Origin of the sequence: Streptomyces sp. NPDC019937 (assembly GCF_040631655.1) — a bacterium.
Classification (GTDB): Bacteria; Actinomycetota; Actinomycetes; order Streptomycetales; family Streptomycetaceae; genus Streptomyces.
On the sequence record NZ_JBEYAL010000012.1, the window covers coordinates 1 to 115,343 of the forward strand.

Below are 115,343 nucleotides of genomic sequence, written 5' to 3' on the forward strand. Positions count from 1 at the left end.
CCTTCCGTCCCGCGCCCCCCCCCGCCGCGGGGCCCCCCGGGCGGGCCGGCGGGGGGGGTGACCACGCAAAGGGGGGCCGCCGCGCCCGCCGCGCGCGGCGGCGCGGTGGTGCTGGCCGGGTGGGGCCCGCCGGAGCGGTGCGCCACCTCGTCGGTGCTGCGGGTGGGGGCCCGGCTCGCCGACCCGATGTGCGCCCCGGGGCGCTGGCGCCCGTCCGGCCGGGACGATCTGGAGACGCTGGCCGAGCGGGCCGGACTGCGGCCGGACGGATCGGGGCGGGTGGCCTGCCCGTTCGGGTACGCCGACCTGGACAGCGCGGTGCGCGGGCTGCTGTCGACGGGGCTGTTCGACGCGGCGGAGCGGGCGACCGACCCGACGCAGGTGCGCAAGGAGATGGCGGAGGCGCTGCACCCGTATCAGCGGGCGGACGGGACGGTGTGGATGCCGAACGTTCTGCGGTATCTGATCGCCCGGGCCTGAACATACGGGTGCGCGGGCCCCTGCCGTCCGTGGCAGGGGCCCGCGCACTCGGTGTTCCGCGGGCGGTTCAGCCCATGAACTTCTTGAACTCGTCGGGGAGTTCGAAGTCCTGCCCGCCCTGACCGCCGCCCGGCATGCCGAACGCGCCGCCCTGCTGACCCGCCTGCTCACGGCGGGCCGCGGCGGCCTGCTCGTCGGCCTTCCGCTTCATCGGATTGCCGCTGCGCTGCTTGCCCTTGGCCTTCTTCTGCGGCTTGCCCTTGCGCTTGGCGCTGCCGCCGCCCGGCATGCCCGGCATCCCGGGCATCCCCGGCATGCCGCCGCCCTGGGCCATCTTCGACATCATCTTGCGCGCGTCGAAGAACCGCTCCACCAGGTTCTTCACCGCGCTCACCTCGACGCCCGAACCACGGGCGATACGGGCGCGGCGGGAGCCGTTGATGATGTGCGGGTCCTGGCGCTCGCCCGGCGTCATCGACTTGATGATCGCGGCCGTGCGGTCCACGTCCCGCTCGTCCAGATTGTTGATCTGGTCCTTCATCTGGCCCATGCCCGGCAGCATGCCGAGCAGCTTGGAGATGGAGCCCATCTTGCGGACCTGCTCCATCTGCGCCAGGAAGTCGTCGAGCGTGAACTCCTTGGGACCCTTCGCCAGCTTGGCCGCCATCTTCTCGGCCTCTTGCTGGCTGAAGGTCTGCTCGGCCTTCTCGATGAGGCTGAGCATGTCGCCCATGCCGAGGATGCGGGACGCCATGCGGTCCGGGTGGAACGCGTCGAAGTCGTCCAGCTTCTCGCCGTTGGAGGCGAACATGATCTGACGGCCGGTGACGTGCGCGATGGACAGCGCGGCACCGCCGCGCGCGTCGCCGTCGAGCTTGGAGAGCACCACACCGTCGAAGCCGACGCCGTCGCGGAACGCCTCGGCGGTGTTCACCGCGTCCTGGCCGATCATCGCGTCGACGACGAACAGGACCTCGTCCGGGCTGACCGCGTCGCGGATGTCCGCCGCCTGACGCATCAGCTCCTCGTCGATGCCGAGGCGGCCGGCGGTGTCGACGATCACGACGTCGTGCTGCTTGGTCTTGGCGAACTCGACCGAGTCCTGGGCCACCTTCACCGGGTCGCCGACGCCGTTGCCCGGCTCCGGTGCGAACACCGCGACGCCGGCGCGCTCGGCGACCACCGAGAGCTGGTTGACGGCGTTGGGGCGCTGGAGGTCACACGCGACGAGCAGCGGCGCGTGGCCCTGCCCCTTCAGCCAGCGGCCCAGCTTTCCCGCGAGCGTCGTCTTACCGGCGCCCTGCAGACCCGCGAGCATGATGACCGTCGGGGGCTGCTTGGCGAAGCGGAGGCGGCGGGCGTCGCCGCCGAGGATGCCGATCAGCTCCTCGTTGACGATCTTGATGACCTGCTGGGCGGGGTTCAGCGCCTGGGAGACCTCGGCGCCGAGGCTGCGCTCCTTGACCTGCTTGATGAACGCCCGTACGACGGGCAGCGCGACGTCCGCCTCGAGCAAGGCGATCCGGATCTCGCGTGCCGTCGCGTCGATGTCCGCCTCGCTGAGGCGGCCCTTGCCCCGGAGGTTCTTGAAAGTCGCTGCGAGGCGATCGGAGAGGGTATCGAACACGGTGGTCGCGAATCCTTCGGTCGGATGTCGGGTCGGCGGTCGGCCTCCAAGGGTATCCGCACGCCGCGGTAACGGTCTGCCCCCGGGCGGGCGCCGCTCGGACGGAGCGTGTCTTTCCCCACCCCGCCCCTTCCCGAACCGGGGCTCCGCCCCGTCCCCCGGCAGGGGCTCCGCCGCCACACCCCCGCCGGGGCTCCGCCCCTGGACCCCGCTCCTCAATCGCCGGAGAGGCTGGAGGTGGGACATCTCCGCCCCCGGACCCGGCCCCTCGCAGGCCGGAAAGGCCAGGAGTGGGACGTCCCCGCCCCGCACCCCGCTCCTCAATCGCCGGAGGGACCTGGTTGTGGGCAGTCGTTCCGCAGGGCGGAACGGGTGGGCACAACCCGGCCACCGGCCCGCACCCGGCAGCGAAACTCCAGGGGGCAGCGCCCCCGGCCGCGCCCCGCCGGCGCCCGGGTCAGCGGAGGGCCTGCTCGACCTCGTGTGCGACGTCCGCCGCGCGCTGCGGGGCGAGGGGGGTGCCGGCGGCGTCCGTGACGTAGAACGCGTCGACCGCGTTCGCGCCCAGCGTGCTGACGTGGGCGCTGCGGACCGTGACACCGGCGGCCTCCAGGGCGCGGCCGATGCGGTGGAGGAGGCCGGGGACGTCCTGGGCGCGGACCTCGATCACGGTGGCGAGCTGCGAGCTGCCGGGCGCGACCGTCACCCGCGGGGGCGGGGCGTGGACGCCGCGGCGGCGCGGGTACTTGCGGTAGGCGGCCTCGCGCTCGGCGAGCCGGGCGACGATGTCGAGGGAGCCGTCCAGCGCCCGGATCAGATCGTTCCGTAGCCGCGCCGCCTGCGGCAGCGAACCGTATTCGGCCGCCACCCGCCAGCTCAGCAGCAGGACGCCGCGGTCCGTCCCGCCCAGTTCCGACGGCAGGTCCACGGCGCGCAGATCGGCCGCCCGGACCGTGAGCCGGTGCAGGGCCAGCACCCCGGCGGCGGCGGCCAGTACGCCGGACTGGTCGGGGACGGCGATCAGCAGCTCGACACCGATCGGTTCCGGTTCCGCCGCCTCGTCGCCCGGGGGCAGCGCCTCCGGGAGCGCCTCCGGGCGGGCGTGCAGGGCCAGTACGGGGCCGCCGGTGCGCCGGGCCTCGATGGCGAGCCGTTCCTGTTCGGCCGTGATCTGCTGCGGGGCGTCCGGGTCCGGCGCGGGCTCCCCCGCGAGAACGGCGGCGACCCGCTTGACCAGGTCGGCGACGAGCGCGCCGCGCCAGGCGCTCCACGCCGCGGGCCCGGTGGCCAGCGCGTCGGCCTCGGTGAGGGCGTGCAGCAGCTCCAGCGTGCCGGGGCCGCGGACCGCCTCGGCGACCGCGTGCACGGTGGCCGGGTCGTCCAGGTCGCGGCGGGTGGCGGTCTCGACGAGCAGCAGGTGGTGGCGTACGAGGGTGGCGAGGACGGACACATCGGCGCGGTCGAAGCCGATCCGGGCGGCCAGGTCCCGGACGATCGTCTCGCCCACCACCGAGTGGTCGCCGGGCCAGCCCTTGCCGATGTCGTGCAGCAGCGCGGCGACCAGCAGCAGGTCGGGGCGGCCGACGCGGCGGCTGAGCGCGCTGGCGCGCACGGCGGTCTCGACGAGGTGGCGGTCGACGGTCCAGCGGTGCACGGGGTTGCGCTGCGGGCGGCAGCGCACCCGTTCCCAGTCCGGCAGCAGCCGGGTGATCAGGCCCTCGGCCTCCAGCGCGTCCCAGACGCCGACGGTGGACTCGCCCGCGCCGAGCAGGGTGACCAGCTCCTCCCGGGCCTCGGGCGGCCAGGGCACCGGCAGCGGGCGCGCGGCGGCGGCCAGCCGCCGTACGGCGTGCAGCGACAGCGGCAGGCCCGCCTGGGCGGCGGCCGCGGCGGCCCGCAGGGGGAGCACGGGGTCGCGCTCGGGGCGCGCGGCGCGGGCGAGCACCACCTCGCCGTCCTGTTCGACGACGCCCTCGGCGAGCGGACTGCGCTCCCCCGGGGTCTGCGCGGAGCCGGAGCCGCCGCGTCCGCGGCCGCCGAGGAGTCCGCGCAGCCGCGGCCGGCCGGCCGAGCGGGCGCGCAGCACCCGGTCGACCTCGCGCCAGGTGACATCGCTCGCGTACGCGATGGTCCGGGCCGATTCGTAGACCTGGCGCAGCAGGGCGTCGGCGTCCAGCAGGCCGACCGCGGTCGCGATCTGGTCCTGTTCCTGGAGGGAGAGCCGGTCGGTGGCCCGGCCGGTGGCCAGGTGGAGCGCGTCGCGCGTGTCCAGCAGCCGCCGCCGGGCCTCGTCCAGGCCCTCGCGGGGCGCGTCGGCGAGCCAGGAGGCGGCGATGGCGCGCAGCGCGGTGGCGTCGCGCAGTCCGCCGCGGGCCTCCTTCAGGTCTGGTTCGAGCAGGAACTGCAGCTCGCCGTGGCGCTCGGCGCGCTCCTGGCACAGTTCGCGCAGTTCGGGCAGGCGCGCCGGGGCCTGGGCGCGCCAGTCCGCGAGGACGGTGGTGCGCAGCCCGGCGGTGAGGGTGTCGTCTCCCGCGAGATGGCGGGCGTCCAGCAGGCCGAGCTGGACCTTGAGGTCGTCGGCTGCGGTCTTCCGGGCCTCGTCGGGGGTGCGTACGGAGTGGTCGAGGGCCAGCCCCATGTCCCAGACCGGGTACCAGACGTGGTCGGCGAGCGCGGCGAGGGCCGAGGGGTCGGCGGAGCCGTCGTGCAGCAGGACGACGTCGAGGTCGCTGCGCGGGGACAGCTCGCCGCGTCCGTATCCGCCGACCGCGACCAGCGCCACACCGCCGGTGATGCCGGAGGTCTCGGCGCCGCCGGCGAGCAGCGCCGCCAGCCACTGGTCGGTGAGCCCGGCGAGCGCGCCGCGGCGCGGTGGCCCGGACCGCGACTCCTCCTGGAGGAGTCGCAGCCGGGCCGCCGCGTAGCCGCCGGGGCCCGAGTCGGTGGTCTTCGTCCTTGGCTCGGCGCTGTCCGTCAACTCGGCTGCTCCCTGTCAGCTGGGCGTGCGGCCGGTGGGGGCCGCCTTTCCGGGGCTCGTCCTCACAGGGCGTCCGGGCCCCGTTCGCCGGTGCGGACGCGGACCGCGGTCTCGACGGGGACGCTCCACACCTTTCCGTCGCCGATCTTTCCGGTGCGGGCGGCCTTGACCACGACGTCGATGAGGTCATCGGCGTCCTCGTCCTCGGCCAGCACCTCGACGCGGACCTTGGGCACCAGGTCGACGGTGTACTCCGCGCCCCGGTAGACCTCGGTGTGGCCGCGCTGGCGCCCGTAGCCGCTGGCCTCGGTGACGGTCAGGCCCTGCACGCCGAACGCCTGGAGGGCTTCCTTGATCTCGTCGAGCCGGTGCGGCTTCACAACCGCCGTGATGAGCTTCACGCGTCCACCTTCTTCGGGTCCTTCGTCGCGTCCTTGTTCTTCGCCGGGCCGGCCGGGTGCGCCGAGTGCAGGCTGCCGAGGGAGGTGCCGCCGCCCGCGCCCGCGAAGTCGTACGCCGTCTCGGCGTGCTCGACCTGGTCGATGCCGGCGACCTCGTCGTCCTCGTCCACCCGGAAGCCCATCACCAGGTCGACGGCCTTGGCCAGGATCGCGGAGACGATCAGGGAGTAGGCGAGGACCGCGAAGGCGCCGGCGGCCTGCTTGCCGAGCTGGTCGAGGCCGCCCCCGTAGAACAGGCCCTTGGCGTCGCTCTGCACCCGCCCGGTGGCGAAGAGGCCGATGAGCAGGGAGCCGAGGAGGCCGCCGACCAGGTGGACGCCGACGACGTCGAGCGAGTCGTCGAAGCCGAACCGGTACTTCAGGCCGACCGCCATGGCGCAGACGACACCGGCGATGACGCCGATCGCGATCGCGCCCAGCGGGCTGACCGCGCCACAGGCGGGGGTGATCGCGACGAGTCCGGAGACGGCGCCGGAGGCGGCGCCCAGGGTGGTGAAGGAGCCGTGCCGGATCTTCTCGTACGCGAGCCAGCCGAGCATCGCGGCGGCGGTGGCGACCTGGGTGTTGGTGAAGGCGGCCGCGGTGACGCCGTCGGCCCCGAGCCAGGAGCCGCCGTTGAAGCCGAACCAGCCGAACCACAGCAGACCGGCGCCGAGCATGACCAGCGGCAGGCTGTGCGGCCGCATCGGGTCCTTCTTGAAGCCGACCCGCTTGCCGATGACGAGGATCACGCCGAGCGCGGCGGCTCCGGCGTTGATGTGGACGGCGGTACCACCGGCGAAGTCGATCACGCCGAGCTTGAAGGCCCAGCCGTCGGCGGCCCACACCCAGTGCGCGACCGGGAAGTAGACGACCGTCGCCCACAGGGCGATGAACAGCGCCCAGGCGGTGAATTTGACGCGGTCCGCGAGGGCGCCGCTGATCAGCGCCGGGGTGATGATCGCGAACATCATCTGGAACAGGGCGAAGACGTAGACCGGGATGGTGTAGCCGGGCCACAGCTCGGTCAGCCCGATGTTGTGCATGCCCAGCCAGTCGAAGCCGCCGAACAGGTCGTTGCCCTTGTCGAAGGCGACGCTGAAGCCGTAGAGCGTCCACAGGACGCTGACGATGCCGATGCTGATGAAGCTCATCATCAGCATGTTCAGCACGCTTTTGACGCGCACCATGCCGCCGTAGAAGAAGGCAAGGCCCGGCGTCATGATCAGGACCAGCGCGGCGCACAGCAGCATGAACCCGGTGTTGGCCGCGCTGAGCGCGGCGTCGGGTGTGACCTTGTCCGCGGCAAGCGTCGTGATGCCCACTGGCATCGGCGTCTCCTCGCTGTCGAATCGGCCCGGGCGGGCAATAAACAAAAGGGCCGGTATTCGCCACGAGATTGGCGCAGCGCCGTTTCAGCCGATGCCGCTCGATGTTTCGCGGCAGTGACGAAGGGCGCGGGCGTGTTACGCGCCGATGAATTGACGGCACGGAGTCCTTCCGCTCCGTTACCGTGCGGCACCCCCCCGCCGGGCGGTCTCAGACGGCCCGGGGGGCGCCCGGCTCCTCGGGGGAGTCGGGCAGCATGGCGACGAGCTTGTCGCTCAGCTCGGCGACCTCGGGCACGTCCCCGAAGTGGCGCACCGCCGTGTCCACGGTCTTGCGGAGGCGGTTGTTCACCCGCTCCGAGCGGATCCGCCGGGCGAGCGGCAGCGCCTGCTCGGCGAGCTTCACGCACTGCTCGGGCTGCTTCTGGAGGAGGTGGACGGTGGCCATGCCGATCAGGTTGAGCGCATACGAACGCTGGTGCCCGCTCCCCTCGCCCCCGTCGGTCTCCTCGCCGAAGAGGCGCACGGCGTTGCGCATGACCGGGTCGGCGAGCTTCGCGTAGGTGGGGCTGCGGCCCGCGACATAGGCGAGGTCGCGGTAGGAGTGGGCGTTCTCCGCGTTCAGCTCGGCCTCGGAGAAGAAGCCGATCCAGTCCGGGTCGCCGTCGCCCGCGGCGCAGTCGGCGAAGGTGTCCTCGGCCATCTTGACGGCGCGGTGGCACTTGCTGGGGTGGCCCATGTTGGCGTACGCCCGGCCCTCCATCGCGTACAGCATGGCCTGGGTGCGCGGGGTGGCGCTCTCCCGGCTGCCGTACTGCGCGAGGTGGATCAGCTCCAGCGCGTCGTCGGGCCGCCCGACGTGGATCATCTGGCGGCTCATGCTGGAGAGGATGTACGACCCGAGCGGCCGGTCGCCGGACTCCTTGGCGGCGTGCAGCGCGAGGACGAAGTACTTCTGGGCGGTGGGCTGGAGCCCGATGTCGTAGCTCATCCACCCGGCCAGCTCGGCCAGCTCGCCCGCGACCTTGAACAGCCGCTTGGAGACCGCCTCGGTGTGCGACTCCTGGAGCAGGTCGGTGACCTCGTGCAGCTGGCCGACCACCGCCTTGCGGCGCAGCCCGCCGCCGCACTGGGCGTCCCACGCGCGGAACATCGTGATGGTGGACTCCAGCAGCTCCAGCTCCGGCTCGGAGAGCCGGGAGATGCGCCGTGAGCGGCCGCTGTCCGCGGCGCGCGCGCCGCCGGGCGCCCTGCCCGGCGAGGGGACCAGCCAGCGCTGCATCGGCTCGATGAGGGCGGGGCCCGCGGAGAGTGCGAGGGAGGTGCCGAGGAAGCCGCGCCGGGCGAGCATGAGGTCGCTGCGGGAGAACTCGCCGATCAGCGCGACGGTCTCGGGACCGGCCCAGGGAAGGTCCACTCCGGATACGGACGGTGACCGGTGGGCGGGGCGCAGCCCCAGGTCCTCGATGCCGACCACACAGCCGAAGCGCTCGGAGAACAGCTCGGAGAGGATCTGCGGGATCGGCTCGCGCGGCTGCTCCCCGTCCAGCCAGCGGCGCACCCGCGAGGTGTCCGTGCTGATGTGATGGGCGCCTAACTGACGCGCCCTGCGGTTCACTTGGCGCGCCAGCTCCCCCTTCGACCAGCCGCTGCGCACGAACCACGATCCCAGCTGTGCGTTGGGTCGCTTGTCAGCACCGCCGCCGCTGTCGCCCACCGGAACGCCCCCATCCCACGAATCTCTCCGGACCGCCACCAGAATGCCCTCTGTCACGGTCAGTTGTCCCCGCCATGCGGCGCATCAACCGTCCGCCGCGGGAACCGGCCCTTGCCAGTGGCAAGTACCGGACCGCGACCGGGCCAGGCTCGGCAACGGGGATCGTGCACCGAAAGTAATCCTACGATCACGCCCTTCGCGAGGCGGACCGGGAAAACGCCACCATTCGCCACCCCTTCGAATGAACCCCATCGCGGATTCACACGATTCACTTGACACGGGGCGACCGGAAGAACGCGAAGAGGTGCACAGCGGGGCGCATGCGCCGTTCCGCACCACCCGTGACACCGCGACACACCGCCCGTCGCCCCACATCGGCGACGGAGTGTTATGAGTGCGCTCCAGCTCGTAACCATCGAGAGCGCGACCCGTTGGAGGGGGCATGGGCTTCACGATCGGCGGCATCCGGGAGATGCGGTCCGGCTCACGGCGCCGGGGCCGTGCGTCCGAGTCCACCACGGTGGCGGAGTACACCGGGCTGTGGGGCTGGGACGTGGTGCCGGGCGCCCGGGCCACGCGCGGCACGGGCGGCAGCAGAAACGAATGCTCCTGCGGTGCGGCCGACTGTCCCGCCCCCGGCGCCCATCCGCTCGGCTTCGCGCCCGGCGTGCCCGCGGGCGCCACGCTGGACGCGGCCGCGGCGGCGTGGGAGGAGGTCCCGGGCGCGGCCGTCCTGCTGCCCGTGGGCCGGTCGTTCGACGTCCTGGAGGTGGCCGAGTACGCGGGGCGGCACGCCCTGGTGCGGCTGGAGCGGATGGGCCTGCCGCTGGGCCCGGTGGCCGTCACCCCGCACGGGCGCGCCCAGTTCTTCGTCGCGCCGGGGACCGAGGCCGAACTCCCCGAGCTGCTCTACCGCATGGGCTGGGACGACGCCGACCTCGATCTGCGCTGCCTGGGGAAGGGCGACCACATCACCGCGCCGCCCTCCGACCTCGGGGGCCTGGGGCCGGTGCGCTGGCTGCGCCCGCCGACCCTCGACACGGCGGGCAGGCCGCCGCACGCCCGGCTGGTGCTGGGCACCCTCGCCTACGCGAGCCACCGGGCCGGGGCCGTCTGACACGCCCTGCCCGCATGCCAGGCGGGCTCGAAACGCCGGACGGGCTTGAATCCACCATGGATTCAAGCCCGTCCGGCGATGAGGGACCGCGGGGTCCGGCGAGGTCAGTCGCCGATCAGCGCGTCGACGAACGCCTCCGGCTCGAACGGCGCGAGATCGTCCGCGCCCTCGCCCAGCCCGATCAGCTTGACCGGTACGCCCAGCTCCCGCTGGACCGCGACCACGATGCCGCCCTTGGCGGTGCCGTCCAGCTTGGTGAGCACGATGCCGGTGATGTCCACCACCTCGCGGAAGACCCGCGCCTGCACCAGCCCGTTCTGGCCGGTGGTGGCGTCGAGCACGAGCAGCACCTCGTCCACCGTGCCGTGCTTCTCCACGACCCGCTTGACCTTGCCCAGCTCGTCCATCAGGCCGGTCTTGGTGTGCAGCCGCCCGGCGGTGTCGATGAGGACGACGTCCGCGGACTCGGCGATGCCCTCCTTCACCGCGTCGAAGCCGACCGACGCCGGGTCGCCGCCCTCGGGGCCGCGGACCGTACGGGCGCCGACGCGCTCGCCCCAGGTCTGCAGCTGATCGGCGGCGGCCGCCCGGAAGGTGTCCGCCGCGCCCAGCACGACCGACTTGCCGTCGGCCACCAGGACGCGGGCGAGCTTGCCGGTGGTGGTGGTCTTCCCGGTGCCGTTGACCCCGACGACCATGACGACGCCCGGCTTCTCCTCGCCGTTCGCCCCCACCCCGCTCTCGGTGTGCACGGCGCGGTCGGCCTCGGTGCCGACGAGGTTCAGCAGCTCCTCGCGCAGCAGCCCCCGCAGCTCGTCGGGGGTACGGGTGCCGAGCACCTTGACCCGCTCGCGCAGCCGCTCGACCAGCTCCTGGGTCGGTGCGACGCCGACGTCGGCGGTCAGCAGGGTGTCCTCGATCTCCTCCCACGTGTCGTCGTCGAGGTGCTCACGGGACAGCAGCGTCAGCAGTCCCTTGCCCAGGGTCGTCTGGGACCGGGACAGCCGGGCGCGCAGCCGGACCAGCCGGCCGGCGGTCGGCTCCGGAACCTCGACCGGCGGGGCCTCCGGCTCGGCGGGGACGGCCTCGGCGGGCGCGGCCGGCGCCTGGGCGCCGGGCAGGTCCACCTCTTCGATGGTTCTGCGCGGTTCCTCGCGCGGGGTCTCGGCCTCCTCGCCGACGTGCGGTTCGGCGGGCGGCGCGGTGACGGACGGGCTGCTCGGCGGTGCCGGGGGCAGCCGCTTCTTCTTGCGGCTGCTGATCACGAGCCCGCTGATCGCGGCGAGCGCGACCACAGCGATGACTACAGCAAGGATGACGAATTCCATAACCCACCCAGTATCAGACACACGGCGGAGCGAGTCATTCGCCTCCGAGCCCGGCTTCGCGGGCCCGGACGATCGCCTGGGCCCGGTCGTGCACCTGGAGCTTGGCGAAGATCGAGCCCACGTGGTTGCGCACGGTCTTGTCCGTGACCACCAGCCGCTGGGCGATCTGACGGTAGCCGAGCCCGCCCGCGAGCAGGTCCAGCACCTCCCGTTCGCGCGCGGTGAGGGTCGGGAACGCCTCCTTGGCCGACGCCGCGCCGGAGGCGCCCAGCAGCGCCCCGAGCCGCTCCGCCATGCGCGGGCTGAAGACGGCGCCGCCGCGCACCACGGTGTGCAGGGCGCGCAGGATCTCGTCCCGGCCGGCGCCCTTGAGGAGATAGCCGCGGGCGCCGGCGCGCACGGCGGCCAGCAGGCTGTCGTCGTCCTCGGACATCGTCATGACCATCACCCGCGCCTCGGGGCGGGCGCACAGGATCCGCCGGGTGGCCTCCAGACCGGACCGGCCGGGCAGTCCGAGATCCATGACCACCAGATCGGGTGCGGCGCGCCCGGCCTCGGCGACCGCCTCGTCGGCGCGGGCCGCCTGGCCGACGACGGTGAAGGCGTCGTCCAGGTTGAGGGCCGCGGCCAGTCCCTCGCGGAAGAGGGGATGGTCGTCGACGAGCAGGACCCGCCACTGCGCGGCGCCCACCGGCGCGGTCACGGGGCGGGCGTCCTCTCCCTGGGCTTGGCCTGCGTGATGAGCGTCGTACAGGACCTGCATCCGGTGTGCTCCAGGTGTTCTTCCGGGTCGTCGTGCTCCCCGGGCTCCCCCGGGCCGGTGAGCGGCAGCACCGCGTGCACCACGGTGCCGGTCGCGGAGCCGGTGACCGAGCAGGAGCCGCCGATCTCCTCGGCCCGCTCCCGGACCGAGGCCAGCCCCACGCCGCGCACCGCGGTCTCCGGCAGTCCGCTGCCGTCGTCGGTGATCGTGATGTCGAGGGTTTCGAAGGTGTCGGGGTCCGTGGCCAGTTCGACCCGGACCTGGCGCGCCCGGGCGTGTCGTACGGCGTTGGTGAGCGACTCGGCCGCGATCCGGTACGCCGCGGTCTCGACGCCCGGCGACAGCGGGGGCAGCACGGCGGGCCGACTGGCCACGCTCACCCGCAACCCGTCCACGCCCAGCCGCCGCGCCAGGTCCCGCACCGCACCGGCGAGACCGCGCTCGGCGAGGGCGGCCGGGGCGAGCCCGGCGGTGATGCGGCGCACCTCGACGAGGGCCTCGGCGAGCGTTTCGGCGGCCTCGCAGAGCTGGACGCGGGCCGGGTGTCCGGGCGGGCAGGAGGTCTGGGCGATGTCCAGGCGCAGCCGCACGGCGGCGAGTTGGGGCCCGAGGCCGTCGTGGATCTCCCGGCGCAGCCGGCGCCGCTCCTGTTCGCGGGCGAGCACCAGCCGCTCACGGGCGGCCTGGGCCTCCTCGGCCAGCCGCAGCGCGGCGAGCGCGGGGGCGGCCTGGTCGGCGAGGAGGGACAGCAGCCCGCTGTCGCGCTCGGCGGGGGTGCCGGAGCGGTCCCGGGAGACTTCCAGGCGGCCGACGGTGCGGCCGTGGTGGCGCAGTGGGTAGGTCTGGACGCGGCCGGTGAGCGGCGCCCCGGCGGCGGCCAGCCGGCGGGGCCCGGCCCGGGTGTCGACGCTGACGGCCGCGCCGGAGACGCCGAGGTCCTCCACCGCGCTGCGGCAGATCTGCTGGGGCACCTCGCCGGGGTGCGGGGCCTGCTGGAGGCGTACGGCCAGGGCGCTGACGGCCTCGTGCGGCCGGGCCCGGGGCCCGTAGAAGGCGCGCTCGACGCGGAGGGTGAGCCAGCGTGCGGCAGGCCGCACGGCCCAGCCCAGCAGCAGGGCGCCGCCGACGGCGGTGACGGTGGTCCCGTTGCGCACGGAGGGGAGTCCGGCCTGCACGGCGACGGCGGCGCAGACGACGACGGCCGCGAGCGAGGTGAGGACGAAGGCGCGGGCGAGCCGGTGGCTGGTGGAGCGGTCGAGCCGCCAGATCCCGGTGCGGGCGACGCCCAGGCAGATGGCGGCCGCCCAGACCGCGCTGCCGAGGGTGCGGGCCGCGATGGTGGGCATGCCCTCGCCCCACTCCGAGAGCAGGAGGGAGACGCAGGCCGGGTAGGCGGCGGCCAGCAGGGCCCAGTCGCGCCGCTCGGCGCCGGTGGTGACGGCGGCACGGCAGCCCAGGGCGGTCGTGACGGCGACGGCCACGGTGCGCAGCACCCAGGGTTCCGCCTCCGCGTAGGTGTCGAGGTGGTCGAAGGCCCATTGGCCGCCCGTGGTGTGGAAGGCGGGGTTGGTGACCGCGCCGACCCGCGGCTCGCTGATGAGCCACAGCGCGGCGTATCCGAGCCAGTAGGCGGAGGCGGCCGCGCTCATGGCCCACCAGGGCCGGCGCCGTCTGGCGCCGCGGGGGAAGAGCCACAGGGGCAGCAGCAGGACGGTCAGCGGGCGGCAGACCATGCCGGCCACGGCGAGCAGCAGCGACACGGCAGCCCCGGCCGGTCCGAGACCGGCGGGCCCCAGCAGGTCGGCGACGGCCGAGGGCAGCAGCCACAGGGCACCCGCCACCAGCAGCACTCCGCCGTAGCGCCGGGCGGACCGCTCGGCGAGCAGCAGGACGCCGACGCCGAGCACCGGGACGCCCACGGCGACCGAGGTCAGGACCGTGGTGCCGCGCAGGCGGGTGGAGGACAGGGCGAGCCACTGGTCGTTGACCCGCAGCAGACCGGCGAGCCAGCCGGCCAGCACCACGACGAACAGCGCCGACACCCCGCCCGCCGCCTGCACGGCACGGTCTTTCGGAAGGGCGTGCCGCATGTCAGCCGGCGGTCGGGCCGGCGAACCGCGCGCCGCCGCCCCGGACCCACAGCGTCACGTAGTTGGCGCTGCGGCCGGGGCGGCATTTGTACTCGTCCCACTTGCTCTTCTCCACCCCGGTCTGCCCGGCCTTCCGGCAGGCGCCCTGGGTGTCGAAGTGTCCTTCCTCCCGCCAGCCGCCTCCGGACGCGGTGGCGGGGGAGGCACTGGCGGTCCACATGACGGTCCCCGCGAGCAGGCCGAGCGCCGTGGTCGCGCGGATTCGGGAAAGTCTCATCTTCAACCTCCTGGTACTCGCCCGAGCCTTACCCCGCATCACGGCTCTGAACAGCGGGGACGCCATGCCCCACTCGAACCGGTGACCCGCCCGCACCCGCGTTCCGGTGGCGCGTTCATCCTTTCCGGTTCACCAGGTCCGGTTCACCACACCTGGAAGAGGACGGCGACGGCGATCGATTCGGCCTCGTCGTAGGGGATTCCGAAGCGCATCAGGGCGAGCATGACGGGCTGGGCGGCCCAGATGTCCAGCGTGTCCAGGTAGTTGGCGAGCCGGTGGGCGTAGCGGCGCACCATGGCGGTCTCGCGCGGGGTGAGGCGGCCGAGCACCTTGGCGAGGAGGTCGCCGCCGTGGCGCAGCGCGGTGACCATCAGCCGCTGGCGGATGCGCTGTGCCTCGGCGGGGGTGAGTCCGCCCGCGAAGAGCGCGTCCTTCGCGGCCTCCAGTTCCCGGGTGTCGCCCGCGCCCAGCCGGACCCGGCCGACCAGGTCGTCGATGTCGGATGTGGTGATGAGCGTCTCCCCCGTGCTGATCATCATGCGCCCCTCCTCGGGTGATGGTGCGGTGTCGGGCCCGGCTCGCCGGGCCCAGGATGACGATCCCCCGCCCCGCGTCCCAGGCGCATGAGTCATCCGCCCCGGCTCCGCCCGGCGCGTTTCGCCCGGCGCCTCGCCGTAGCCATTTGACGATGCGTCAGATACGGTCCGGTGGCCCGCTCCCGCCCGTTCCGCGACGAAGGGGGACTCCCGCCATGGCCGTCACGGTCGTACGCCTCAACCTCGTCGATCCCGCCGCCACGCCGCGTGTCCTGGCCGAGCGCTACCGCGCCGCCGTCGAGATGGCCGCCTACGCCGACGAGGTGGGCGTCTCCACCATCCAGACCGAGGAGCACCACGGGGCGGCGAACGGCTGGCTGCCCGCGCCGCTGGTCTTCGCGGGCACGGTGCTCGGTGCCACCCGCCGGATCACGGTGACCGTCTCCGCGCTGATCACACCGCTGTACGACCCGCTGCGGCTGGCCGAGGACATCGCGGTGCTCGATCTGGCGAGCGGCGGCCGGCTGGTCACGGTGGCCGGGATCGGCTACCGGCCCGAGGAGTACGCGGCGCTCGGCCGGGACTGGCAGGGGCGCGGCGCGCTGCAGGACGAGGCGCTGGAGACGCTGCTCGCGGCGTGGACGGGCGAGCCGTTCGCGTACCGGGGCCGTACGGTGCGGGTCACCCCGCGCCCGTACACCCAGCCGCATCCGCTGCTGCTGGTCGGCGGCAGCTCGAAGGCAGCGGCCCGCCGCGCGGCCCGGCTGGGCCTGCCGTTCTTCCCCAGCGCCCACCTGCCGGAGCTGGAGGGGTACTACCACGCGCGGCGGATGGAGTACGGCACCGAGGGCTGGTGCCTGATGCCGCCCGCGGTCACCCCGCTGCTGCACGTCGCCGAGGACCCGGACCGGGCCTGGGCGCTGTACGGGACGCATCTGCTGCACGAGGCCCGCACCTACGCGTCGTGGCAGTCGGGCACGGTGCGCTCGGCGGTCCGCTCGCACGCCGCGGACGTGGAGACGCTGCGCCGCGAGGGTGTCTACCGGATCGTCACGCCCGAGGAGTGCGTGGCGTACGCGCGGCAGGGTGGCGATCAGACGAGCCTGGTGCTGCATCCGCTGTGCGGCGGGATGCCGGTCGAGGAGGGTCGGCGGTGCTTGCGGCTGTTCGCGGAACGAGTGCTGCCCCGCCTCAAGGAGTGAGGCGGGGCAGTTCTCTTGGGTGAGAAGTGGGCGGCGGGGGGTTAGCCCATCTCCTCCAACGCCTTGCCCTTGGTCTCCGGCACCCACTTGAGGATGAACGGGATCGAGAGCACGGCGAAGGCCGTGTATATGACGTAGGTGCCCGACAGGTTCCAGTCCGACAGGCTCGGGAAGCTGGCGGTGATGGCCCAGTTGGCGATCCACTGGGCGGAGGCGGCGACGCCGAGGGCGGCGGCGCGGAGCCTGTTCGGGAACATCTCGCCGAGCAGGACCCAGACGACCACGCCCCAGGAGAGCGCGAAGAAGAGCACGAAGGCGTGGGCCGCGACCAGCGCCACGACGCCCTGGCCGTGCGGAAGCTTGCCGTCCACCAGGTCCGCGGAGAACGCCCAGGCCACCAGCGCGAGCGAGATCGCCATACCGGCCGAGCCGATGAGGGCGAGCGGCTTACGCCCGATCTTGTCGACGAAGATCATCGCGATCACGGTGCCGAGGATGTTGATGATCGACGTGGTGAAGGAGTAGAAGAACGAGCTGCTCGGGTCGACGCCGACGGACTGCCACAGCGTCGAGGAGTAGTAGAAGGCCACGTTGATGCCGACGAGCTGCTGGAAGACCGAAAGACCGATACCGATCCAGACCACCGGCAGCAGCCCGAACCGGCCGCCCATCAGGTCCTTGAAGGTCGACTTGTGCTCGCTGCGCATCGCCTGCTCGATCTCGCCGACCCGGACGTCCAGGTCGACGGCCTTGCCCTCGACCTCGGCCAGGACCTCCTTGGCGCGGTCGGTCCGGCCGACCGAGATCAGGAAGCGGGGGGACTCGGGGATGGCGAAGGACAGCAGCCCGTACAGGACGGCCGGGATGACCATCACTCCGAGCATCCACTGCCAGGCCTCGATACCGCCGATCGTGCCGCGCTGGTCACCGTCGGCGGCGTTGAGGATGCCCCAGTTGACGAGCTGGGAGACGGCGATGCCGATGACGATCGCGGCCTGCTGGAAGGAGGCGAGCCGGCCACGGTACGCGGGCGGGGCGACCTCGGCGATGTAGGCCGGGCCGATCACCGACGCCATGCCGATGCCGATGCCGCCGAGCACCCGCCACATGGCCAGGTCCCACAGGGCGAAGGGCAGGGCCGAGCCGACCGCGCTCACGGTGAACAGCAGGGCGGCGATCTGCATGACGCGGATCCGGCCGATCCGGTCGGCTATCCGGCCGGCGGTGGCCGCCCCGATCGCCGAGCCGATCAGCGCGATGGCGACGACCTGGGCGAGGGCCGCGGACCCGATGTCGTACCGGTCGCGGATGGCTTCGACCGCTCCGTTGATCACCGAGCTGTCGTAGCCGAAGAGAAAGCCGCCCATCGCGGCGGCCGCGGTGATGAAGATGACATGGCCGAGATGGTCCGGCCGGGCCTTACGGCCTTCGGACCCCTGTGCCTGCGCGGTGGTGGTCAACGTGAACTCCTGTGGCCCGTCCGGCAACGCTGCCGGACGTGGGGGGCAGACCCTTGACGGTGGAGGCGGAGCCGTGGGGGGTCGGCCACCACTTAAAGGTAAAAGCGACGTTGCAGAGACTATTCCTTCAAGTTTCGAAGTCAATAGGTGGTGGCCAAGAAGTTACGCTGCACCCTTTGCGCCATTGACTTCAAGTATTGAAGCGGTCACCGCAGGCGTTGACTGATGACCTTTGACACTCCGTCGCCCTGCATCGAGACGCCGTACAGCGCGTCCGCGACCTCCATCGTCCGCTTCTGGTGAGTGATCACGATCAGCTGGGACGATTCCTGCAACTCCTCCATGATCCGGATCAGCCGCTGCAGATTGGTGTCGTCCAGCGCCGCCTCGACCTCATCCATCACATAGAACGGACTCGGCCGCGCCTTGAAGATCGACACCAGCAGCGCCACGGCCGTCAGCGAACGCTCCCCACCGGACAGCAGGGACAGCCGCTTGACCTTCTTGCCCGGCGGCCGCGCCTCCACGTCCACGCCCGTGGTCAGCATGTTGTCCGGGTCGGTGAGCACCAGCCGCCCCTCACCGCCCGGGAAGAGCCGCGAGAAGACGCCCTCGAACTCGCGCGCGGTATCCCGGTACGCCTCCGTGAACACCTGCTCGACCCGCTCGTCGACCTCCTTGACCACCTGGAGGAGATCCGCCCGCGTCTTCTTCAGGTCCTCCAGCTGCTCGCTCAGGAACTGATGCCGCTCCTCCAGCGCCGCGAATTCCTCCAGCGCCAGCGGATTGACCTTGCCCAGCTGCTGGTACGCCCGCTCGGCGGCCTTCAGCCGCTTCTCCTGCTGCGCCCGGACGTAAGCCACCGGCCGGTTGCGCGGGTGCTCAGGATCCTCCGGAAGCTCCTCGCCCTCGGCGGGCGGGGACGGCGGTACGAGCTGGTCGGGGCCGTACTCGGCGATCAGCCCGGCGGGCTCCACGCCCAGCTCCTCCAGCGCCTTCGACTCCAGCTGCTCGATCCGCATCCGCTTCTCGGCGCCCAGCACCTCGCCCCGGTGCACCGAGTCCGTCAGCTTGTCCAGCTCGCCCTTGAGGTCACGGCCCCGGCCGCGGGCGGCCTCCAGCTCGCGTTCGCGCGCCGCCTTGGCGCGCTCGGCCGCGTCCCGCTCCTCGGCGGCCCGTACGAGCGACACCTCCACATGCGCGAGCAGCTGCCGGGTACCGTCCGCCACCGCCGACGCCATCCGGGCCTCGTGGCGCAACCGGGCGCGCCGCTGTTCGGCGCGCGCCCGCGCCTCGCGCTCGGCGCGCGCGCCCCGGTCGAGCGCGTCGGCCCGCCCCGCGAGCCCCTTCACGCGCTCCTCATGGGTACGGGCCTGGAGCCGCGCCTCCATCTCGGTCTGCCGGGCGTTGGCGCCGTCCGCGGCGAGCCGGTCCCGTACGGAGGTGTCCGGCTCCTCCTCCCCCGGCTGCTCCTCGGCCACCGCCAGCCGCTCCGCCAGCTCCTCGGCCTCCTCGGTCGCCTTCTCCAGCGCCTCCTCGGCCCGGGCGGCGGCCGCGGCCGACCGCTCCGCCTCCCCCGCCGCGCCCCGCGCCTGCCCGGACAGCCGGCCGAGGGACTGCGCGACCTGCGACTTCTCCCGGTCCGCCGCGCTGCGCCGGGCCGCCAGCTCGTCCACCAGCGCCGCGCACTCGGCACGCCGCTCCTTCGCCGCGCGCTGCGCCCCGGCCAGCTCCTCGCACCGTACGGCCAGCTCCTCCAGCTCCGCCGCCGCCTCGTCGACCGACGCCTGCACCTCCAGCAGACTGGGCGCCCCGGCGGACCCGCCCTGCGCGAAGTGCGCCCCGAGCAGATCGCCGTCGGCGGTCACCGCGGTCAACTCGGGGTGCGCCCGGACGACTTCCTCGGCCTCCTCCAGCGTCCCGACCGCGACGATCCCCTCCAGCAGCCGTCGCACGGCCCCCACCAGCCCGGCGGGCCCGTCCACCAGTGCCGCCACCCGCGGCGGCCCCCCGGCGGGCCGCGGCACCCGCACCGGCGCCTCCCCCGGGCTCGCTCCCTCGGCGGCGGCCACGACGGCATGAGCGGGCCGCGCACCGGCTGCACCGGCCGCCCCTGCCGCGCCGGAGCCGCTGGTGCCCGCCCCCGGGGCGGGGTGCGGCCCGGGTTCCGCGCCGCCGTCCGCTTCCGCCCCCGCCGCGTGCGCGGCCGTGGGAACGCCGGTGGCCGCACCGGCAGCGGCGGAGGCCGCGTCGGCGGCGGGTGCCCGCGTAGCCGGGACCACGGCCGCGCCGTGGTCCGTAGCCTGCTCGTCCCCGACGCCCGGCTCGTCCGGTGTGGCGGCGGCCGGGGACCGCGATCCGGGCACGGCGGCGGTGTTCTCCGCGCGCTCACGGGAATCGGCGGGTGCCGGGCCGCCGAGGGTGCGGGTCGGGAGGAGGGTGGCGCGGCCCGCGTCCTCGGTGCGCAGGAGGCGGATCGCCTCGGCGGCGGCCGCGGGGTCGGTGACGGCGAGCGCGTCGGCGGCGGCGCCCAGGGCCGCGGCGACCGGGACCTCGAAGCCGGGGCTGACGGTGAGCAGTTCGGCGGCCGGGCCGAGGAGGCCGGTGAGGCGGTCGGCCGCGGCCATCAGCGCGCCGGTGCCGTCCTTGCGGCGCAGGCCGAGCGCCAGGGCGTCATGGCGGGCGGCGGTCGCGGCGCGGTCGCGTTCGGCGGCGGTGACGGCCTCGCGGGCCGCGCCCAGCGCCGTCTCCGCCTCGGCCAGCTCCCGCTTGGCGGCCTCGTGGCGTTCCGCCAGTTCCGCGTCGTCCGCGTCGAGTCCGTCGACCTCGGCCTTGAGCTGTTCGTACTCCTCCTGCGCGGCGGTGGCCCGGGCCTGGGCCTCGTCGCGGGCGGCGGCCAGCCGTTCGATCTCGGCGCGGGCCGAAGCGGCCCGGCCGCGGGCGGCGTTGACCTGGCCCTGCAGCCGGGCGAGCCCTTCGCGGCGGTCGGCGATGGCGCGGGCCACGTCCTTCAGCCGGCGCTCCTCCTGCGCCAGGCTCCGTTCGAGTTCCGCCCGGTGCGCGACGGTGTCGTCCAGGGCGCGGCCGGCCGCCTCCAGGGCGGCTTCCAGCTCGGCCTCCTGCTCCCGGATGCGGGCCGCCTCGCGCTCCATGTCCTCCGGGTCGCGGCCGCGCCGCTCCTCGGCGGGGGCGGTGGTGGCGCTCTTGACCCGGGCGTCGGCCAGGCTGATCGTGCCGCGCACCCGCTCGGCGAGCTGGGACAGCTCGTACCAGGTCTGCTGGGCGTCACGCAGCCGTGGTGCGAGCTGCCGCACCTGTTCCTCGAGGACGGCCTCGCGCTGCTGGGCGGTGCGCAGCTCGGCCTCCGTGGCCTCCTTGCGCTTCTTCAGCTCCGCCTCGTCGGCGACCTCGGCGCGCAGCGCCTCGCGCAGGGTGACCAGGTCGTCGGCGAGCAGCCGCAGCCGGGCGTCGCGCAGGTCGGCCTGGATGACGGCGGCGCGGCGGGCGACGGCGGCCTGGCGGCCGAGGGGCTTGAGCTGGCGGCGCAGCTCGTCGGTGAGGTCCTGGACGCGGGCGAGGTTGGCCTGCATCGCGTCCAGCTTCCGCAGTGCCTTCTCCTTGCGCCTGCGGTGCTTGAGGACGCCCGCGGCCTCCTCGATGAAGGCGCGGCGGCCGGTCGGGTCGGCGTGCAGGACGCCGTCGAGCTGGCCCTGGCCGACGATGACGTGCATCTCACGGCCGATGCCGGAGTCGGACAGCAGTTCCTGGATGTCCAGCAGCCGGCAGGTGTCGCCGTTGAGCTGGTACTCGCTGCCGCCGTTGCGGAACATGATCCGCGTGATGGTGACTTCGGCGTAGTCGATCGGCAGCGCGCCATCGGCGTTGTCGATGGTGAGGGAGACCTCGGCGCGGCCGAGCGGGGGACGGCCGGTGGTCCCGGCGAAGATGACGTCCTCCATCTTGCCGCCGCGCAGCGACTTGGCGCCCTGTTCGCCCATGACCCAGGAGAGTGCGTCCACGACGTTGGACTTGCCCGACCCGTTGGGGCCGACGACGCAGGTGATACCCGGCTCGAAGCGGAGCGTCGTGGCGGAGGCGAAGGACTTGAAGCCTCGTAGGGTCAGGCTCTTCAGGTGCACGCCGTTGGACTCTACCTTCCGGGCCCCGTCCGGCATCGTCCCGCGCGCGGGGCGCCGCGGGCCCGCCCCGGCTTTTTCCCGCTTTCCTCAAAGATCGGTTTCACCGGTGAGGGGGAGGGGCACATCAGTCGGTAAGGGAAAGCCGGAAGAACGCGGGGGAACGACGAAGGGACGCCGAGGCGTCCCTTGAAGATTCTCAAGCGGCTGACGGTTCAGCCCGACCGGCCCGAGGGCTGGGGTCAGGCGAGCGCAGGCTCCGCCTGGGATACGTCGATGCTTTCGAGCAGCGAGTCGCCGTGACGAGCGGCGGCGGACAGCGCGTCGTTTTCGGCCTGAATCCGAACCAGCTCGGATTCAAGATCCTGAACGCGCTGCTGAAGCCGTCGCATCTCGGCGAGGACTCGGGGGTCGGAGCCGCCGACGTAACCGAGAAGCGCCTTTGCCATGATGGATGGTCCTCCACACTGAGTGACCGACCGAAGCGGTGGTGGGTCGTGAGGGATTTCGCACCCGCGATGTCCGCCGATATTGCCGTGCTGAGGTGGCGGACAAGTTAAGGTGCGCGGGGACTTCCAGAGTCTCACCAATTGGTTTGAGGGTCAACACGATCACATGCCGCCGGCACCGCGAGGGCCGAGAGCGCATGGGGGCGGCAGCTGCGCCGCCCGCTCTCCAGAGGGCCCGTAGCGGTTGGGGATCTTCCTACGCTCCGCAGCCTTCCACGGAGCGGCGACATTCGCAACCATCAGCCGGTTTCTGCTCACAGCGCGCACGGAAGGCGTGGTCAGCGCGGTGCCCGAAGAGGGCCGAACGAGGGTCCCCGGGGGGCTCCCTCAGCGGATCTCGAAGCTGTCGTAGCCGCCGCGCGGTGTGTCCCAGATCTCGGTGACACCGTCGACCCGCCCGGGCGTGTCGCCCTCCCGCAACCAGTCGAGCAGCTGTTCGCACCCCGCGCGCGGACCCTCCGCGACGACCTGGACGCGGCCGTCGGAGAGGTTGGAGGCGAATCCGGCGAGGCCTCCGATGCGCAGCGCGTTGGCCCGGGTGAACCACCGGAAGCCGACGCCCTGGACACGGCCGCGGACCCACGCGGTGAGGCGCACGTTGTCGTTCATGTCTGCACGCTAACCGGCTAATTGGCGCCTCGGCACATCCACCTCCTGCCGCATGGCGTACAGTCCCGGCTCAGCGAGACTCACTCACACGAGTGACACATGAGTTGACCACACGAGCCACACATTTGACGCTCTCGTGCACAAGGAAGGCAGGAGATGGGCCGCCATCGACGATCTGCCCCCGGAACCGCGACGCCGCCCGTGGTGGGCGCCGGCCGCCACCGGGGACCGCGCCGTAGCCCTCTCGCACCGGTGAGGACCGGGCTGTTGAGTGTGTCCGCCGCGGTCGCGGTGAGCGCCGTGGCCATGGCCTCCGGGTTGGTCCCGGGCCCCGCCGGTCTCGGCGGCAGCGAGCCCGCCGGGCAGCAGGTGCAGGCCGGCGGGTCGCCCGGCACCGGCCCGGACACCCAGGACCCGGGGACCGGCTTACCGGCGGGCGGCGCGGGGACGTCGCCGAGCCCCGGCGACGGCACCCCGCAGGCGCCGTCCACGCCCCCCTCCGCGACCCCCTCGAAGCCCGCCGGAACGCCGTCCACGACGCCCTCGGACGAGCGCCCCAGCTCCCCGTCCGGCAGCAAACCCGGCGGCCCTTCGGACGGCGGGGGCTCGGACTCGACCCCTCCGTCCCGTACGCCCACGACGGATCCGGTGCCCAGCCTCCCGCCGGAGAAGCCCGACCGGGCGGCGGCGGCCGAGAAGGCGGTCATCGCCCTGGTGAACCAGGAGCGGGCCACGGTCGGCTGCCAACCGGTGACCGAGGACCCGAAACTCGCCCAGCTGGCGCAGGACTTCGCCGACGACATGGCGATACGCGACTTCTTCGACCACCTCGACCCGGACGGCCAGGACCCCTGGGAGCGCGCCAAGCTCGCGGGCATCCTGGACCTGGGCGGGGAGAACATCGGCCGCGGCCAGACCACCGCGCAGGCCGTGATGGACTCGTGGATGGACAGCCCCGACCACCGGGCGAACATCCTCAACTGCCAGTACAAGACACTCGGCGTCGGCGCGCACTTCGGCGACGACGGCCCCTGGTGGACCCAGGACTTCGGCTACTAGAACGGCGAACGGGCGGCCCGGGCGTCACGCGTCACGCACACCGGGCCGCCCCGTCATGCCCGCTTACCGGACGACAGCGCGACCCATGGGAGAGCGCTGCGCGTATGGTATGTGCATGGAATGTGAACGCACCGCCGGGAGCCGTCCGGAGGCGGACGCCGCCGAGGACGAGGCCTTCGACGTGTTCGCGCGCGCCTGTCCGTCCCGCGCCACGCTGGAGCACGTCACCGGCAAGTGGGGCGGCCTCACCCTGACCGCGCTGCACGAGAGCGGCTGCCGCTTCAACGAGCTGCGGCGCCGGGTCGACGGGGTCAGCGAGAAGATGCTGTCCCAGACGCTGCACGCGCTGGAGCGGGACGGCCTGGTGCACCGCGAGGCCCAGCCGGTCAATCCGCCGCGCGTGGACTACCGGCTCACCCCGCTGGGGCACGCGGTCGCCGAGCGGCTGCTGTCGCTGATCGGCCTGGTCGAGGAGCGGATGCCGGAGGTGCTGAGCGCCCGGGAGGCTTACGACGGGCGGCGCGCCGAGAATGCCGAGGCCCCGGCCGGACGCGGCGGGCGCTGACAGCGCGGGCAGAAGTAGCTGGAGCGGTTCATCCAGGGGCGGCGGCGCATGGCGGTGCCGCAGCGGCGGCACGGCTCGTCCTCCCGGCCGTACGCGTCGAGGGAGCGCTCGAAGTACCCCGACTCGCCGTTCACATTGACGTAGAGGCTGTCGAAGCTGGTGCCGCCCACGGCCAGCGCCGCGCTCATGACATCCCGCACATGGCCGAGGAGTTCGGTGGAGCGCGGCCGGGTGAGGGTGGCGGTCGGCCGGTCGTAGTGCAGCCGGGCGCGCCACAGCGCCTCGTCGGCGTAGATGTTGCCGACGCCGCTGATCAGCGACTGGTCGAGCAGGGCGCGCTTGACGGTCGTACGGCGGCGGCGCAGCGCGAGGTGGAAGGCCGCCTCGTCGAAGGCGGGGTCCAGCGGGTCGCGGGCGATGTGCGCGATGGCGTCCGGCAGCCCCTCCAGGTCGCCGGGGACGGAGCCGTGCAGCGAGAGCCCGCCGAAGGTGCGCTGGTCGACGAAGCGCAGCTCGGTGCCCAGGTCGTCGGCGAACCGGACCCGGATGCGCAGGTGCTTCTCGTCCGGGGCGTCGCCGGGCTGGACCAGCAGCTGGCCGCTCATGCCGAGGTGGGCGAGCACCGCTTCGGCGGTGTCCTCGAACGGCAGCCACAGATACTTGCCGCGGCGGCGGACCGCCCCGGTGCGGCGGCCCTTGAGGCGGGCCGCGAAGTCCTCCGCGCCGCCGATGTGGCGGCGCACCGCGCGGGGATGCAGCACCTGGACCTCGGCGACCGTGCGATCGCTGATCCAGCGCTCCAGACCGCGTCGGACCACCTCGACCTCGGGCAGCTCGGGCAACGTGTCTCCTGAAGGAGGGATCACCGGCACTCCGGCCCCGGTCGGTGACCGGGGCCGGGACGGTGCCTATCGGGTGGTGGTCGCCGAGTCCGCGACCGGGGCGCTCGTGGCCTCGGCGCCTTCGGCGACCGCCTCGGCCCCGGCCGCTGCCTCCGCCTCGGCCCCGGCTTCCGCCTTGGCCTCGGCTTCCGCCGCGGCCTTCGCTTCGGCCCCGGCCTCCGCTTCGGCCCCGGCCTTCGCTTCGGCCTCGGCCTTCGTCTGCGCCTCGTCGGCGGCCGCGCGGATCGCGCGCCAGGCGGCCTCGGCCGCCTGCTGCTCGGCTTCCTTCTTGCTGCGGCCGGTGCCGGTGCCGTACGCGACACCACCGACGCGGGCGGCAGCCGTGAAGGTCTTCTCGTGGTCGGGCCCGGTCTCGGAGACCAGGTACTCCGGAACCCCAAGACCCTCGGTGGCGGTCAGTTCCTGGAGGCTGGTCTTCCAGTCCAGGCCGGCGCCGAGGTTCGAGGACTTCTCGATCAGTGGGTCGAAGAGCCGGTGCACCAGTTCGGCGGCGGCGTCGAGTCCCCGGTCGAGATAGACCGCGCCGATCACCGCTTCCAGGGTGTCGGCGAGAATGGATGCCTTGTCCCTGCCCCCGGTGCCCTCTTCGCCCCGGCCGAGCCGGATGAAGGCGCCGAGGTCCAGCCCCCGGCCCACCTCGGCGAGCGCGCGCGAGTTGACCACCGCGGCCCGCAGCTTGGCCAGCTGGCCCTCGGGCAGGTCCGGGTGGATGCGGTACAGCGTGTCGGTGACCACCAGGCCGAGCACCGAATCCCCGAGGAATTCCAGCCGCTCGTTGGTGGGCAGCCCGCCGTTCTCGTACGCGAAGGAGCGATGGGTCAGCGCACGCACCAGAAGGGCGGACTCGAGCTGATACCCGAGCCGCCCTTCCAGGATCGTGTGGGACGAGGCCTTGTCCGCCTGGACCGTATCGCCGCCGCGCTGATGACCTCCGCGAGGTTCACCCGCGCGCTTGCGGGACGGCGTGCTGGCGTCCGACATAGAGCCTGTCACCCGCCGATCAGACCTCGAGGACCTGGCGGCGGTTGTAGGTGCCGCAGCTCGGGCACGCGATGTGCTGCTGCTTCGGCTCGTGGCAGCGCTCGCACGCCACCAGGGTGGGGACCGCAGCCTTCCACTGCGACCGGCGGTGGCGCGTGTTGCTGCGCGACATCTTCCGCTTCGGAACAGCCACGGCTACTTCTCCTGTGGGTCATCCCCGCGCTGGCGGGGGGCGTTGTCCTTCTCGCCGTCCTGAATGGACTCGGCGAGTCCCTGCAATGCCGCCCAACGGATGTCGACGGCTTCGTGGTGGTGGTCCGGGTCGTCCGCGAGCCGCGCACCGCAATCGGCACACAGCCCGGGGCAGTCCTCCCGGCACACCGGCTGCAGCGGCAGTGACAGCACCACCGCGTCGCGCAGCACGGGCTCGAGGTCGAACAGGTCGGCCTCGAGGAAGAGCGTGTCCTCCTCCTCGGCGTCGTCGCCGGTGTCCGCTTCGCGGCTCCGGTCGTCGGCGTCGGGGTAGGAGTACATCTCCTGGAAGTCCGCTTCGAGCTCTCGCTCCAGCGGCTCCAGACACCTTACGCACTCCCCCGTGAGCGGTGCACGGGCGGTGCCTGTGACAAGCACCCCTTCCATGACCGACTCAAGGCGGAGATCAAGCTCCACGGTCGCGCCCTCCCGCACCCCGATGACCTCGATGCCGAGGTCCTTGGGGGCCGCCACGGAGCGGGAGACCCGCTTCAGCGCACCAGGACGCCGCCCCAGCTCGCGTGTGTCGAACACGAGGGGGGCACGGTGGTCGAGGCGGGCGTTCAGGGCTTCCTGCTTTCTACGCTGCGGCGGGCCGCCCGGCACGGACTTGAAGCGGGCAGCCGAGATCGCGGACGTACGCGCGACCGAAGAGCCAGGATACTGGACGGGCCGCCCCAGGCCCAATCGGGTTCCGGCGCCGCTCTAGCGCCCCTGCTCGTACTGGCGCAGCTGATCGAGGTCGATCATGCTCGTGTCGAACAGGCTGGTCTCGTCGAGCGCGGCGCCCGGCTGCTGCGGGGAGTACGGGGGCTGCTGCGGGGGCTGCTGGGCGTAGCCGTTCGGGTCGTAGCCCTGGGGCTGCTGCCAGCCGTAGGCGTCCTGCTGCTGGTAGCCGTTCTGCTGCGGATAACCGGCCTGCTGGCCGTAGGGGTCGGGCTGTTGTACGTAGCCCTGCTGCTGATAGCCGTACGCGTCCTGCTGCTGGTAGCCCGCGGCGGCGTAGTAACCGGCGTCGGCCGCCGCCGGGTCCATCGCGGCGGGGTCCATCGCCGCCGGATCCATCGCCGCGGGCTGGACGGCCGCGGGCTGGACGACGGGCGGCTGCGCGGCGGCGGGCCGCACGAGGGCGTCCTGGGACTGGGCCAGCTCCGCGTAGTAGTCGTCGTCGCTGGTCCGCAGGGCCTGGGCGGTCGCGTCCTGGGCCGCCATGTGGGCGCCCAGCTCATCGGCCGGGCGGGAGCCGAGCAGCTTCTGCCGGCCCCGGCCGACCGCCTCAAGGGTCTTGCCGAGGACCGCGGAGACGGCCCCCAGCTTGGTGTCCACGTACTCGTCGGCGCGCTGCCGCAGGATCTGCGGATCGGCGCTGCGCTCCGGCTCGTCGTCCATGCCGTCGCCGCCGGGCGTGCGGCCGAGCAGCTTGTCGCGGCCGCGGTCCACCGAACCGATGGTCTTGGTCAGCACGACCTCGAAGTTGGCGAGCTTGCTGTCGACGTAGTCGTCGGCCTCGGCGCGGATCTCCTCGGCCTCCCGGCGGGCCTCCCCGAGGATCCGGTCGGCCTCCTCCTGGGACGTGCGGGCCACCTCGGTCTCCGAGATCAGCCGGGCGCGCTCGGCGTGCGCGGCCTCGACGATCCGCGTCGCCTCCTGGCGGGCGTCGTCCACCATCCGGTCCCGCCCGCCGATCAGCTCCTCGGCATGGGCGAGGGAGTCGGGGAGCGCGGCGCGCACCTCTTCGAGCATGGCGAGCAGCTCGGCGCGGTTGACCACGCACGAGGCCGACATGGGCATTCCCCGGGCGCTGCCGACGGCGCTCACGATCTCGTCGAGCTTCTTCTGCACGTCCACCTTGGGTGCTCGCAGTCTGAGTCGGAAGGGATGAGACGGGACCGACTGTACGGCCAGCGGGCGCCTGCCCGACACCCGCTGACGCGCCGTCAGCCCTCAGTCCGCGGTCACTTCCGCCGGAGCCGGTCGGCCAGGGCCTCCAGGACGAGCGGCGGCACCAGGTGCGAGATGTCGCCGCCCCAGGCCGCGACCTCCTTGACCAGGCTGGAGGAGAGGAAGCTGTAGGTGGGGTTGGTGGGCACGAAGAGGGTCTCCACGCCCGACAGGCCGTTGTTCATCTGGGCCATCTGCAGCTCGTAGTCGAAGTCGCTGACGGCCCGCAGCCCCTTGACGATGGCGGGGATGTCGCGCTGCTTGCAGAAGTCCACGAGCAGCCCGTGGAAGGACTCCACCTCGACATTGCCGTACTCGGCGGTGGTTTGGCGGAGCAGATCCATCCGCTCCTCCACCGTGAACAGCCCCTGCTTGGACTTGTTGATCATCACGGCGACGTGGACGACGTCGTACAGCTTGGACGCTCGGGCGATGATGTCCAGGTGCCCATTGGTGACGGGGTCGAAGGACCCCGGACAGACGGCGCGGCGCAACGGAAGTTCCTCGCTCTCGGGTCCGGTCATGACGCGTTGTCGCACGTCGAGGCGGCGCGACCGTACCAAAGCGTGCCCTCGCCGTAGCGACGGGACCGCAGTCCCTCGAAACCGGCCGGCCACCCGAACTCCCCGCCTCTGGTGCTGCGCTCCACGGTGGCCAGCGCGTCGGGCGCGAGCCAGCCTTTGCCACGGAGTGTGAGCAGGATCTCGCGGAGATCGTCGTCGGTGACGGCGTAGGGCGGGTCCAGGAAGACGACGTCGTACGGTCCGGTGGCCGGGGGCGGGCCGCCGACGGTCACCGCGGCCTTCGCGGTCCGCAGCTCCGCGCCGGGCAGCCCCAGCACCCGGATGTTCTCCCGGATGGTGCGGGCGGCGCGCGCGTCCGACTCGACCAGCAGCACATGGGCCGCGCCCCGGGACAGCGCCTCCAGGCCGACCGCGCCGGAGCCGCCGTACAGATCGAGGACCCGGGCCCCGCTCAGCGAGCCGAGCAGCGACTCCCAGGTGGAGAACAGGCCCTCGCGCGCCCGGTCCGAGGTGGGTCGGGTGCCGTTTCCCGGCGGCACGGCCAGGCGGCGTCCGCCGGCCGCTCCGGCGATCACGCGGGTCATGGGTGTTGGCAGTCCTTCGCGGTGGTCGTCACGGTGGTGGTCGCGGTGCTCGGGGCGGCGGCGGGCGGTACGTCGGGCCGCCGCCCCTCCACGATATGGCGTCCGCGCCGCTCGGGACCCCCGCGGGGCGGCGCCGGCTCATCCCTTGTCGAGGAATTCCTCCCGCTCCTTGTCCAGCAGGACGTCCAGCGCGGTGCGCAGCTCCGGGTAGCCGGTCAGCTCGGGGTCGGCCGTGACGATCGCGGTGGCCTCCTCCCGGGCGGCGGCGATGACCTCCTCGTCGTCGATGACGGCGAGCACCCGCAGCGAGGAGCGGACGCCGGACTGGGCCTGGCCGAGCACATCGCCCTCGCGGCGCTGCTCCAGGTCGATCCGGGACAGCTCGAAGCCGTCGAGCGTGGCGGCGACCGCGCCGAGCCGCACCCGGGCGGGGCTCGCCTCGGGCATCTCGGTCACCAGCAGGCACAGCCCCGGGGCCGAGCCCCGCCCGACCCGGCCGCGCAGCTGGTGCAGCTGGGAGACGCCGAACCGGTCGGCGTCCATGATCACCATGGCGGTGGCGTTGGGCACGTTGACGCCCACCTCGATGACGGTCGTGGCGACCAGCACGTCCACCCCGCCCGCGGCGAAGCGGCGCATCACCTCGTCCTTGGCCTCCGGCGCCATCCGGCCGTGCAGCACCTCCACCCGCAGATCGCTCAGCGGGCCCGCGGCGAGCTTGCCGGCGACGTCGAGGACCGCGAGCGGCGGGCGCTTCTCCGCCTCGTCCTCGGCGCTCTTCTCCTTGTCCTCGGACGTCTTCTTCTTCGCGGCCTTGGCCGCCTTCTCCTCGTCCTCCTCGTCTCCGATGCGCGGGCACACCACATACGCCTGGTGTCCGCCCGCCACCTCCTCCCGCACCCGCTCCCAGGCCCGGGCCAGGAAGTGCGGCTTGTCCTTGGCGGGCACCACATGGGAGGCGATCGGGGAACGGCCGGACGGCAGCTGGTCCAGGACGGAGGTCTCCAGGTCGCCGAAGACGGTCATGGCGACGGTCCGCGGAATCGGGGTGGCCGTCATCACCAGCAGATGCGGGGGCTGCTTGCCCTTGGAGCGCAGGGCGTCGCGCTGCTCGACCCCGAAGCGGTGCTGCTCGTCGACCACCACCAGGCCCAGGTCGTGGAACTGGACCTTGTCCTCGATCAGGGCGTGGGTGCCGATCACGATCCCGGCCTCGCCGGTGACCAGGTCCAGCAGCGCCTGGCGGCGGGCGGCGGCCCCCATCGAGCCGGTGAGCAGCACGACCTTGGTGCCCTGCTCGGCGCCGCCGAGCATGCCCCCTTCGGCCAGCTCGCCCATCATCTCGGTGATCGACCGGTGGTGCTGCTGGGCCAGGACCTCGGTCGGCGCGAGCATCGCCGCCTGTCCCCCGGCGTCGACGACGCCGAGCATCGCGCGCAGGGCGACCATGGTGTTGTGGGTCACCGTGAAGTGGTCCGTGACGTAGGCATGGCTCGGGTGAGCAACGCTGATGCACTGGACCGGTTTGCGGCCGACGTACTCCACGGCCCTGATTCCGCGCCGGAAGGTGTTGTACTTCGGCCGCCCCCGGAGGCGTGCCGCCTTTCTGGTCAGCCTGAAGGGCACGTACGCGTCGGGCAATGCGACGGAGACGACGAAGGCCGCGCTCTTTGGCAGGACCCTGGCGCGGCCGCCGAGGGAGCGCACCAGCCACGCCACATCATCGGCCAGTTGACGCGACGCGGAGCAGTACGAGACGTCCAGGCCGTCCGACCGCACGGTACCTTCCGTGTCCATCAGACCCTGGAGCAGCGCGAGTCGATCCTTGATCGTTGCGTTCTTGTAGGCGGCCGGAACGAATTTCTCGTGCGACGTGACACCCCAGAGCCCGAAGCCCCGCAGCGCTTGAATCACCGGGTTTCTCCGAGTGCCCCCCTTGGGCACGGACATCTGGATCGTGTAGTCGCAGCGCGAACCGGGCACCGGAACGAGCCCACAATCCGGAGCCATGGCCTCCGTTGCCGCTTGGACGATTTCGGCATCAGCGCTGGAGAGTCGCAGATTGTGACGGAACGAGCCATCCCCGAGGAGAAGGCCGAGAAAATAGGGGTCGAGCGAAAGATCCGTACTGTCCTCAAGGTCGGTCGGCTGCGCGACGGGGAGGTACCACTTGGGCGACCCATTGGCCTCGAACAGGTCGCCCCTGATGTCACGGGTCGACATCACTTTGGGCTCCTGCCCACGAGCCCAGGCACAGCTCGTCCCCACGATCCACAGGTGCTCGTCGTCGCATTCGACACTGGTCCCGTCCGACAGGACCAAGCGCCATACGTCGCGCTCACCCTGAGGAAAGACCCCGTCGATGACCGCACGGTCCCCGGAGGGCACCACCACCTCGTCACCCGGGGCCATGTCTCCCATCGGCCGGTAGCCCCGCGGCGTCAGCACCAGGGAGTCGAGCGGCTGCGCCTTGCCGGATCCGACCTCGCCCTGGAGCAGCCGGTGCATGGGGTGGTCGGTGGCCAGGTCGGCGAAGATCTCGGCGCTGACCTTCCGCTGGCCCTCGGTGAGGGTGAACGGCAGCCGGGCGTCGAAGGCGTCCAGCAGGCCGCCTTCCACCGGCCTGCGGGGCGCGGCGGGCGCCGTCGCGTCGGCCTGGCGGCGGCGGGCGAGGGCGACCTGCAGGACGAACGCCTCGTCCCACTTGAGCCGGTCGCGCGCCGCGGCGATGTCGGCCTTGGTGCGCGGCCGGTGGATGCTCCGCAGCGCATCGGGCAGCGTGGCCAGGCCGCGGCCCTCGCGGAGGCTTTCGGGCAGCGGGTCGATCAGCCCGGCCAGCGCGGCGTCCTCCCGGCCCGCCGGGCCCAGGACGGTGTCGACGGCCTGCTGGATCTGCCAGGACTCCATCTGCTTGCAGGCCGGATACAGCGGCAGCAGCTGGTTGGCGAACGCCTCCACGGCCTCCGAGCCGCTGTCCGGGCGCAGCAGCTTGTACTCGGGGTGCGCCAGCTGCCGCTTGTGGTTGAAGACCGAGACCTTCCCGGCGAACAGGGCGCGGCTGCCGGGCAGCAGCTCCGCGCGCGGCTTGTGGACGCCCTTGCCGAAGAAGACGAGCTGGAGGCGGCCGCCGCCGTCGGTGATGGTGACCTCCAGCCGCTGGCCCCGGCCGCTGTTGAACTTGTGCACGCGGGCGTCCGCGACCTGCGCGACGACGGTCACATGCTCGTCCAGGGGCAGATCGGACAGGCGCGTCAGCTCGCCGCGCTCCGCGTACCGCCGCGGGTAGTGGTGCAGCAGGTCGCCGACCGTGTGCAGGCCGAGGTGCTCGGCCATCACCTTCGCGGTGTTGCCGCCGAGGACTTTCTTCAGGGGTTCATCCAGCACGGGCACGCAGTCCATTGCACACCACGCCACCGACAAGCGGGGGCATTCACCGGGTCATGCCCGGGATCATTCGACGCCTATGATCAGCGGCGCGGAGGGCTGGCCGCCCCGGTAGACGACCGTGTCGACGGCGAAGTGGCCCTCCCGTACGTGCCGCTCCAGCCGCTCGGCGATCTCGTCCGGGAGGTCCGCGCCGAGCACCAGCGTGACCATCTCCCCGCCCGCGGCCAGCATCCGGTCCAGGACCGTCTCGGCGGTCGGGGCCAGCTCGGCGCCGATCACCGCCACATCGCCGTCGATCAGGCCCAGGACGTCCCCGGCCTGGCAGACCCCGGCCATGGTCCAGGACCGGTGCTCGGCGACGGCCAGTTCGGCGCAGCGGGTGGCGCCCGCGGCGGAGGTCATCGCGACGACGTCCTCGTCGAAGCTGCGGGCGGGCTCGTGCACGGCGAGCGCGGCGATGCCCTGGACCGGGGAGCGGGTGGGGATGACGGCGACCCGCACGCCCTCGGCGCGGGCCTGCGCGGCGGCGGCCGCGGCCGGGTGGCGCAGCCCGGCGTCGTTGGGCAGCAGCACCACCTCGCGGGCGTGGGCCCGCCGGATCGCCTCGGCCAGTTCGCTGCCGCCGGGCGGCTTCCCGGGGTCGGTGGCGACCACGGTGGCCCCGGCCTCGGCGCACAGCGCGGCGAGGCCGTCGCCGGGGACGACGGCGACGACGGCGCGGGTCGCGCGCTCGCCGGACGGCCCGTCCGGCCGCCGCTCGGGGCGGTCCGGCTCCGGGGCGGCGGGGCGGCGCTCGGCGGGGGCGCCGAAGTGGGTGATGCGGATGCGGTACGGGCGGCCGGCCTGGATGCCCGCCTCCACCGCGGCGCCCGCGTCGTCCACATGGACGTGGACGTTCCACAGTCCGTCGCCGCCGACGATCACGAGCGAGTCACCGAGTGCGTCCAGCCGCTCGCGCAAGGCCGCGACGGCGCCGTCACCGGCTTCCAGGAGGTAGATCACCTCGAACGCGGGTCCGTCGGCGGAACAGTCCACCGGCCCGGCCCCGGCGGTCTCCCCGGCGGGCGCGGGGATGGCGGGGGCCGCGGGCGGCGCCGCCGGGGGCTCGCCGGACAGCGCCTCGGCGAGCCCGCCCAACACCGTGACCAGGCCGTAGCCGCCCGCGTCGACGACGCCCGCGCGGGCCAGGACGTCGAGCTGCCCCGGGGTCGCCTGGAGCGCGGCGCGCGCCCCTTCGCAGGCCGCGCGCGCCACCGCGCCGACGTCCCCGGTGGCCCGCTCCGCGCCCTCCGCCGCGGCCACGGCCACGGTCAGCACGGTCCCCTCGACGGGGTGCGCGACGGCGAGGTAGGCGAGGTCGACGGCGCGCCGCAGCGCCCGCCGCAGTCCGTCCGCCTCGTCGCCGCCCGCCGTACGGTCCCCCTCGGCCAGCACGTCCGCCATGCCGCGCAGCAGCTGGGCCAGGATGGTGCCGGAGTTGCCGCGCGCGCCGATCAGGGCGCCGTGGGCCATGGCGCGCACCACGTCGGCGAGGCTGGGGCGGGCGGCACCGGCCGAGGCGGGGTGGCGCTCGAAGGCGGCGTCGACGGCCTGGGCGGCGGACTCGACGGTCAGATACAGATTGGTGCCGGTGTCGCCGTCCGCGACCGGATAGACGTTGATCGCGTCGATGTCCTCGCGGGCCCGGCCCAGCGCGTCCAGCGCGAGCCCGCACCAGATCCGTACCGCATCGGCGTCGAGCGTGTGCGGCACGTACGTTCTCCTCGGGACGGTGAGGGATGTCTCAGGGGACGGGGACGGGAACGGGTCGGGCATCGCGTCATCGCAGGCTAGTCGGCGCCCACCGCGGGTGCTGGGGCAGCCATGATAGTTTCGTTGTGCGGGAGTGGCCGTTGTATGCTGCTCCGGTTGCCCGATGAGAGTCGGGCTATTCCCCCTGGCGCCGCCGGTCTTCCATGATCCTGGCTACGCCGGGGTTCCCGATAAGTTTCTGTCTCCTCGCGGGAAGCGAGGCTGACCCGTCTTTGGAGTAACCCGTGGCTGCCAACTGCGACGTCTGCGGCAAGGGGCCGGGCTTCGGCAACAACATCTCGCACTCGCACCGCCGCACCCGCCGTCGTTGGAACCCCAACATCCAGACGGTGCGCGCTGTGGTCGGTCGGACCCCGAAGCGGCTCAACGTCTGCACCTCGTGCATCAAGGCCGGCAAGGTCTCGCGCTAGGCGCACGCCTTCCCCCGCGCGAGCGGGATTCCGGTTGCCGAGGCCGGTCCACCATGACGTGGACCGGCCTTTACGCATGCTCCGCTACGGACCGGGCGGGGCGGTCAGCCAGCCGTGGTCGACCGGGCCGATGCCCGCGCCCAGGGGGAAGCCCGAGGCGATCGCGCCCGTGACGTACTCCTTGGCCGCCGTGACGGCCTCCGGGACCGCTATGCCGCCCGCGAGGTAGGTGGCGATCGCCGAGGCGAGGGTGCAGCCGGTGCCATGGGTGTGGCGGTTGTCGTGGCGGGGCGCCCGCAGCCAGTGCTCCTCGGTGCCGTCGGTGAGCAGGTCCACCGCGTCGCCCGGCAGATGGCCGCCCTTGATCAGCGCCCAGCGCGGGCCGAAGTCCAGCACCGCGCGCGCCGCCCGCCGCAGATCGCCCTCCGAACCGACCCGGATGCCGGTCAGCTGGGCCACCTCGTCCAGGTTGGGGGTGGCGACGGTGGCGGTGGGCAGCAGCTTGGTGCGGACCGCGTCCAGCGCCTCGGCGGCCAGCAGCGGGTCGCCGTGCTTGGAGACCCCGACCGGGTCGACGACCACGGGGGCGGGCAGCCCCGCCAGCAGCCCGGCGACGGTCTCGACCAGCTCGGTGGTGGCCAGCATGCCCGTCTTGACCGCCTGGACGCCGATGTCGTCCACGACGCTGCGGAACTGGGCGCGGACCGCCTCGGCGGGCAGCTCCCAGGCGCCCTGGACGCCCTGGGAGTTCTGCGCCGTCACCGCGGTGAGCACGCTCATCCCGTGCGCGCCCAGGGCCAGCATCGTCTTCAGGTCGGCCTGGATGCCCGCACCGCCGCCGGAGTCCGACCCGGCGACGGTGAGGACGCGGACGGGCACCCGGTGGTCACGGGGGACGCGGGGTGCGCCGGGCGCGCGGGGGTCATCGGTAGACATGGCCATGTGGCCGAATCTACTCGGCGCCCTGGTCATCCCCGAAATGGTCCCAGCCCGCGTGCACCCAGGGCGCCCCGTCGACCGTCACCTGCGGCAGCGCCGACGGGTTGAGCACCTCGCCGATCACCTTCCAGCGGGCGGGCAGCTTCACGTCCGAAGGGAAGGTGGCCACGATCGCGTGGTCCTCTCCCCCGCTGAGCACCCACAGGATCGGGTCGACGCCCACCGCCTGCCCGATGTCCGACATCTGGGAGGGGATGTCGATGTCCCCCGAGCGCAGATCGATACGGACCTGGCTCGCCTCGGCGATGTGCCCGAGGTCGGCCACCAGCCCGTCGCTGACGTCGGTCATCGCGGTCGCGCCCAGTCCGGCGGCGGCCGGTCCCGCGTGGTACGGCGGCTCCGGGCGGCGGTGCGCCTCGACGAAGGCGCGCGGCGAGCGGAAGCCGCGCGAGAGCACCGCGTGCCCGGCGGCCGACCAGCCCAGCCAGCCGGTGACGGCGACAACGTCGCCCGGCCGGGCACCGGATCGGGTGACCGGTTCGTGGTTGCGCAGATCGCCCAGGGCGGTGATGGCGATGGTGATGGCGTCCCCGCGCACCACGTCGCCTCCGACCACCGCGGCGCCCGCCACCTGGCATTCGTCGCGGATCCCGTCCATCATCTCGGCCGGCCAGGTCACCGGCAGATCCGCGGGCACCACCAGGCCCAGCAGCAGCGCGGTCGGCACCGCGCCCATGGCCGCGATGTCCGCGAGGTTCTGGGCGGCGGCCTTGCGGCCGACGTCATAGGCGGTGGACCAGTCCCGGCGGAAGTGCCTGCCCTCCAGCAGGACGTCCGTACTGGCCACCACCCTGCGGTCCGGTGCGGCCACGACCGCGGCGTCGTCACCGGGCCCCAGCTTCACCGCCGAGGTGGTGGTGAGCCGGGAAGTGAGCTCTCTGATGAGCCCGAACTCCCCCAACTCGCCCACGGTGCCCTTCATCGCATTGCCCCTTCGTGCTCGTGGCCCTGTGCCCGCCGCGCCGCGCACCCCGCGCGGGTCTCCCCTCGCCGCGTGGCGACGCGGTACCGTGGCGTCCCTTCTCCCCACATGATCCTCGTAGCCGCCCTGGAGGTTCCGTGGTACAGGCGTACATCCTGATCCAGACCGAGGTCGGCAAGGCCTCGACCGTCGCCGACGTCATCGCCAAGCTCCCGGGAGTGATACAGGCCGAGGACGTCACGGGTCCGTACGACGTGATCGTGCGCGCCCAGGCCGAGACGGTCGACGAACTCGGCCGCATGGTGGTCGCGAAAGTCCAGCAAGTGGAAGGGATCACGCGCACGCTCACCTGCCCGGTGGTGCATATCTGAATCCCGCTTCCCCGCGTGCTCGGCCGGTGGGTTCCGCACACCGATGGCCGGGGACGTACGCCCGCGAGGCCGATCCGCTGATCGGCCTCGCGGGCCCCGTGTGACGGACGCGGGCCGACCGGACAGGACCTAGTGCCGCGTCAGCCAAGGTTCACCCCGCTCGCCGCCCTGCCACGGCCATCTGCGGCGTTGCCGAATCGACCGAGCAGGCCCGCCCCCAGACTCCGTCCGGGAGGTGCCCCCGCGAGGCCGATCCGGCGCCTTGCATCTGACCGCACCAGGACGCCTCGCTACCGGGCACACCTTGACTGACGCGGCACTAGCGCAGCCCCGTGGAGCGGCGCAGCGCGGCCTGGATGAGCCGGTCCACCAGCTCCGGATAGCTCACACCGCTCTCCTGCCACATGCGCGGGTACATGGAGATGGGGGTGAAGCCGGGCATCGTGTTGATCTCGTTGATCACGAACTCGCCGCTGTCCAGCAGGAAGAAGTCCGCGCGCACCAGGCCCTCGCAGGACACCGCGTCGAACGCGCGCACCGCCAGCTCCCGGACCCGCTCGGTCTGCTCCGCGGTGAGCGGCGCGGGCACGACACCGGGGGCCGCGTCGATGTACTTGGCCTCGAAGTCGTAGAAGTCGTGGGTGGAGACCGGGGGGATCTCGGCGGGCACGCTGGCCCGGGGGCCGTCCTCGAACTCCAGCACCCCGCACTCGATCTCGCGGCCGCGCAGCAGCGCCTCCACGATGACCTTCGGATCGTGGTGCCGGGCGGTCTCGATGGCCTCGTCCAGCTGCTCGGGGCCGTCGACCTTGGTGATGCCGATGGAGGAGCCGGCCCGCGAGGGCTTCACGAAGACCGGCCAGCCGTGCTCACCGGCGAACTCGGTGATCCTGGCGCGGGCGGCGGCGGGGTCCCGCTCCCAGTCGCGGGGGCGGATCACCTCGTACGGGCCGACGGGCAGCCCGAACGAGACGAACACCCGCTTCATGTACTCCTTGTCCATGCCGACGGCGGAGGCCAGCACCCCGGCGCCCACATAGGGCACGCCGGACAGCTCCAGCAGCCCCTGGAGGGTGCCGTCCTCGCCGTACGGGCCGTGGAGCATGGGGAAGACGACGTCGACGTCGCCGAGCGCCTTGGGCACCGCGCCCGGCTCGCTGTAGACGACCTCGCGGCTGCCCGGGTCGACCGGCAGCACGACCGACCCCTCCGCGGACTCGGCGAGCCGTTCGACGCTCGGGAGCTGCCGGTCCGCGATGGCCATCCGCTCGGGCGCGTCGGCGGTCAGCGCCCAACGGCCGTCCGCCGTGATGCCGATCGGCAGCACGTCGTACTTCTCGCGGTCGATGGCGCGCAGCACGGCCCCCGCGGTGACCACGGAAATGGCGTGCTCGGAGCTGCGGCCGCCGAAGACGACGGCGACGCGCGGCTTCCGCGGCTGACCGGCGGAGGAAGCCGGGGCAGGGCTTGAGGAAGGAGTCTGGCTGCTCATATCGCGTTGAGGTTACCTTGCGGTTCGGACGACGTCAGTGCCGCTCGGCCTTCGCGCTGCGCGACATCAGCTCTTTGAGCGCGACGAGCGGCTGTTTGCCATCGTGGACGATGCCCACCACGGTCTCCGTGATCGGCATGTCGACGTCGTGGCGCCGGGCGAGGTCCAGTACGGACTCGCACGATTTGACGCCCTCCGCCGTCTGCCGGGTGACCGCGATGGTCTCCTCCAGGGTCATGCCGCGGCCCAGGTTGGTGCCGAAGGTGTGGTTGCGGGACAGCGGCGAGGAGCAGGTGGCGACCAGGTCGCCCATGCCCGCCAGGCCCGCGAAGGTGTGCGCGTCGGCGCCCATCGCCAGGCCCAGCCGGGTCGTTTCGGCGAGCCCTCGGGTGATGAGGGACGCCTTGGCGTTGTCGCCGAGGCCCATGCCGTCCGCGATGCCGACGGCCAGCGCGATGACGTTCTTCACCGCGCCGCCGAGTTCGCAGCCCACCACGTCGGTGTTGGTGTACGGGCGGAAGTAGGGGGTGTGGCAGGCGGTCTGGAGGCGGCGTGCCACGTCCTCGTCCCGGCAGGCCACCACGGAGGCCGCGGGCTGCCGGGCGGCGATCTCCTTGGCGAGGTTGGGGCCGGTGAGCACCGCGACGCGCTCCGCGGGCGCGTCGGCGACCTCCGCGATGACCTCGCTCATGCGCTTGGCGGTGCCGAGTTCGACGCCCTTCATCAGGGAGACCAGGACGGTGTCGGCGGGCAGCAGCGGGGCCCATGCGGCGAGGTTGCCGCGCAGCGTCTGGGAGGGCACGGAGAAGACGGTGAACTCCGCGTCGCGCGCGGCCTCGGCGGGGTCGGTGGTGGCCCGCACCCCGTCGGGGAGGCGGATGCCGGGGAAGTAGTCGGGATTGGTACGGCCGGTGTTGATGGCCTCGACGACATCGGGCCGGCGGCCCCACAGCGTCACCTCGCAGCCGGCGTCGGCGAGCACCATCGCGAAGGCGGTGCCCCAGGAGCCGGTGCCGTAGACGGCGCAGCGCGTCACTTGCTCTCCTCTTCGGCCGCGGGGCGCTCGGCCACGGGGCGCGGCTGGTCGGCGATGTGCGGCCGGTCGGCGGAGACCTCGCGCGCCCGCGCGGGCACCGGCTCGCCGCGGACCTCGGCGAGGAGTTCGGTGACCGCGGCCATGATGGTGTCGGTGGCCGCCCGCAGCACGTCGGCGGTGGGCTCCTGGCCGTAGTACTCGGACAGGTCCACCGGCGGGCCCGCGTGCACCTTGAGGGTCTTGCGCGGGAAGAGCCGGACCTTCTTCTCCTTGGCGTACGGCGGCACGGCCTCGTTGGCGCCCCACTGGGCGACCGGGATGACCGGCGCCTTGGTGAGCAGGGCGACCCGGGCGGCGCCGGTCTTGCCGCGCATCGGCCACATGTCGGGGTCGCGGGTCAGGGTGCCCTCGGGGTAGAAGGCCACGCACTCGCCCTTGTTGATGGCGTCGACGGCGGCCCGGAAGGCGTTGGCCGCGTCGGTCGACTCGCGGTAGACGGGGATCTGGCCGGTGCCGCGCAGCATGGTGCCCACGAAGCCGCCCTTGAAGAGGGCGGCCTTGGCGAGGAAGCGGGGCACGCGTCCGCTGTTGTACTGGAAGTGCGCGTAGGAGAGCGGGTCGAGATACGAGTTGTGATTGATCGCGGTGATAAAACCGCCGTCGGCGGGAATGTGCTCCATTCCGTGCCAGTCCCGCTTGAACAGAACCACCAGTGGCGGTTTCACCATGACCGCCGCCATGCGGTACCAGAAGCCGATTCTGCGGCCGGACACTCGGAACATCCTCCTCTTGGACCCTGCTGACCTGCTAGCTTGCTGCCGTCCGGGCAGCCGCACAAGTGTCGCTCCAGGTACTCGGTCTGTCGAGGACACCGTAACCCCGCGACGTCCGGTGCGAGCCGGGCAGCAGGCCAGAATGGGGTCCGTGGGAAGAAACGCAAGCCGTGTGCTGTGGACGCTGGTGGTGCCGCTCAAGCCCCTGTCACGGGCGAAGAGCAGGCTCTCCGACGCCGCGGGGGACACCCTCCGGCCGGGTCTCGCGCTGGCGTTCGCCAAGGACACGGTGGGCGCGGCACTGGCCGGCCGGAGCGTCGGCGGGGTGACCGTGGTCACCGACGATCCGCTCGCCGGGAGCGAGCTGGCGGCCCTCGGCGCCCGGATCCTGCCCGATACGCCGGGGCGCGGGCTGAACGCGGCGCTCGCGCACGGCGCCCGAGCGGTCCGGGAGGACCGCCCCGGGGCCTTCGTGGCGGCGCTGAACGCCGATCTCCCGGCGCTGCGGACGGCCGACCTCGACCAGGTACTCGAAGCCGCCGCGGGCTTCCCACGCGCCTTTCTGGCGGACGCGGCGGGGGTCGGCACGACCCTCCTCGCGGCGGCGCCGGGCATCGACCTCGCCCCCGCCTTCGGGGGCGCCTCCCGGGCCCGGCACCGGGCGTCCGGGGCGTACGAGATCGAGCTGCCCGGGGTCGATTCGGTGCGCCGCGACGTGGACACCGGCGAGGATCTGCGGGCGGCGCTGGCACTGGGCGTGGGCGCCCACACGGCCCGGCTGTGCGGCACCCCGCGGGCCGCGCCGCTGCCCGGCACATAGGGGGTGTCGTGTGGATCAGGCCGGATCAGCGAGCGGCGTCTGGTGCAGGGGGCACCTCCCAGCGGTAGCTGGGGGAGGCTCGCAACCCGCGTGAGGAGAGCGCGGCGGCGCTGCGTGCGACGAGCGCGGGGCCGCGAGATGCCGCCCGCCGCGGCAGCGGCTGATGTCACAGCGGCGTCGGGAGCCCGGCACAAGACACCCCCTAGGGGTGCCCCGGAGGGAGGCGGCGGGTGGTGCGGACTAGGCTGGCGGGTATGCAGGGAACGGCCTACACCTACGACCCGGACGCCCGTACGGGCAGTGTGCTGCTCGACGACGGCACTCCCCTGCCCTTCGACGCGGCGGCGTTCGACGCCGGAGGGCTGCGGATGCTGCGGCCCGGACAGCGGGTGCGGATCGAGGTGGCGGGCGAGGGCGCCGAGCGGCGCGTCGTCTTCGTCACCCTGCAGACGTTCTGACACCCCCGGTGGGGGTGCCGGGCCCGTGACGCACCGCGGGCCGGGCTCCCTCTTCGGAGCCCGGCCCGGCGCGTGAACGGTGCCGCTGCGCGGCGACGACTAGCGCTTCCTGGCGGTGGTGGACTTCTTGGCGGGGGCCTTGCGCGCGGTCGTCTTGCGCGCCGGGGCCTTCTTCGCGGCGGCCTTCTTGGCGGTCGTCTTCTTCGCCGGAGCCGCCTTCTTGGCGGTGGCCTTCGTCGCCGGGGCCTTCTTCGCGGGCGCCTTCTTGGCGGCGGCCTTCTTGGCGGTCGTCTTCTTCGCCGGAGCCGCCTTCTTGGCGGTGGCCTTCTTGGCCGCGGCCTTCTTCGCGGCCGCCTGGAGGCTGCCCTTGGGGGCCTTCTTCACGGCCACCTCGCCGCCTCGCGGCAGCTTCTTCGAACCGCTCACCAGGTCCTTGAAACCCTGGCCCGCGCGGAAACGGGGCACCGAGGTCTTCTTGACCCGGACGCGCTCCCCGGTCTGCGGGTTACGGGCGTACCGGGCGGGCCGTTCCACCTTCTCGAACGAACCGAAACCGGTGACCGAAACTCGATCCCCGCCGACCACCGCGCGGACGATGGCGTCCAGAACCGCGTCGACCGCGTCGGCGGCCTGCTGTCGTCCGCCGACCTTGTCTGCAATCGCTTCTACGAGCTGCGCCTTGTTCACGTCTTCCCCTTCGGAGACATTGCCGGAACGAATGTGTTCAAGCTTTTTCGCACGTTAGGCAGATATATACCGCAAATCAAACACGAAACGGGCTAATCACCCTTGTGCCGCAACGCACTCGGTCGTCATGGACTTCGGTCGGAGTCGGGATCTTCGGGGAAACGGCCCTCGTCGAGGTCGTTCATCAACCGCTCCAGACGCCTTGCCGCGTCTGCGAGATCGTGTTTCGCCGCTGCCGTGATCACCAGCAGCTTCCGGGACAGCGCCATCCGTACGCCCTCCGGGACTTGCAGTGTGCGCACCCTTGTGTGCGCTTCCTTGAGCCGGTCGGCGACGAGACCGTAGAGCTCGAGTTGGCCGTCGCGTTCCATGCACTGATTGTGCCATCTGAGGCGAGTTGTCGCTTCACGGGGCCTCAACATGACGATGCGCCGCCAGTCCGAGGACTGGCGGCGCATCATGCCAAACCCGCTCTGTGCAGGGGAAACCGGGGGGTCAGAGCACCGTCGTGCTGGGCTTGAAGGAGGGACGGCGAGCCTCGTACGCGACGATGTCGGCCTCCTCCCTGAGGGTGAGGCTGATGTCATCCAGCCCCTCCAGGAGTCGCCACCGGGCGTTCTCGTCAAGCTCAAAATCAGCCGTGATTCCCTCGGCTCGAACCTGACGGTCGACGAGGTCCACGGTGACCTCCGCGGTGGGGTCCGCCTCGACCAGCTTCCACAGCCGGTCCACGGTCTCCTGCGGCAGGACGACGGTCAGCAGCCCGTTCTTGAGGGAGTTGCCGCGGAAGATGTCGGCGAAGCGCGAGGAGATCACGGCCTTGAAGCCGTAGTTCTGCAGCGCCCACACCGCGTGCTCGCGCGAGGAACCGGTGCCGAAGTCCGGACCGGCCACCAGAACCGTCCCGCCCTTGTACTCGGGCCGGTTGAGGACGAACTCCGGGTCCTTGCGCCAGGCCTCGAACAGCCCGTCCTCGAAACCGTCGCGGGTGACCTTCTTGAGCCAGTGCGCGGGGATGATCTGGTCCGTGTCGACGTTGCTGCGGCGCAGCGGAACGGCCCGGCCGGTGTGCGTGGTGAATGCTTCCATGGCTGCTCAGACCCCCACGGGAACGGTGACGTCGGCGTCGGACAGGTCGGCGGGCGAGGCCAGATGGCCGAGCACCGCGGTGGCGGCGGCGACCTGCGGCGAGACCAGGTGGGTACGGCCGCCCTTGCCCTGCCTGCCCTCGAAGTTGCGGTTGGACGTGGACGCCGAGCGCTCACCGGGGGCGAGCTGGTCGGGGTTCATGCCCAGACACATCGAGCAGCCCGCGTGCCGCCACTCGGCGCCGGCCTGGGTGAACACCTTGTCCAGCCCCTCCTCCACGGCCTGCAGCGCCACCCGCACCGAGCCCGGGACCACCAGCATCCGCACCCCGTCGGCCACCGAACGGCCCTGCAGGATCGAGGCGGCGGAGCGCAGGTCCTCGATGCGGCCGTTGGTGCAGGAGCCGACGAAGACGGTGTCCACCTTGATGTCGCGCAGCGGCTGACCCGCCGTCAGACCCATGTACTCCAGGGCCTTCTCGGCGGCGAACCGCTCACTGGCGTCCTCGAAGCCGGCCGGGTCCGGCACCGACTCCGACAGCGGCGCGCCCTGGCCGGGGTTGGTGCCCCAGGTGACGAACGGGGCCAGCTCGGAGGCGTCGATGACCACCTCGCGGTCGAACACCGCGTCGTCGTCGCTGCGCAGCGTGCGCCAGTACGCGACGGCCGCGTCCCACTCCTCGCCCTGCGGGGCGTGCGGGCGGCCCTCGAGGTAGGCGAAGGTGGTCTCGTCCGGGGCGATCATGCCCGCCCGGGCGCCCGCCTCGATGGACATGTTGCACACGGTCATCCGGGACTCCATCGAAAGCTTCTCGATGGCCTCGCCGCGGTACTCGATCACGAAGCCCTGGCCGCCGCCGGTGCCGATGCGGGCGATGATCGCCAGGATCAGGTCCTTGGCGGTGACGCTCTCGGGCAGCTCGCCCTCGACGGTGACGGCCATGGTCTTGAACGGCGCGAGCGGCAGCGTCTGGGTGGCCAGCACGTGCTCGACCTGGCTGGTGCCGATGCCGAACGCGAGCGCGCCGAAGGCGCCGTGGGTGGAGGTGTGGCTGTCACCGCAGACCACCGTGGTGCCGGGCTGGGTCAGTCCCAGCTGCGGTCCCACTACGTGGACGACGCCCTGCTCGACGTCGCCGAGCGGGTGCAGACGCACCCCGAACTCCGCGCAGTTCTTGCGCAGCGTCTCCAACTGGGTGCGGGAGACGGGGTCCGCGATCGGCTTGTCGATGTCGAGGGTCGGGGTGTTGTGATCCTCGGTCGCGATGGTGAGGTCGGTACGGCGCACCTGGCGCCCGGCCTTGCGGAGGCCGTCGAACGCCTGCGGGCTGGTCACCTCGTGCAGCAGGTGCAGATCGATGAAGAGGAGGTCCGGCTCGCCATCGGCGTGCCGGACGACATGGTCGTCCCAGACCTTCTCCGCGAGTGTCCGTCCCATCGCTTTCCCTCCGGCCGGCCTCTTCGCCGGCCCAACTCGTGTCGAGTGCGTGCCCTGGACTGCGGGCCCGCCATTCCAGAGTGGCGGGTATCCCGAAAAATTGAACTTGCGTTTCACAGTGTGAGACGCGAGTATCGTTTCATGGACAACTCTAGCGGCGTCGGCGTTCTCGACAAGGCGGCTCTGGTACTGAGCGCTCTGGAGTCCGGTCCGGCCACCCTCGCGGGGCTGGTCGGGGCCACCGGTCTCGCGCGCCCCACGGCGCACCGACTCGCGGTAGCACTGGAGCACCACCGGATGGTGGCGCGTGACATGCAAGGCCGCTTCATTCTGGGCCCGCGCCTGGCCGAGCTGGCCGCGGCGGCGGGCGAGGACCGGCTGCTCGCCACGGCCGGACCGGTCCTCACCCACCTCAGGGACGTGACCGGGGAGAGCGCGCAGCTCTACCGGCGCCAGGGCGACATGCGCATCTGCGTCGCGGCGGCCGAGCGGCTGTCCGGACTGCGGGACACCGTGCCGGTCGGCTCCACCCTCCCCATGAAGGCGGGCTCGGCGGCCCAGATCCTCATGGCCTGGGAGGAGCCGGAGCGGCTGCACCGTGGCCTGCAGGGCGCCCGCTTCACCGCGACGGCGCTGTCCGGCGTACGGCGGCGGGGCTGGGCCCAGTCGATCGGCGAGCGGGAGCCGGGCGTCGCGTCCGTGTCCGCGCCGGTGCGCGGCCCGTCCAACCGCGTGGTCGCCGCCGTCTCGGTCTCCGGACCGATCGAGCGGCTGACCCGCCACCCGGGCCGCATGCACGCCCAGGCCGTCATCGACGCGGCCGCCCGCCTCTCCGACGCCCTCCGCAGGGGCAACTGATCACGGCGTCACGGCGCTCACCGCACCCTCACGCGTCCTGCAACGACAGCCGGTCGGCCGCGCGCTCACCGCGGCGGCCGACCGGGACGACTCCGGTGGCCTTGGCCAGCCCGAACGCCGGCATGTCGTAGTAGATCGCCTCGTGCGCACCGGCCGGCACGGCGTACGTCTCGTGCCAGATGCCGACCCTCCCCCGGCCCTCCCGCGCCCGCCGGTTGAACGCGGCCCAGGCCGGGCGGTGCTCCTTGTCCTGCGCGGAGGCGTAGGCCAGCAGCTTCTCGTGCGAGTCCCAGTACTGGACGACGTACAGCACCCGGGGCGGGCCGGCCAGCAGCTGGTAGCCCAGCAACCCGCTCTCCTTGTCCCGGGACAGCTCGCGCAGCATCTTCGGCATGGCCGTGAACACCGGCCACCAGCTGCGCAGCGCGCGGAAGCGGTTGACGCGCATCCCGATGAGGAAGACGGTCACCTCCCCCTCGGCCTCGGCGGTCATGCGGCCTTCGATCACATCGGCACCCATGGTGATCCCCTCGTTCCGACGTCGCGATAGTCTTGGATAGTGGAGCTATCCAAGACTTGGATAGTGACACTCTCCAAGCACGGGCGCAAGGGAAGGCTGCATACGGCATGCGACTGGCGGAGCTGAGTGAACGCAGCGGGGTGTCCACCGCGACGATCAAGTACTACCTGCGCGAAGGGCTGCTGCCGCCCGGCGAACGCCTCACCGCCACGAAGGCCGAGTACGGGGAGGAGCATCTGCGCAGGCTGCGGCTGGTGCGGGCGCTGATCCAGGTCGGCCGGATGCCGGTGGCCACCGCACGTGAGGTGCTGAAGGCCGCCGAGGACGAGTCACTGAGCCAGCACCTGCGCCTGGGGGCCGCGATCTGGGCGCTGCCGCACGGCCCGGGTCCCGAGCAGGGCACCCCGGAGACGGCCCGCGCCCGGGAGCAGGCGGACGCGCTGCTGGAGCGGCTGGGCTGGGCGGCCCACGACCGGAAGACCGAGACCCCCTCCCCCGCCTACCGGATGCTGGTGGAGGCCATCGCCTCGCTGGCCCGCCTCGGATACCCGCATGACACCGGGCACTTGCTGCCGTACGCCCGGCTGGTGTCCGAACTGGCCGTCCACGAACTGGATGTGGTGCAGACGTACGACACGCCCGGCGAGCAGATCGAGGCGTCCGTCGCCCTGACGGTGCTGTACGAACCGGTACTGCTGAGCCTGCGGCGGCTCGCCCAGGCCGAGGAGTCCGTCCACCGCTTCGACGAGGCATGACGCGAAAAGGCCCTCCGTGTCACCACGGAGGGCCTTCCCTGTATGTACCCCCGACCGGATTCGAACCGGCGCTACCGCCTTGAGAGGGCGGCGTGCTAGGCCGCTACACAACGGGGGCCTGAATCAGCACATCCTGTACTGCGCTGGGCTACCAGGACTCGAACCTAGACTAAATGAACCAGAATCACTCGTGCTGCCAATTACACCATAGCCCATGGTATAGACCAGTACCCCCGACCGGATTCGAACCGGCGCTACCGCCTTGAGAGGGCGGCGTGCTAGGCCGCTACACAACGGGGGCCCTAGCGATCTCCATAACCTCTGGAGATCCGTACCCCCGACCGGATTCGAACCGGCGCTACTGCCTTGAGAGGGCAGCGTGCTAGGCCGCTACACAACGGGGGCTTGATCCTGCTTGATCAAGAGATTCACGAAGAAATCGAGAAGATCTCTTGCTGGGGTACCAGGACTCGAACCTAGACTAAGTGAACCAGAATCACTCGTGCTGCCAATTACACCATACCCCACCAAAACTCCACCTCTGTCGAGGTGTTGTCCGGCTTGCGCTCCGGTTCGGCCTTTCGGCCCGCCCGGGCGGCGCAGGAAGAACATTACCCGATGGTGGACGGGCCACCAAAACGCATTGCCGGTGCGGTGGCGCCGCGTGCCGGGCACGCGGCGCCCTCTGACGGCGTCAGGCCGACAGCTTGGCCAGCGCCGCGTCGATGCGGGCCAGGGTGCGCTCGCGCCCCAGCACCTCCAGGGACTCGAACAGCGGCAGACCGACCGTGCGGCCGGTGACGGCGACACGGACCGGGGCCTGTGCCTTGCCCAGCTTCAGGCCGTGCTCCTCACCGGCGGCGAGGACGGCCTCCTTGAGGGGTTCCGCCCTCCAGTCCGCCTCGGCCAGCTCGGCGATCTTCGTACGGGCGGTGGTGAGCAGGGCGTCCGCGCCGGGCTTCATGGCCTTCGTCCACGACGCCTCGTCCTCCACCGGCTCCGCCAGGAAGAGGAAGTCGACGTTGGCGGTGATGTCGGACAGCACCGTCAGCCGGGTCTGGGCCAGCGGGGCCAGCGCCTCGAAGGCGGCCGCGTCGAAGCGGTCCGGGGACCAGGGCGCGTGCGGGGCCTGCAGCCAGGGGCCGCACGCCTCGATGAAGGTCTTGACGTCCAGCTGCCGGATGTGGTCCGCGTTGATCGCCTCGGCCTTCTTGAGGTCGAAGCGCGCCGGGTTGGCGTTGACACCGGAGATGTCGAACGCGGCGACCATCTCCTCCAGGGAGAAGACGTCCCGATCGGCCGAGAGCGACCAGCCCAGCAGGGACAGGTAGTTGAGCAGCCCCTCGGGGAGGAAGCCGCGCTCCCGGTAGAGGTTGAGCGACGACTGGGGGTCGCGCTTGGACAGCTTCTTGTTGCCCTCGCCCATGACGTACGGCAGATGCCCGAAGGCGGGCACCTGGCCGCCCCCCACGCCGATCTCGGCGAGCGCCCGGTAGAGCGCGATCTGGCGCGGGGTGGAGGACAGCAGGTCCTCGCCGCGCAGCACGTGGGTGATCTCCATCAGCGCGTCGTCGACGGGGTTGACGAGCGTGTAGAGGGGGGCGCCGTTGGCGCGCACGATGCCGTAGTCCGGAACGTTGTCCGGGGTGAAGGTCAGCTCGCCGCGCACCAGGTCGGTGAAGGTGATCGGCTCATCCGGCATCCGGAAGCGGACGATCGAGGCGCGCCCCTCGGCCTCGTGCGCCGCGATCTGCTCGGGGCTGAGCGTGCGGCAGGTGCCGTCGTAGCCGGAAGGGCGGCCGGCCTTGCGGGCGGCCTCGCGGCGCTCCTCCAGCTCCTCCGCCGTGCAGTAGCAGCGGTAGGCGTGGCCGGCGTCCAGCAGCTTGGCCGCGACGTCGGCGTAGATCTCCATGCGCTGCGACTGGCGGTAGGGCGCGTGCGGGCCGCCGATCTCGGGGCCCTCGTCCCAGTCGAAGCCCAGCCAGCGCATGGCGTCCAGCAGCTGCGCGTACGACTCCTCGGAGTCGCGCGCGGCGTCGGTGTCCTCGATGCGGAAGACCAGGGTGCCGCCGTGGTGGCGGGCGAACGCCCAGTTGAAGAGGGCGGTGCGGACCAGGCCCACATGGGGGTTGCCGGTCGGCGAGGGACAGAAACGAACCCGCACGGGGGCGGGGGAGCTTGCGCTAGCCACGCTTGATCACCTTGTTGGTGAGAGTGCCGATGCCTTCGATGGTGACGGCGACCTCGTCGCCGACGGTGAGCGGGCCGACGCCCGCCGGGGTGCCGGTGAGCACGACGTCGCCGGGGAGCAGCGTCATCGCCTCGGTGATGTGCACGATCAGGTCCTCGATGGAGCGGACCATCTCGCTGGTACGGCCCAGCTGCCGCTGCTCGCCGTTGACGGTGCACATGATCCCGAGGTCACCGGCCCGCTCCAGGTCGATGCCGGTCTCCACCCAGGGGCCCAGCGGACAGGAGGCGTCGAAGCCCTTCGCCCGGCCCCACTGCTTCTCGCGCCGCTGCGCGTCGCGCGCGGTGATGTCGTTGCCGCAGGTGTAGCCGAGGATGACGTCGGCCACCCGCTCGCGCGGGACCTCGCGGCACATGCGTCCGATGACCACGGCCAGCTCGGCCTCGTGGTGCACCTCGGAGGAGAAGGACGGGTAGGCGACGGGGTCGCCGGGGCCGATCACCGAGGTGGACGGCTTGAAGAAGACGACCGGGACGTCGGGGACCTCGTTGTTGAGTTCGGCGGCGTGCTCGGCGTAGTTGCGGCCGATCCCGATGACCTTGTTGGGCAGGACGGGCGGCAGCAGCCGGACCTTGCTGAGGGGGATCTTCTGCCCCGAGCGCTCGAATTCGGCGAAGGGGTGTCCCTTGATGATGTCGACGACGGGGCCGCCCTGGTCGGACGGCTCGCCCTCGACCACTCCGAAGGCGACGTTGCCATCGATGGAGAATCTGGCGATGCGCACGGGAAGCTGGTGCCTCTTATCTGAACTCGCTGGAGACTGACGCTCCAGGCTATCGCCCCGCCTCCCGCGCGCCGCCGGGTCGGCTCGCCGTCCCCCGTGCGGGGGCGTCGGCGAGGCGAACCGAGCCCCGGAACGAGCGGGTCAGTGGCCGGGGGCCTCCACGGGGGCCTCCATCAGCACGGTGCGCCGGGGGTTGGCGGTCCGGGTGGGCAGTTCGACGGGGTGCTCCGGCTGTTCGCCGGTCTCGGTCCGCAGTTCCTCGGCGTCCGCGAGATGGGCCAGGGTGGTGCGCCGGGGGTTGGCTATCGTGCGGAACATCATCGTCGTCTTCACTGGGTTTACGCCTCGCGTTGTTGTCGTATGCACTGGTGGTGTAAAGCGTCAGGCTAGGTCCGGCCTTGCCCATGCAATCGCGGAAAAAGTCTCGACCAGCATGTGATTTTGCTCACGAATGATCGGGCAAATGCCACATTCGCGGCACGCGATCCGCGCGCCGAAACGGACATTGCACCCCCGAAGCAGACGTTCCGCTCTTGATCATCGCTAGCCGGACACGCCGTATGCGCGATCGACTCGTTCACAAAAGTCCGTTATCGCAGACATGACTTTCTACGTCCGGTAATAACGCCCGTACTGAGCGTCACGCGCGTCACAGCCTTACCCCTTGCCCTTGTTGCAGCATCCGGCACTGTGCTGGAATTCCCGGGACCGCCGCGGGATCAGCCGGCGCGCATGGGGGCGCAAGACAGAGAGGCGCCGAGCGGCGGGGGCTCCTCCTGTCGATATACGAAAGGAAGCGCGCCGGTCACTCACGACCGAAATGGGGGGCCGCGGTCCCCTCGACTCGACACCGCTCCACTGCTGACCCGGTGGAGCGCCTGGTCCAGAGGTTGCGACGCTAGTGCAGGGACGTTTCAAGAGGGATGGTATGGGGTCTCCCCAGGCCCGCCAGGGCCGCGGGGAAGCTTCGGCGGACCCGGAGCCGCGCGGTGGGACCGACCGCGGCTCCTCGCCCCAGCGCGCCCAGGGCGGCGGGCGGCCCCCGGCCGACCAGAGCCCCGAGGGCGGCGCCCAGAGCGCTACGAAGACCAGCGCGCCCAGCGGAGGCGGCGGCGCCGAGTCCACCGCGCCGGTGACGTCCAGCGGGCCCGGCGCCCGGATGGCCCTCAAGAACTGGCGCATCAGTACCCGGCTGGTCTCCCTGCTGGCGCTCCCCGTGGTCGCGGCGACCACGCTGGGAGCGCTGCGTATCGACACCTCGCTGGACAACATCCAGCAGCTCGACCAGATGAAGCTGCTCACCGACATGACGCAGCAGGCCACTCAGCTGTCGAACGCGCTCCAGGCGGAGCGGGACAAGTCGGCGGGGCCGCTGGCCAGCAAGGGCAACGAGAAGGACGACGGTGTCGTCTCCACGCGCGAGGACACCAACCGCGCGATCGCGGCCTTCCGCAAGGCGACCGACAACGTCGAGCCGGGCGATCAGTCGATGGCCGGTGTGCAGTCGACGCTCGTCAACATCGACCGCCAGCTCGGCAAGATCAACGACATCCGCGACACGGCGTACGACAACAGCCAGTACTACTCGCTGACGGTCCAGGACTACAACGAGCTGATCAACTCGCTGCTGTCGCTGTCGCAGGACATGGCGCAGGCGACCAGCAACCGCGCGATGATCAACAACACCCGCGCGCTCGCCACCTTCTCCTCCGCCAAGGAGTACGCCTCCATCCAGCGCGCGCTCATCAGCGCCGCCCTCGCCGACCCCAAGGGCGCCCAGTTCTCCGCCAACGACAGCCGGTTCGCCAGGACCGCGGTCGACAAGGAGAACGAGGCGCTGGGCAGCTTCAAGCAGATCCGCCAGGGCAACTCCGAGGACCTGCTGGAACCGCTGGACAGCCGCCCGGACATCAAGGCGGCGACCATGTACGCCGACCGGGCGGTGCGCGACCCGGACGGCCTCAAGGCCGAGAAGCGCACCTATCTGGACTGGTACGACCAGGACAGTATCAAGATCGACGAGATGGGCAAGATCGAGCAGACGCTGCTCAGCGAGATGACGCAGAAGTCTCGTGAGCTGCGCGATTCCGCCCAGCAGGACGCGATCCTCAACGGTGCGCTGATCCTGCTGGTGCTCGGTGTCTCGCTGGTCGGCGCGTTCGTGGTGGCCCGGTCCATGGTCCGCTCGCTGCGGCGGCTGCAGGACACCGCGCAGGACGTCGCCGAGAAGCGGCTGCCCGAGCTGGTCAAGCAGCTGTCCGAGTCCGACCCGCAGGACGTGGACACCTCCGTCGAGTCCGTCGGTGTGCACAGCCGGGACGAGATCGGCAAGGTGGCCGCGGCCTTCGACGACGTGCACCGCGAGGCGGTCCGGCTGGCCGCCGAGCAGGCGCTGCTGCGGGGCAACGTCAACGCGATGTTCACCAACCTCTCGCGCCGCAGCCAGGGCCTCATCCAGCGCCAGCTCTCGCTCATCTCCGAGCTGGAGAGCCGCGAGGCCGACCCGGACCAGCTGTCCTCGCTGTTCAAGCTGGACCACCTCGCGACCCGTATGCGCCGGAACGGTGAGAACCTGCTGGTGCTCGCGGGCGAGGAGCCCGGCCGCCGCTGGACCCGGCCGGTCCCGCTGGTGGACGTGCTCCGCGCGGCCGCCTCCGAGGTGGAGCAGTACGAGCGCATCGAACTCAGCTCGGTCCCCGCGACCGAGGTCGCCGGCCGGGTCGTCAACGACCTCGTGCACCTGCTCGCCGAGCTGCTGGAGAACGCCACCTCCTTCTCCTCCCCGCAGACCAAGGTCAAGGTCACCGGTCACGCGCTGCCCGACGGGCGGGTGCTGGTCGAGATCCACGACACCGGCATCGGGCTCTCGCCCGAGGACCTGGCCGCGATCAACGAGCGGCTGGCCTCCCCGCCCACGGTCGACGTGTCGGTGTCCCGGCGCATGGGCCTGTTCGTGGTCGGCCGGCTGTCGCTGCGTCACGGCATCCGCATCCAGCTCCGGCCGTCCGACTCGGGCGGTACGACGGCGCTGGTCATGCTGCCGGTGGACGTCGCCCAGGGCGGCCGCAAGCCCGCGCCGCAGGGCGCCGGCGGCCAGGGCGGTCCGGGTGCCGGCGGGCAGGGCAACGGCTCGGCGGGACTGCTCGGTTCGCCGCCCTCGCGGCGGCAGGTCCCCGGCGCGGGTTCACGCGCCGCGCTGCCCGGCAACGGCGGCCTGCCGAGCCGGCCGGCCGGTGCCGGCGCGGGTGCCGGCCCGGCGGGCGGCGCTTCCTCCGGCCCGAACCTCTTCGAGGCGCCCGGACGGTCGGCCACCCCACAGCGGAACGAGCCCCCGGCCGGACCCCCGACCGGGTCCGGCGACGGTGCCGGTGACCCCTCCGGCCGTTCCCCGCTGCCCTCGCGCGGCGACCAGGGTCCGACGGTCGCCCCGCCGACCGGTGCGCCCGGCCGACCCGAAGCGGGTGACCAGGGCAACCGGCCGCAGCTGCCCTCGCGCGACCCGGCACGTGAGCTTCCCGGTCCGCAGCAGCCCGGCACCAGCTGGGGCGCGCGGCCTTCCGAGGACGACTGGCCGACGGGCCGGCGGGACGCGGGCGACCAGCCGCGCGGGCACGAGGAGCCCGAGACCACGGGCCAGTTCGCCCGCCCGGACCTCGGTCCCGGCTCGGGCGAGCGGCGCGATCCGTTCGGCAACCGCGGTCCCGGCGACACCGGTGAGCTGCCTCAGCTGAGCGACGGCCCCAACCTGTTCGAGCCGCGCCGCGGACCGGGCGACACGGGCGAGTTCCCGCGCCCGGACTTCGGCCGCGGGCCCGGTGACACCAGCGAGTTCCAGCGCCCCGACTTCGGCCGCGGGCCCGGTGACACCAGCGAGTTCCAGCGCCCCGACTTCGGCCGCGGACCGGGGGACACCGGCGAGTTCGCCGTACCCGGCCAGGAGGGCCGCGGTCCCGGCGACACCGCGCAGTTCCAGCGCCCCGACTACGGGCGCGGCCCCGGCGACACCGGCGAGTTCGCCCGGCCGGAGCTGGGCCAGGGGCCCGGCGACACCGGCCAGTTCCCGCAGGTGCGGGACGACCGGAACCAGCGCGGCGGCCGTCAGGACGACGCTCTGCCGCCCGCCGCCGGTCCCGGCGACGGCCGGACGCCGATATTCGACACCATCGAATCCACCTGGCTCCACAACCAGCCCGCGACCCCGGGCAACCAGGGCGACGGCGGCCGGTACCCCGCGGAGCCGCCCGCCCAGGCTCCCGAGCAGCCCGCACAACCGCAGCAGCCGTCGTCCTGGAACACCGGTGAGTTGGGCGGTGTCGGGGCAGGCGGTGCCGGGGCGGCCGGGAGCGGCGGCCCGGCCGAGACCAACGGTGCCCAGCGCACCGGCGGCACCAACGGCTCCGGTTTCCAGGGGCTGGGCGGTGCCGGATCCGCGTGGCAGACGTCGGCCAACGACGAGCGCTGGCGCCGAGCCGGGCAGATCCGCGAGCCCGCCGCCGGCGGTATCACGTCGTCCGGCTTGCCACGGCGGGTGCCCCGCGCGAATCTCGTGGAGGGCGCCGCGCAGCCGTCGCAACAGCCCGAGCAGGTGGGGCCCCAGGTGTCTCGCGCGCCCGACGACGTACGCGGGAGGCTGACCAACCTCCGCCGGGGTATTCAGCAGGGCCGCCGGGCCGGAACCGGTCTGGACGGCAATCATGATCGCGGCGTAGGCCCGACTTACCAGCAGGAGCGTTAGTTGAGCCCGATGAGCCAGGCGGCGCAGAATCTGAACTGGTTGATCACCAATTTCGTGGACAACACCCCCGGGGTGTCCCACACCGTGGTGGTCTCCGCCGACGGACTCCTTCTGGCGATGTCCGAAGGCTTCCCCCGTGACCGAGCCGATCAACTGGCGGCGGTCGCCTCCGGCCTGACCTCGCTCACCACCGGGGCCTCGCGCATCTTCGAAGGTGGCACGGTCAACCAGACCGTCGTCGAAATGGAACGAGGCTTCCTCTTCATCATGTCCATCTCCGACGGCTCCTCCCTCGCCGTACTCGCCCACCCGGAGTGCGACATCGGCCTCGTCGGCTACGAGATGGCCCTGCTCGTCGACCGCGCGGGCAACGTCCTCACCCCCGACCTGCGCGCCGAACTGCAAGGCAGCCTGTTGAACTGACCACCCACCGACCGCCCGCCCCGGCCGTACGGCCGGGGCGCCCCCCACCGGCCCCGACCGACGGCACACGTCGTCACCTTGTTGTCCGACCGGAGGACTCATGACCCCGCCCCCTGCCTCGACCGGCCCGTACGGCGGCCATCACCACACGCCGTACGGGGGTGAAGGCGACCAGCCATTGGTGCGTCCCTACGCCATGACCGGAGGCCGGACCCGGCCGCGCTACCAGCTCGCCATCGAGGCACTGGTCAGCACCACGGCCGACCCCGCGCATCTGGCGGGGCTGCTCCCCGAGCACCAGCGCATCTGCCATCTCTGCGGGGAGGTCAAGTCCGTCGCGGAGGTGTCGGCGCTGCTGAACATACCCCTCGGCGTGGCGCGGATTCTGGTGGCCGACCTGGCGGAGGCCGGCATGGTGGCCATTCACCAGCCCGGGGGCAGCTCGGAGACGGGCGGCACGCCGGATGTGACATTGCTCGAAAGGGTGCTCAGTGGACTTCGCAAGCTCTAGCGGCGGCGCCCCGCCCGCCCGCGCGACCACCTCGGCGAAGATCGTGGTGGCGGGCGGTTTCGGCGTGGGCAAGACCACGTTCGTCGGCGCGGTCTCGGAGATCGACCCGCTGCGTACCGAAGCCGTGATGACCTCCGCCTCGGCGGGGATCGACGACCTGAGCCATGTGCAGGACAAGACCACGACGACCGTGGCGATGGACTTCGGCCGCATCACGCTGGACGACGATCTGATCCTGTATCTGTTCGGCACCCCGGGCCAGGACCGGTTCTGGTTCATGTGGGACGACCTGGTCCGCGGTGCCATCGGCGCCGTCGTCCTCGTCGACACCCGCCGCCTCGCCGACTGCTTCCCCGCCGTCGACTACTTCGAGAACTCCGGACTGCCCTTCGTCATCGCCCTCAACGGCTTCGACGGACACCAGCCCCACACCCCGGAGGAAGTCCGCGAGGCCCTGCAGATCGGCCCGGACACCCCGATCATCACCACCGACGCGCGCCACCGCAGTGAAACCAAGAGCGCCCTCATCACCTTGGTCGAGCACGCGCTGATGGCCCGGCTCAAGTAGGAGCCGACCGCCGGAGGTTGTGCGGCAGCAAAGGTACGAGCGGGCTGTGTCCAACGACATGGCCCGCTCGTGCCTTCATAACGTTTCGACAGAGAAAAACCCGGCTCGTCGACACGGAGCGCATGCGATCGACTCCGTTGCGCATTCAATTAGTTCGGCATTTGACATGGCTCACCCTTAACGCCCGTTTTATCTCTGGTCTAGACAACAGACTGCGCGGTTTGCACAGTGTTTGGAAAGCACCTGCGGGGCGTGCTGGAATTCGCTGAACTGGGCAGTAGAGGGCTCAACTGGGAACGGCACGAGATCGGTGCCGACGCCGAGAGGTTTTGGTCGAGTGAGGCGAAGCACGCCGGACCCCGCGCAAGAAGCGCGAGGGAACTTCACCCCGCCGCCGCGTACACGCACAGCGGCTCCGCCCGCAGATGCGTCGGATCCGCCCGCCCCCGCCGGTGGCCGGATCACCCCGCGGAACTGGGGGGTGCGCACGCGGCTGTACGCTATTTTGCTCATCCCCGTGCTGGTGGCCCTGGTCTTCGGCGGCTTCCAGGTGTCGGCGTCGGTCGCCACCTGGAACGAGGCGCAGGACGCGGAGCGCACCGCCAAGCTGGTCCGGGCCGCCGAGACCTACGCCCACGCCCTGGTCGACGAGCGCGACCGCACCGCCGGCCCGCTGCTGACCGGCACGAATGAGGACGTGGTGCGCAAGGTGCGCGCGACGACCGACGCGGCGGCGAAGGAGTTCGACGCGGCGACGGCCGACATGCCGCAGACGGCGACCCTCAAGCGGCGCCTCAAGGCCTTCAAATCGGTCGAACCCCAGCTGGCGGCGCTGCGGCGGAACGCCTACACCGACCGGCTGAGCGCGGTGAAGACCGAAGAGGGGTACGTCGGCGTCGAGCACGGGCTGATCGAGTTCGCCAACGAACTGGGCCTGGGCACCGGCAACATCACCTCCTACGGCCGCACCGTCTACGCGGTCTCGCTGGCCAAGGGCGCCGAGTCGCTGCAGCGCTCCATCGGCACCCATCTGCTGGTCAAACCGGGTCCGTCGGCGGCCGACCGCAAGACCCAGCTGACCGCTTTCGGCAGCTACGTCTACCTGGAGGGCATCGCCCTCGGGGAGTTCAACGCCGCCGGCACCCCGGAGGACGTGACCCGGCTCGAGGACACCCTCACCGCGGCCAAGAAGCGGGCGCAGGCACAGAGCGCCGAGGCCAAGCGGAAGGCCGAGGCGGCGGGGAAGACATACACCGCGCCGCCCTCCATGGACCGGATGATCCAGGCCATCGCCGGCGGGTCGGACCCCAAGGATCTGGCGGAGCAGGGCATCACGCCGGACGCCTGGTTCGCCGCGTCCACGGTCAAGTTCGACGCCTACCGCGACGCCGAGCAGAACCTCGTCGACAAGGCCGTGACCGAGGCATCGCAAATATCCGCGAACGCAAAGCAGGACACGATCGTGAACGCCGCGATCGTGCTCGTCGCGCTGCTCGTGGCGTTCATCGTGGCCGGCCGGATGGCCCGCTCGATGAGCCACAGCATGCTCCAGCTGCGCAACGCCGCCTTCGACGTCGCCGAGCAGCGGCTGCCCATGGTGGTCGACCAGCTCTCCCGTACCGACCCGGGCCGGGTGAACACCCGGGTCACCCCGATCCCGATCAACACCCGGGACGAACTGGGCGAGGTCGCCCGCGCCTTCGACCAGGTGCACCGCGAGGCGATCCGTCTCGCGGCCGAGCAGGCGATGCTGCGGGGCAACGTCAACGCGATCTTCACGAACCTTTCCAGTCGCAATCAGGGACTGATCGAGCGGCAGCTCACCCTGATCTCCGAACTGGAGGCCCGGGAGGCCGATCCGGACCAGCTGGAGCACCTCTTCCGGCTGGACCACCTGGCCACCCGCATGCGGCGCAACGGCGAGAACCTGCTGATCCTCGCGGGCGAGGAGCCGGGCCGCCGCTGGAACCAGCCGGTGCCGCTGATCGACGTGCTGCGCGCCGCCTCGTCCGAGGTGGAGTCGTACGAGCGGATCGAGCTGGCCGGGATCTCGGAGAGCGAGATCCACGGCACGGCGGTGACCGACCTCGTCCACCTGCTCGCCGAGCTGCTGGAGAACGCCACCACCTTCTCCTCGCCGCACACCAAGGTGCGGGTCACCGCGACCCGGCTGCCGGACGGCCGGGTGGTGGTCGAGATCCACGACAAGGGCATCGGCCTGACCGCCGAGGACTTCGCCGACATCAACCACAAGCTGGCCAAGCCGCCGACCGTGGACGCCGCGGTCTCCCAGCGCATGGGCCTGTTCGTGGTCGGCCGCCTCGCCGACCGGCACGGCATCCGGGTGCAGCTGCGCCCGGCCGGTGAGCAGGCGGGCACCACCTCGCTGGTGATGCTGCCCGAGGCGATCACCCACGGCGGTGGCGGCGAGGAGCTGCCCCAGGAGGACTTCACGGTCTCCCGGATCGCCCCGGAGCCCGAGCCGCAGCCCACCTACACCCCCGAGGACGCCGCGCTGTCCTCCCGTACGGCCGCCGAGCTGGGCTTCGACGACTCCTCGTACGCCCAGGAGCACTTCCAGCGGCAGTACGGCGGGCTGCAGGCCATGCAGCACGAGCAGGAGCCGCGGCACGACCCGGCCGAGCCGGATTTGCTGGCCCAGCCCGGTCCGGGGCCGGCCGCTCCCGGGTATCAGGATTCCGCCTTCTCTGAACCGGAAGCGAACTTCAGCGTCCAGACGGAGCCGGAACAACAGCCGTACGTGGGCTACAACTCACCTCCCCAGCAGGGAGAGTGGGGCGATTCCGGATCTTTTGAAATGCCCTTCGCGTCGCAGTTCGGGACGCAAACGGAATCGGGACCCGGCGGTCCCGAAGTTTCCCGGGACCGCGTAGAGTTCCACCGTCCGGGCCCCTCTCCGAGCGGCGTCCACTCGGTGACCGACGCAGGGCTTCCGCGTCGCGACAAGCAGTGGCAGCCGTCCGAGGAGACAGGGGCACAGGCGGCAGTCGGGGAACCGGCGGCGGCCGCGGTGCCGGAACGGCCGCGGCAGGCCCCGCAGGAGGACGGTAACCGGTGGCAGTCGGAGAACGACCAGCGCTGGCACCGCGCCGAACAGCTCCGCGAGCCGAAGGCCGGCGGGGTCACCTCCTCCGGTCTGCCCCGGAGGGTGCCCAAGGCCAACCTGGTCGAGGGCGCCGCGGAGCCCACCGGACAGGGCGGCCCCCAGGTCTCCCGGGCCCCGGAGGACATCCGCGGCAGGCTCAGCAACCTGCGCAGCGGCATCCAGCGGGGACGCGACGCGGGAGCCGGGATCACCCCGCGTGACCAGCATGACCAACAGGGCTTCGGCCCCGGCAGCACCTACGATCAGGAGCGTTAGTGTGAGCCCGATGAGCCAGGCGGCGCAGAACCTGAACTGGTTGATCACCAACTTCGTGGACAACACCCCCGGGGTGTCCCACACCGTGGTGGTCTCCGCCGACGGACTCCTTCTGGCGATGTCCGAAGGCTTCCCCCGTGACCGAGCCGATCAACTGGCGGCGGTCGCCTCCGGCCTGACCTCGCTCACCGCCGGAGCCTCCCGCATCTTCGAAGGCGGCGCGGTCAACCAGACCGTCGTCGAAATGGAACGAGGCTTCCTCTTCATCATGTCCATCTCCGACGGCTCCTCCCTCGCCGTACTCGCCCACCCGGAGTGCGACATCGGCCTCGTCGGCTACGAGATGGCCCTGCTCGTCGATCGCGCGGGCAACGTCCTCACCCCCGACCTGCGCGCGGAATTGCAAGGCAGTCTTCTCAACTAGCAAACATGGAGTGCGTTTCGCGCCACCGCGCCATAGGGTGCGGTGGCGCGACCGGCCGACAGGCACGTTGGAGTTGGAGGAGGAAACGTGGCAACGCCCCCTAGCGGATATCCGTACGGCCATGGGCAGCCGTCCGAACCGCGCGGAGAAGCCCCGATGAAGCGCTTCAACTTCCCCTCCGCACCGAGCCGCCAGGCCCGCTCCCCGTACCCGGGCGAACCGTCCCCGGAGTACCCCGGCGAGCAGCCCCAGGAGCCGATGCCCCCGCAGCCCTGGGCCCCACAGGGCCAGCAGGACCTCTACGCGCCCTCCTACGCGCCTCCCGAGAGTCCTATGTACGAACCACCGCAGCCACCCCGCATCCAGCCCGTACAGCCACCTCAGCGCCTCGCCCCGGAACCTTCCCCAACGGGAGGCGCGCATAACCCCCTGGTGCGCCCGTACGCCATGACCGGGGGCCGGACCCGGCCCCGGTACCAGCTCGCCATCGAGGCACTGGTACACACCACGGCCGATCCCACCCAGCTCCAGGGCCAATTGCCCGAGCACCAGCGGATCTGCCACCTGTGCCGCGAGATCAAGTCGGTCGCCGAGATCTCCGCACTGCTCACCATCCCCCTCGGCGTCGCCCGGATCCTCGTAGCCGACCTGGCCGAGGCCGGGCTCGTCGCCATTCACCAGCCCGGCGGCGACGAGTCCGCCGGCGGCCAGCCTGACGTGACACTGCTCGAAAGGGTGCTCAGTGGACTTCGCAAGCTCTAGCGGTGCAGCCCGCTCCACCACCTCCGCGAAGATCGTGGTGGCGGGCGGCTTCGGCGTGGGCAAGACCACGTTCGTCGGCGCGGTCTCGGAGATCAACCCGCTGCGTACCGAAGCCGTGATGACCTCCGCCTCGGCGGGGATCGACGATCTCACCCACGCGCCGGACAAGACCACCACCACGGTGGCCATGGACTTCGGCCGCATCACGCTCGACCAGGACCTGATCCTGTACCTGTTCGGCACCCCCGGACAGGACCGGTTCTGGTTCATGTGGGACGACCTGGTCCGCGGCGCCATCGGCGCCGTCGTCCTCGTCGACACCCGCCGCCTCGCCGACTGCTTCCCCGCCGTCGACTACTTCGAGAACTCCGGACTGCCCTTCGTCATCGCCCTCAACGGCTTCGACGGACACCAGCCCTACAGTCCCGAAGAGGTCCGCGAGGCCCTGCAGATCGGCCCCGACGCGCCGATCATCATCACGGACGCGCGCCACCGCAGCGAGGCCAAGAGCGCGCTGATCACACTGGTCGAGCACGCGCTGATGGCCCGGCTGCGTTAGCCGCGTCACCGTGTCCGGTTCCGGCGGGCCCCGGCCCGCCGGAACCGCACCCGGGCAGCCGGTGCCGGATAGGCGAAATCCCCCGCCCTCCATGGGAGAGCGGGGGATTTCGCGTGCGTCGGGCGGGGCGCGTCAGCCCTGCCAGCTGTGCGGCGCGCTGAACGCCGGGCGGCGCTCCAGACGGCGCCAGCGCGCGGCGCTGCGGCGCGGGCGGGCCCCGGCGCCGTCACGGGAGTGACCGGCGGTGGCGGCGGCGCGGGCGAGCAGCACCGCGGTGACGGCGGCCAGCTCCTCGGCGTCGGCGTGGCCCTTCTCGACCCGGACCAGGGTGGCGGCCGCCGAGGCGGGGCCGGCGATGTCGGTGGGCGTGCTCACGGTGTGTTCGTCTCCCTCGTGGCGTTACTGCGGCGGGTTGCCGTGCTTGCGGGACGGCAGGTCGGCGTGCTTGTCGCGCAGCATCGCCAGGGACCGGATGAGGACCTCACGGGTCTCGGACGGGTCGATGACGTCGTCCACCAGGCCCCGCTCGGCCGCGTAGTAGGGGTGCATCAGCTCGGACTTGTACTCCTTGACCATGCGCGCGCGCATGGCCTCGGGGTCGTCCGCGTCGGCGATCTGACGGCGGAAGATCACGTTGGCGGCGCCCTCGGCGCCCATCACCGCGATCTCGTTGGTCGGCCAGGCGTAGGTCAGGTCGGCGCCGATGGACTGGGAGTCCATGACGATGTACGCGCCGCCGTACGCCTTGCGCAGGATGACCGAGATCCGCGGCACGGTCGCGTTGCAGTACGCGTACAGCATCTTGGCGCCGTGCCGGATGATCCCGCCGTGCTCCTGGTCGACGCCGGGCAGGAAGCCGGGCACGTCGAGGAAGGTGATCAGCGGGATGTTGAACGCGTCGCACATCTGGATGAAGCGCGCGGACTTCTCCGACGCCTCGATGTCCAGCACTCCGGCCAGCGACTGCGGCTGGTTGGCGATGATGCCCACCACCTGGCCGTCGAGCCGGGTCAGCGCGCAGATGATGTTGGTCGCCCAGCGCTCGTGGACCTCCAGGTACTCGCCGTCGTCGACGATCTCCTCGATGACCTTGCGCATGTCGTACGGGCGGTTGCCGTCGGCCGGGACGAGGTCGAGCAGCGCCTCGCCGCGCCGGGCGGCCGGGTCGTCGGACTCGACGGCCGGCGGGTTCTCCCGGTTGTTCTGCGGCAGCAGCGAGAGGAGGTAGCGCACCTCCTCCAGGCAGGTCTCCTCGTCGTCGTACGCGAAGTGGCACACGCCCGAGGTCTCGGCGTGCACGTCCGCGCCGCCCAGACCGTTCTGGCTGACCTTCTCCCCCGTCACCGCCTGGACCACGTCGGGTCCGGTGATGAACATCTGGGACGTCTCGCGGACCATGAACACGAAGTCCGTGAGCGCCGGGGAGTAGGCGGCGCCACCGGCGCACGGGCCGAGCATCACGCTGATCTGCGGGATGACGCCGGACGCCTTGGTGTTGCGCTGGAAGATGCCGCCGTAGCCCGCGAGCGCCGAGACGCCCTCCTGGATGCGGGCCCCCGCGCCGTCGTTGAGGGACACCAGCGGCGCCCCGGCCGAGATGGCCATGTCCATGATCTTGTGGATCTTGGTGGCGTGGGCCTCGCCCAGCGCCCCGCCGAAGATCCGGAAGTCGTGTGCGTAAACGAACACCGTCCGCCCGTGGACGGTCCCCCAGCCGGTGACGACCCCGTCGGTGTAGGGCTTCTTGGCCTCGAGCCCGAATCCGGTCGCGCGGTGCCGCCGCAGCGGCTCCACCTCGTTGAAGGACCCCTCGTCCAGCAGGAGATCGATCCGCTCGCGAGCCGTCAGCTTGCCCTTGGCCTTCTGGGCCTCGGTCGCCCGCTCGCTCGGGCCGCGCCGAGCCTGCTCGCGGATCGCGTGCAGCTCGGCGACGCGCCCGCGAACGTCACTCGCCGCTTCGGGCGCACCTTCGAGATTGGTCATGGAACGACGGTACGTTCCCGGACCCCCGGAAACGCATGTCAATTCCATACAACGTCGGGCCCGTTTTCGTGGGCAGGCGGAACAGAACTGGACAGCGGATTTCCCCTTACCCGTGACGCCCAAGGGTGAGGAGCGCTGTCGGCACCCCACAATCTTGTGGGCGACGCACCGTAACCGATGGGCTCCGATCACCCGGATGGTCGGCACCCGCCGGGCCCATCGGACCTAGAGCGCGATCTCGCAGCGGTGGGTCGCGCAGGCCGTGCCGGGGGTGACACGCAGCCGCAGCGCGCCGCCGGTGGCCAGCACCTCGACCGTGGCGTCATGGGCCCGCACGGCGCGCACCGGGTGCGCCCAGAGGATGTCGAACGGCTCGCCGGTCCGGGGCGGCTCGGCGACGGCGAGGTGCGCGGTGTGCCGGCCGGTACGGCGCAGCAGCACGCTCGCGGGGGCGCTCGCGGTGAGCGGACCGGCCGTGCCCGGGGTCCAGAAGTTCGCCGCCGTGACGCCGAGCGACGGGATGGCGATGGCCTGCCGGGCGCCCGAGTTGGCGAGCACGGTCAGCCAGCGGCGGTCGGCGGCGCGGGCGGCGAGCGCGGCCGGGCCCGCTCCCGGCATCAGGAGGTAGGCGTAGTCGGCGCCGTCGGGGTCGGTGCCGTGGTCGTACCAGAGGGTGAGGTAGCGGCGGGTGATCGGCTCCGGGGAGCCGCCGGTGTTGATGTCCCGCCAGGAGCCGGTGCGGGCCTCGCGGCGCGTGCGGAGGGTGGCGCCGCCGGGGAAGACGTAGCCGCCGTGACCGGCCAGGTGCGCCCAGCGCGCCCGGGTCCAGGTGCGGGTCCGCTCCGGTGCGGCGGGCCGGGGAAGCCCGTCGACGGTGAGGGTGGGGGCGCCGTCGGCGCCGAGGGCGCGGTTGTCGACGACGGTGACGACGGGGGCGCCGTCGCGGGCGGTGATGTCCGCGCCCAGGCAGACGATCGCGTCGACCACGCAGAACCAGGACTTCTTGGCGCGCAGGGTGGAGCCGAGGCCGCGCAGGTCCTGGCCGATGGCGGCGAACTCGCCGTCGGTGGTGCCGCCGACCCAGCGCGCGGCCGGTTTGGGCTCGCCCCAGCCGCCGCCCTCGTTGTCGGCCAGCGGCCGGGCCGAGGCGGTGGTTCCGGGCAGCCGGTAGGGGTCGACGGTGGGCCAGAAGCCGTCCGTGTACTGGTTCGCGGTGTCGTCCCCGGCCCACCAGGACAGCATTCCGGCGCCGGTGTGCCAGCCGCGCGGGTGCTCGCCGTTGCCGTTCTCGTAGTACGCGATCCGGTCCGAGGCCATGGCCAGGGCGGCGGTCCAGCCGGGGCGCCGGTGGACGGCCCGGTCCATGGCCGGGAACAGCCGGTGGCCCACGGGTTCGGGCAGCGCCGGTCCCGGCTCCTTCGCCACGGCCGCCAGCCGCGCCAGGTCGGCGACGCCGAACTGCGGGTCGGTCAGCACGGGGTTGCCGGTGTCGCGTTCGATCCAGCCCCTGACCATGCCGTTCCAGCGCTTCCGCGCGGCGTCGTCCGCGCCCGCGCCGAGCAGGGCGATGGCGGCGAGGAGCAGATGGCCGCGCTGGTGGTCGCTCTGGGTGATGGCGCGTGGATCGTTCACCTGGACGCCGCGGCTGACGGCCCGGCCGGAGACGCTGTCCATCATCAGCCCGTCGTGCAGCAGCGGGGCGTACGCGTGCTCCACGCTGTCCAGGATGATCCGCCGGTTCGGGTCGGTGACCTCCCACTCCGACCCGGCCAGCAGGGCGAAGAGCCGGCCGAGGCCGTCGAGCAGGACGTAGCCGTAGGTGCCGGAATAGGCGACCCAGGTGTGCTGGATGAACGATCCGTCGGCGTAGAGCCCGTCGCCCTTCGTCACGTACGGGTAGACGGGCGAGAGCGCGTCCCGGGCGAGCGCGACCTTGGCGGGCGCCGCGCCGAGGATGCCGCGCAGGGCCACGACGCGGCACAGGTCGACGCGGTTGGCGCCGGTGCTGGTGCCGGTGTAGTCGCCGAGCATGGTGTCGGGGACGAAGTGGTCGATCGCGGCCAGCGCGCGCTCCCGCCGCTCGTCGCCGAGCCGGTCGTACAGGATCGCGAGGGTGTCCAGGAGCAGCCGGGGGCTGCCGATCTGCCACTCCCACCAGTTGCCGTAGCGGGTGGTGGCGGGGTGGTAGACGGTGGCGTCGAGGTGGTCGATGCCGCGGGCGACGTCGTCGGCGAGACCGGGGTCGCCGGTGAGGCCGGTGCCGGGCTGGGCGTACGCCTGGGCCATGGTGTTCAGCCGGGCATAGCTCTGGGTGATCCCGGCGGGCGGGTCGAAGGGCTGGTCGGGCCAGAGCGAGGCGGCGGCGGGCGCCATGGCGGCCCGGAACCGGGTGGCCAGGCGGCCGGTCTCGGCCAGGCGGGTGGCGTACGGCTCGGCGGCGGGGTCGTAGCCGGTGCCGAGCGTGAGGTCGGTCCAGCGGCGGCGAAGGGCGGCGAAGTCCGGCCCGGCGGCACCGGCCGCGTGGGCGGGCAGGGCGAGGGCGGGGCATAACGCCCCGGTGGCGGCCACGGCCAGGAAGCCCCGCCGGGACCAGGGGCCGATCGGACGCGCCGGCATGGGACCTCCTGCGGTGGGCGGACCTGCTGCGGGAACCCGGGCAGCTTCGATGATGCCCGGGTTCACCGCCTTCCATACGGCCCGCGCCGCCCCGCCCGCTACTCCTGCGGCTCGACGCCCGCCCGCAGCAGCCCGTACGCGTAGGCGTCGTCCAGCGCCTGCCAGGAGGCGTCGATCACGTTCTCGGCGACGCCGACCGTGGACCACTCCCCCTGTCCGTCCGTGGTCGAGACGAGCACCCGGGTCGTGGACTCCGTGCCGTGCTTGCCCTCCAGGATGCGGACCTTGTAGTCCACCAGCTCCATCTTGGCCAGCTGCGGGTAGATCCGCTCCAGGCCCACGCGCAGCGCCTTGTCCAGCGCGTTGACCGGGCCGTTGCCCTCCGCCGTGGCGACGATGCGCTCGCCCTTGGCCCACAGCTTCACGGTCGCCTCGTTGGCGTGGGTGCCGTCCGGGCGGGTCTCGACGATCGCGCGCCAGGACTCGACCCGGAAGTAGCGGCGGGTCCGGCCCTCGGCCTCCGCGCGCAGCAGCAGCTCGAACGAGGCGTCGGCGGCCTCGTACGTGTACCCCGCCAGCTCGCGCTCCTTGACCCGCTCGACCACCCGCCCCACCAGCGCCCGGTCGCCGCCGAGGTCGATGCCCAGCTCCTTGCCCTTCAGCTCGATCGAGGCGCGGCCCGCCATGTCGGAGACCAGCATGCGCATCGTGTTGCCGACCCGCTCGGGGTCGATGTGCTGGTACAGATCCGGGTCGACCTTGATCGCGGAGGCGTGCAGTCCGGCCTTGTGGGCGAAGGCGGAAACACCCACATAGGGCTGGTGCGTGGACGGCGTCAGGTTGACGACCTCGGCGATCGCGTGCGAGATCCGGGTCATCTCCTGCATCGCGCCGGGCGGCAGCACCCGGCGGTCGTACTTCAGCTCCAGGGCGGCGACGACGGGGAAGAGGTTGGCGTTGCCGACCCGCTCGCCGTAGCCGTTGGCGGTGCACTGCACGTGGGTGGCGCCCGCGTCGACCGCGGCCAGGGAGTTGGCGACGGCGCAGCCGGTGTCGTCCTGAGCGTGGATGCCCAGGCGCGCGCCGGTGTCGGCGAGGACGGTGCGGACCACGGCGTCGATCTGGCCGGGCAGCATGCCGCCGTTGGTGTCGCAGAGGATCACCACGTCGGCGCCCGCCTCGTGGGCGGCGGAGACGACCCGCTTGGCGTAGTCGGCGTTGGCGCGGTAGCCGTCGAAGAAGTGCTCGCAGTCGAGGAACACCCGGCGGCCCTGGGACCGCAGGTAGGCGACGGTGTCGCGGACCATCGCCAGGTTCTCCTCCAGCGTGGTGCGCAGGGCCAGCTCCACATGGCGGTCGTGGGACTTGGCCACCAGGGTGATCACCGGGGCACCCGAGTCCAGCAGCGCCTTGACCTGCGCGTCGTCCTCGGCGCGGACGCCCGCCTTGCGGGTCGCGCCGAACGCGACGAGCTGGGCGTGCTTGAAGTCGATCTCCGCTTGGGCGCGGGCGAAGAACTCCGTGTCCCGCGGGTTCGCGCCGGGCCAGCCGCCTTCGATGAAGCCCACGCCGAAGTCGTCCAGGTGACGGGCGATGGTGAGCTTGTCGGCGACCGTCAGGTTGATGCCCTCGCGCTGCGCGCCGTCGCGCAGCGTGGTGTCGAAGACGTGGAAGCTGTCGTCGGGCCGATCCTTCATGGTGGTCTGGCTCCTGTCGGGGTGGATCTCGGGCTACCGGAATAACCGGTTCCGCGCCCTCCTATGATCCCGCACGCTCCGCCTCCGGTGGGATGGTCCGGAAAACGAAAAGACCCCTCGCGGGTGCGAGAGGTCTGCGCGCGGGTCTGGGGCACGGTGGCCGCGCCGTACCGGGTCGTACGGGGCGATCACTGCGGACCGGCGCGCCTGCTGCCAATAATCATGGCGAACGAGAGCACGGAGGCAGTCAAGCACATTCCGCCCCCGCGCTCCCGTCCGTCTCAGAATGCGAGCTATGCGTCCCTCAAGAAGACCCCGTCAACCGGCTCAGCCGATGCGGTGGAGCCAGCCGTGGGGGTCGGGGGCAGCGCCGGTCTGGATGTCCAGCAGCGCCTTGCGCAGCTTCATCGTGACCTCACCGGGCTGCCCGTCGGCCACCGTCCAGCTCGCGCGGGCGGACTTGACCGAGCCGACCGGGGTGATCACGGCCGCGGTGCCGCAGGCGAAGACCTCGGTGAGGCTGCCGTCCGCGGTCGCCTCCCGCCAGTCGTCGACCGAGATCCGGCCCTCGGCGACCTCATACCCGAGGTCGGCGGCGATCCGCAGCAGCGAGGCGCGGGTGATGCCGGGCAGCAGCGCCCCGGACAGCTCCGGGGTGACGATGCGGTTCCCGTACACGAAGTACAGGTTCATACCGCCCATTTCCTCGATCCAGCGGCGCTCGATGGCATCCAGCCAGACCACCTGGTCGCATCCCTGCTCGGCGGCCTGCGCCTGGGCCACCAGCGAGGCGGCGTAGTTGCCGCCCGCCTTGGCGGTGCCGGTGCCGCCGGGCGCCGCCCGCACGTACTCCTCGGAGAGCCAGACGGAGACCGGCTGGACGCCACGGGAGAAGTAGGCGCCGGCCGGGGAGGCGATCAGGACGAACATGTACTCGTTGGCGGGCCGGACCCCCAGGCCCACCTCGGTCGCGAACATGAACGGCCGCAGGTACAGGGACTCCTCACCGCTGCCCGGCACCCACGCCCGGTCCTGGGTGACCAGGGCGTCGCAGGCCGCGAGGAACAGGTCGACCGGCAGCTCGGGCATCGCCATGCGGCGGGCGGAGGCCTGGAAGCGCTCGGCGTTCTGGTCGGGGCGGAAGGTGGCCACGCTCCCGTCGGGCTGGCGGTACGCCTTGAGCCCTTCGAAGATCGTCTGTGCGTAGTGCAGCGTCATGTTCGCCGGGTCGAGCGAAAGCGGGGCGTAGGGCACGAGCTGGGCCTCGTGCCAGCCGCGGCCCTCCGTCCACTTGATGGTCACCATGTGATCGGTGAAGTGGCGGCCGAATCCGGGATTGGCCAGGATCTCCTCCCGCTCCGCGTCGGAGAGCGGGTGCGAGGAGGGCTTGAGCTCGATCGAGGGCGTCGTCATGAGTGGTAGTCCTTCACTTCCGTTGTGGCGGACCGCGCTCACACCATCCTGCCCGTGATCGGTACTAGGACGTCCAAGCTTCCCTGAACACGGCGGCCCCACGAGCGATTATCGCTGACGTGGGGCCGAAGGCGTGAAGGATGCGTGCGTAGTGCGCGGCCCGAGGTCGATGGTCGCACCCAGCCGCGCACGGGCACGGACTGGGGTCAGCCGGATACTCGCGCGGCGAGCGCGTCGCCGATCTCGTCGGTGGTGCGCGCCGCGTCCCGCTCGGCGAGGTCCTCGGCGACGGCGGCCTCGATGCGGGCCGCCTCGTCCGCGTAGCCGAGGTGCTGGAGGAGCAGGGCCACCGACAGGATGGTCGCGGTCGGGTCGGCCTTGCCGGTGCCCGCGATGTCCGGCGCGGAGCCGTGGACCGGCTCGAACATCGACGGGAAGGCGCCGGAGGGGTTGATGTTGCCGCTCGCGGCGAGCCCGATGCCGCCGGTGACGGCGGCGGCGAGGTCGGTGAGGATGTCACCGAAGAGGTTGTCCGTCACGATCACGTCGAACCGCTCGGGCTGGGTGACGAAGAAGATCGTCGCGGCGTCGACGTGCAGATAGTCCGTGGTGACGTCGGGGTATTCGGCGCCGACCTTGTCGAAGATGTTCTTCCACAGGTGGCCGGCGTGCACCAGGACGTTGTTCTTGTGCACGAGGGTCAGCTTCTTGCGCGGGCGGCTGTTGGCGCGCTCGTACGCGTCCCGGACGACGCGCTCGACGCCGTACGCGGTGTTCAGGCTGACCTCGGTGGCGACCTCGGCCGGGGTACCGGTCCGCAGCGAGCCGCCGTTGCCCACGTACGGGCCCTCCGTGCCCTCCCGGACGACGACGAAGTCGATGTCCGGGCGCCCGGCCAGCGGGGTGGCCGTGTTCGGGAAGAGCTTCGACGGACGCAGGTTGACGTAGTGGTCGAAGGCGAAGCGCAGCTTGAGCAGCAGCCCGCGCTCCAGCACCCCGGACGGGACCGACGGGTCGCCGATCGCGCCGAGGAGGATCGCGTCGTGCTCCTTCAGCGACGCAAGCTCCTCGTCGGTCAGGGTCTCGCCGGTGGCGTGCCAGCGCTTGGCGCCGAGGTCGTAACTCTTGGTCTCCAGCTTCACGTCCTGGGGAAGGGCGGCGCCGAGCACCTTGAGGCCCTGGGCCACGACTTCCTGGCCGATACCGTCACCGGGGATCACTGCGAGGCGAATGCTGCGAGACATACCCGGACCCTACCCCTCGTCCCATCCCATGACATCGCTCGTCCGCCATACGGACAGATCGTCCACCGGACAGCCCGCGTTCACCCGGAGTACGGCGTGGTGTCGCCCGCGCGGGGGAGATTCCGGATCATGCATACACCACGGTTCGGCATTCCGGAGCCGCTAGCGAGCCGGATGACCATGGCGGAGCAGCACGAGTACCTGCGCCGCGCCTTCCCCCGCCGGCGGGTGCTGCGCGGGGGCGCCGCGACGGCCGGGGCGGCCGCGGTGGCGCTGGGCGGCGCGGGCTGCGCCGGAGCCACCGGGGCCAAGCCGTCTCCGGCGGCGGACGCCCGGCCCGCGGCCGCGAAGGTGGACGGCGCGCTGGTGGCGCCCTTCGGCCGCCATCTGGCCCTCGGCGCCGACCCGACGACGCAGATGCGGGTCTCCTGGCAGGTGCCGTTTCCGGTGAAGCGGCCGTATCTGCGGATCGGACTCCGTCCGACGGAGCTGACCCGGAAGGTCGAGGCCGAGGTCCGCCATCTGCACACCCCGTCGCTCGGCGACAAGCTGCCCGCGGTCGACCAGTACTACCTGCACGCCGCGGTGGACGGGCTGAGCCCCGACGTCACCTACTACTACGGCGTCGGCCACGAGGGCTACGACCCCGCCGACCCGCGCCACTTCACCTCGCTGGGCACCTTCCGCACCGCCCCCGACCGGCGGGAGAAGTTCGTCTTCACCGCCTTCGGCGACCAGGGCGTGAGCTACGACGCGCTCGCCAACGACCGGTTGATCCTGGGCCAGAACCCGTCGTTCCATCTGCACGCCGGGGACATCTGCTACGCGGACACCACCGGCCACGGCAAGAAGTCCGACCTGTACGACGCCCGGGTCTGGGACTCCTTCCTCGCCCAGACCGACTCGGTCGCGGCGAGCGTGCCGTGGATGGTGACGACCGGGAACCACGACATGGAGGCCTGGTACTCCCCCGACGGCTACGGCGGACAGCTGGCCCGCTGGTCGCTCCCGGACAACGGGCCCGACCCCCGCAAGGCGCCCGGCGTCTACTCGTTCGCCTACGCGGGCGTGGGCGTCGTCGCGCTGGACGCCAACGACGTCAGCTACGAGATCCCCGCCAACAAGGGCTACACGGGCGGCGAGCAGACCCGCTGGCTGGACCGGCGGCTCGGGCAGCTGCGCGCGCGGGACGACATCGACTTCCTGGTGGTGTTCTTCCACCACTGCGCGTACTCCACGACCAGCTCGCACGCCTCGGACGGCGGGGTGCGCGACCACTGGGTGCCGCTGTTCGAGAAGCACCAGGTGGATCTGGTCGTCAACGGCCACAACCACGTCTACGAGCGCACCGACGCGATCCGCGGCGGCAAGGTGGCCCGCACGGTGCCGGTCGGCGGGAGCGCGGACGCCGTGCGCGACGGGATCGTGTACGTCACGGCGGGCGGCGCCGGGGCGGACCTGTACGAGTTCCCGGTGCCCGACAGCTACGAGGGGCACGTCAAGGACCTCGACGAGGTGAAGAGCTACCACTGGACGAAGGACGGGGAGAAGGACAAGGACACCGTGGAGTGGTCACGGGTCCGCTACACCGGCTTCTCGTTCCTCGCGGTGGAGGTGGAGCCGGGCACGGACCCGCGCCTGAAGGTCTCGGCACTGGCGGAGTCCGGGGAGCGGGTGGACCACTTCGAGGTCACCCGCCCCGCTTCTCGGTGACCGTCCCTCAGTGACCGGTGGAGCCGCCGTTGTCGCGGCGGTCGAGCGCGCGCTGGAGCGCGGCGGCGGCGTTCCGCCGGTCGGTGTCGTCGTTCTTGCGGCGGACCCTGCGGACAGTCTGCTCGGCCATGGTTCACGTCTCCTCTGCTGAACCCCGGCACGCGGCCGGGAGGAATCCCCGAGAAGGTGGCTGCCGTAAAGGGGCGGGGGCCTGGGTGCGGCAGGGATCACCTGCGCGGATGCACCGGGCCACGTCCGCCGTCGCTCGATGGAGCGGGACGTTCGGCTTCCACAAAAGTAAGGCAGCGGAGCGTCAGTGTCTGCACAATTAGTCGGACGTCCTACTATCTGAGACGAGTCATGGCCGAGGCCGACCCCCGTCCGACCTCGACCATGGCTGGTTATCGACGTAAACTGCGGTAAATAACGCTGACTTGAATGCAAGACGCTAGCATTCGCGCCCCTCGGGCGTCCACAGGTTTATGCCGTTTCACCCCCTCTCGACGCACGCCGCCCCCGACCGGCTCGCAGCCAGGTCGGGGGCGGGGCTCAAGGGCGGCGCGGGGCGCCGGGCGGGTCAGCCCATGTGCGGGTAGCGGTAGTCCGTCGGCGGGACCATCGTCTCCTTGATGGAGCGGGTGGAGGTCCAGCGCATCAGGTTCTGCTTCGCGCCCGCCTTGTCGTTGGTGCCGGACGCGCGGCCGCCGCCGAAGGGCTGCTGGCCGACCACGGCACCGGTGGGCTTGTCGTTGATGTAGAAGTTGCCCGCGGCGAAGCGCAGCGCCTCGCAGGTGGCGGCCGCCGCGGCGCGGTCCTGGGCGATGACGCAGCCGGTCAGGCCGTACGCCGACGCCGACTCCATCTGCTCCAGCATCGCGTCGTACTCGGCGTCCTCGTACACGAACACACCGATGATCGGGCCGAAGTACTCGTCCTTGAAGATCTCGTTCTCCGGGTCGGTGGAGACGAGCACGGTCGGGCGGACGAAGTAGCCCTCGCTGTCGTCGTACGTGCCGCCCGCGACGACCTCGATCGTCGGGTCGGACTTCGCCCGGTCGATCGCCGCCTTGTTCTTGGCGAACGAGCGCTCGTCGATGACCGCGCCCATGAAGTTGCCGAGGTCGGTGACGGGCCCCATGGCCAGGCCGTTGACCTCGTCGGCCAGCTCCTCCTTGAAGCCGTTCTCCCACAGCGAGCGCGGGATGTAGGCGCGCGAGGCGGCGGAACACTTCTGGCCCTGGAACTCGAAGGCGCCGCGGGTCACCGCCGTCTTCAGCACCGCCGGATCGGCGGAGGGGTGGGCGACGATGAAGTCCTTGCCGCCGGTCTCGCCGACCAGCCGCGGGTAGGTCTTGTAGTTCTCGATGTTGTTGCCGACCGTCTTCCACAGGTACTGGAAGGTGCGGGTGGAACCGGTGAAGTGGATGCCCGCGAGGTCCGGGTGGTTCAGCGCGACCTCGGAGACGTCCTTGCCGTCGCCCGTGACCAGGTTGATCACGCCCTTGGGCAGCCCGGCCTCCTCCAGCAGCCGCATCAGCAGCACGGCGGCGTGGGTCTGGGTCGGGGAGGGCTTCCAGACCACGACGTTGCCCATCAGGGCGGGGGCCGTGGGGAGGTTGCCCGCGATGGCCGTGAAGTTGAAGGGCGTGATCGCGTAGACGAAGCCCTCCAGCGGCCGGTGGTCGCTGCGGTTCCACACGCCCGGGGAGTTGGCGGGCGGCTGCTCGGCCAGGATCTGGCGGGCGAAGTGGACGTTGAAGCGCCAGAAGTCGATCAGCTCGCAGGGCGTGTCGATCTCGGCCTGCTGCGCGGTCTTCGACTGGCCCAGCATGGTGGACGCGGCCATGGTCTCGCGCCACGGGCCGGACAGCAGGTCGGCGGCCTTGAGGATGATCGCGGCACGGTCGTCGAAGCTGAGCGCGCGCCACGCCGGGGCGGCGGCCAGCGCCGCGTCGACGGCGTCCTGGGCGTCGCCCTTGGTGGCGTTCCCGTAGGTGCCGAGACGGGCCGCGTGGTTGTGCGGCTGTACGACGTCGAAGCGCTCGCCGGCGCCCATCCGCTTCTCGCCGCCGATGGTCATCGGCAGGTCGATCGGGTTGTCGGCCAGCTCCTTGAGCTTGGCCTCGAGGCGGGTGCGCTCGGCGCTGCCGGGGGCATAGGTGTGCACCGGCTCGTTCACCGGCACGGGGACCTGGGTCACAGCGTCCATGGTGGCCGTTGTCTCCTTCTTCGTGGGGTCGTCGTGGTGGTCGTGAGCCGAGGGCTGTCAGCCGCGGCCGACGAGCGAGCGCAGGAAGAACGCGAGGTTCGCGGGGCGCTCGGCGAGCCGGCGCATGAAGTACCCATACCAGTCTGTTCCATACGGGACGTAAACCCGCATACGGTGACCTTCCGCGACCAGCCGCTCCTGCTCGGCCGGACGGATGCCGTACAGCATCTGGAACTCGTACTCGTCCTTTTTGCGGCCGAGGCGGTGCCCGAGGTCCTGCGCGATGGCGACCATGCGCGGGTCGTGCGACCCGACCATGGGGTAGCCGTCGCCGGACATCAGGATCTTCAGACAGCGCACGAAGGCCCGGTCCACCTCGCGCTTGTCCTGGTAGGCGACCGAGGCGGGCTCGTTGTACGCGCCCTTCACCAGCCGCACCCGCGAGCCTTCCCCGGCGAGCGCGCGGCAGTCGTCCTCGGTACGGAAGAGGTACGACTGGACGACCGCCCCGGTCTGCGGGAACCGGGTGCGCAGCTCGCCGAGGATCGCGAGGGTGGAGTCCACGGTGGTGTGGTCCTCCATGTCGAGGGTGACCGTCGTCCCGGCCGCCGCGGCGGCCTCGACGACCGGGGTCACATTGGCGAGGGCGACGTCGTGGCCGCCGGGCAGCGCCTGGCCGAAGGCGGAGAGCTTCACCGACATCTCCGCGCGGGCCCCGAGCCCTTCCCCGGCGAGCGCCTCGGTCAGCGCCAGATAGGCGTCCCGGCTGCGCAGCGCCTCGGACCGGTCGGTAACGTCCTCGCCCAGGTGGTCGAGGGTGACCTCCAGGCCGTGGGAGGTGAGCCCCCGCACCGCGGCCATGGATTCGGCCAGCCGCTCACCGGCGACGAACCGGTCCACCATGGGGCGGGTGACCGGCGCGCCGGACACGATCCGGCGGATGGCGGCACTGCGCGAAGCGGCGAGCAGCACGGGTCCCAGCACAGGGCACCTCCACGATGACGGCCGGTGAACGGCTCCAACAACTCACCGTGAAACCTAAGGATCGCGCGGAACCGGGACCATCGACAGCTGTCACGCATCCGTGTCCGGGATCTCAGACACCTGTATGAGAGGCTGATCCCGCAGTCGGGGAAGGAGGCCGGAGCGCCATGCGCGAGGACTATCAGCAGCTGGTGGACGAGATCACCGCGACGCTCGGCGCGCCCGCGACCCTGGAGAACCGCGACTTCGCGCTGATCGCCTTCGGGGCGCAGGACAGCGACGACGCCGAGGAACCGACGCTGGACCCGGTCCGTACCCGCTCCATCCTGCAGCGCCGCTCGACGGCGGCGGTGCGGGCCTGGTTCGAGGCGTTCGGGATCGCCCGGGCGCAGGCCCCGCTGCGGATCCCGCCGGACCCGGGGGCCGGGGTCTTCATGGGCCGCATCTGCCTGCCGGTGCGGCACCGGGGCGTCGTCCACGGCTATGTCTGGCTGCTGGACGACGGGCACCTCTCCGACCTGGAACTGGGCGGCCCCGCCGGGCCGCCCCCGGACCCGCGGCTGGTCCGGGCGATGGAGACCACGGCCCGGATCGGCGCCCTGCTGGCGGCCGAGGCACGGGCCGGGGAGGAACTGGGCGAGCTGCTGCGCGAACTGCTCACCGGGCCGCCCGCCACCCGCGACGCTGCCTGCTCGGGCCTGCACACCGCGCTGCGCGGCGCGGCCGACGGGCCGATGGCGCTGGTGGCGGTCCTGCCGTGGGTTCCGCGCACGGGCGAGGACGAGGACCACCCGGGCCTGCCCCACCTGCCGGGCATCGCCGCGGCCTGTGTGATCCCCGACGAGACGGCGCTGGCCGCTCTCGTCCGGCTGCGCGCCCCCACCTCCCTGGGCCCCGCCCGGGCCACCGCCGAACAGCTCCTCCGCTCCCCCCGCGCCGCGGCCCCCGGTAGCGCGCCGCCCGCCCATCCCCTCCACGCGGCCGGCGCCGCGCCGGCCGCCCGGGCCGACGGGCCGCACGGCGCCGACCTCCCGTGCGGCGGCGGCCGGGAGAGCGGCGCCGGGCTCAGCGAGGCGCGGCGCGGGCTGGACGAGCTGCCCGCCGCCTGGCGCGAGGCGCTGGCCGCCGCCCGGGCCGCGCGGGCCGACGCCCGGCTCGACCCGATCGCGGAGTGGACGGCCATCGGCCCGTACCGGCTGCTGGCCACGCTCCCCGTGACCACCCCCGACGCCGCCGTACGCCCCCTCCTGGAGCGCGCGCACACGGAACTGGCCCGCACCGCCGAAACGTTCCTGGACTGCGCGGGCCAGGCGAGCCGCACCGCCCAGATCCTCGGGATCCACCGGCAGACGCTCTACTACCGCCTCTCCCGGGTACGCCAGCTCACCGGCCTGGACCTCGACGCGGGCGACGACCGCCTGCTCCTCCACATGGCCCTCAAGGCCGCCCGGCTGCGGTAGCGCCGCTCCGGGCCGACGCGGCCCGCTCGGCCGGACGCGCTCAGCCGGCCGGGGTCGGGGGCGTGCCGCCGACGACGCGGCGCATCGCCTCGATCAGGTCCCGGGCGTCGGGCGCGTGGCCGGGGTTGATGGCCTGCTGCACGGCCATCCCGCTCACCAGGGTCAGGTAGAACGAGCCCAGCACCCGGGAGGTCTCCTCGTCGACCTCACGTCCTTCGACGCCGTGGAAGAGCCCCACCAGCCCCTGGCGTGCCTCCGGCTGGGCGCGGTCGAAGGCCTCCCGCAGCGCGGGGTCGTGCCCGGCCTGCATGACGGCCTCCAACTGGGCCCGCCACATCGCCTGGTGCTTGCCGAACAGTTCGAGGGCCCGGGACCAGCCCGACTCGAAACGGGCCGTCAGCTCACCGCCGGTCGTGGTGTCCTGGGCGAGGGACGCCTGGACCTCGTCGGCCCAGTCGCTCATGGCCGCGAACAGCGCCTCCCGCATCAGGGCGTCCTTGGAGCCGTAGTGGTAGCCGATGGACGCGAGGTTGGCGCCCGAGGCGGCCACGATGTCCCGCGCGGTCGTGCGGGACCAGCCCTTTTCCAGCAGACAGCGCTTCGCCCCGGCGAGCAGATCCTCTCGATGTCCCATGACGTCAGCCTATCCCGGGCCCATACAAGCGTCTAAGACGCCCGTATGCCGGGAGATCGCGGACGGCAACCTTCCGGTGCGCGGCGGCAACCAGGAAGCAGTCCCGTCTCCCGTCCCCCGGTCCGCGAGAGGACTGATGCAGCATGCGCGTCATCAGAGCGTTAGCGGCCGCCGCGCTCGCCACCGCCTTCCTGGTCGGCGCGGGTCAGGCACCCCGCGTCGCCGCGGGCGAACTGCCCTCCGCCACCGCCTTCTTCAACGACCCCGGCTCGCAGGTCAACAAGTGGGTCGCCGCCAACCCGAACGACTCCCGCCGGGCCCGTATCGCCTCGCGGATCGCGTCCCAGCCCCAGGGTGTCTGGTTCTCGCGGTACACCCCGGGCACCGTCACCGAGGACGTCCGTAAGATCACCTCGGCCGCCTCCGCCAAGGGCCAGGTGCCGGTGCTGGTCGCCTACCAGCTCCCCAACCGCGACTGCGGCGGCGCCTCGGCGGGCGGGGCCCCCGATCTGGCGAGCTACGACGCCTGGGTGCGCGGCTTCGCCGCCGGGCTGGGCAGCGGGCCCTCGGTCGTCATCCTCGAACCGGACTCGATCGCGCTCATCAGCTGTCTGTCGCCCGCCGAGCTGAGCGCCCGCTACGCCTCGCTCGCCCGCGCCTCCGCCACCATCCACGCCGCCGCGCCCAAGGCCCGGGTGTACTTCGACGCCGGTCACTCCGCCTGGAACAGCCCCGCCGTCCAGGCCGCCCGGCTGCGCTCGGCGGGCGTGCTGAGCAGCGGCGACGGCATCTACAGCAATGTCTCCAACTACCGCCGCACCGCCGACGAGGTGGCCTTCGCCAAGGCCGTGCTGGCCCAGCTCGGCGGCTCCTCGGGCCTCACCGCGGTCATCGACACCAGCCGCAACGGCAACGGCCCCGCGCCCGGCGACACCTGGTGCGACCCGCGCGGCCGCAAGGTCGGCGAGAACCCGACGGCGGGCACCGGCGATCCGGCGATCGACGCCTACCTGTGGATCAAGCCGCCGGGCGAACTGGACGGCTGCGCGGGGGCGGCGGGCTCGTTCTCGCCGGACTACGCGTACGAGATGGCGGGCTGACCCGATGCGCCGATCCGCGTACGCCGCGGCGGCCGCGCTCCTGTGCGCCGTACTGGCCGCACCGGGCGGGGCCGCCGCGGCGCCGCCTGCTGTGGCTTCGTCGGGCGGGCCCACCGGCTGGGCCACGGCGAGCCCCGGCACCACCGGAGGCGCGGGCGCGGCGCCCGACAGCGTCCATGTGGTCCGCACCCGCGCCGAGCTGCGGGACGCCCTCGCCAACCACGGCGATCCGACCGCCCCCAAGGTCATCCGCGTGCGCGGCCACCTGAACGGCAACGAGACCGACGACGGCCGCCTCCTGGACGCCCAGGACTACGCCCCCGGCTGGGACCTGCGGCGCTACATGGACTGCTTCGGCCCCGACGGTACGGCGTGGAGCGACGACCGCTACGCGTGGTGCAAGCGGATGCGCACCCTCCGCGTCACCGGCTCGAACGCCCAGAAGCAGCAGATCCAGCTCACCGTGCCCAGCAACACCACGATCCTGGGAACCGGCCGGGACGCGGCCCTGCTCGGCGTCTATCTGACCGTCAACACCGGCCGGAACATCGTCATCCGCAACCTCCGCTTCGAGGCCCCCACCGACCACTTCCCCAGCTGGGACCCGGGCGACGGCGCGAGCGGCGCGTGGAACGCGCGCTTCGACGCGCTGTCCATCGTCACCGGCCGCAACATCTGGATCGACCACTGCGCCTTCTCCGACGGCCGCTACCCCACCAGCCGGGCGGCCGTCGGCTTCCACGGCAAGCGCGTCGAACACCACGACGGGCTGCTGGATATGGAGGACGGCACGGACTTCGTGACCGTCTCCTCCAGCCGCTTCAGCGACCACGAGAAGACCCTGCTGATCGGCTCCGGCGACGGCAAGGGCGACCGCGACCGCGGCCATCTGCGGATCACCTTCCACCACAACCTGTTCTCCGACACCGCGCAGCGCAGCCCCCGCGTCCGGTTCGGCCAGGTGCACACGTACAACAATTACTTCCGCGGCTCCACCGACGACCCCGACTACCCGATGCGCGGTCAGGCGCTGGGCGGCAGCGCCTATTTCCTGGGCGCCGGGCTCGAATCGAAGATCGTCTCCGAGTACGACGTCTTCACCCACACCGGGCCGGGTGCCTCCCCCGACATCACGGTGGCCACCTTCCACGGCAACCAGTTCTCGGCCACCGGCACGACGTACAACGGCCGCCGCGTCGACGTGAACCGGATCGCCCGAGCGAAGTTCGAGGCCGAGGCCGCCCGGGCCCGAGCGGAGGCCGGCTCCTCGGGCACCGAGCCCCCGGAGTGGGCGCTGCGCACCTTCACGACGGACACCGGCTGGACCCCGGCCGACACCTACCGCTACCGCCCGCAGCGCTCGGCGGGGGCGGTCATCCGGACGGTGCTGCGCGAGGCGGGGCCTGCCCTCACATCCGGTCGATCTCGGTGAGGTCGATGTCGATGCCGAAGGGGACGGTGAGCTTCAGCCGGTCGCGGTGGATGCCGGAGGGGACGTATGCGCCGGTCGCCGGGTCCAGCTCGTAGACGTAGACCACCGGGCGACGACCGTCGCCCTTCTCGATCCGCCAGAAGTGCGGGATTCCCGCCTTGGCGTACAGCTGGGGCTTGCGCTCACGGTCGCGGCCTTCCGACTCCGGCGACACCACCTCCACCGCGAGCATGACATCGGCGGCGTCGTAGCCCGTCTCATCCGCTTCGTCGGATACGGCCTCCGCACGCAGGATTGAGATATCGGGCTCGGGACGGTTGCCCTTGTTGATGGTGATGGTCATCTCGCGGCACACGCTCAGCGACTCTGGCACCGAGGCCCGGAGGCCGCGCTCCAGCAGAGAGGTCACCAGCGAATGAAAGGCCGTCTGCGGGCCGACGAAGACGAGGCTTCCATCGATCAGCTCAGTGTGCGGCGGCAGAGCCGGAATACGGTCAAGGTCGTCCGGGGTGAAGCCGCCCGGGGGCGGAAAGACCCAGGCCGGAAGCGGTTGAGCAGTCATGGTTCCTCCCATGGACGGGATTCTGGCCACGCGCCCCAGCCCAGCGGGCGAGAACGCCAGGGCCACCCCTCACACGAGCGACGGACAGCCCCGGCGTTGACGACCGGCGTCAGCCCAGGTGCGCGGGGGCCGGCGCGGCGCCATGGGCGGCCTTGCCGCGCTCAGGGCGTGGCGTGTTCATCAGCACGCCCACCACCACCGCTGCCGCCGTGAGGATCACCGACGACCAGACGAACGCGTGGGAGAAGCCCTCGACCAGCCCGTCCTTGGCGGTGGCCGGTGTCATACGGCGGGCGTGGTCGCGCAGGTAGTCGGCGGTCGCGCTGGTGGCGATGGTGTTGAGCATCGCCGTGCCGATCGAACCGCCGATCTGCTGGGCCGTGTTCACCGTGGCGGAGGCGATGCCCGCGTCCTGCGGCCGCACGCCGTGGGTCGCGTAGTTCATCGAGGGGGCCATCACCAGGCCCATGCCGAAGCCGACGAGGAGTTCGGAGGGCAGCACGCCCGCCGCGTACGAGCTTCCCGTCTCCAGCGGGACCAGCAGCGCCACCCCGGTGGCCGCGCACAGCAGACCCGGCACGACCAGCGCCCGGGGCGGCACCCGGGGGATGAGGCGGGCGGCGACGCCGCCCGCGGCGGCCAGCACGGCCGCGGTCATCGGCAGGAAGGCCACGCCGGTGACCAGCGCCGAGTACCCCTTGACGATCTGCATGTAGTAGGTGAGGAAGAGGAACATCGCGAACATGCCGACCACCGACAGGCCGACCGCCAGATAGGCGCTGCCCCGGGTACGGTCCGCGATCACGCGGATCGGCAGCAGCGGCCGGGCGGCGCGCCGCTCCACCAGGACGAAGGCGGTGAGCAGCACCACGCCCAGGACGAGCAGCCCGGTCACCAGCCGGGAGTCCCAGCCCTCGGACTCGGCCTCGCTGCATCCGTAGACCAGTGACACCAGACCGGAGACGGCCAGCAGCAGGCCGGGGATGTCGAAGCGCGCCCGCTCCCCGGCGGGCCGGTCGGCGGGCAGGACGGACCAGCTGAACGCCGCGACGACGGCGATCGGCACGTTGACGTAGAGGCACCAGCGCCAGTCCAGGTACTCGGTCAGCAGCCCGCCGACGACCAGGCCGATCGCGCCGCCGCCCGCCGCGATCGCCCCGAAGATGCCGAACGCCTTGGCGCGCTCGCGCGCCTCGGTGAAGTTCACGGCCAGCAGCGACAGCGCCGAGGGCGCGAGCAGCGCGGCGAAGGCGCCCTGCAGCGCCCGGGCCCCGAGCAGCGTCCCGAGCCCCTGGGCGGCGCCGCCGAGCGCGGAGGCCCCGGCGAAGCCGATCAGGCCGATCAGGAAGGCCCGCCTGCGGCCGGTGTAGTCGGCGATCCGGCCGCCGAACAGCAGCAGACTGCCGAAGGCCAGGGTGTAGGCGGTGATGACCCACTGCCGGTCACCGGCGGAGATGCCCAGGTCGCGCTGGGCGGAGGGCAGGGCGATGTTCACGATGGTGATGTCGAGAACGATCATCAGCTGGGCGAGGCCGATGAAGAGCAGGGCGAGCCAGCGCCGGGGATTGGCCTCGGACGATGGGGCAGCGGGCGGTGCGGCCTCGGGCGGTATGGCTGAGGGCTCGGACATGACGGTGCCTTTCTGGTCGTGCGGTGCGGACGGCGAGCGGTGATCAGTCGACGTCGGCACGGGCGTCGTCGATCACTCGCTCCCGGATGCGGGTGAAGGCGGCGGCGTCCACGGCCGGGCCGCCGAGGGGCGTGGCGGGCCGCGCGGAGCCGCTGGGGCGCAGCCCGTCCACGTACAGATCGAGCTGGCGGTGGGCGAGGGCGTCGTCGTCCGGGATGCGGCCGCCGCCGGGCAGTGGCCGCGAGAGCCGGATGATCATCAGGACGATGTCGCCGAAGACGACATCGGGGCGGATCGCACCGGCCGCGCGGGCGCGGGCGAGGAGGCCGTCGACGGTCTCGACGGGGTCGGCGGCGTCGCCGCGCTCCCGGCCGAAGAGTTCGCCGGCGGTGATGTGGCCCAGCAGGGCCGGCACCACGGACCCGATCTTGAGGTCGAGGGCGGCGTGCATGAAGCGCCGCAGGGCGTCGGCCGGGTCGCCCTCCGCGCCGGCGGCCCGCCGCGCGGCCGCGTCCACCGCGGTGAAGACCTCGGCGGCCACGCCGCGGAGGAGGTCGGGTCGGGTGGGAAACCGCCGGTAGAGGGTGGCGATGCCGACCCCGGCGCGCCGGGCGATCTCGTCCAGCGGGGCGTCCGGCCCCTGGTCCGCGAGGACCTCCCGGGCGGCGCGCAGGATCTCCTCGCGGTTGCGGCGCGCGTCGGCGCGCATGCGGGGCGGGGCGGGATCAGTGGACACGAGGGGTCTCCTGCAAAGGGCGCACACGAAGCCATGTGGAGAGTTTTTCTCCACATAGCTGAGAGCGTAGCGCTCCCCGCCATCTTATTCAACGGGTGATGAAAAAGGTCCGGCGGCAGGACACCAAAAGGGCCCGGCCCCCGCTCGAAGCGGGGACCGGGCCCTGACGGCGCGTGGGTGCCGCGCGGCGGATCAGGCCAGGTTGACCGAACGGGCCGACGTGGCGCCGATCTCCTCGGCGATCTCGGTGAGCACACCCTGCGGAATCGTGTCGTCCACGGTCAGCGCGACCAGTGCGGCACCGCCCACGGCGGCACGCGAGACCTGCATGCCCGCGATGTTGATGCCCGCCTCGCCCAGGATGCGGCCGAGCGTGCCGACGACGCCGGGACGGTCGGTGTAGCGGAGGAAGGCCATGTGGTCGGCGAGCGCCAGGTCGACGTCGTACTCCCCGACCGCGACGATCTTCTGCAGGTGCTTCGGACCGGCCAGCGTGCCGGAGATCGAGACCTCCGTACCGTCGGCCAGGGTGCCGCGCACGATCACCACATTGCGGTGCTCCGAGGACTCCGAGCTGGTGGTCAGCCGCACCTCGACGCCGCGCTCCTGCGCGAACAGCGGGGCGTTCACGTAACTCACGGTCTCATCGACGACGTCCTCGAAGACGCCCTTGAGCGCGGACAGCTCCAGCACCTTGACGTCGTGCTGGGTGATCTCGCCGTACACCTCGACGTCCAGCCGGACGGCGACCTCGCCCGCGAGCGCGGTGAAGATCCGGCCCAGCTTCTCGGCCAGCGGCAGCCCGGGGCGCACGTCCTCGGCGATCACGCCGCCCTGCACGTTCACCGCGTCCGGGACCAGCTCGCCCGCGAGGGCCAGCCGCACCGAGCGCGCGACCGCGATGCCCGCCTTCTCCTGGGCCTCGCCGGTGGAGGCGCCCAGGTGCGGGGTGGCGACCACGTTGTCGAACTCGAACAGCGGGGAGTCGGTGCACGGCTCCTTGGAGAACACGTCGAGACCGGCCCCGGCGACCCGGCCCTCCTTGAGGGCGGCGGCCAGCGCCGCCTCGTCCACGATCCCGCCACGGGCCGCGTTGACGATGCGGACCTCGGGCTTGACCTTGCGCAGCGCCTCGTCGCCGATCAGGCCGACCGTCTCGGGGGTCTTCGGCAGGTGGACGGTGATGAAGTCCGAGACCTCGAGCAGCTCGTCGAGGGAGAGCAGCTTCACACCCATCTGCGCGGCGCGCGCGGGCTGCACGTACGGGTCGTACGCGACGACCTTCATCCCGAAGGCGGACATGCGCTGGGCCACCAGGACGCCGATGCGGCCGAGGCCGACGACGCCGAGGGTCTTCTCGCTCAGCTCCACACCGGTGTACTTGCTGCGCTTCCACTCGCCGTTCTTCAGCGCGGCGTTCGCCTGCGGAATGTTGCGGGCGGTGGCGACCAGCAGGCCGCAGGCCAGCTCGGCGGCGGTGACGATGTTGGACGTCGGCGCGTTGACGACCATGACGCCCGCCTTGGTGGCGGCCGAAACATCCACATTGTCCAGGCCGACACCCGCCCGGGCGACCACCTTCAGCTTCTTCGCCGCGGCGATGGCTTCCGCGTCGACCTTGGTCGCGCTGCGGACGAGGATCGCGTCCACGTCGGCCAGGGCGGGAAGCAGTTCGTCTCGGTCCGCGCCGTTGCAGCTCCGGATCTCGAAATCCGGGCCCAGGGCGTCGACCGTGGCGGGCGACAGCTCTTCGGCGATGAGTACGACGGGTTTACCGGGGGAAGCAGTGCTCACGTGGTCTTCAGTCCTCACTAGTCCTCAGCGGACGGCCGTCCCGACGGCCGCAGGCGGTGAAGGGTTCCAGCCGCGTGGAAGACGCACGACGCTGTGAGCCTGACGCGTTTGTTGCAGGAAAGTGTAGTAGCGATCGGGCCTGTGTAATGCGCCTATGCGGCAGGATCACCCGCACGTGGTGGTGCGCGGTGGACAACGGCGAACCGGGTGTGGCGGGGGTTCCAGGGAACCCCCGCCACACCCGGGGCACGGTCCACCGCGCCGTCCGGGCGCTTACGCCTCGTCGTCGACCCAGCTCATGAGCTTGCGCAGCTCCTTGCCCGTGGTCTCCAGGAGGTGGTCCTCGTCCGCCTTCTTCAGCTCGTTGTACTTCGGCAGACCGGCGTTGTACTCCGCCATCCAGTTCTTGGCGAAGGTGCCGTCCTGGATCTCGCCGAGGATCTTCTTCATCTCGGCCTTGGTGGAGTCGTTGATGATCCGCGGGCCGGAGACGTAGTCGCCCCACTCGGCGGTCTCGGAGATCGACCAGCGCATCTTCTCCAGGCCGCCCTCGTACATGAGGTCCACGATCAGCTTCAGCTCGTGGAGGCACTCGAAGTACGCGATCTCCGGCTGGTAGCCGGCCTCGGTCAGGGTCTCGAACCCGGCCTTGACCAGCGCCGCGGTGCCACCGCACAGCACCGCCTGCTCGCCGAAGAGGTCCGTCTCGGTCTCCTCGGTGAAGGTGGTCTTGATGACACCGGCCCGGGTGCCGCCGATGCCCTTGGCGTACGACAGGGCGAGCGGGAAGGCGTTACCCGTGGCGTCCTGCTCGACGGCCGCGATGCACGGCACGCCGCGGCCCTCCTCGTACTGGCGGCGGACCAGGTGCCCCGGGCCCTTGGGGGCGACCATGCAGACGTCGATGTTGCCCGGCGGCTTGATGAAGTCGTACCGGATGTTGAGGCCGTGCCCGAAGAACAGCGCGTCGCCGTCCTTCAGGTTGTCCTTCACGGACTCCTCGTAGACCTTGGCCTGGATCGGGTCCGGGACCAGGATCATGATGACGTCGGCCTCGGCGGCCGCCTCGGCGGGGCTCACCACGCGCAGCCCCTGCTCCTCGGCCTTGGCCTTGGACTTGGAGCCCTCCTGCAGGCCGACGCGGACGTCGACGCCCGAGTCGCGCAGCGACAGCGCGTGGGCGTGGCCCTGGCTGCCGTAGCCAAGGATCGCGACCTTGCGGCCCTGGATGATGGACAGGTCGGCGTCGTCGTCGTAGAACAGCTCGGCCACTTCGGGATTCTCCTAGCGTGTGGGTTGTGCGTCCCACCGTATGACGGGCGGGCGGGTGAAGGTTCGGGGGTCTCGTCAGGCGGACCGGTCGAGCGCGCGCAGGCTCCGGTCGGTGATGGAGCGGGCGCCGCGCCCTATGGCGATCGTGCCGGACTGCACCAGCTCCTTGATGCCGTACGGTTCCAGCATCTTGAGCATGGCCTCGAGCTTGTCGCTGCTGCCGGTGGCCTCGATGGTCACGGCCTCCGGGGAGACGTCCACGGTCTTGGCGCGGAACAGCTGGACGATCTCGACGATCTGGGAGCGGGTCTCGTTGTCGGCGCGGACCTTCACGAGAACGAGTTCCCGCTGAATGGCCGAGCCGTCCTCCAGCTCGACGATCTTCAGAACGTTGACGAGCTTGTTGAGCTGCTTGGTGACCTGCTCGAGCGGCAGCTCCTCGACATTGACCACGATGGTGATGCGGGAGATGTCGGGGTGCTCGGTGACGCCCACGGCGAGCGAGTCGATGTTGAAGCCGCGGCGGGAGAACAGGGCGGCGATCCGGGCGAGGATGCCGGGGGTGTTCTCCACCAGGACGGAGAGCGTGTGCTTGGACATGGCGTGTGTCTCTCTTCTTCTTCTCTCGGTCCCGTGGCCTCAGTCGTCTTCGCCGTCGCCGAAGTCCGGGCGGGTGTCCCGCGCCGCCAGGATCTCGTCGTTGGAGGTGCCGGCCGCGACCATCGGCCACACCATGGCGTCCTCGTGGACGATGAAGTCCACGACCACCGGCCGGTCGTTGATCGCGTTGGCCTTCTCGATCACGGCGTCCAGGTCGGCCGGGTCCTCGCAGCGGATGCCGATGCAGCCCATGGCCTCGGCGAGCTTCACGAAGTCCGGGACCCTGGTGCCCGCGCTGGGCTGGGTGGTGTCAGCGCCCGGGCCGGAGTGCAGCACGGTGTTGGAGTAGCGCTGGTTGTAGAACAGGGTCTGCCACTGGCGGACCATGCCCAGCGCGCCGTTGTTGATGATCGCGACCTTGATCGGGATGTTGTTCAGCGCGCAGGTGACCAGCTCCTGGTTGGTCATCTGGAAGCAGCCGTCACCGTCGATCGCCCAGACCGTACGGTCCGCCGCACCGGCCTTGGCGCCCATGGCGGCCGGGACGGCGTAGCCCATGGTCCCGGCGCCGCCCGAGTTCAGCCAGGTAGCGGGCTGCTCGTACTGGATGAAGTGGGCGGACCACATCTGGTGCTGGCCGACGCCCGCGGCGAAGACGGTGCCCTCCGGGGCCAGCTCGCCGATCCGCTGGATGACCTGCTGCGGCGACAGGCTGCCGTCCTCGGGCAGGTCATAGCCGAGCGGGTAGGTCTCGCGCCACCGGTTCAGGTCCTCCCACCAGCCGGTGTAGTCGCCGGTGTGGCCCGCGTCGTGCTCGGCCTGGACCGCGACGACCAGGTCCGCGATGACCTCGCGGGCGTCCCCGACGATCGGCACGTCGGCGGCGCGGTTCTTACCGATCTCCGCCGGGTCGATGTCCGCGTGCACGATCTTGGCGTGGGGGGCGAACGAGTCGAGCTTGCCGGTGACCCGGTCGTCGAAGCGCGCGCCGAGCGCCACGATCAGGTCCGCCTTCTGCAGGCCGGTGACGGCCGCGACGGTGCCGTGCATGCCCGGCATGCCGAGGTGGAGGTGGTGGCTGTCGGGGAAGGCCCCGAGCCCCATCAGGGTGGTGGTGACCGGCGCCCCGGTCAGCTCGGCCAGCACCCGCAGCTCAGCGGTGGCGTGCGCCTTGAGGACGCCACCGCCCACGTACAGCACCGGGCGCTGGGCCTCGGTGATCAGCCGGGCGGCCTCGCGGATCTGCTTGGCGTGCGGCTTGGTGACCGGGCGGTAGCCGGGCAGGTCGGTCTGCGGCGGCCAGGAGAAGGTGGTCTTGGCCTGGAGCGCGTCCTTGGCGATGTCGACCAGGACCGGGCCGGGGCGGCCGGTGGCGGCGATGTGGAACGCCTCTGCGATCGTCCGCGGGATGTCCTCGGCCTTGGTGACCAGGAAGTTGTGCTTGGTGATCGGCATCGTGATGCCGCAGATGTCCGCCTCCTGGAAGGCGTCCGTGCCGATCGCCTTGGAGGCCACCTGCCCGGTGATCGCGACGATCGGGACCGAGTCCATGTGGGCGTCGGCGATCGGGGTGACCAGGTTCGTGGCGCCGGGGCCCGAGGTCGCCATGCAGACGCCGACCTTGCCGGTGGCCTGGGCGTAACCGGTGGCGGCGTGGCCCGCGCCCTGCTCATGACGGACGAGTACGTGCCTGACCTTCGAGGAGTCCATCATCGGGTCGTACGCGGGGAGGATCGCACCGCCGGGGATCCCGAAGACGGTGTCGGCGCCCACCTCCTCGAGCGAACGGATGAGGGACTGCGCGCCCGTGACGTGCTCGACGGTGGCGGACTGCGGTCCGCCGTTACGGGCCCGCGGCTGGGGATGATGGGCCCCGGAGGCCTGCTCGGTCATCGGCATTCTCTTCTCGAATGAGGTGTGATGCGGGAGGAAGGCGCTGCACAGGCGTCAGTGCAACAAAAAACCCCTCGTGCCGTGAGGCAAGCGAGGGGAGCGCGCCGGTGGGGGTCCGCAGGGCTTCAACATGACCCTGCTCAGCCGACGCGCTGTCCAAGTACGAGAATTCGGGTGCGCATGGCTCCGACCCTCCCCCCCGCGCGTATCAAGTGTCAAGTGGGTGGGACAGGAGTCTCAGTATTTGAGCGGGTCGGTGGGTGGGTGTGGTGCGCCTCCGGGCGCCGGGGCCCGTGCCCGCCGTATCCGCCGTGCCGCACCGGCAGCCCGCCGCCGACCAGCAACGGGGCGTCCGAGCGCGGCACCGGATAGCCGCCGCGGATCAGCGCCCGGCGCAGCCGGTGCTCATCCAGCGGCCCGCTGAAGACCATGCCCTGGGCGTGGGTGCACCCCATGCCGCGCAGGGTGACCAGCTGCTCGGGCAGGTCCACGCCCTCCGCGATGGACTGCATCCCGAGGTCGCCGCCGATCCGCAGCAGCCCTGAGGTGATCTTGTGCAGCCGGGAGGACTCCACCACCCCCTCGACCAGCCCCTGGTCCAGCTTGAGCACGTCGATGGGGAGCCGGCGCAGCGCCCTGATCGCGGCGTAGCCGCTGCCGAAGCCGTCGAGCGCGATCCGCACCCCCAGGCGGCGCAGCGCGCCGAGGCGGTGCTCCAGCTCGTCCAGCGGCACCCGGGGGTCGCTGTCGGTCAGCTCCAGGATCAGCGCGCCGGACGGCAGGCCGTGCCGGGCGAGCAGGGTCTCGACGGCCTTGGGCGGCATCGACTTGTCGACCAGACGCCCCGCGGGCAGCCGCACGCAGACGGGGACCATATGGCCGTCGCGGCGGCGCTCGGCGGCCTGTTCCACGGCGGCCTCCAGCGTCCACCGGGTCAGCTCGGCGGTGCGGGCGCCTTCTTCGCCCGCGCGGCCGTGGTCTCCGCCGCGCCCGTTGTCGGCGACCCTCAGGAACTCGCCCGGGGTGAACAGGATGCCCTGGGCGGAGCGCCAGCGGGGCTGCGCCGCGACGGCGGTGACCCGGCCGGTCGCCAGCTCCACGACGGGCTGGTGCAGCAGCACGAACTCACCGTCGTGCAGGGCGGCGCGCAGTCTCGTGGCGACCTCGGCGCGGCGCGCCACCTCGGCCTGCATCTGCGGGGCGTACAGCTCGACGCGGTTCTTCCCGGCGGCCTTGGCCCGGTACATGGCCAGGTCGGCGTTGCGCATCAGGGCGCCGGGGCTGGTGCCGGGCTCGGCGAAGGCGACGCCGATGCTGGCGGCGACCCGCACCTCGGTGCCGCCCTCGACCCGGTAGGGCTGGGAGAGCCGGGCCCGCAGCCGGTCGGCGATCTCCAGGATGCGGCATTCGCGGGTGCTGGTGTCCCCGGCGCCGTCGCCCACGATGAGGGCGGCGAACTCGTCGCCCCCGAGCCGGGCGGCGCAGTCGCCGGAGCCGGAGCGCACGGACTCCTGGAGCCGGCGGGCGGCCTGGACCAGCAGCTCGTCGCCCGCCTGGTGGCCGACGGTGTCGTTGACGGCCTTGAAGCCGTCGAGGTCGATGAAGAGCACGGCGGTGCCCGCGTCGGTGCGGCGGCGGCCGCCGACCGCGTGCCGGACGCGCTTGGTGAACAGGGCGCGGTTGGGCAGGTCGGTCAGCGGGTCGTGCTCGGCGCTGTGCTGGAGCTGGGCCTGGAGCCGGACCCGCTCGGTGACATCGCGGCTGTTGAAGATCAGGCCGCCGTGGTGGCGGTTGATCGTCGACTCCACGTTGAGCCAGTCGCCGGAGCCGGAGCGGAAACGGCACTCGATGCGAGTGGTGGGCTCCTCGCCCGGCGAGGCGGCCAGGAAGCGGCGGACCTCGTGGACCACCGGGCCCAGGTCCTCGGGGTGGATGAGCGAGGCCAGTTCGGAGCCCATCAGCTCGTCCGCGTCCCGCCCGTAGACGCCGGAGGCGGCTGGGCTGACGTACCGCAGGATGCCGGTGGGCGCGGCGATCATGATCACATCGCTGGAGCTCTGCACCAGGGACCGGAAGTGGTTCTCCTTCTGCGCCAGCTCCTGGGTGAGCGCGATGTTGTCCATGAGCATGATCGCCTGCCGGACGAGCAGGGCGAGCACGACCGCGCATGCGGTGAAGAGCACTCCCCCGTCGACCGGGCGGCCGTCCATCACGTTGAACAGGATCCCCAGCGTGCAGACGGCGGCGGCGAGATACGGCGCCAGGGCGGCGAACGCGCCCGCCGTGGGGCGGCTCGGCCGGTCGGAGCGGCGCGCCACGGGCGGCGGGGTCTCGGCGGCGTCCCGCCGGGCCACCCAGGGCGCGTACGCGAGCAGCAGCGAACCGGCGAACCATCCGGCGTCCAGGATCTGGCCGGAGTGGTAGCGCTCGTGGAGCAGCGGCGAGGTGAACAGCGCGTCGCACAGCACGGTCAGGGCGAACGCGGCGATCGCGGTGTTGACCGCCGACCGGCTGGCCGACGACGAGCGCCGGAAGTGCAGCACGATCACCATGCTGACCAGCACGATGTCCAGCAGCGGATAGGCGAGCGAGAAGGCCCTGCGGGCCACGCTCTCGGCGTCCCCGCCGAACTCCCCGGTGTGGGCGAGCGCGAGGCTCCACGACAGGGTCATCAGCGATCCGGCGATCAGCCAGGCGTCCAGGCCCAGGCAGATCCATCCGGCCCGGTTCTGCGGGCGCTTGGCGAGCACCAGCATGCCCACGATCGCGGGCGGCGCGAAGAGCAGGAAACAGACATCGGCGAACGAGGGGGTGGGGACGGCACGGCCCAGCACCACCTCGTACCACCCCCAGGTGGCGTTGCCCAGGGCGGCCATGGCGGAGGAGGCCGCGAACAGCAGCCATGCCGGGCGCATCCGCCCCGCATTCCCGCGCCCGTGCCACAGACAGGAGGCCGCGGCCGTGAGCGCGGCCGCGGCCAGGCCGAAATCGCCCATGAAGACGGCCAGTTCGGCCGATCCCCAGCCGAGCACCGCACCCACCGCGTACCCGGCGCAGACCAGGACGAGGGCGACCTGGGGCAGCAGCCGGGTGCCGCCGGAGACCGACGGCCGGGCGAGCACCGCTCCGGTGGCGCTCACCGCGCTGCCACCCGTCGCGCGAGGGGGCGCGGCCGCGCGAGCCGTATCCCCATGAGCTTCGTCATCGAGAGCCGCGCGGCTGCGCGGAATAGTCGCGGTCGACGCCTGAGCTGCGTCGGGTCGTTGGTCCATTGGCCATACATCGCCCGTCGCCCCCCTCGAGTTCCGGTCCATCGCTGACGCCGTCAGGTCATTGGCGCAGCCCCCGCTCGGGACGATACACCAGACTGGTCACTCAGGGACATAGGCCATCTACTCAACGTAACCGACTACGGCGTTGTATATACGGAGTGCAGTCAATCGATGCCTGTATGTACTGCCAGGGGCATGTTGCCCCCTCGTCTACCCCGTGGTCATCATCAGATGTTCCATCGGCTCGCCCGCGGCGAACCGGCGCAGCTGGGCGCGCAACAGCCGCTTGGCGCGCGGCCGGAAGGCCGACGAGGGGCCGCCCACATGCGGGGTGATGAGCACTCCTGGAGCGTGCCACAGCGGATGCCCGGCGGGCAGGGGCTCGGGGTCGGTGACATCCAGCGCGGCGCGCAGCCGGCCGCTCTCCACCTCGGCGAGGAGTGCCTTGGTGTCCACCACCGCGCCCCGTGCGACGTTCACCAACAGCGCTCCGTCCTTCATCTTCGCCAGGAAATCCGCTCCGGCCAGGCCCCGGGTCTGCTCGGTCAGCGGGGTCACCAGGACAACGACGTCGGCCTCCGGAAGCAGTTGAGGCAAGGCGTCGATCGGGTGCACCGGACCGCGCTCGGTCGTGCGCGGGGAGCGCGCGACGCGCGTCACCCGCTCGCACTCAAAGGGTTCGAGCCGGTCCTCGATCGCGCTGCCGATCGAACCGTATCCGACGATCAGAACGGACTTGTCGGCGAGCGCCGGACGGAAGCCGGAGTTCCATTCCCCGGCGTCCTGCGCGCGGACAAAACCGGGGATGTCACGCAGCGACGCCAGGATCAGGGTCAGGGCCAGCTCGGCGGTGCTCGCGTCGTGCAGCCCCCGGGCGTTGCACAGCTGCACGCCGGGGACGACGCGTGACATGGCGGGCAGCAGGCTGTCTATGCCCGCGGTGAGCGTCTGGATCACCCGCAGGCCGGTCATGGCCTCCAGCGGCCGGGCCAGCACCTCGGGACGCTTCATGTACGGCGCGCAGTAGAAGGCGACGCGGGCGGGGTCGGTGGGGTACTCGGGGCCACCGTCCCAGTGGGCGTACTCCAGGCTCTCGGGCAGGCCCTCGATCTCCTCGGGCGGGATGGGCAGCCAGACGAGGGGGCGGGCCGAGCCGCCGGACGCGGCATGAGACGAATCGTGGTGCCGGAACGTATCGCTGTGATCTGCACTCATGCCAGGAGGCTATGCGAAGTGAGGCTCTCCGCAGAGGTTAGTTTGGTGCGAGAAACGGGAGGGGTCAGGCCAGGTGGAGCGCAGGACAATCGGAGCGGCGGCGCTCGAGGTGGGTGCCATCGGCCTTGGGTGTATGCCCATGAGCTGGGCATACACCGCTTCGCAGCGCAACGGCGAGCACTCGCTGCGCGCCGTGCACACCGCGCTCGACGCGGGTGCGAGCCTGCTGGACACCGCCGACATGTACGGCCCCTTCACCAATGAACTGCTGGTGGGCCGGGCGCTCAAGGAGCGGCGCGCGGACGCCTTCGTGTCCACCAAGTGCGGACTGCTCGTCGGCGAGCAGCACATCGTGGCCAACGGGCGGCCCGGCTATGTGAAGCGGGCGTGCGACGCCTCCCTGCGGCGGCTGCAGACCGATGTGATCGATCTCTACCAGCTGCACCGGGCCGATCCCGAGGTGCCGATAGAGGAGACCTGGGGCGCGATGGCGGAGCTGGTCGCCGCGGGCAAGGTGCGGGCGCTGGGGCTGTGCGCGGTGGGGGCGCGGGCCCAGCGGCGGGCCGGTGCGCGGATGCACGACGCGACGGTGCGCCAGCTGGAGCGGGTGCAGCAGGTCTTCCCGGTGAGCTGTGTGGAGGCCGAGCTGTCGGTGTGGTCGCCCGAGGCGCTGGAGGCGCTGGTGCCGTGGTGCGCCTCGCGCGGGGTGGGCTTCCTGGCGGCGATGCCGCTGGGCAACGGCTTCCTGAGCGGGACGCTCACGCCGGGGCAGGGCTTCGAGCCGGAGGACATGCGGGCCCGGCACCCGCGCTTCACGGCAGAGATGATGGCGGCGAACCAGCCCATCGTGGCCGGGCTGCGGCGGGTCGCGCGGCGGCACGGGGAGACGGTGACGGCGGCTCAGGTGGCGCTGGCGTGGCTGCTGGCCCAGGGGCCGCACGTGGTGCCGGTGCCGGGGACCAAGCGGGAGCGCTGGGCGGCGGAGAACGCGGCGGCGGCTGAGGTGATGCTGACCGCCGACGATCTCGCCGAGATCGCCACGCTGCCGCCCGCCCGGGGGTCGTGGGACTGAGCGTCTCCGCTGGGGCGGGTGGGCTCCGGTTCGAGGAAGGGAACCCGGCGCGGAGCTGCGGTGTATAAGAATCAGTGCCGTGCCGCGGCACACGTGCCCCACCGAGAGGAACCCGACCGTGCGACGTCCTCGCATCACCCCCGCCCTCGCCGCCCCCGCCCTGGCCGCCGCGGCCGCGCTGTCGTTGATCACCGGCTGCTCGACCGGTGATGTGAAGTCCCCCTTCGAGCGGTCGGGCTCGTCCGCGCCCGGGAAGGAGGGCTCCAAGGGCGGCTCCCCGTCGTCGGCGCCCTCGACCAGTGAGTCGGCGGCGCCCAGGAAGGGTTCGGCGAAGGTGGTGAGCATGCTCACCACCAAGCTGCGATCGCCTTGGGGGGTGGCCCCGCTGCCGGGCGGGGATCTGCTGGTGTCCTCCCGGGACACCGGGAAGATCTTCAAGATCTCGGCGGACAGCGGGAAGCAGACCGAGCTGGGGTCCGTGCCCGGCGTCTCCCCCGCGGGCGAGGGCGGTCTGCTGGGGCTTGCGGTCTCCTCCGACTTCGGCGCGGACCACATGGTGTACGCGTATCTCACCACCGACTCGGACAACCGGATCGTCCGGATGGTGTACGACGACAAGCGCCCCTCGGGCGATCAGCTGGGCGCGCCGGACACGATCTTCAAGGGCATCCCCAAGGGCACGATCCACAACGGCGGCCGGATCGCCTTCGGCCCGGACAAGATGCTGTACGCGGGCACGGGCGAGAGCGGTGAGCGGGGGCTCGCCCAGGACATGGACTCCTTCGGCGGCAAGATCCTGCGGATGACCCCGGACGGCGAGCCGGCGCACGGCAATCCGTCGGCCGATTCCGTCGTCTACTCCCTGGGCCACCGCAATGTGCAGGGGCTGGCCTGGGACGCCCGGAAGCGGCTGTGGGCATCCGAATTCGGCCAGGACACCTGGGACGAGCTGAATCTGATCCGGCCGGGCAAGAACTACGGCTGGCCGGAGGTGGAGGGCAAGGCCGGGAAGAAGGGGTTCGTCGATCCGGTCGAGCAGTGGAAGCCCAAGGACGCCTCGCCGAGCGGTATCGCGTTCGCCAAGGGCTCCATCTGGATGGCGGGGCTGCGCGGTGAGCGGCTGTGGCGGATCCCGCTGCGGGGGACCAAGCCGGTGGCCGCGCCACAGGCGTTCCTCACCGGGAAGTACGGGCGGCTGCGCAGTGTGGTCGCCACGGACGACGGCGGGCTGTGGCTGGTCACGAGCAATACGGACGGGCGGGGTAAGCCGGGCAAGGAGGATGACCGGATCCTGCGGCTGGACATCAGCTGACGGCGGCGGGCCCGGCCCCTTTTCGGGTGTTCTGCTTACACTGGCCGCAGTCCCACACCTACGGGGGTCGCCATGTTCAACCTCATCGAGGAGCTGTTCGCGCCCGGTCGCAAACACACCGAAGAGGAGCGCAACCGGCTGGAGTTCACGCTGGAGGACATCGGCGACAGCGACCCGGGGAAGGGGCCCATAGACCTCGACTCCGGCCAGGTGGTGATCCGCCCTCGCGAGGGCTGACGACCCGTAGCGCGCCCTACGGCACGGGCGTGCGGGCCGTGTCCGCCTCGGGCGCGCGCGGTCCGGGCACGGGCAGCGGGCTCCGCTCCGGGGCCGGTGCCTCGATGCTGATGCGCGGCAGGGTCCGCTCCAGCCAGCCCGGCAGCCACCAGTTGGCGCCGCCGAGCAGATGCATCAGGGCGGGGACCAGCAGCGTGCGGAGGACGAAGGCGTCCAGGGCGACCGCGGCCGCCAGCCCGATGCCGAACATGGCGATGGTCCGGTCGCCACTGAGCACGAACGCCGAGAAGACGGCGATCATGATGACGGCCGCGGAGTTGATCACCCGGCTGGTCTCGGCGAGGCCCACCCGGACCGCGAGCCGGTTGTCGCGGGTGTCCTGCCACTCCTCGTACATCCGGCTGACCAGGAACACCTGATAGTCCATGGAGAGGCCGAAGAGCACCGACACCATGATCACCGGCAGGAAGGGTTCGATCGGGCCCGCCCTGCCGAGCCCCAGCGGCTCGCTCCCCCAGCCCCACTGGAAGACCGCGACGACGACACCGAAGGACGACGCGACGGCGGCCACATTCATGACCGCCGCCTTGACCGGGATGCCGATGCTGCGGAACGCGAGCAGCAGCAGCACACAGCCGAGCGCCACCACCACCCCCACGAACAAGGGCAACTTGGAGACGATCACCGCCGCGAAATCGTCGTACCCCGCGGTCAGCCCGCCGACGTACACCCGCAGCGAGGTGCCCTCCTCGGCCTTCGGCAGCACCTCGGCGCGCAGCCGCTCGACGAGCCGCGAGGTGTCCGGCGACTGCGGGGCGGTGGTGGGTACGACCGTGATCACCCCGGTGTCGCCACCGCCGCCGAGGTCCGCGGCGCTCACCGAGGCGACGCCCTCGGTGGTGCGCAGGGTGGTGGTCAGCCGGGTGAAGGCCATCCGGTCCTCGGCGCCGTCGATGCTGCCGATGAGCGTCAGCGGTCCGTTGAAGCCGGGCCCGAACCCCTCGGCGAGCAGGTCGTACGCCTGCCGGGTGGTCGAGGTCTCGGGGTTGTTGCCCTGGTCGGAGGTGCCGAGCCGGAGCGAGAGGGTGGGCAGGGCGAGGGTCAGCATGACGGCGACGGCGACCGCGCCCAGCACCTTGGGGTGGCGTTCCACGAAGGACGCCCAGCGGGTGGCGAGGCCGGGCACCGCGGCGGGACGTGGCCCGTGCTCGGCCAGCCGCCGTCGTTCGCGGCGGCTCAGGGCCCGCATCCCCAGCAGCCCGAGCAGCGCGGGCAGCAGGGTGATGGAGGCGGCGACGGTGAGCGCGACCGTCAGCGCGGCGGCGACCGCGACACCGTTCAGGAAGCTCAGCCGCAGCACCAGCATGCCGAGCAGGGCCAGGCACACCGTCGCGCCCGCGAAGATCACCGCGCGGCCCGAGGTGGTCACCGCCCGCTGCGCGGCCTCGGCGACCGGCAGCCCCTGCCGCAGCCCCCGGCGGTGCCGGGTGACGATGAACAGCGCGTAGTCGATGCCGACGCCGAGCCCGATCAGCATGCCGAGCATGGGCGCGAAGTCGGCGACGGTCATGGCGTGGCCGAGCAGCCCGATCGCCGCGTACGCGGTGCCGACGCCGATGAGCGCGGTGGCGATCGGCAGCAGGGTCGCCGCGAGCGAGCCGAAGGCGAGGAAGAGGACGACGGCGGCCACGGCGACGCCGATGGCCTCGCTGAGGTGGGCGGACCCGGCCGTCTCGGTGAGCCCGGCGCCCACGCCGCCCATCTCGACCTCCAGCCCCGGGGCGGCGGCCGAGCGCGCGGTGTCCAGGACCCGGCGCACCTCGTCCTTGCCCAGGTCGGCGGCGGGTTCGCGGAAGACGACGGTGGCGTAGGCGGTGTGCTGGTCGGCGCTGACGCGGCTGGTGTCGTCGGTGCCGTACGGGCCGGTGACGGAGACGACGCCGGGCAGCTCGGCGACGCGCCGCAGCGCCGCCGTCATCCGCCGCTCGACGTCCGCGGAGCGCACGGTTCCGGCGCGGTCGGCGGTGTGCCAGACGATGGTGTCGGTGTCCCCCGCCCGGTCCGGGAACCGCTGCTCCAGCAGGCGCGAGGCCGTGGAGGAGCCGGTGCCCGGGATGTCGTAGTCGTTCGAGTACGCGGACCCGGCCACGGCCGCCGCGGCGGCGACGCCCGCGAAGAGAGCCAACCAGAGCACGATCACGACGGCGCTGCGCCTGATACACCATCGTGCGAGTGCGGCCATGGCTGCTTTCCGGTCCGTGCACCGAGTGCGGCGTGATGTGCTTGTGACCAAAGCACTCTGTCAGCCGGAAAAGATCCTTTGTCCCCTTTGTGGGCTTCCCCACATCCGGAGCAAACGCCTCCGGTAGCCCTGGGCTCAACCGCTGACCGAGGGGCGCCCGTTCTCGATGTGCCCGGTGAGGCGGCGGTGGAAGGAGGAGTCGCCCTTCGCCGTCAGCACCAGGTCGTACCAGCCGTGACCCTCCTTCGCCGAGAACTCCACGGCCCGGGTCGAGCCCGCGCGCACGCTCACCGTCCGCTGCCGCGCGTCCGCGTCGGCCACATAGGCTCGCGGGCGCACGGTGACCTCGATCGCGCGCTCCCCCTTGTTGGTGATGGTGAGCGTGAGCTGCCGTCGGCGGGCGTCGATGCCGCCGCGCACCCGCAGCCCGGCGGCGGCGCCGTCGGCCGTGCCCCGGAACTCCCGGCGGAAGCCGTTCGGCCCCGTGACGACGAGGTCGTAACCCCCGTCCCGCACGGGGACGTCCCAGGTGGACAGGGTGCCGGGGGCCAGGTCGCGGTGCTGGGGCGCCTCGTACTCGCCCGCGTACGGGAAGAGGATGATGTGCGCGCTGCGCACCCCGGCGTTGGCGAGCGCCAGCCGCATGACCCCCGCCCGCGGCTCGAAGACGCCGGACACCTCCGGCTGATACGGCAGCGGGCGGGCCGGACGCGTGCCCTCCTCCTGCCGCGGCATCCGCTGGTCGGCGGGCGGCCGCGGCGTCCAGTGGTCGCGGTCCGCCGGGGGCGGCCCCGGGTGGCGCAGCGTCCGCGGAGCGGCGGCGGCGCCGAAGGCGAAGGCGCCGGTCAGGTCGCCGCATACGGTACGGCGCCAGGCGGAGACGTTCGGCACCTCGATGCCCAGCCACTTCTCCAGGAAGCGGGTGGCGGAGGTGTGGTCGAACAGCTCGGAGCAGACGTAGCCGCCGACCGTCCACGGCGAGATCACCAGCATCGGCACCCGCATCCCCAGACCCAGCGGCCGCCCCTGCCACCACTCCTCGGCCACGTCGGCGGGCGGGTTGGGCGGCACCACGTGGTCGAAGAAGCCGTCGTTCTCGTCGTAGGTGAGGAAGACCGCGGTCTTGCGCCACACCTCGGGGTGGGCGGCGAGCGCGTCCAGGACCGCGTACGTGACGGTCGCGCTGTGCGCGGGGGTGGAGACGTCGGGGTGCTCTGAGTCGAGCGGGGACGGCACCAGGTACGACACCGCGGGCAGCCGCCCGGCCGCCACGTCGGCGCGGAACGCCTCCTCGAAGCCGCCCTCCGGGGCCCGGCGCAAGCCCCGCTCGAACAGCCGCCGCTCCTCGTCGCCGAGCTTGGCCAGACCCGCTTCCAGCCCGTCGAGAAGCCGCCGCCGCTCGGCGCCGGACGCTTCCCGCACCGCGGTGTAGAACGCGTTCGTGCCGGTGAAGCCCAGCCCGGCCAGCGCCTTGCGGGCGACGTCCTTGAACGGCCGGTAGAACTCGATGTTGTTGTCCTGGAAGTTGTCCCACTCCTGGTAGACCTGCCAGCTCACCCCGGCCCGCTCCAGCACCTCGGGGGTGGTGGTCCAGTCGTAGCCGGGGTGGCTGTCCTCCTCGTACGCGTCGTTGCCGACCGCCCGCTGTCCGCCCGGTTCGTAGCCGGTGGTGCCGCTGACCCAGTAGTTGCGGTTGGGGCTGGTGGAGGAGTGGATGGCGGAGTGGTACGCGTCGCAGATGGTGAACGTGTCCGCCAGCTCGTAGTGGAACGGGATGTCCGCACGGTCGAAGTGGACCATGGTGGCCGGGGACTTGGCGGCGATCCAGTTGTCCATCCAGCCGCCGTTCCAGGCCTTCGCGCCGCCGTCCCAGGAGTGGTCGAGCTGGCCCACGAAACGCAGGTCCTCGCGCTGCGCCTCGGCCGCCTCCCGCGCCCCGAACGGCAGGACGTGGCCGCCGCCCGGCTTCGGCTGCGCGAAGACGGATCGCCCGCCGGGCAGGGTGACGGCGCCCGGGTCGGCGTAGCCGCGGACGCCCCGGAGCGTGCCGAAGTAGTGATCGAAGGAACGGTTCTCCTGCATCAGCAGCACCACATGCTCGATGGCGTCGAGACCGCCGGGCGGCGGGGCGGGCTGCGCGGCGAGGGCGGCCTGGAGCGACGGCGGCAGCAGCGAGCCCGCCGCGACCGCCCCCGTCGCGCCGGCACCGAGTGCGACCAGCTTCCGGCGTGCGATGTCCGATGCCACCTGTGCCTCCCTGTCCGTGAGCGTCCCCACGGGAAGCTAGTGAGAGCAGATGGCCGGTGCACGTCCGCGGCGTTACGGAGCGGCGGCCGGGAGCGGGAGGGAAGCGGCCGGGGCTCCCACGCGAGATCGTCGCTCCGCGCGCTCAACCGGCCGAGCGCATACCGTGGGCGCCATCCGAACGCCGAAAGCGAGACACCATGGCAGCCTCCGCCTCCCATGCCCCCTCTCCGCGCCGTCGCCTGCGGATCGGCATCGGCGGCATGCACATCGAATCCAGCACCTTCAGCCCCCACCGCGCCGGCTACGACGACTTCCGGGTCACCCGTGGCGACGACCTGCTGGGCCGCTACGGCTGGACCCATCCGGACGGCGACCTCTCCGAACGCGTCGAATGGGTGCCCCTCGTGCACGCCGTCTCGCTCCCCGGCGGGCCCGTCGAGCCCGCGACGTACGCCCGCCTCAAGGCCGAACTCACCGACCGCATCCGGGCGGCCGGTCCCCTCGACGGGCTGGTGTACGACATCCACGGCGCGATGAGCGTCGTCGGCATGGACGACGCCGAGGGCGATCTCACCGACGCGGTACGGGAGGCCATCGGACCCGACGCGCTGATCTCCGCCGCCATGGATCTGCACGGCAACGTCTCACGCCGCTTCGCCGACCGCCTCGACCTGCTCACCGCGCACCGGCTCGCCCCGCACGAGGACGCCTGGGAAACGCGTGAACGCGCCGCGCGCAAACTCGTCGAACGCCTCACCTCCGGCAAGGGCCGCCCCCACATCGCCTGGGTCCAGATCCCGGTGCTGCTGCCCGGCGAGAAGACCAGCACCCGCCTGGAGCCCGCCGCGTCGCTCTACGGGCGGCTCGCCGCCGTCGAGGCGCTGGACGGTGTCGTGGACGCGGCGATCTGGGTCGGCTACGCCTGGGCCGACGAACCGCGCTGCCGGGCCACGGTGGTCGTCACCGGCGACGACCCCGCGCTCGTCGTCGACCAGGCGCGGTCGCTGGCCCGCGAATACTGGGAGGTGCGCCGCGACTTCACCTTCGCCGGCCCCACCGGCAGCGCCGACGCGTGCATCGCCGACGCCCTCGCCTCCCCCGACCGCCCCTTCCTCATCAGCGACTCCGGCGACAACCCGACCGCGGGCGGCGCGGGCGACCTCGCGTACCTGCTCGGCCGGCTACTCGCCCACGACGACCTCGCCTCCGGCCGCGCCACCGCCCTCCACCCCGGCATCACCGACCCGGCGGCGGTCGCGCGCTGCTTCGCCGCGGGGGTGGGCGCGACGGTCTCGCTCTCGGTCGGCGGACACATCAGCGGTGCCACGGCGCACGGCGGCCCGTACGAACTGACCGGCGAGGTGGTCGCGCTCCGCCCCGGAGACGAGGTCGGCGGCGACCTCGCGGCGGTGCGGCGCGGCGGGGTCACCGTGATCCTCACCAGCCGCCGCAAGCCGTTCCATCGGCCGGCCGACTTCGGGGAGCTGGACCCGCGGACGTACGACCTGGTCGTGGTGAAGATCGGCTACCTGGAGCCGGAGCTGTACGAGATGGCGGCGGACTGGCGGCTCGCCCTGTCCCCGGGCGGGGTGGACCAGGACCTGCTGCGGCTGGGCCACCGCCGGGTGGTGCGGCCGCTGTACCCCTTCGACGAGGAGATGCCGGAGCCGGACCTGACCCCGGTGCTGCTGTAGCCCCACCCGTTCCGCCAGGGGCACCTCCCAGCGGTAGCTGGGGGAGGAACGATCGCCCACCACCAGGTCACATATCCAGCCCCTCCGGCGTTGAGGAGCGGGCGGGGGTGTGGGGCGGAGCCCCCGCCCGGGGCCCCGCGGCGCGGGCCGCGCACACGACGGCGGCGGGGCGCACAGCGCGCGCCCCGCCGCCGACACCGCATCCAGCGGAAAGCGTCAGCCCTCCACGCCCAGCTTCTCCAGGATCAGCTCGCGCACCCGCGCCGCGTCCGCCTGGCCACGCGTGGCCTTCATGACGGCACCGACCAGCGCACCGGCCGCCGCGACCTTGCCGCCGCGGATCTTGTCCGCGATGGCGGCGTTCGCGGCGATCGCCTCGTCCACGGCCGTGCCCAGCGCGCCCTCGTCCGAGACGACCTTCAGGCCGCGAGCGGCCACGACCTCGTCCGGGGAGCCCTCGCCCGCCAGCACGCCCTCGATGGTCTGGCGGGCCAGCTTGTCGTTGAGGGAGCCCTCGTCGACCAGGGCGCAGACCCGGGCGACCTGGGCCGGGGTGATGGGGAGGGCGGCCGGCTCGACGCCCTCCTCGTTGGCCCGGCGGGCCAGCTCGCCCATCCACCACTTGCGCGCGGCACCGGCGTCCGCGCCCGCGTCGATCGTCGCGGTGATGAGGTCGATGGCGCCCGCGTTGAGGACGGACTGCATCTCGTGGTGCGAGATGCCCCATTCCTCCCGCAGCCGGGTGCGCCGCACCCGTGGCAGCTCGGGGAGGCCGGCCCGCAGCTTCTCGACCCACTCGCGCGAGGGAGCGACCGGCACCAGGTCCGGCTCGGGGAAGTACCGGTAGTCCTCGGCCTCTTCCTTGACCCGGCCGGACGTCGTGGAGCCGTCCTCCTCGTGGAAGTGACGGGTCTCCTGGATGATCGTCCCGCCGTCGCCCAGCACCGCGGCGTGGCGCTGGATCTCGAAGCGGGCGGCGCGCTCGACGGACCGCAGCGAGTTGACGTTCTTCGTCTCGGAGCGGGTGCCGAACTTCTCGGCGCCGTGCGGCCGCAGCGACAGGTTCACGTCGCACCGCATCTGGCCCATCTCCATGCGCGCCTCGGAGACCCCGAGCGCCTTGATGAGTTCGCGCAGTTCGGCGACGTACGCCCGGGCGACCTCGGGGGCCTTCTCCCCGGCTCCGACGATCGGCTTGGTGACGATCTCGATGAGCGGGATCCCGGCCCGGTTGTAGTCCAGGAGGGAGTGCGAGGCGCCGTGGATGCGGCCGGTCGCGCCACCCACGTGGGTGGACTTGCCGGTGTCCTCCTCCATGTGGGCGCGCTCGATCTCGACGCGGAAGATCTCACCGTCGACCTCGACGTCCAGATAGCCGTTGAAGGCGATCGGCTCGTCGTACTGCGAGGTCTGGAAGTTCTTCGGCATGTCCGGATAGAAGTAGTTCTTCCGGGCGAAGCGGCACCATTCGGCGATCTCGCAGTTCAGCGCGAGACCGATCTTGATGGCCGACTCGACGCCGGTCGCGTTGACGACGGGCAGCGAGCCGGGCAGGCCGAGGCAGGTGGGGCAGGTCTGCGCGTTGGGCTCGGCGCCCAGGGTGGTGGAACACCCGCAGAACATCTTGGTCTTGGTGCCGAGTTCGACATGGACCTCGAGCCCCATCACGGGCTCGTAGGCGGCCAGGGCGTCCTCGTACGACACCAGTTCAGTGACGGTCACGGAAAACTAACCTCTCAACCCGCGAGGACGTCGTCGTCGCCCAGGCGCTTCAGCTCGCGGACGAGCAGGGCGACGCCGGTGGCGATGGCGGCGGCGGACACCAGCGCGTCGGCCAGCTGCAGCTTGTCGTTCTCGAAGCGGGCCTTCTTGGCCTGCTTGATCACGCTGACCGCGCCGAACAGCGAGGTCGCGATGGACACGTAGGTGCCGGGCTTGGACTTCTTGAAGCCCTTGGCCTTCTGAATCGCACTCATAGCGACGGTGCCTCCTCAAGCAGCGGGTGGCCCCAGCGTTCGGTGAGCGCGGCCTCGACCGCGGCACCGACCCGGTAGAGCCGGTCATCGGCCATGGCGGGAGCGATGATCTGCAGTCCGACCGGCAGACCGTCCTCCGGCGCCAGACCGCAGGGCAGTGACATGGCCGCGTTCCCCGCCAGGTTCGCGGGAATCGTGCACAGGTCGGCGAGATACATCGCCATCGGGTCGTCGGCGCGCTCGCCGATCGGGAAGGCGGTGGTCGGGGTGGTCGGCGAGACCAGCACGTCGACCTGCTCGAACGCCTTCTCGAAGTCCCGGGTGATCAGCGTGCGGACCTTCTGCGCCGAGCCGTAGTACGCGTCGTAGTAGCCGGAGCTGAGCGCGTACGTACCGAGCATGATCCGGCGCTTGACCTCCGCGCCGAAGCCCTCCGCACGGGTGAGCGCGGTGACCTCCTCGGCGGACTTGGTGCCGTCGTCGCCCGACCGCAGGCCGTAGCGCATGGCGTCGAAGCGGGCCAGGTTGGACGAGCACTCCGACGGCGCGATCAGGTAGTACGCCGCCAGGGCCTTGTCGAACGACGGGCAGGAGATCTCCACGATCTCGGCGCCCAGCTCGCGCAGCAGCTCCACCGACTCCTCGAAGCGCTGCATGACGCCGGCCTGGTAGCCCTCGCCCGCGAACTCCTTGACCACGCCGACGCGCATGCCGCGCACGCTGCCGTTGCGGGCGGCCTCGACGACCGCCGGGACCGGGGCGTCGATGGAGGTCGAGTCGAGCGGGTCGTGCCCGGCGATCACCTCGTGCAGCAGCGCCGCGTCCAGCACGGTGCGGGCGCAGGGGCCGCCCTGGTCCAGCGAGGACGAGAAGGCGACCATGCCGTACCGGGAGACCGCCCCGTACGTCGGCTTGACGCCGACCGTGCCGGTGACGGCGGCCGGCTGGCGGATGGAGCCGCCGGTGTCGGTGCCGATGGCCAGCGGCGCCTGGAAGGACGCCAGGGAGGCGGAGGAGCCGCCTCCGGAGCCGCCGGGGATGCGGGTGAGGTCCCACGGGTTGCCGGTGGGCCCGTACGCGCTGTTCTCGGTGGAGGACCCCATGGCGAACTCGTCCATGTTGGTCTTGCCGAGGACGATCACGTCCGCGTCGCGCAGCCGCTGGGTCAGCGTCGCGTCGTACGGCGGGATCCACCCTTCGAGGATCTTGGAGCCGACGGTGGTCGGGATCCCCTTGGTGGTGAAGATGTCCTTGAGCGCGAGCGGAACCCCGGCCAGCGGGCCCAGCTCCTCGCCGCGCGCCCGCTTCTCGTCGACGGCGCGGGCCTGCGCGAGGGCGCCCTCGCGGTCCACGTGCAGGAAGGCGTGCACCTTCTCGTCGACGGCCTCGATACGGGCCAGATGGGCTTCGGTGACCTCGACGGCGGTCAGCTCGCCGGAAGCGACCTTGGCGGCGATCTCCGCCGCGGTGAGCCTGATCAGATCGGTCATGCGGGTCAGTCCTCCCCCAGGATCTGCGGCACCTTGAAACGCTGCTGCTCCTGGGCCGGGGCGCCGGACAGCGCCTCGCTCGGGGTCAGCGACGGACGGACCTCGTCCGGCCGCATGACGTTGGTCAGGGGCAGCGGGTGGGAGGTCGGCGGTACGTCTTGATCGGCGACCTCGGAGACGCGGGCCACCGCGCCGATGATGTCGTCCAGCTGTCCGGCGAAGTGATCCAGCTCTTCGGCCTTCAGCTCCAGACGCGCCAGCCGTGCGAGGTGGGCAACCTCCTCGCGCGTGATGCCAGGCATGCAGCGATCCTCAGGGTGAGTGTGAAGTGTTATTCCGGCCCCAATCCTATGGCGCCCCCCACACTCGGCGCGAAACGCCGCCTTGCGGTGCCGCTCTCAGCCCGGTGGGTTTCGTCGCCGGGTGCGGGCCGGTGGGTGGGTTGTGCCCACCCGTCCCGCCCAGCGGGACGATTGCCCACAATCAGCTACGTCACCGCGTCCTCTTCGGCGGGGGCCGGGGTCCGCTCCTCGCGGCGCCAGCCGCTCTCGCCCCGGGCCCGCAGCCACGCCGTCGTCTCGTCGGGCGGCATCGCCGCGGCCACCAGCCAGCCCTGCACCGCGTCGCAGCCGAGATCCCGCAGCCGCTCCCAGGTCTCGTCGTCCTCGACGCCCTCGGCGACGACCAGCAGCCCCAGCGAATGCGCGAGGTCGACGGTGCAGCGCACGATCTCCGCGTCCTCGTTGTCCACGGCGAGCCGGGCCACGAACGAACGGTCGATCTTCAGCTCGCTCACCGGCAGCCGCCGCAGATGGACGAGGGAGGAATACCCGGTGCCGAAGTCGTCCAGGGACATCTTCACCCCGTGCCCGGTGAGCCCGGCGAGGGTGTCGGCGGCCCGCTGCGGGTCCTCCAGCAGCACGTGCTCCGTTATCTCCAGCTGGAGCGCCCCGGCCGGGACCCCGTGCCGGGCGAGCCGCCCGGCGACGGCACCGGCGAAGCCGGGGGTGTGCACATCGCGCGGCGAGACGTTGACGGCGACCGGCACCTCGAGGCCGTCGGCGCGCCAGCGCGCGACCTGGCCGAGCGCGGTCTCCAGGACGTATTCGGTGAGCCGGGGCATCAGCCCGGAGCTCTCGGCCATGGCGATGAACTCGTCCGGCGGCACCTTCCCCCGGTCCGGGTGCACCCAGCGGACCAGCGCCTCCAGCCCGGCGACATGGCCGTCGAAGCCGACCTTGGGCTGGTAGTGCAGCTCGACGTCGCCCGCGTCCAGGGCGCGCCGCAGATCGCCCAGCAGGCCGAGCCGGTCGGGGGTGTTGCCGTCGCGCCGCGCCTCGTACAGCTCGACGCCGCTGCGGTCCCGCTTGGCCTGGTACATGGCGACGTCCGCGCGGCGCAGCAGCCCCTCGGCGTCGAGGGCGTGGTCGGGGTAGACGGCGACCCCGGCGCTGGCCTCCAGCACCAGGGTCAGCCCGTCCAGGTCGAGCGGCGAGCCGAGGTCGCCGACGAGGACGCGGGCGCTGCGCTGGGCGCTGGTGAGCGAGTCGGTGGTGGGCAGCAGGACGGCGAACTCGTCGCCGCCGAGCCGCGCCACCTCGGCGCCGCGGGGCAGCGCCAGCCGCAGCCGCTCGGCGATCTGGAGCAGCAGCCGGTCGCCCGCCAGATGGCCGAGGGTGTCGTTGACCGAGCGGAAGCGGTCGAGGTCCAGCAGGACGAGCGCGGTGCGGGCCCCGGCCCGCTCGGCCTCGTCCAGCGCGGTCCAGGTGCGCTCCAGCAGCCACTGGCGGTTGGGCAGCCCGGTGAGCGGGTCGCGCAGCTGCTCCTCGGCCCGCACCCGGGCGATCCACAGCGTGGAGTCGAGGGCGACGAGCGGCACCGCGAACAGCGGGAGCAGCAGCGGGGTGTCGCCTGCGACGACGACGATGAGCGGGGAGATGCCGAGCAGCGCGATGCCGACGAGGGCCTGCCGGAGGAGGGCGGTGCGGGCGACGGTGGGCAGCCCGGCGCCGGGGGGTGCGAGGGAGTACCACAGCAGGGAGCGGGTCACCGTGAGGTAGACGAAGGCGGCCAGGATCGTCTGGGGGACGGCGGAGGCCTGCCAGGTGTCGGTGTGCCAGGGCCGTTCGACGGAGGGGGTGGTGCCGAAGGCGGCGAGGGTGAGGGCGGCCGCGCCGACGCCGAGGATGTCGACCGCGCCGTGCAGGGCCGCCTGCCGCCAGCGGTGCCGCCGGGCGGCGCCGACCAGGACGACGACGGCGAGGCTGACGAGGGTGGCGGGCATCCAGCCGTAGAGCAGGAGCGCGGCCAGGGTTAACGCGGCGCCCGATCCGGTGCCGCCCCACCAGCGGTCCCGGCCGAGGGCGACCAGATGGCCGACGATGATTCCGGTGAGGACCGCGAGCGACCAGCCCACGGTGCCGTCGGGAAAGAGCGCATGGCCCGCGTCGAGCACTCGGAATACTCCGATGCCGAGTGCGAAAGCGGCCATGGCGACCGCGGCGGCGGGCAACACGGGCAGCAGAACCCGGCGCAGCCGCGACGCCGGTGCGGCGCTTTCGGTCGGTTTCATACCCGTCCCTCTCACAGCCGGCGGTGCCAGCGCCACGGCAGGCGCACACCTCAACAGTAGGCGGCAGAAGGGGATGGTGGGCGGCGATCGGCAGCGGTTGCCCGAATGCCGCCCGACGATCCATAACCTTCTGGTATGCGCTGTAAGGGTGATGCCCGCTGGCTGTGCCCGGGAAGTGCTCCCAGTCGTATTCCGGCCAGCTTTGAACTGTTGTGGAGCCCAAGATGGCCGGACTACTGCGCCGTACGGGTGGTGGGACTACTCCTCGTGAGCGACCTGACTACCCCTCGGACTTCTCTCCCGGCTCTTCCGCCGCCTCTCCCCCGGTCTCCTCCGGTGGTGTTACGGCGACCTCGCGGGCGGCGTCGGGGCCCTGTTCGAGGAGGACGCCAAATCCGTCGTCATCGAGCACGGGGACCTTCAACTGCATGGCCTTGTCGTACTTCGATCCGGGATTGTCGCCGACGACCACGAAATCGGTCTTTTTCGAAACAGAGCCGGTGACTTTCGCACCACGGTTCTGCAGCGCCTCCTTGGCGCCGTCCCGGGTGTGCGATTCCAACGTGCCCGTGACCACCACGGTCAGCCCCTTGAGCGGCAGCGGACCCTCGTCCTCGCCCGCCTCCTCCTCCAGGCGCACCCCGGCGCGCCGCCACTTCTCCACGATCTCGCGGTGCCAGTCGACGGCGAACCACTGCTTCACGGAGGCGGCGATGATTCCGCCGACGCCCTCGGTGGCCGCCAGCTCCTCCTCGTCGGCCTCGGCGATCCGGTCCAGCGAGCGGAATTCCCGGGCCAGCGCGGCTGCCGCGACCGGGCCGACGTGACGGATCGAAAGGCCGGTGATGATCCGGGCCAGCGGACGCTGCTTGGCGGCCTCGATATTGGCCAGCATCGCCAGGGCGTTCTTCTTCGCCTCGCCCTTCTGGGTGGCGAAGAAGGTGACGACCTTCTCCTCGCCCGACTCCGGATCACGCTTGGGCAGCCCGCTGTCCGGATCCATCACATACGAGCGGATGGGCAACAATTGTTCGATCTTCAGATCGAACAGATCGCCCTCGTCCCTCAGCGGCGGCTCGCTGGGCTCCAGCGGCTGGGTGAGGGCGGCCGCGGCGACATAACCGAGGTTCTCGATGTCCAGGGATTTCCGCCCCGCGAGATAGAAAATCCGCTCGCGCAGCTGCGCCGGGCAGGACCGGCCGTTGGGACACCGCAGATCGACGTCGCCCTCCTTGGCGGGCTGCAGCGGGGTCCCGCACTCCGGGCACTCGGCGGGCATCACGAATTCGCGCTCGCTGCCGTCCCGCAGATCGGCGACCGGACCCAGGATTTCCGGAATGACATCGCCCGCTTTACGCAGCACCACGGTGTCACCGATCAGCACACCTTTGGCCTTGACCACGTCCTGGTTGTGCAGTGTCGCGAATTCGACCTCCGAGCCCGCGACTGTGATCGGCTCAACCACCGCATAAGGCGTCACCCGCCCCGTGCGCCCCACGCCCACCCGGATGTCGACCAGCTTGGTGTTGACCTCCTCCGGCGGGAACTTCCACGCGATCGCCCAGCGCGGCGCCCGGGAGGTGGAGCCGAGCCGACCCTGCAGCGGGATCTCGTCCAGCTTGATGACCGCGCCGTCGATCTCGTGCTCCACCGAGTGCCGGTGCTCGTTGTCCCCGTAGTACGCGATGTACTCGCGCACGCCCTCGATCGTGTTCACGACCTTGAAGTGGGCCGCGGTCGGCAGCCCCCACTCGTGCAGCAGCTCGTACGCCTGGGACAGCCGGTCGATGGCGAAGCCCTCGCGCGCGCCGATCCCGTGGACCACCATGTCCAGCGGGCGGCTGGCGGTGATCTTCGGGTCCTTCTGGCGCAGCGAACCCGCCGCCGCGTTCCTCGGGTTGGCGAACGGCGGCTTGCCCGCCTCCACCAGCCGCGCGTTCAGCTCGTCGAACGCCTTCCTGGGCAGGAAGACCTCGCCGCGCACCTCCACCAGCGCCGGGACGCGGTCGCCCTCCAGCCGGTTGGGGATCTTGGCGATGGTGCGCACGTTGGGGGTGATGTCCTCGCCGGTGCGCCCGTCGCCACGGGTCGCGGCGCGGGTCAGCCGCCCGTGCTCATAGGTGAGGTTGACCGCGAGGCCGTCCACCTTCAGCTCGCACAGGAAGTGGTACGCGCCGGTGCCCAGCTCCTTGGCGATGCGGTCGGCCCAGGTGCCCAGCTCGTCGTCGTCGAACGCGTTGTCCAGGCTGAGCATCCTCTCCCGGTGCTCGACCTCCGTGAACTCCGTCTCGTACGCCCCCGCGACCTTCTGGGTGGGCGAATCGGGCGTCCGCAGCTCGGGATGGTCCTCCTCCAGAGCCTCCAGCCTGCGCAGGAGCCTGTCGAACTCCGCGTCGCTGACGATCGGGGCGTCCTTCACGTAGTACCGGAAGCGGTGCTCCTCGACCTGCTCAGCGAGCTTGGCGTGCTCATCCCGTGCCTCTGAGGGCACCGTCGACTGTTCGCCGGCCACGTGTCGTCCTTCCGTCACTCAGCCTGTCACTCAGGGTTGTCCGCGAGCGATCTCGCCGCCCGGACACAGTGGGCCAGCGCGGCGCGCGCGTACGCGGGCGAAGCGCCCGCGAGCCCGCACGACGGCGTGATCACCACGGACTCCGCGAGAGACCCCGGTGACAGCCCCAGCCTGCGCCACAGCGTCCTGACACCCCCGACGCTACCGGCAGGGTCCGACAACGCGGCGTCGATGCCGGGTACGGCGCCGACGAACAGCGCCGTTCCCCCTTCCACCGCCTCCCCGATCGCCTCCTCCTCACGCTCCGTGAGCAGCGAGAAATCGAACGAGATCCCGCTCGCCCCGGACCGCCGCAGCAGCCCGAACGGCACCCCCGGCGCGCACGAGTGCACCACCACCGGCGCCTCGGCCGCCGCCACCAGATCCCGCAGGCCGCCCTCCACCACGCCCCGGTCCACCGCGGCGTGGGTGCGGTAGCCGCTGGCGGTACGGACGGTTCCGGTCAGCACCGCCGTCAGCGACGGCTCGTCCAGCTGCAGCACCACCTCGGCGCCGGGCAGCCTGCGGCGCACCTCCGCCAGATGCGCGCGCACGCCCTCGGCCAGCGAGGCCGTCAGATCGCGGCAGGCCCCCGGGTCGCTCAGCGCGGCCTCCCCGTTCCGCAGCTCCAGGCTCGCCGCCAGCGTCCACGGCCCGACGGCCGACACCTTGAGCGCCCCGCGGTGGCCTTGGGCGAACTCCTCCAGCGCGTCCAGGTCCTCCCCCAGCCAGGACCGCGCCCGCCGGGTGTCCCGCCCCGGCCGGTCGCCGATCCGCCAGCCGCTCGGCTCCACGTGCGCGTACACCTCGACGAGCATCCCGGCGGTCCGCCCGATCATGTCCGCCCCGGGCCCCCGCGCGGGCAGCTCCGGCAGATACGGCAAGGCCTCAAGCGACCCGGTGACGGTTTTCGCGGCCTCCCGCGCGTCCCCGCCCGGCATCGACCCGACCCCGGTCGCGGTCCCCGCGCCCCAGCTGTGTTTCTTCGTCTCGCTCACCCCGGCAAGGGTAGGCGGTGATCGCCACTGGCTAAGGTGTCATGATCACGCCGCAGGAACAGGGGGGTTCATGGGCATGCCGAACGGGCGGTCGCGCCGGTCGCTGGGGTTGTCACTCGTGCTCGTGCTGGCCGTCGGCGCCGGGGTGACCTGGTGGCTGACGCGGGGGCCGGACGCGTACGGGGAACGGGTCAGCGGGCCGCACGGCGCGTACCCCTCCTTCCGCACCGGCGCCCCGGCCGCACCCGGCCGCGTCATACGGAAGGTCGACGACGCGGTGGCGATCGCGGGCGGGCTCTCCTTCCACGAGTCCGACGAGAACGACAAGGGCTCCCCCCAGGGCCTGACCGCCCGCAACCTGCGCACCGGCAAGACCTACTGGCACTACGAACGGGACGGGCAGAGCATCGAGGCGGTGCGGGTCGCGGACGGCACCGCCCTCCTGCGCTATCGCGACGGCGTGCTGGTCGCCGTCGATCTGCGGTCCGGCGAGCGCCGCTGGCACCAGGATCTCCCCGAGGAGCGCCGATCCGGCGACGGGTTGTGGATCGCGAACGGCGTCGTCGCGATGTACACCGAGGACAAGCTGGTCGCGTTCGATCTGAAGTCCGGCAAGCGGTCGTGGACCGCCGAGGTTCCCCAGTCCTGCCGCCTCGACAGCGTCCGGTACATCCTGCCCACCGCCTTCGGCGTCGAGGCCACCTGCGGCGGTGGACCCCTCGCCGAAGGCGTCGTCCTGGGGATCGACGCCCGGCGCGGCACGGTGCGCTGGCGTCATCCCGACTTGATGGGCGGTCTCCGTTATCTGGACCTCACCGACCACACCGTGTTCGCGCCCTATTGGAGGGACGAGAAGCACGCGGCCGTGATCGACGTCTCCGGAGCCAAGCCGACCATCCGCGCCGTGCCCAATCCGGACCTGGACTGGGACGGGCAGGACGGCACCGTCGTGACGACGACGTTCGGGAAGGAGGGCAAGCTATGGAGAGGGGACAACGTACTGCGGGCACGCGGCGCGGAGGACGGACGCGTCCGGTGGACCCACCACGCGCCGAAGGACCGGCGGTTCGGGCGGACGCTGGTCACGGAGGGCCGGGTGTACGTCGTGGAGCAGCCGCAGGAGGACCGCGACCACAGGGCCGAGCCCGGCCCCACCCGGCTGCTGGTCCTTGACCTGGCGACCGGGAAGACGCTGCACACCGCCCCCGTGCCCGCGCCCGCCCACCACGACTACGTCGACACCCTCGACGCCTGGGTGGTGCGGGACGGCGTCGTGGCCGTCGCGTGGGATGCCGACACCCCCTACTACGACCCCGTCGACGTCACCATCCTCGGCGGCTGACGGACGGCTCCGGGCTCAGCCGCGCGGGCGGATCTGGAGGTCCGTGATCTCCGCGTCGTGCGGGAGGTCGAGGGCGGTGAGGACGGTCGTCGCCACGGTCTCGGGCGCGATCCAGCGCTCCGCGTCGTACTCCTTGCCCTCCTGCTGATGCACCTTCACCTGCATCGGCGTCGCCGTGCGCCCCGGGTAGACGGTCGTCACGCGCACACCGTTGCCGCTCTCCTCCCAGCGCAGCGCGTCGGCCAGCGCCTTCAGGCCGTGCTTGCTGGCCGCGTACGCGCCCCACTGGGCGTTGGCGCGCAGGCCCGCGCCGGAGTTGACGAAGACGACATGGCCCTGCGCCAGCCGGAGCTGCGGCAGGAGCAGCCGGGTCAGCTCGGCGGGCGAGACGAGGTTGGCGGCGAGCTGCCGGTTCCACGCCTTGGGCGTCAGCTCGCCGATCTCGCCGAGGTCGACCACGCCCGCGATGTGCAGCAGCGAGTCCAGCCGCTCGGGCAGCGCCTGGTGGCTCAGCGCCCACGACAGCTTCTCCGGGTCCCCCAGGTCACCGACGACCGTACGCACCCCCGGGAACCGCCCGGCCAGCTCCTTCGCCCGGCCGGCGTCCCGCGCCAGCAGCCACAGCTCGTCGCCCCGCTCGGCCAGCCGCTCGGTGACCGCCGCGCCGATGCCCGAGCCTGCCCCAGTGATCAAATGCGTTCCCATGCCCCCAGCTTGCCGCACCGGCTCCGGCCCCACGGCATCGCCCTCCGGGCGCGACGCTAGACCTTCACGCTTTGGTTTGAGGATCTTACGAAACCCATTGACACTCGCTTCGACCCTGCGTTAGAACTTCTTACGAACACGAGAAGCCCTAACCTGTTCTGGAGGTCCTGATGCCGCGCATCCGCCCGTTAGCCACCTTGTTCGCGATCCCGCTCGCGGTAGCCGCCGCCCTCGGAATGGCCACCCCGCCCGCCCAGGCCGCCTCCGGCGGTGCGTCCACATGCCGGGGACAAGGCGTCGACCCCGCAGCGCAGATCCGCCACCGGACCGACACCGTGATCAAGGCGCCGCTCAGCACCGTCTGGAAGCTGCAGACGGATGTGGAGCGCTGGCCCGCCTGGCAGGCCCCCGTCCTCACCATGAAGCGCCTCGACCCGGGCCCCCTGCGGAAAGGGTCGCGGTTCCGGTGGACCACCCCGGCGCCCGCCACCCCCACGACACCCGAGACCACCCTGAGCATCACCTCGACCGTCCGCCAACTCCAGCGCGGCTCCTGCATCCTGTGGAAGGGACCTGCGATCGGTGAAGGACTCCGCATCGACGAGGGTGTCCACCTGTGGACCTTCACCCAGGTCAGGGGCGGCGTGCGGGTGCACACCGAGGAGACATGGACCGGTGAGCAGGTCGAAGCCGATGTCCCCACCGCGACCGAGGCCCTTGGCCGGGGCCTCGAACAGTGGCTACGCGACCTGAAGGCCACCGCCGAAGCGGATCAGACCGACTCCAGGTAGGTCATGGCCTCCACGCCGTTCTCCGCGAAGTGCACCAGCTCGCTGAGAGGACGCGGCAGGAAGCCTTCCGCTTCCATCCGCTGGAACTGCTGCTTCAGCCCGTCGTAGAACCCCGCCGCGTTCAGCAGCACGACCGGCTTGATGTGCAGCCCGTGCTTCTTCAGCTCCAGGATCTCCGTCGCCTCGTCCAGCGTCCCGGTCCCGCCCACCATGATCACCACCGCGTCGGCGCGGGCGAGGAGCTGTGCCTTGCGCTCGGCGAGGTCCTTGGCGATCACCATTTCGTCGGCGTTCTCCCGGGCCCGGTCGGCCAGGAACTCCACCGAGATCCCGACCAGCCGCCCGCCGTGCTCCTGCACCCCATCGGCCATGACCTTCATCAGCCCGACGTCCGACCCGCCCCAGACGAGGGTGTGCCCACCCTTGCCGATCAGCTCGGCGAACTCCCGGGCGGGGGTGGTGTACCGGTCGTCGAGGTCGGCGGCGGAGCAGAAGACGCAGATGTTCATGCCCGTCACTCTACGAGCCGGGCCGGGCACCTTCACGGCTCCGCGCCACGCGGATCGCGTCGCACAGGGCCTCGGAGAGGCGAGCGGAGAGGAAGCGGAATTCGCCGAGCGGGACTTTGGGGTCGGCGAGCATCGCCCGAGCGTGTGCCAGGAGTTCGTCGCCGGTGGAGAGCTGCATGGCCTCGACCTCGTCGGCGAGGGCGGATACGGGGCCGTCGCCGTCGGTGGAGAGATAGCACGGGCGGCCGTCGTCAGTCGTCCAGGGTAGCAAGCGGAGATCGGTCGGTGAGGTGACTTCGTGTGACATGTGCCTACTGTCACGGGTCGCGTCTAGCCTGGTCGCGGAATCGGCGTAACGGTGCGTGACGGGTTCGCGACCGTGCGATCTGTGCGATGGGGAGGGAAGCGTTGACCGAGCGGAAGAAGAAGCCGTCACTGGCCGCGAAGGTCTTCGGAGCGCAGTCCCGCATGATGCGGGAACGGCTCGGGTGGACCATGAAGGACCTGGAGAAGCGGATTCCGTATACGGAGTCGATGATCGCCAAGGTGGAGCGCGGCGAGCGGGTGCCGAAGCCGC

General features: G+C 71.9%; 96 protein-coding genes, 5 tRNA genes and 1 pseudogene (1 of these 102 running past the window's edge). 30 read left to right on the top strand and 72 right to left on the bottom strand.

What is annotated here, in order from left to right; genetic code table 11:
- Positions 1-75: 75 nt before the first annotated feature.
- Positions 76-480, top strand: a pseudogene (locus ABZ562_RS14175) (SAM-dependent methyltransferase); the annotation flags it as partial.
- A gap of 67 nt (positions 481-547) precedes the next feature.
- On the opposite strand, the gene ffh reads toward ABZ562_RS14175, so the two are convergent.
- From ffh to ABZ562_RS14200, 5 genes are all read right to left on the bottom strand, one after another.
- Complete coding sequence (gene ffh / locus ABZ562_RS14180) at positions 548-2,107, bottom strand: signal recognition particle protein (protein WP_361478012.1); 1,560 nt, start codon at positions 2,105-2,107, stop codon at positions 548-550.
- A gap of 457 nt (positions 2,108-2,564) precedes the next feature.
- Entirely contained in the window at positions 2,565-5,084 is a 2,520-nt protein-coding gene (locus ABZ562_RS14185; protein ID WP_361478015.1) for a [protein-PII] uridylyltransferase, read from the bottom strand.
- A 62-nt stretch (positions 5,085-5,146) separates the two neighbouring features.
- Positions 5,147-5,485 (bottom strand): P-II family nitrogen regulator, encoded by a 339-nt coding sequence (locus tag ABZ562_RS14190; protein WP_055557932.1) that lies wholly within the window; start codon positions 5,483-5,485, stop codon positions 5,147-5,149.
- On the bottom strand, positions 5,482-6,855 hold the full coding sequence (locus tag ABZ562_RS14195; RefSeq protein WP_361478019.1) for an ammonium transporter: 1,374 nt from the start codon (positions 6,853-6,855) through the stop codon (positions 5,482-5,484). Before ABZ562_RS14195 ends, ABZ562_RS14190 begins: the two co-directional genes overlap by 4 nt.
- A gap of 208 nt (positions 6,856-7,063) precedes the next feature.
- The gene (locus ABZ562_RS14200) at positions 7,064-8,569 is read right to left on the bottom strand and encodes a hypothetical protein (protein WP_361478022.1); all 1,506 of its coding nucleotides are present in this window, start codon (positions 8,567-8,569) and stop codon (positions 7,064-7,066) included.
- 442 nt (positions 8,570-9,011) lie between these two features.
- Here ABZ562_RS14200 and ABZ562_RS14205 point away from each other — a divergent pair, with 442 nt between their 5' ends.
- Complete coding sequence (locus ABZ562_RS14205; RefSeq protein WP_361478025.1) at positions 9,012-9,686, top strand: bifunctional DNA primase/polymerase; 675 nt, start codon at positions 9,012-9,014, stop codon at positions 9,684-9,686.
- 104 nt (positions 9,687-9,790) lie between these two features.
- Here ABZ562_RS14205 and ftsY read toward each other — a convergent pair whose 3' ends face one another.
- The 5 genes from ftsY to ABZ562_RS14230 form a co-directional block, all read right to left on the bottom strand.
- Positions 9,791-11,014 (bottom strand): signal recognition particle-docking protein FtsY, encoded by a 1,224-nt coding sequence (gene ftsY / locus ABZ562_RS14210; protein ID WP_361478028.1) that lies wholly within the window; start codon positions 11,012-11,014, stop codon positions 9,791-9,793.
- A 34-nt stretch (positions 11,015-11,048) separates the two neighbouring features.
- Complete coding sequence (locus ABZ562_RS14215) at positions 11,049-11,717, bottom strand: response regulator transcription factor (RefSeq protein WP_361478031.1); 669 nt, start codon at positions 11,715-11,717, stop codon at positions 11,049-11,051.
- The gene (locus tag ABZ562_RS14220; protein WP_361478033.1) at positions 11,714-13,867 is read right to left on the bottom strand and encodes an ATP-binding protein; all 2,154 of its coding nucleotides are present in this window, start codon (positions 13,865-13,867) and stop codon (positions 11,714-11,716) included. Before ABZ562_RS14220 ends, ABZ562_RS14215 begins: the two co-directional genes overlap by 4 nt.
- 1 nt (position 13,868) lies before the next feature.
- Positions 13,869-14,144: a hypothetical protein gene (locus ABZ562_RS14225; RefSeq protein WP_055557927.1), complete on the bottom strand. Its 276-nt coding sequence runs from the start codon at positions 14,142-14,144 to the stop codon at positions 13,869-13,871.
- Positions 14,145-14,287: 143 nt separating this feature from the next.
- Positions 14,288-14,683, bottom strand: coding sequence for a hypothetical protein (locus tag ABZ562_RS14230; protein WP_361478036.1), 396 nt, complete (start codon positions 14,681-14,683; stop codon positions 14,288-14,290).
- Between the two features lie 212 nt (positions 14,684-14,895).
- Between ABZ562_RS14230 and ABZ562_RS14235 the strand changes: the two genes are divergently transcribed.
- Entirely contained in the window at positions 14,896-15,882 is a 987-nt protein-coding gene (locus ABZ562_RS14235) for an LLM class flavin-dependent oxidoreductase (protein ID WP_361478039.1), read from the top strand.
- A gap of 41 nt (positions 15,883-15,923) precedes the next feature.
- Here the strand turns inward: ABZ562_RS14235 and ABZ562_RS14240 are convergent, their stop codons facing one another.
- The 4 genes from ABZ562_RS14240 to ABZ562_RS14255 all read right to left on the bottom strand — a co-directional run bounded on the left by ABZ562_RS14240 (position 15,924) and on the right by ABZ562_RS14255 (position 22,596).
- Positions 15,924-17,342: a sugar porter family MFS transporter gene (locus ABZ562_RS14240; RefSeq protein WP_361478042.1), complete on the bottom strand. Its 1,419-nt coding sequence runs from the start codon at positions 17,340-17,342 to the stop codon at positions 15,924-15,926.
- A gap of 206 nt (positions 17,343-17,548) precedes the next feature.
- The gene (locus tag ABZ562_RS14245) at positions 17,549-21,481 is read right to left on the bottom strand and encodes an AAA family ATPase (protein WP_361478045.1); all 3,933 of its coding nucleotides are present in this window, start codon (positions 21,479-21,481) and stop codon (positions 17,549-17,551) included.
- Between the two features lie 239 nt (positions 21,482-21,720).
- A complete protein-coding gene (locus ABZ562_RS14250; protein WP_055547295.1) occupies positions 21,721-21,927 on the bottom strand; it encodes a hypothetical protein in 207 nt (68 codons plus the stop codon).
- A 387-nt stretch (positions 21,928-22,314) separates the two neighbouring features.
- Positions 22,315-22,596, bottom strand: a complete 282-nt coding sequence (locus ABZ562_RS14255) for an acylphosphatase (protein WP_055547297.1) — start codon at positions 22,594-22,596, stop codon at positions 22,315-22,317.
- A 273-nt stretch (positions 22,597-22,869) separates the two neighbouring features.
- Between ABZ562_RS14255 and ABZ562_RS14260 the strand changes: the two genes are divergently transcribed.
- Both ABZ562_RS14260 and ABZ562_RS14265 read left to right on the top strand, forming a co-directional pair.
- Positions 22,870-23,655, top strand: coding sequence for a CAP domain-containing protein (locus ABZ562_RS14260; RefSeq protein WP_361478470.1), 786 nt, complete (start codon positions 22,870-22,872; stop codon positions 23,653-23,655).
- 115 nt (positions 23,656-23,770) lie between these two features.
- The gene (locus tag ABZ562_RS14265; protein WP_361478049.1) at positions 23,771-24,220 is read left to right on the top strand and encodes a helix-turn-helix domain-containing protein; all 450 of its coding nucleotides are present in this window, start codon (positions 23,771-23,773) and stop codon (positions 24,218-24,220) included.
- On the opposite strand, the gene mutM is transcribed toward ABZ562_RS14265, so the two are convergent.
- From mutM to ABZ562_RS14310, 9 genes are all read right to left on the bottom strand, one after another.
- A complete protein-coding gene (gene mutM / locus ABZ562_RS14270) occupies positions 24,163-25,062 on the bottom strand; it encodes a bifunctional DNA-formamidopyrimidine glycosylase/DNA-(apurinic or apyrimidinic site) lyase (protein ID WP_361478052.1) in 900 nt (299 codons plus the stop codon). The two genes, ABZ562_RS14265 and mutM, sit on opposite strands and share 58 nt — an antisense overlap.
- Positions 25,063-25,128: 66 nt before the next feature.
- On the bottom strand, positions 25,129-26,103 hold the full coding sequence (gene rnc / locus ABZ562_RS14275; RefSeq protein WP_361478054.1) for a ribonuclease III: 975 nt from the start codon (positions 26,101-26,103) through the stop codon (positions 25,129-25,131).
- A 19-nt stretch (positions 26,104-26,122) separates the two neighbouring features.
- Positions 26,123-26,296, bottom strand: a complete 174-nt coding sequence (gene rpmF / locus ABZ562_RS14280) for a 50S ribosomal protein L32 (RefSeq protein ID WP_009714764.1) — start codon at positions 26,294-26,296, stop codon at positions 26,123-26,125.
- A gap of 2 nt (positions 26,297-26,298) precedes the next feature.
- Entirely contained in the window at positions 26,299-26,889 is a 591-nt protein-coding gene (locus ABZ562_RS14285; protein ID WP_361478057.1) for a DUF177 domain-containing protein, read from the bottom strand.
- A gap of 171 nt (positions 26,890-27,060) precedes the next feature.
- A complete protein-coding gene (locus ABZ562_RS14290; RefSeq protein WP_361478060.1) occupies positions 27,061-28,203 on the bottom strand; it encodes a cell division initiation protein in 1,143 nt (380 codons plus the stop codon).
- A gap of 107 nt (positions 28,204-28,310) precedes the next feature.
- A complete protein-coding gene (gene coaD / locus ABZ562_RS14295; protein ID WP_079038193.1) occupies positions 28,311-28,820 on the bottom strand; it encodes a pantetheine-phosphate adenylyltransferase in 510 nt (169 codons plus the stop codon).
- The gene (gene rsmD / locus ABZ562_RS14300; protein ID WP_361478063.1) at positions 28,817-29,404 is read right to left on the bottom strand and encodes a 16S rRNA (guanine(966)-N(2))-methyltransferase RsmD; all 588 of its coding nucleotides are present in this window, start codon (positions 29,402-29,404) and stop codon (positions 28,817-28,819) included. The genes coaD and rsmD overlap by 4 nt, the downstream gene beginning before the upstream one ends.
- Positions 29,405-29,542: 138 nt before the next feature.
- Complete coding sequence (locus ABZ562_RS14305; RefSeq protein WP_361478066.1) at positions 29,543-32,803, bottom strand: helicase-related protein; 3,261 nt, start codon at positions 32,801-32,803, stop codon at positions 29,543-29,545.
- Between the two features lie 51 nt (positions 32,804-32,854).
- The gene (locus ABZ562_RS14310) at positions 32,855-34,543 is read right to left on the bottom strand and encodes a DAK2 domain-containing protein (protein ID WP_361478069.1); all 1,689 of its coding nucleotides are present in this window, start codon (positions 34,541-34,543) and stop codon (positions 32,855-32,857) included.
- Positions 34,544-34,827: 284 nt separating this feature from the next.
- Here ABZ562_RS14310 and rpmB point away from each other — a divergent pair, with 284 nt between their 5' ends.
- On the top strand, positions 34,828-35,013 hold the full coding sequence (rpmB, locus tag ABZ562_RS14315; RefSeq protein ID WP_009714771.1) for a 50S ribosomal protein L28: 186 nt from the start codon (positions 34,828-34,830) through the stop codon (positions 35,011-35,013).
- 84 nt (positions 35,014-35,097) lie between these two features.
- Here the strand turns inward: rpmB and thiD are convergent, their stop codons facing one another.
- The gene (gene thiD / locus ABZ562_RS14320; protein WP_361478473.1) at positions 35,098-35,949 is read right to left on the bottom strand and encodes a bifunctional hydroxymethylpyrimidine kinase/phosphomethylpyrimidine kinase; all 852 of its coding nucleotides are present in this window, start codon (positions 35,947-35,949) and stop codon (positions 35,098-35,100) included.
- Between the two features lie 16 nt (positions 35,950-35,965).
- Entirely contained in the window at positions 35,966-36,934 is a 969-nt protein-coding gene (locus ABZ562_RS14325; RefSeq protein ID WP_055547317.1) for a thiamine-phosphate kinase, read from the bottom strand.
- A gap of 137 nt (positions 36,935-37,071) precedes the next feature.
- Here ABZ562_RS14325 and ABZ562_RS14330 point away from each other — a divergent pair, with 137 nt between their 5' ends.
- Entirely contained in the window at positions 37,072-37,305 is a 234-nt protein-coding gene (locus ABZ562_RS14330; protein WP_009714774.1) for an Lrp/AsnC ligand binding domain-containing protein, read from the top strand.
- A gap of 319 nt (positions 37,306-37,624) precedes the next feature.
- Here the strand turns inward: ABZ562_RS14330 and ABZ562_RS14335 are convergent, their stop codons facing one another.
- Genes ABZ562_RS14335 through ABZ562_RS14345 form a run of 3 tightly spaced genes read right to left on the bottom strand, consistent with a single transcriptional unit; the run spans position 37,625 to position 40,606 of the window.
- On the bottom strand, positions 37,625-38,797 hold the full coding sequence (locus tag ABZ562_RS14335; RefSeq protein ID WP_361478073.1) for a D-alanine--D-alanine ligase family protein: 1,173 nt from the start codon (positions 38,795-38,797) through the stop codon (positions 37,625-37,627).
- 34 nt (positions 38,798-38,831) lie between these two features.
- Positions 38,832-39,833, bottom strand: coding sequence for an NAD(P)H-dependent glycerol-3-phosphate dehydrogenase (locus ABZ562_RS14340; RefSeq protein ID WP_361478076.1), 1,002 nt, complete (start codon positions 39,831-39,833; stop codon positions 38,832-38,834).
- Positions 39,830-40,606: a lysophospholipid acyltransferase family protein gene (locus ABZ562_RS14345; protein ID WP_361478079.1), complete on the bottom strand. Its 777-nt coding sequence runs from the start codon at positions 40,604-40,606 to the stop codon at positions 39,830-39,832. The genes ABZ562_RS14340 and ABZ562_RS14345 overlap by 4 nt, the downstream gene beginning before the upstream one ends.
- Positions 40,607-40,778: 172 nt before the next feature.
- On the opposite strand from ABZ562_RS14345, the gene cofC reads away from it, so the two are divergent.
- Positions 40,779-41,426, top strand: a complete 648-nt coding sequence (cofC, locus tag ABZ562_RS14350; RefSeq protein ID WP_361478476.1) for a 2-phospho-L-lactate guanylyltransferase — start codon at positions 40,779-40,781, stop codon at positions 41,424-41,426.
- A 254-nt stretch (positions 41,427-41,680) separates the two neighbouring features.
- Positions 41,681-41,884 (top strand): hypothetical protein, encoded by a 204-nt coding sequence (locus ABZ562_RS14355; protein WP_055547329.1) that lies wholly within the window; start codon positions 41,681-41,683, stop codon positions 41,882-41,884.
- Positions 41,885-41,983: 99 nt separating this feature from the next.
- Here ABZ562_RS14355 and ABZ562_RS14360 read toward each other — a convergent pair whose 3' ends face one another.
- The 4 genes from ABZ562_RS14360 to leuC form a co-directional block, all read right to left on the bottom strand.
- On the bottom strand, positions 41,984-42,571 hold the full coding sequence (locus ABZ562_RS14360; RefSeq protein ID WP_361478083.1) for an HU family DNA-binding protein: 588 nt from the start codon (positions 42,569-42,571) through the stop codon (positions 41,984-41,986).
- Positions 42,572-42,696: 125 nt separating this feature from the next.
- The gene (locus tag ABZ562_RS14365; protein ID WP_055547333.1) at positions 42,697-42,942 is read right to left on the bottom strand and encodes a hypothetical protein; all 246 of its coding nucleotides are present in this window, start codon (positions 42,940-42,942) and stop codon (positions 42,697-42,699) included.
- Positions 42,943-43,066: 124 nt separating this feature from the next.
- On the bottom strand, positions 43,067-43,660 hold the full coding sequence (gene leuD, locus ABZ562_RS14370) for a 3-isopropylmalate dehydratase small subunit (RefSeq protein WP_361478087.1): 594 nt from the start codon (positions 43,658-43,660) through the stop codon (positions 43,067-43,069).
- 6 nt (positions 43,661-43,666) lie between these two features.
- Positions 43,667-45,097 carry a 3-isopropylmalate dehydratase large subunit gene (gene leuC, locus ABZ562_RS14375; protein WP_361478090.1) on the bottom strand — a complete coding sequence of 477 codons (1,431 nt, stop codon included), beginning with the start codon at positions 45,095-45,097 and terminating at the stop codon, positions 43,667-43,669.
- Positions 45,098-45,238: 141 nt separating this feature from the next.
- On the opposite strand from leuC, the gene ndgR reads away from it, so the two are divergent.
- Complete coding sequence (ndgR, locus tag ABZ562_RS14380) at positions 45,239-45,955, top strand: IclR family transcriptional regulator NdgR (protein WP_055547339.1); 717 nt, start codon at positions 45,239-45,241, stop codon at positions 45,953-45,955.
- A gap of 28 nt (positions 45,956-45,983) precedes the next feature.
- On the opposite strand, the gene ABZ562_RS14385 is transcribed toward ndgR, so the two are convergent.
- The gene (locus tag ABZ562_RS14385) at positions 45,984-46,475 is read right to left on the bottom strand and encodes a DUF4188 domain-containing protein (protein ID WP_361478093.1); all 492 of its coding nucleotides are present in this window, start codon (positions 46,473-46,475) and stop codon (positions 45,984-45,986) included.
- Positions 46,476-46,582: 107 nt separating this feature from the next.
- Here ABZ562_RS14385 and ABZ562_RS14390 point away from each other — a divergent pair, with 107 nt between their 5' ends.
- A complete protein-coding gene (locus tag ABZ562_RS14390; RefSeq protein WP_361478096.1) occupies positions 46,583-47,230 on the top strand; it encodes a MerR family transcriptional regulator in 648 nt (215 codons plus the stop codon).
- 45 nt (positions 47,231-47,275) lie between these two features.
- Here the strand turns inward: ABZ562_RS14390 and ABZ562_RS14395 are convergent.
- The 8 genes from ABZ562_RS14395 to ABZ562_RS14430 form a co-directional block, all read right to left on the bottom strand.
- A tRNA-Glu gene (locus ABZ562_RS14395) sits at positions 47,276-47,348 on the bottom strand.
- A gap of 25 nt (positions 47,349-47,373) precedes the next feature.
- Positions 47,374-47,445: transfer RNA gene (locus ABZ562_RS14400), tRNA-Gln, on the bottom strand.
- Between the two features lie 13 nt (positions 47,446-47,458).
- A tRNA-Glu gene (locus ABZ562_RS14405) sits at positions 47,459-47,531 on the bottom strand.
- Between the two features lie 31 nt (positions 47,532-47,562).
- Positions 47,563-47,635: transfer RNA gene (locus ABZ562_RS14410), tRNA-Glu, on the bottom strand.
- Between the two features lie 50 nt (positions 47,636-47,685).
- Positions 47,686-47,757: transfer RNA gene (locus tag ABZ562_RS14415), tRNA-Gln, on the bottom strand.
- Positions 47,758-47,924: 167 nt separating this feature from the next.
- Positions 47,925-49,421, bottom strand: a complete 1,497-nt coding sequence (gltX, locus tag ABZ562_RS14420; protein ID WP_361478099.1) for a glutamate--tRNA ligase — start codon at positions 49,419-49,421, stop codon at positions 47,925-47,927.
- Positions 49,414-50,205 carry a fumarylacetoacetate hydrolase family protein gene (locus tag ABZ562_RS14425; protein WP_055547345.1) on the bottom strand — a complete coding sequence of 264 codons (792 nt, stop codon included), beginning with the start codon at positions 50,203-50,205 and terminating at the stop codon, positions 49,414-49,416. The genes gltX and ABZ562_RS14425 overlap by 8 nt, the downstream gene beginning before the upstream one ends.
- A gap of 141 nt (positions 50,206-50,346) precedes the next feature.
- The gene (locus tag ABZ562_RS14430) at positions 50,347-50,538 is read right to left on the bottom strand and encodes a hypothetical protein (protein WP_361478102.1); all 192 of its coding nucleotides are present in this window, start codon (positions 50,536-50,538) and stop codon (positions 50,347-50,349) included.
- A 595-nt stretch (positions 50,539-51,133) separates the two neighbouring features.
- Between ABZ562_RS14430 and ABZ562_RS14435 the strand changes: the two genes are divergently transcribed.
- From ABZ562_RS14435 to ABZ562_RS14470, 8 genes are all read left to right on the top strand, one after another.
- Positions 51,134-54,940 carry a nitrate- and nitrite sensing domain-containing protein gene (locus ABZ562_RS14435; protein ID WP_361478105.1) on the top strand — a complete coding sequence of 1,269 codons (3,807 nt, stop codon included), beginning with the start codon at positions 51,134-51,136 and terminating at the stop codon, positions 54,938-54,940.
- 9 nt (positions 54,941-54,949) lie between these two features.
- The gene (locus ABZ562_RS14440; RefSeq protein ID WP_009714791.1) at positions 54,950-55,363 is read left to right on the top strand and encodes a roadblock/LC7 domain-containing protein; all 414 of its coding nucleotides are present in this window, start codon (positions 54,950-54,952) and stop codon (positions 55,361-55,363) included.
- A gap of 100 nt (positions 55,364-55,463) precedes the next feature.
- Positions 55,464-55,874, top strand: a complete 411-nt coding sequence (locus tag ABZ562_RS14445) for a DUF742 domain-containing protein (RefSeq protein ID WP_055547352.1) — start codon at positions 55,464-55,466, stop codon at positions 55,872-55,874.
- Positions 55,855-56,442 carry an ATP/GTP-binding protein gene (locus tag ABZ562_RS14450; RefSeq protein ID WP_361478108.1) on the top strand — a complete coding sequence of 196 codons (588 nt, stop codon included), beginning with the start codon at positions 55,855-55,857 and terminating at the stop codon, positions 56,440-56,442. Before ABZ562_RS14445 ends, ABZ562_RS14450 begins: the two co-directional genes overlap by 20 nt.
- Positions 56,443-56,923: 481 nt before the next feature.
- Positions 56,924-59,824: a nitrate- and nitrite sensing domain-containing protein gene (locus tag ABZ562_RS14455; protein ID WP_361478111.1), complete on the top strand. Its 2,901-nt coding sequence runs from the start codon at positions 56,924-56,926 to the stop codon at positions 59,822-59,824.
- Between the two features lie 10 nt (positions 59,825-59,834).
- Complete coding sequence (locus ABZ562_RS14460) at positions 59,835-60,248, top strand: roadblock/LC7 domain-containing protein (RefSeq protein WP_009714795.1); 414 nt, start codon at positions 59,835-59,837, stop codon at positions 60,246-60,248.
- A gap of 87 nt (positions 60,249-60,335) precedes the next feature.
- Positions 60,336-61,010: a DUF742 domain-containing protein gene (locus ABZ562_RS14465; protein ID WP_079038201.1), complete on the top strand. Its 675-nt coding sequence runs from the start codon at positions 60,336-60,338 to the stop codon at positions 61,008-61,010.
- Positions 60,991-61,569, top strand: a complete 579-nt coding sequence (locus tag ABZ562_RS14470; protein ID WP_078510301.1) for an ATP/GTP-binding protein — start codon at positions 60,991-60,993, stop codon at positions 61,567-61,569. Before ABZ562_RS14465 ends, ABZ562_RS14470 begins: the two co-directional genes overlap by 20 nt.
- Positions 61,570-61,701: 132 nt before the next feature.
- On the opposite strand, the gene ABZ562_RS14475 is transcribed toward ABZ562_RS14470, so the two are convergent.
- The 6 genes from ABZ562_RS14475 to ABZ562_RS14500 all read right to left on the bottom strand — a co-directional run bounded on the left by ABZ562_RS14475 (position 61,702) and on the right by ABZ562_RS14500 (position 70,522).
- Positions 61,702-61,944, bottom strand: coding sequence for an acyl-CoA carboxylase subunit epsilon (locus ABZ562_RS14475; protein ID WP_361478115.1), 243 nt, complete (start codon positions 61,942-61,944; stop codon positions 61,702-61,704).
- Positions 61,945-61,968: 24 nt separating this feature from the next.
- A complete protein-coding gene (locus ABZ562_RS14480) occupies positions 61,969-63,552 on the bottom strand; it encodes an acyl-CoA carboxylase subunit beta (protein ID WP_361478118.1) in 1,584 nt (527 codons plus the stop codon).
- Positions 63,553-63,777: 225 nt separating this feature from the next.
- A complete protein-coding gene (locus ABZ562_RS14485; RefSeq protein WP_361478121.1) occupies positions 63,778-66,168 on the bottom strand; it encodes a polysaccharide lyase 8 family protein in 2,391 nt (796 codons plus the stop codon).
- 98 nt (positions 66,169-66,266) lie between these two features.
- Positions 66,267-67,865: a citramalate synthase gene (gene cimA, locus ABZ562_RS14490; protein WP_361478124.1), complete on the bottom strand. Its 1,599-nt coding sequence runs from the start codon at positions 67,863-67,865 to the stop codon at positions 66,267-66,269.
- A 327-nt stretch (positions 67,866-68,192) separates the two neighbouring features.
- Positions 68,193-69,278 carry a branched-chain amino acid aminotransferase gene (locus ABZ562_RS14495; protein ID WP_361478126.1) on the bottom strand — a complete coding sequence of 362 codons (1,086 nt, stop codon included), beginning with the start codon at positions 69,276-69,278 and terminating at the stop codon, positions 68,193-68,195.
- 206 nt (positions 69,279-69,484) lie between these two features.
- Positions 69,485-70,522, bottom strand: coding sequence for a 3-isopropylmalate dehydrogenase (locus ABZ562_RS14500; protein WP_361478129.1), 1,038 nt, complete (start codon positions 70,520-70,522; stop codon positions 69,485-69,487).
- 129 nt (positions 70,523-70,651) lie between these two features.
- Here ABZ562_RS14500 and ABZ562_RS14505 point away from each other — a divergent pair, with 129 nt between their 5' ends.
- Complete coding sequence (locus ABZ562_RS14505) at positions 70,652-72,235, top strand: metallophosphoesterase family protein (RefSeq protein WP_361478132.1); 1,584 nt, start codon at positions 70,652-70,654, stop codon at positions 72,233-72,235.
- A 7-nt stretch (positions 72,236-72,242) separates the two neighbouring features.
- Here ABZ562_RS14505 and ABZ562_RS14510 read toward each other — a convergent pair whose 3' ends face one another.
- From ABZ562_RS14510 to ABZ562_RS14520, 3 genes are all read right to left on the bottom strand, one after another.
- Complete coding sequence (locus ABZ562_RS14510) at positions 72,243-72,365, bottom strand: hypothetical protein (RefSeq protein WP_267892778.1); 123 nt, start codon at positions 72,363-72,365, stop codon at positions 72,243-72,245.
- A gap of 447 nt (positions 72,366-72,812) precedes the next feature.
- Positions 72,813-74,444 (bottom strand): L-glutamate gamma-semialdehyde dehydrogenase, encoded by a 1,632-nt coding sequence (gene pruA, locus ABZ562_RS14515; RefSeq protein WP_361478135.1) that lies wholly within the window; start codon positions 74,442-74,444, stop codon positions 72,813-72,815.
- A 57-nt stretch (positions 74,445-74,501) separates the two neighbouring features.
- Positions 74,502-75,428: a proline dehydrogenase family protein gene (locus ABZ562_RS14520; protein WP_361478138.1), complete on the bottom strand. Its 927-nt coding sequence runs from the start codon at positions 75,426-75,428 to the stop codon at positions 74,502-74,504.
- A gap of 167 nt (positions 75,429-75,595) precedes the next feature.
- On the opposite strand from ABZ562_RS14520, the gene ABZ562_RS14525 reads away from it, so the two are divergent.
- Positions 75,596-76,888, top strand: a complete 1,293-nt coding sequence (locus ABZ562_RS14525) for a helix-turn-helix domain-containing protein (protein ID WP_361478141.1) — start codon at positions 75,596-75,598, stop codon at positions 76,886-76,888.
- Between the two features lie 40 nt (positions 76,889-76,928).
- Here ABZ562_RS14525 and ABZ562_RS14530 read toward each other — a convergent pair whose 3' ends face one another.
- A complete protein-coding gene (locus tag ABZ562_RS14530; protein WP_361478144.1) occupies positions 76,929-77,522 on the bottom strand; it encodes a TetR/AcrR family transcriptional regulator in 594 nt (197 codons plus the stop codon).
- A 143-nt stretch (positions 77,523-77,665) separates the two neighbouring features.
- On the opposite strand from ABZ562_RS14530, the gene ABZ562_RS14535 reads away from it, so the two are divergent.
- Positions 77,666-78,622 carry a glycoside hydrolase family 6 protein gene (locus ABZ562_RS14535; protein ID WP_361478147.1) on the top strand — a complete coding sequence of 319 codons (957 nt, stop codon included), beginning with the start codon at positions 77,666-77,668 and terminating at the stop codon, positions 78,620-78,622.
- 4 nt (positions 78,623-78,626) lie between these two features.
- A complete protein-coding gene (locus ABZ562_RS14540; RefSeq protein WP_361478149.1) occupies positions 78,627-80,054 on the top strand; it encodes a pectate lyase in 1,428 nt (475 codons plus the stop codon).
- Here the strand turns inward: ABZ562_RS14540 and ABZ562_RS14545 are convergent.
- The 9 genes from ABZ562_RS14545 to ABZ562_RS14585 all read right to left on the bottom strand — a co-directional run bounded on the left by ABZ562_RS14545 (position 80,032) and on the right by ABZ562_RS14585 (position 93,028).
- Positions 80,032-80,616 (bottom strand): Uma2 family endonuclease, encoded by a 585-nt coding sequence (locus ABZ562_RS14545; RefSeq protein ID WP_361478152.1) that lies wholly within the window; start codon positions 80,614-80,616, stop codon positions 80,032-80,034. The two genes, ABZ562_RS14540 and ABZ562_RS14545, sit on opposite strands and share 23 nt — an antisense overlap.
- Before the next feature lie 109 nt (positions 80,617-80,725).
- Positions 80,726-82,246, bottom strand: a complete 1,521-nt coding sequence (locus ABZ562_RS14550) for an MFS transporter (RefSeq protein WP_361478155.1) — start codon at positions 82,244-82,246, stop codon at positions 80,726-80,728.
- Between the two features lie 43 nt (positions 82,247-82,289).
- Positions 82,290-82,982, bottom strand: coding sequence for a helix-turn-helix domain-containing protein (locus ABZ562_RS14555; RefSeq protein ID WP_361478157.1), 693 nt, complete (start codon positions 82,980-82,982; stop codon positions 82,290-82,292).
- A gap of 192 nt (positions 82,983-83,174) precedes the next feature.
- Positions 83,175-84,776 carry a phosphoglycerate dehydrogenase gene (serA, locus tag ABZ562_RS14560; protein ID WP_361478160.1) on the bottom strand — a complete coding sequence of 534 codons (1,602 nt, stop codon included), beginning with the start codon at positions 84,774-84,776 and terminating at the stop codon, positions 83,175-83,177.
- A gap of 273 nt (positions 84,777-85,049) precedes the next feature.
- A complete protein-coding gene (gene ilvC / locus ABZ562_RS14565) occupies positions 85,050-86,048 on the bottom strand; it encodes a ketol-acid reductoisomerase (RefSeq protein WP_361478164.1) in 999 nt (332 codons plus the stop codon).
- Positions 86,049-86,123: 75 nt separating this feature from the next.
- Positions 86,124-86,648: an acetolactate synthase small subunit gene (ilvN, locus tag ABZ562_RS14570; RefSeq protein ID WP_044569623.1), complete on the bottom strand. Its 525-nt coding sequence runs from the start codon at positions 86,646-86,648 to the stop codon at positions 86,124-86,126.
- A gap of 39 nt (positions 86,649-86,687) precedes the next feature.
- Positions 86,688-88,547 carry an acetolactate synthase large subunit gene (locus tag ABZ562_RS14575; RefSeq protein WP_361478167.1) on the bottom strand — a complete coding sequence of 620 codons (1,860 nt, stop codon included), beginning with the start codon at positions 88,545-88,547 and terminating at the stop codon, positions 86,688-86,690.
- 209 nt (positions 88,548-88,756) lie between these two features.
- Positions 88,757-91,681: an EAL domain-containing protein gene (locus ABZ562_RS14580; protein ID WP_361478170.1), complete on the bottom strand. Its 2,925-nt coding sequence runs from the start codon at positions 91,679-91,681 to the stop codon at positions 88,757-88,759.
- A gap of 342 nt (positions 91,682-92,023) precedes the next feature.
- Positions 92,024-93,028 carry a 2-hydroxyacid dehydrogenase gene (locus tag ABZ562_RS14585; protein ID WP_361478173.1) on the bottom strand — a complete coding sequence of 335 codons (1,005 nt, stop codon included), beginning with the start codon at positions 93,026-93,028 and terminating at the stop codon, positions 92,024-92,026.
- A gap of 73 nt (positions 93,029-93,101) precedes the next feature.
- On the opposite strand from ABZ562_RS14585, the gene ABZ562_RS14590 reads away from it, so the two are divergent.
- From ABZ562_RS14590 to ABZ562_RS14600, 3 genes are all read left to right on the top strand, one after another.
- Positions 93,102-94,100 (top strand): aldo/keto reductase, encoded by a 999-nt coding sequence (locus ABZ562_RS14590; protein WP_361478176.1) that lies wholly within the window; start codon positions 93,102-93,104, stop codon positions 94,098-94,100.
- Between the two features lie 118 nt (positions 94,101-94,218).
- Positions 94,219-95,412 carry a PQQ-dependent sugar dehydrogenase gene (locus tag ABZ562_RS14595; RefSeq protein WP_361478178.1) on the top strand — a complete coding sequence of 398 codons (1,194 nt, stop codon included), beginning with the start codon at positions 94,219-94,221 and terminating at the stop codon, positions 95,410-95,412.
- Positions 95,413-95,484: 72 nt separating this feature from the next.
- Positions 95,485-95,649 carry a DUF6191 domain-containing protein gene (locus ABZ562_RS14600; RefSeq protein ID WP_361478181.1) on the top strand — a complete coding sequence of 55 codons (165 nt, stop codon included), beginning with the start codon at positions 95,485-95,487 and terminating at the stop codon, positions 95,647-95,649.
- 16 nt (positions 95,650-95,665) lie between these two features.
- Here ABZ562_RS14600 and ABZ562_RS14605 read toward each other — a convergent pair whose 3' ends face one another.
- Positions 95,666-97,891 (bottom strand): MMPL family transporter, encoded by a 2,226-nt coding sequence (locus ABZ562_RS14605; RefSeq protein WP_361478184.1) that lies wholly within the window; start codon positions 97,889-97,891, stop codon positions 95,666-95,668.
- A gap of 135 nt (positions 97,892-98,026) precedes the next feature.
- Complete coding sequence (locus ABZ562_RS14610; protein ID WP_361478187.1) at positions 98,027-100,138, bottom strand: phosphocholine-specific phospholipase C; 2,112 nt, start codon at positions 100,136-100,138, stop codon at positions 98,027-98,029.
- A gap of 197 nt (positions 100,139-100,335) precedes the next feature.
- On the opposite strand from ABZ562_RS14610, the gene ABZ562_RS14615 reads away from it, so the two are divergent.
- On the top strand, positions 100,336-101,832 hold the full coding sequence (locus ABZ562_RS14615; RefSeq protein WP_361478190.1) for a M81 family metallopeptidase: 1,497 nt from the start codon (positions 100,336-100,338) through the stop codon (positions 101,830-101,832).
- Between the two features lie 216 nt (positions 101,833-102,048).
- Here the strand turns inward: ABZ562_RS14615 and gatB are convergent, their stop codons facing one another.
- From gatB to ABZ562_RS14650, 7 genes are all read right to left on the bottom strand, one after another.
- Positions 102,049-103,554: an Asp-tRNA(Asn)/Glu-tRNA(Gln) amidotransferase subunit GatB gene (gatB, locus tag ABZ562_RS14620; RefSeq protein ID WP_361478193.1), complete on the bottom strand. Its 1,506-nt coding sequence runs from the start codon at positions 103,552-103,554 to the stop codon at positions 102,049-102,051.
- A gap of 14 nt (positions 103,555-103,568) precedes the next feature.
- Positions 103,569-103,808 (bottom strand): hypothetical protein, encoded by a 240-nt coding sequence (locus ABZ562_RS14625; protein ID WP_055547413.1) that lies wholly within the window; start codon positions 103,806-103,808, stop codon positions 103,569-103,571.
- Complete coding sequence (gene gatA / locus ABZ562_RS14630) at positions 103,805-105,298, bottom strand: Asp-tRNA(Asn)/Glu-tRNA(Gln) amidotransferase subunit GatA (protein ID WP_361478196.1); 1,494 nt, start codon at positions 105,296-105,298, stop codon at positions 103,805-103,807. The genes ABZ562_RS14625 and gatA overlap by 4 nt, the downstream gene beginning before the upstream one ends.
- 5 nt (positions 105,299-105,303) lie before the next feature.
- Complete coding sequence (gatC, locus tag ABZ562_RS14635; protein ID WP_361478199.1) at positions 105,304-105,600, bottom strand: Asp-tRNA(Asn)/Glu-tRNA(Gln) amidotransferase subunit GatC; 297 nt, start codon at positions 105,598-105,600, stop codon at positions 105,304-105,306.
- Between the two features lie 185 nt (positions 105,601-105,785).
- Positions 105,786-107,870: a bifunctional diguanylate cyclase/phosphodiesterase gene (locus ABZ562_RS14640; RefSeq protein WP_361478202.1), complete on the bottom strand. Its 2,085-nt coding sequence runs from the start codon at positions 107,868-107,870 to the stop codon at positions 105,786-105,788.
- Positions 107,871-108,150: 280 nt separating this feature from the next.
- The gene (gene ligA / locus ABZ562_RS14645) at positions 108,151-110,382 is read right to left on the bottom strand and encodes an NAD-dependent DNA ligase LigA (RefSeq protein ID WP_361478204.1); all 2,232 of its coding nucleotides are present in this window, start codon (positions 110,380-110,382) and stop codon (positions 108,151-108,153) included.
- Positions 110,383-110,408: 26 nt separating this feature from the next.
- The gene (locus ABZ562_RS14650) at positions 110,409-111,419 is read right to left on the bottom strand and encodes a methionine synthase (RefSeq protein ID WP_361478207.1); all 1,011 of its coding nucleotides are present in this window, start codon (positions 111,417-111,419) and stop codon (positions 110,409-110,411) included.
- 70 nt (positions 111,420-111,489) lie between these two features.
- Here ABZ562_RS14650 and ABZ562_RS14655 point away from each other — a divergent pair, with 70 nt between their 5' ends.
- Positions 111,490-112,761, top strand: a complete 1,272-nt coding sequence (locus tag ABZ562_RS14655) for a PQQ-binding-like beta-propeller repeat protein (RefSeq protein ID WP_361478209.1) — start codon at positions 111,490-111,492, stop codon at positions 112,759-112,761.
- Positions 112,762-112,776: 15 nt separating this feature from the next.
- Here the strand turns inward: ABZ562_RS14655 and ABZ562_RS14660 are convergent, their stop codons facing one another.
- A complete protein-coding gene (locus tag ABZ562_RS14660) occupies positions 112,777-113,466 on the bottom strand; it encodes an SDR family oxidoreductase (RefSeq protein ID WP_361478212.1) in 690 nt (229 codons plus the stop codon).
- Between the two features lie 170 nt (positions 113,467-113,636).
- Between ABZ562_RS14660 and ABZ562_RS14665 the strand changes: the two genes are divergently transcribed.
- Complete coding sequence (locus tag ABZ562_RS14665) at positions 113,637-114,257, top strand: SRPBCC family protein (RefSeq protein ID WP_361478215.1); 621 nt, start codon at positions 113,637-113,639, stop codon at positions 114,255-114,257.
- Here ABZ562_RS14665 and ABZ562_RS14670 read toward each other — a convergent pair.
- Positions 114,239-114,766 (bottom strand): TIGR00730 family Rossman fold protein, encoded by a 528-nt coding sequence (locus ABZ562_RS14670; protein ID WP_361478218.1) that lies wholly within the window; start codon positions 114,764-114,766, stop codon positions 114,239-114,241. The two genes, ABZ562_RS14665 and ABZ562_RS14670, sit on opposite strands and share 19 nt — an antisense overlap.
- Before the next feature lie 10 nt (positions 114,767-114,776).
- A complete protein-coding gene (locus tag ABZ562_RS14675; RefSeq protein WP_361478221.1) occupies positions 114,777-115,073 on the bottom strand; it encodes a hypothetical protein in 297 nt (98 codons plus the stop codon).
- A 101-nt stretch (positions 115,074-115,174) separates the two neighbouring features.
- On the opposite strand from ABZ562_RS14675, the gene ABZ562_RS14680 reads away from it, so the two are divergent.
- Positions 115,175-115,343 carry the start of a helix-turn-helix transcriptional regulator gene (locus tag ABZ562_RS14680; protein WP_361478224.1) on the top strand. Its footprint extends 650 nt past the window's final position, so the window shows 169 of its 819 coding nt (coding positions 1-169); it begins with the start codon at positions 115,175-115,177; the stop codon falls past the right edge of the window.

Coding starts and splice junctions, on each gene's coding strand:
- leuD (WP_361478087.1), bottom strand. CDS start 43,660: ATGGAAGCATTCACCACGCACACCGGCCGGGCCGTTCCGCTGCGCCGC.
- cimA (WP_361478124.1), bottom strand. CDS start 67,865: ATGAAGGATCGGCCCGACGACAGCTTCCACGTCTTCGACACCACGCTG.
- ABZ562_RS14615 (WP_361478190.1), top strand. CDS start 100,336: ATGGCAGCCTCCGCCTCCCATGCCCCCTCTCCGCGCCGTCGCCTGCGG.
- ABZ562_RS14305 (WP_361478066.1), bottom strand. CDS start 32,803: ATGGACTGCGTGCCCGTGCTGGATGAACCCCTGAAGAAAGTCCTCGGC.
- ABZ562_RS14530 (WP_361478144.1), bottom strand. CDS start 77,522: ATGGGACATCGAGAGGATCTGCTCGCCGGGGCGAAGCGCTGTCTGCTG.
- ABZ562_RS14480 (WP_361478118.1), bottom strand. CDS start 63,552: ATGACCAATCTCGAAGGTGCGCCCGAAGCGGCGAGTGACGTTCGCGGG.
- ABZ562_RS14365 (WP_055547333.1), bottom strand. CDS start 42,942: ATGGAACGCGACGGCCAACTCGAGCTCTACGGTCTCGTCGCCGACCGG.
- ABZ562_RS14670 (WP_361478218.1), bottom strand. CDS start 114,766: ATGAACATCTGCGTCTTCTGCTCCGCCGCCGACCTCGACGACCGGTAC.
- ABZ562_RS14265 (WP_361478049.1), top strand. CDS start 23,771: ATGGAATGTGAACGCACCGCCGGGAGCCGTCCGGAGGCGGACGCCGCC.
- ABZ562_RS14445 (WP_055547352.1), top strand. CDS start 55,464: ATGACCCCGCCCCCTGCCTCGACCGGCCCGTACGGCGGCCATCACCAC.
- thiD (WP_361478473.1), bottom strand. CDS start 35,949: ATGTCTACCGATGACCCCCGCGCGCCCGGCGCACCCCGCGTCCCCCGT.
- ABZ562_RS14500 (WP_361478129.1), bottom strand. CDS start 70,522: ATGTCTCGCAGCATTCGCCTCGCAGTGATCCCCGGTGACGGTATCGGC.
- ABZ562_RS14325 (WP_055547317.1), bottom strand. CDS start 36,934: ATGAAGGGCACCGTGGGCGAGTTGGGGGAGTTCGGGCTCATCAGAGAG.
- ABZ562_RS14335 (WP_361478073.1), bottom strand. CDS start 38,797: ATGAGCAGCCAGACTCCTTCCTCAAGCCCTGCCCCGGCTTCCTCCGCC.
- rnc (WP_361478054.1), bottom strand. CDS start 26,103: ATGTCGGACGCCAGCACGCCGTCCCGCAAGCGCGCGGGTGAACCTCGC.
- ABZ562_RS14585 (WP_361478173.1), bottom strand. CDS start 93,028: ATGAGTGCAGATCACAGCGATACGTTCCGGCACCACGATTCGTCTCAT.
- ABZ562_RS14675 (WP_361478221.1), bottom strand. CDS start 115,073: ATGTCACACGAAGTCACCTCACCGACCGATCTCCGCTTGCTACCCTGG.
- ABZ562_RS14575 (WP_361478167.1), bottom strand. CDS start 88,547: ATGCCGATGACCGAGCAGGCCTCCGGGGCCCATCATCCCCAGCCGCGG.
- gatC (WP_361478199.1), bottom strand. CDS start 105,600: ATGCCTGGCATCACGCGCGAGGAGGTTGCCCACCTCGCACGGCTGGCG.
- ABZ562_RS14625 (WP_055547413.1), bottom strand. CDS start 103,808: ATGAGTGCGATTCAGAAGGCCAAGGGCTTCAAGAAGTCCAAGCCCGGC.
- ABZ562_RS14435 (WP_361478105.1), top strand. CDS start 51,134: ATGGGGTCTCCCCAGGCCCGCCAGGGCCGCGGGGAAGCTTCGGCGGAC.
- ABZ562_RS14640 (WP_361478202.1), bottom strand. CDS start 107,870: ATGAAACCGACCGAAAGCGCCGCACCGGCGTCGCGGCTGCGCCGGGTT.
- pruA (WP_361478135.1), bottom strand. CDS start 74,444: ATGGACGCTGTGACCCAGGTCCCCGTGCCGGTGAACGAGCCGGTGCAC.
- ABZ562_RS14250 (WP_055547295.1), bottom strand. CDS start 21,927: ATGGCAAAGGCGCTTCTCGGTTACGTCGGCGGCTCCGACCCCCGAGTC.
- ABZ562_RS14255 (WP_055547297.1), bottom strand. CDS start 22,596: ATGAACGACAACGTGCGCCTCACCGCGTGGGTCCGCGGCCGTGTCCAG.
- ABZ562_RS14540 (WP_361478149.1), top strand. CDS start 78,627: ATGCGCCGATCCGCGTACGCCGCGGCGGCCGCGCTCCTGTGCGCCGTA.
- ABZ562_RS14660 (WP_361478212.1), bottom strand. CDS start 113,466: ATGGGAACGCATTTGATCACTGGGGCAGGCTCGGGCATCGGCGCGGCG.
- ABZ562_RS14205 (WP_361478025.1), top strand. CDS start 9,012: ATGGGCTTCACGATCGGCGGCATCCGGGAGATGCGGTCCGGCTCACGG.
- ABZ562_RS14665 (WP_361478215.1), top strand. CDS start 113,637: ATGCCGCGCATCCGCCCGTTAGCCACCTTGTTCGCGATCCCGCTCGCG.
- ftsY (WP_361478028.1), bottom strand. CDS start 11,014: ATGGAATTCGTCATCCTTGCTGTAGTCATCGCTGTGGTCGCGCTCGCC.
- rsmD (WP_361478063.1), bottom strand. CDS start 29,404: ATGACCCGCGTGATCGCCGGAGCGGCCGGCGGACGCCGCCTGGCCGTG.
- ABZ562_RS14510 (WP_267892778.1), bottom strand. CDS start 72,365: ATGGCCGAGCAGACTGTCCGCAGGGTCCGCCGCAAGAACGACGACACC.
- ilvN (WP_044569623.1), bottom strand. CDS start 86,648: ATGTCCAAGCACACGCTCTCCGTCCTGGTGGAGAACACCCCCGGCATC.
- gatA (WP_361478196.1), bottom strand. CDS start 105,298: ATGACCGATCTGATCAGGCTCACCGCGGCGGAGATCGCCGCCAAGGTC.
- ABZ562_RS14655 (WP_361478209.1), top strand. CDS start 111,490: ATGGGCATGCCGAACGGGCGGTCGCGCCGGTCGCTGGGGTTGTCACTC.
- ABZ562_RS14545 (WP_361478152.1), bottom strand. CDS start 80,616: ATGACTGCTCAACCGCTTCCGGCCTGGGTCTTTCCGCCCCCGGGCGGC.
- ABZ562_RS14485 (WP_361478121.1), bottom strand. CDS start 66,168: ATGCCGGCGCGTCCGATCGGCCCCTGGTCCCGGCGGGGCTTCCTGGCC.
- ndgR (WP_055547339.1), top strand. CDS start 45,239: ATGGACAACTCTAGCGGCGTCGGCGTTCTCGACAAGGCGGCTCTGGTA.
- ABZ562_RS14495 (WP_361478126.1), bottom strand. CDS start 69,278: ATGACGACGCCCTCGATCGAGCTCAAGCCCTCCTCGCACCCGCTCTCC.
- ABZ562_RS14220 (WP_361478033.1), bottom strand. CDS start 13,867: ATGCGGCACGCCCTTCCGAAAGACCGTGCCGTGCAGGCGGCGGGCGGG.
- coaD (WP_079038193.1), bottom strand. CDS start 28,820: ATGACCGGACCCGAGAGCGAGGAACTTCCGTTGCGCCGCGCCGTCTGT.
- ABZ562_RS14230 (WP_361478036.1), bottom strand. CDS start 14,683: ATGATGATCAGCACGGGGGAGACGCTCATCACCACATCCGACATCGAC.
- ABZ562_RS14195 (WP_361478019.1), bottom strand. CDS start 6,855: ATGCCAGTGGGCATCACGACGCTTGCCGCGGACAAGGTCACACCCGAC.
- ABZ562_RS14385 (WP_361478093.1), bottom strand. CDS start 46,475: ATGGGTGCCGATGTGATCGAAGGCCGCATGACCGCCGAGGCCGAGGGG.
- ABZ562_RS14225 (WP_055557927.1), bottom strand. CDS start 14,144: ATGAGACTTTCCCGAATCCGCGCGACCACGGCGCTCGGCCTGCTCGCG.
- ABZ562_RS14460 (WP_009714795.1), top strand. CDS start 59,835: ATGAGCCAGGCGGCGCAGAACCTGAACTGGTTGATCACCAACTTCGTG.
- ABZ562_RS14505 (WP_361478132.1), top strand. CDS start 70,652: ATGCATACACCACGGTTCGGCATTCCGGAGCCGCTAGCGAGCCGGATG.
- ABZ562_RS14605 (WP_361478184.1), bottom strand. CDS start 97,891: ATGGCCGCACTCGCACGATGGTGTATCAGGCGCAGCGCCGTCGTGATC.
- ABZ562_RS14550 (WP_361478155.1), bottom strand. CDS start 82,246: ATGTCCGAGCCCTCAGCCATACCGCCCGAGGCCGCACCGCCCGCTGCC.
- ABZ562_RS14390 (WP_361478096.1), top strand. CDS start 46,583: ATGCGACTGGCGGAGCTGAGTGAACGCAGCGGGGTGTCCACCGCGACG.
- ABZ562_RS14355 (WP_055547329.1), top strand. CDS start 41,681: ATGCAGGGAACGGCCTACACCTACGACCCGGACGCCCGTACGGGCAGT.
- ABZ562_RS14235 (WP_361478039.1), top strand. CDS start 14,896: ATGGCCGTCACGGTCGTACGCCTCAACCTCGTCGATCCCGCCGCCACG.
- ABZ562_RS14525 (WP_361478141.1), top strand. CDS start 75,596: ATGCGCGAGGACTATCAGCAGCTGGTGGACGAGATCACCGCGACGCTC.
- leuC (WP_361478090.1), bottom strand. CDS start 45,097: ATGGGACGGACACTCGCGGAGAAGGTCTGGGACGACCATGTCGTCCGG.
- ABZ562_RS14535 (WP_361478147.1), top strand. CDS start 77,666: ATGCGCGTCATCAGAGCGTTAGCGGCCGCCGCGCTCGCCACCGCCTTC.
- ABZ562_RS14440 (WP_009714791.1), top strand. CDS start 54,950: ATGAGCCAGGCGGCGCAGAATCTGAACTGGTTGATCACCAATTTCGTG.
- ABZ562_RS14600 (WP_361478181.1), top strand. CDS start 95,485: ATGTTCAACCTCATCGAGGAGCTGTTCGCGCCCGGTCGCAAACACACC.